Origin of the sequence: Rhodopseudomonas infernalis (genome assembly GCF_022271405.1) — a bacterium.
Classification (GTDB): Bacteria; Pseudomonadota; Alphaproteobacteria; order Rhizobiales; family Xanthobacteraceae; genus Rhodopseudomonas; species Rhodopseudomonas infernalis.
On the sequence record NZ_JAJNAL010000012.1, the window covers coordinates 57,156 to 144,701 of the forward strand.

84 protein-coding genes (1 of these 84 cut by a window edge) are annotated in these 87,546 nt (G+C 65.0%); 30 read left to right on the forward strand and 54 right to left on the reverse strand.

Translation table 11 applies throughout. The annotated features are described in order from the left end of the window. The 3 genes from LPW26_RS10700 to LPW26_RS10710 form a co-directional block, all read left to right on the forward strand. On the forward strand, positions 1–131 hold the 3' end of the coding sequence (locus tag LPW26_RS10700; protein WP_238735019.1) for a D-alanyl-D-alanine carboxypeptidase family protein. Its footprint begins 1,312 nt before the window's first position; the window shows 131 of its 1,443 coding nt (coding positions 1,313–1,443); the start codon falls outside the window, past its left edge; it ends in the stop codon at positions 129–131. A 234-nt stretch (positions 132–365) separates the two neighbouring features. Then, complete coding sequence (locus LPW26_RS10705) at positions 366–2,054, forward strand: long-chain fatty acid--CoA ligase (RefSeq protein WP_238735021.1); 1,689 nt, start codon at positions 366–368, stop codon at positions 2,052–2,054. Positions 2,055–2,306: 252 nt separating this feature from the next. After that, positions 2,307–2,792, forward strand: coding sequence for a peroxiredoxin (locus tag LPW26_RS10710; RefSeq protein WP_238735023.1), 486 nt, complete (start codon positions 2,307–2,309; stop codon positions 2,790–2,792). A gap of 295 nt (positions 2,793–3,087) precedes the next feature. On the opposite strand, the gene rnhA is transcribed toward LPW26_RS10710, so the two are convergent. The 3 genes from rnhA to ispH all read right to left on the reverse strand — a co-directional run bounded on the left by rnhA (position 3,088) and on the right by ispH (position 5,600). Further along, the gene (gene rnhA, locus LPW26_RS10715) at positions 3,088–3,573 is read right to left on the reverse strand and encodes a ribonuclease HI (protein ID WP_406677372.1); all 486 of its coding nucleotides are present in this window, start codon (positions 3,571–3,573) and stop codon (positions 3,088–3,090) included. Further along, a complete protein-coding gene (locus tag LPW26_RS10720; protein WP_238735025.1) occupies positions 3,570–4,550 on the reverse strand; it encodes a homoserine kinase in 981 nt (326 codons plus the stop codon). The genes rnhA and LPW26_RS10720 overlap by 4 nt, the downstream gene beginning before the upstream one ends. A gap of 84 nt (positions 4,551–4,634) precedes the next feature. Then, positions 4,635–5,600: a 4-hydroxy-3-methylbut-2-enyl diphosphate reductase gene (ispH, locus tag LPW26_RS10725; RefSeq protein WP_238735027.1), complete on the reverse strand. Its 966-nt coding sequence runs from the start codon at positions 5,598–5,600 to the stop codon at positions 4,635–4,637. 269 nt (positions 5,601–5,869) lie between these two features. Between ispH and LPW26_RS10730 the strand changes: the two genes are divergently transcribed. Next, positions 5,870–6,574: a DUF1013 domain-containing protein gene (locus LPW26_RS10730; RefSeq protein WP_238735028.1), complete on the forward strand. Its 705-nt coding sequence runs from the start codon at positions 5,870–5,872 to the stop codon at positions 6,572–6,574. A gap of 327 nt (positions 6,575–6,901) precedes the next feature. Here the strand turns inward: LPW26_RS10730 and LPW26_RS10735 are convergent, their stop codons facing one another. After that, positions 6,902–7,096: a hypothetical protein gene (locus LPW26_RS10735; protein ID WP_238735030.1), complete on the reverse strand. Its 195-nt coding sequence runs from the start codon at positions 7,094–7,096 to the stop codon at positions 6,902–6,904. A gap of 1,823 nt (positions 7,097–8,919) precedes the next feature. Here LPW26_RS10735 and LPW26_RS10740 point away from each other — a divergent pair. The 8 genes from LPW26_RS10740 (at position 8,920) to LPW26_RS10770 (ending at position 14,204) form a co-directional block, all read left to right on the forward strand. Continuing rightward, positions 8,920–9,834 (forward strand): DUF3800 domain-containing protein, encoded by a 915-nt coding sequence (locus LPW26_RS10740; RefSeq protein WP_238735032.1) that lies wholly within the window; start codon positions 8,920–8,922, stop codon positions 9,832–9,834. A 349-nt stretch (positions 9,835–10,183) separates the two neighbouring features. Next, positions 10,184–10,498, forward strand: coding sequence for a type II toxin-antitoxin system Phd/YefM family antitoxin (locus tag LPW26_RS10745; RefSeq protein ID WP_238735034.1), 315 nt, complete (start codon positions 10,184–10,186; stop codon positions 10,496–10,498). A 3-nt stretch (positions 10,499–10,501) separates the two neighbouring features. Beyond that, positions 10,502–10,924 carry a type II toxin-antitoxin system VapC family toxin gene (locus tag LPW26_RS10750; RefSeq protein WP_238735036.1) on the forward strand — a complete coding sequence of 141 codons (423 nt, stop codon included), beginning with the start codon at positions 10,502–10,504 and terminating at the stop codon, positions 10,922–10,924. A 215-nt stretch (positions 10,925–11,139) separates the two neighbouring features. Continuing rightward, the gene (locus LPW26_RS10755; protein WP_238735038.1) at positions 11,140–11,430 is read left to right on the forward strand and encodes a hypothetical protein; all 291 of its coding nucleotides are present in this window, start codon (positions 11,140–11,142) and stop codon (positions 11,428–11,430) included. A 105-nt stretch (positions 11,431–11,535) separates the two neighbouring features. After that, entirely contained in the window at positions 11,536–11,835 is a 300-nt protein-coding gene (locus tag LPW26_RS10760) for a hypothetical protein (protein ID WP_238735040.1), read from the forward strand. Next, the gene (gene yidD, locus LPW26_RS25400; protein ID WP_406677377.1) at positions 11,832–12,218 is read left to right on the forward strand and encodes a membrane protein insertion efficiency factor YidD; all 387 of its coding nucleotides are present in this window, start codon (positions 11,832–11,834) and stop codon (positions 12,216–12,218) included. Before LPW26_RS10760 ends, yidD begins: the two co-directional genes overlap by 4 nt. 759 nt (positions 12,219–12,977) lie before the next feature. Next, positions 12,978–13,319, forward strand: coding sequence for a hypothetical protein (locus LPW26_RS10765; RefSeq protein WP_238735042.1), 342 nt, complete (start codon positions 12,978–12,980; stop codon positions 13,317–13,319). 264 nt (positions 13,320–13,583) lie between these two features. Next, positions 13,584–14,204, forward strand: coding sequence for a DNA alkylation repair protein (locus tag LPW26_RS10770; protein WP_238735044.1), 621 nt, complete (start codon positions 13,584–13,586; stop codon positions 14,202–14,204). 47 nt (positions 14,205–14,251) lie between these two features. Here LPW26_RS10770 and LPW26_RS10775 read toward each other — a convergent pair whose 3' ends face one another. From LPW26_RS10775 to exbB, 4 genes are all read right to left on the reverse strand, one after another. Continuing rightward, positions 14,252–14,890: a hypothetical protein gene (locus tag LPW26_RS10775; protein ID WP_238735046.1), complete on the reverse strand. Its 639-nt coding sequence runs from the start codon at positions 14,888–14,890 to the stop codon at positions 14,252–14,254. A 239-nt stretch (positions 14,891–15,129) separates the two neighbouring features. Continuing rightward, positions 15,130–16,032 (reverse strand): TonB family protein, encoded by a 903-nt coding sequence (locus LPW26_RS10780; RefSeq protein WP_238735048.1) that lies wholly within the window; start codon positions 16,030–16,032, stop codon positions 15,130–15,132. Beyond that, a complete protein-coding gene (gene exbD, locus LPW26_RS10785) occupies positions 16,029–16,469 on the reverse strand; it encodes a TonB system transport protein ExbD (protein WP_238735050.1) in 441 nt (146 codons plus the stop codon). Before exbD ends, LPW26_RS10780 begins: the two co-directional genes overlap by 4 nt. A 3-nt stretch (positions 16,470–16,472) precedes the next feature. After that, a complete protein-coding gene (gene exbB / locus LPW26_RS10790) occupies positions 16,473–17,273 on the reverse strand; it encodes a tonB-system energizer ExbB (protein WP_238735052.1) in 801 nt (266 codons plus the stop codon). 303 nt (positions 17,274–17,576) lie between these two features. Between exbB and LPW26_RS10795 the strand changes: the two genes are divergently transcribed. The 3 genes from LPW26_RS10795 to LPW26_RS10805 are packed head-to-tail and all read left to right on the forward strand — an operon-like array spanning position 17,577 to position 20,780. Next, positions 17,577–18,425: an enoyl-CoA hydratase gene (locus tag LPW26_RS10795; protein WP_238735054.1), complete on the forward strand. Its 849-nt coding sequence runs from the start codon at positions 17,577–17,579 to the stop codon at positions 18,423–18,425. A gap of 3 nt (positions 18,426–18,428) precedes the next feature. Beyond that, positions 18,429–19,565 (forward strand): acyl-CoA dehydrogenase family protein, encoded by a 1,137-nt coding sequence (locus tag LPW26_RS10800; RefSeq protein WP_238735057.1) that lies wholly within the window; start codon positions 18,429–18,431, stop codon positions 19,563–19,565. Positions 19,566–19,583: 18 nt separating this feature from the next. Continuing rightward, on the forward strand, positions 19,584–20,780 hold the full coding sequence (locus LPW26_RS10805) for an acyl-CoA dehydrogenase family protein (protein WP_238735059.1): 1,197 nt from the start codon (positions 19,584–19,586) through the stop codon (positions 20,778–20,780). A 320-nt stretch (positions 20,781–21,100) separates the two neighbouring features. Here the strand turns inward: LPW26_RS10805 and LPW26_RS10810 are convergent, their stop codons facing one another. From LPW26_RS10810 to iorA, 12 genes are all read right to left on the reverse strand, one after another. Beyond that, positions 21,101–22,306, reverse strand: a complete 1,206-nt coding sequence (locus LPW26_RS10810) for an ABC transporter substrate-binding protein (protein WP_238735061.1) — start codon at positions 22,304–22,306, stop codon at positions 21,101–21,103. A gap of 39 nt (positions 22,307–22,345) precedes the next feature. After that, the gene (locus LPW26_RS10815; RefSeq protein ID WP_238735063.1) at positions 22,346–24,052 is read right to left on the reverse strand and encodes an AMP-binding protein; all 1,707 of its coding nucleotides are present in this window, start codon (positions 24,050–24,052) and stop codon (positions 22,346–22,348) included. Then, positions 24,036–24,785: an ABC transporter ATP-binding protein gene (locus LPW26_RS10820; RefSeq protein ID WP_238735065.1), complete on the reverse strand. Its 750-nt coding sequence runs from the start codon at positions 24,783–24,785 to the stop codon at positions 24,036–24,038. Before LPW26_RS10820 ends, LPW26_RS10815 begins: the two co-directional genes overlap by 17 nt. Before the next feature lie 4 nt (positions 24,786–24,789). Next, positions 24,790–25,551, reverse strand: a complete 762-nt coding sequence (locus tag LPW26_RS10825) for an ABC transporter ATP-binding protein (protein WP_238735067.1) — start codon at positions 25,549–25,551, stop codon at positions 24,790–24,792. Next, complete coding sequence (locus tag LPW26_RS10830) at positions 25,548–26,693, reverse strand: branched-chain amino acid ABC transporter permease (RefSeq protein WP_238735069.1); 1,146 nt, start codon at positions 26,691–26,693, stop codon at positions 25,548–25,550. Before LPW26_RS10830 ends, LPW26_RS10825 begins: the two co-directional genes overlap by 4 nt. A 1-nt stretch (position 26,694) precedes the next feature. Next, positions 26,695–27,567, reverse strand: coding sequence for a branched-chain amino acid ABC transporter permease (locus LPW26_RS10835; protein WP_238735071.1), 873 nt, complete (start codon positions 27,565–27,567; stop codon positions 26,695–26,697). A 207-nt stretch (positions 27,568–27,774) separates the two neighbouring features. Beyond that, a complete protein-coding gene (locus tag LPW26_RS10840; protein WP_238735073.1) occupies positions 27,775–29,109 on the reverse strand; it encodes a phenylacetate--CoA ligase family protein in 1,335 nt (444 codons plus the stop codon). Positions 29,110–29,330: 221 nt separating this feature from the next. Next, positions 29,331–29,888, reverse strand: coding sequence for a 2-oxoacid:acceptor oxidoreductase family protein (locus LPW26_RS10845; protein WP_238735075.1), 558 nt, complete (start codon positions 29,886–29,888; stop codon positions 29,331–29,333). Positions 29,889–29,901: 13 nt separating this feature from the next. Next, positions 29,902–30,732, reverse strand: a complete 831-nt coding sequence (locus tag LPW26_RS10850) for a thiamine pyrophosphate-dependent enzyme (protein WP_238735077.1) — start codon at positions 30,730–30,732, stop codon at positions 29,902–29,904. 1 nt (position 30,733) lies between these two features. Further along, a complete protein-coding gene (locus tag LPW26_RS10855; RefSeq protein ID WP_238735079.1) occupies positions 30,734–31,894 on the reverse strand; it encodes a 2-oxoacid:acceptor oxidoreductase subunit alpha in 1,161 nt (386 codons plus the stop codon). Further along, positions 31,891–32,832, reverse strand: coding sequence for a 2-oxoacid:acceptor oxidoreductase family protein (locus LPW26_RS10860; RefSeq protein WP_238735081.1), 942 nt, complete (start codon positions 32,830–32,832; stop codon positions 31,891–31,893). The genes LPW26_RS10855 and LPW26_RS10860 overlap by 4 nt, the downstream gene beginning before the upstream one ends. Further along, a complete protein-coding gene (gene iorA, locus LPW26_RS10865; RefSeq protein WP_238735083.1) occupies positions 32,829–34,649 on the reverse strand; it encodes an indolepyruvate ferredoxin oxidoreductase subunit alpha in 1,821 nt (606 codons plus the stop codon). Before iorA ends, LPW26_RS10860 begins: the two co-directional genes overlap by 4 nt. Before the next feature lie 261 nt (positions 34,650–34,910). Here iorA and LPW26_RS10870 point away from each other — a divergent pair, with 261 nt between their 5' ends. From LPW26_RS10870 to LPW26_RS10880, 3 genes are all read left to right on the forward strand, one after another. Beyond that, positions 34,911–35,177: a hypothetical protein gene (locus LPW26_RS10870; RefSeq protein ID WP_238735084.1), complete on the forward strand. Its 267-nt coding sequence runs from the start codon at positions 34,911–34,913 to the stop codon at positions 35,175–35,177. Positions 35,178–35,276: 99 nt separating this feature from the next. Next, positions 35,277–36,296 (forward strand): CHAD domain-containing protein, encoded by a 1,020-nt coding sequence (locus LPW26_RS10875; protein ID WP_238735086.1) that lies wholly within the window; start codon positions 35,277–35,279, stop codon positions 36,294–36,296. 84 nt (positions 36,297–36,380) lie between these two features. Next, positions 36,381–37,169, forward strand: coding sequence for a hypothetical protein (locus LPW26_RS10880; protein ID WP_238735088.1), 789 nt, complete (start codon positions 36,381–36,383; stop codon positions 37,167–37,169). A 64-nt stretch (positions 37,170–37,233) separates the two neighbouring features. On the opposite strand, the gene LPW26_RS10885 is transcribed toward LPW26_RS10880, so the two are convergent. The 11 genes from LPW26_RS10885 to LPW26_RS10930 all read right to left on the reverse strand — a co-directional run bounded on the left by LPW26_RS10885 (position 37,234) and on the right by LPW26_RS10930 (position 47,960). Beyond that, a complete protein-coding gene (locus LPW26_RS10885; protein WP_238735090.1) occupies positions 37,234–37,377 on the reverse strand; it encodes a hypothetical protein in 144 nt (47 codons plus the stop codon). Beyond that, positions 37,374–37,508 carry a hypothetical protein gene (locus tag LPW26_RS25350; RefSeq protein ID WP_263858991.1) on the reverse strand — a complete coding sequence of 45 codons (135 nt, stop codon included), beginning with the start codon at positions 37,506–37,508 and terminating at the stop codon, positions 37,374–37,376. Before LPW26_RS25350 ends, LPW26_RS10885 begins: the two co-directional genes overlap by 4 nt. Positions 37,509–37,534: 26 nt before the next feature. Beyond that, entirely contained in the window at positions 37,535–38,437 is a 903-nt protein-coding gene (gene hemF / locus LPW26_RS10890; protein ID WP_238735092.1) for an oxygen-dependent coproporphyrinogen oxidase, read from the reverse strand. 85 nt (positions 38,438–38,522) lie between these two features. After that, positions 38,523–38,912 carry a hypothetical protein gene (locus tag LPW26_RS10895; protein ID WP_238735094.1) on the reverse strand — a complete coding sequence of 130 codons (390 nt, stop codon included), beginning with the start codon at positions 38,910–38,912 and terminating at the stop codon, positions 38,523–38,525. Next, positions 38,909–39,190: a hypothetical protein gene (locus LPW26_RS10900; protein ID WP_238735096.1), complete on the reverse strand. Its 282-nt coding sequence runs from the start codon at positions 39,188–39,190 to the stop codon at positions 38,909–38,911. The genes LPW26_RS10895 and LPW26_RS10900 overlap by 4 nt, the downstream gene beginning before the upstream one ends. Continuing rightward, positions 39,187–40,785, reverse strand: coding sequence for a PepSY-associated TM helix domain-containing protein (locus LPW26_RS10905; protein WP_238735098.1), 1,599 nt, complete (start codon positions 40,783–40,785; stop codon positions 39,187–39,189). Before LPW26_RS10905 ends, LPW26_RS10900 begins: the two co-directional genes overlap by 4 nt. A 37-nt stretch (positions 40,786–40,822) precedes the next feature. Then, positions 40,823–43,045 (reverse strand): TonB-dependent siderophore receptor, encoded by a 2,223-nt coding sequence (locus tag LPW26_RS10910; RefSeq protein WP_238735099.1) that lies wholly within the window; start codon positions 43,043–43,045, stop codon positions 40,823–40,825. A gap of 384 nt (positions 43,046–43,429) precedes the next feature. Next, entirely contained in the window at positions 43,430–44,494 is a 1,065-nt protein-coding gene (locus LPW26_RS10915) for a phytoene/squalene synthase family protein (protein ID WP_238735101.1), read from the reverse strand. Next, positions 44,491–46,026 (reverse strand): phytoene desaturase, encoded by a 1,536-nt coding sequence (locus tag LPW26_RS10920; protein WP_238735102.1) that lies wholly within the window; start codon positions 46,024–46,026, stop codon positions 44,491–44,493. The genes LPW26_RS10915 and LPW26_RS10920 overlap by 4 nt, the downstream gene beginning before the upstream one ends. A gap of 77 nt (positions 46,027–46,103) precedes the next feature. Continuing rightward, positions 46,104–46,994, reverse strand: coding sequence for an alpha/beta fold hydrolase BchO (gene bchO / locus LPW26_RS10925; RefSeq protein WP_238735103.1), 891 nt, complete (start codon positions 46,992–46,994; stop codon positions 46,104–46,106). 9 nt (positions 46,995–47,003) lie between these two features. Further along, positions 47,004–47,960 (reverse strand): alpha/beta fold hydrolase, encoded by a 957-nt coding sequence (locus LPW26_RS10930; RefSeq protein WP_238735105.1) that lies wholly within the window; start codon positions 47,958–47,960, stop codon positions 47,004–47,006. 140 nt (positions 47,961–48,100) lie between these two features. Between LPW26_RS10930 and hemE the strand changes: the two genes are divergently transcribed. Continuing rightward, a complete protein-coding gene (hemE, locus tag LPW26_RS10935) occupies positions 48,101–49,117 on the forward strand; it encodes a uroporphyrinogen decarboxylase (RefSeq protein WP_238735107.1) in 1,017 nt (338 codons plus the stop codon). 290 nt (positions 49,118–49,407) lie between these two features. Here hemE and LPW26_RS10940 read toward each other — a convergent pair whose 3' ends face one another. Genes LPW26_RS10940 through hemC form a run of 3 tightly spaced genes read right to left on the reverse strand, consistent with a single transcriptional unit; the run spans position 49,408 to position 53,200 of the window. Next, positions 49,408–51,180 carry a magnesium chelatase subunit D gene (locus tag LPW26_RS10940; RefSeq protein WP_238735108.1) on the reverse strand — a complete coding sequence of 591 codons (1,773 nt, stop codon included), beginning with the start codon at positions 51,178–51,180 and terminating at the stop codon, positions 49,408–49,410. Continuing rightward, on the reverse strand, positions 51,177–52,199 hold the full coding sequence (gene bchI, locus LPW26_RS10945; RefSeq protein WP_238735110.1) for a magnesium chelatase ATPase subunit I: 1,023 nt from the start codon (positions 52,197–52,199) through the stop codon (positions 51,177–51,179). Before bchI ends, LPW26_RS10940 begins: the two co-directional genes overlap by 4 nt. A gap of 8 nt (positions 52,200–52,207) precedes the next feature. Next, on the reverse strand, positions 52,208–53,200 hold the full coding sequence (gene hemC, locus LPW26_RS10950) for a hydroxymethylbilane synthase (RefSeq protein ID WP_249785137.1): 993 nt from the start codon (positions 53,198–53,200) through the stop codon (positions 52,208–52,210). 247 nt (positions 53,201–53,447) lie between these two features. On the opposite strand from hemC, the gene LPW26_RS10955 reads away from it, so the two are divergent. The 5 genes from LPW26_RS10955 (at position 53,448) to LPW26_RS10975 (ending at position 58,783) form a co-directional block, all read left to right on the forward strand. After that, entirely contained in the window at positions 53,448–54,758 is a 1,311-nt protein-coding gene (locus tag LPW26_RS10955; RefSeq protein ID WP_238735114.1) for a DUF3422 family protein, read from the forward strand. After that, a complete protein-coding gene (locus LPW26_RS10960; protein ID WP_238735116.1) occupies positions 54,755–56,359 on the forward strand; it encodes an alpha/beta hydrolase in 1,605 nt (534 codons plus the stop codon). The genes LPW26_RS10955 and LPW26_RS10960 overlap by 4 nt, the downstream gene beginning before the upstream one ends. Beyond that, positions 56,356–56,847 carry a CIA30 family protein gene (locus LPW26_RS10965; protein WP_238735118.1) on the forward strand — a complete coding sequence of 164 codons (492 nt, stop codon included), beginning with the start codon at positions 56,356–56,358 and terminating at the stop codon, positions 56,845–56,847. The genes LPW26_RS10960 and LPW26_RS10965 overlap by 4 nt, the downstream gene beginning before the upstream one ends. Before the next feature lie 107 nt (positions 56,848–56,954). Continuing rightward, entirely contained in the window at positions 56,955–58,184 is a 1,230-nt protein-coding gene (locus tag LPW26_RS10970) for a Coenzyme F420 hydrogenase/dehydrogenase, beta subunit C-terminal domain (RefSeq protein WP_238735120.1), read from the forward strand. Positions 58,185–58,330: 146 nt separating this feature from the next. After that, a complete protein-coding gene (locus LPW26_RS10975; RefSeq protein WP_238735122.1) occupies positions 58,331–58,783 on the forward strand; it encodes a PA2169 family four-helix-bundle protein in 453 nt (150 codons plus the stop codon). Positions 58,784–59,064: 281 nt separating this feature from the next. On the opposite strand, the gene LPW26_RS10980 is transcribed toward LPW26_RS10975, so the two are convergent. The 9 genes from LPW26_RS10980 to pufB all read right to left on the reverse strand — a co-directional run bounded on the left by LPW26_RS10980 (position 59,065) and on the right by pufB (position 69,137). Further along, the gene (locus LPW26_RS10980) at positions 59,065–59,511 is read right to left on the reverse strand and encodes a hypothetical protein (protein WP_238735124.1); all 447 of its coding nucleotides are present in this window, start codon (positions 59,509–59,511) and stop codon (positions 59,065–59,067) included. Between the two features lie 120 nt (positions 59,512–59,631). Further along, positions 59,632–62,796 carry a multidrug efflux RND transporter permease subunit gene (locus LPW26_RS10985; protein ID WP_238735126.1) on the reverse strand — a complete coding sequence of 1,055 codons (3,165 nt, stop codon included), beginning with the start codon at positions 62,794–62,796 and terminating at the stop codon, positions 59,632–59,634. A 9-nt stretch (positions 62,797–62,805) separates the two neighbouring features. After that, positions 62,806–64,023 carry an efflux RND transporter periplasmic adaptor subunit gene (locus LPW26_RS10990; RefSeq protein WP_238735128.1) on the reverse strand — a complete coding sequence of 406 codons (1,218 nt, stop codon included), beginning with the start codon at positions 64,021–64,023 and terminating at the stop codon, positions 62,806–62,808. Between the two features lie 381 nt (positions 64,024–64,404). Next, entirely contained in the window at positions 64,405–65,943 is a 1,539-nt protein-coding gene (locus LPW26_RS10995; RefSeq protein ID WP_238735130.1) for a flavin-containing monooxygenase, read from the reverse strand. Between the two features lie 228 nt (positions 65,944–66,171). Then, on the reverse strand, positions 66,172–66,462 hold the full coding sequence (locus LPW26_RS11000; protein ID WP_238735132.1) for a hypothetical protein: 291 nt from the start codon (positions 66,460–66,462) through the stop codon (positions 66,172–66,174). Positions 66,463–66,473: 11 nt separating this feature from the next. Continuing rightward, positions 66,474–67,136 carry a hypothetical protein gene (locus LPW26_RS11005; protein ID WP_238735134.1) on the reverse strand — a complete coding sequence of 221 codons (663 nt, stop codon included), beginning with the start codon at positions 67,134–67,136 and terminating at the stop codon, positions 66,474–66,476. 24 nt (positions 67,137–67,160) lie between these two features. Then, positions 67,161–68,588 (reverse strand): PucC family protein, encoded by a 1,428-nt coding sequence (locus LPW26_RS11010; protein WP_238735136.1) that lies wholly within the window; start codon positions 68,586–68,588, stop codon positions 67,161–67,163. A gap of 201 nt (positions 68,589–68,789) precedes the next feature. Continuing rightward, positions 68,790–68,969: a light-harvesting protein gene (locus tag LPW26_RS11015; protein ID WP_011504171.1), complete on the reverse strand. Its 180-nt coding sequence runs from the start codon at positions 68,967–68,969 to the stop codon at positions 68,790–68,792. A gap of 12 nt (positions 68,970–68,981) precedes the next feature. Then, positions 68,982–69,137 (reverse strand): light-harvesting antenna LH1, beta subunit, encoded by a 156-nt coding sequence (gene pufB / locus LPW26_RS11020; RefSeq protein ID WP_011157052.1) that lies wholly within the window; start codon positions 69,135–69,137, stop codon positions 68,982–68,984. 347 nt (positions 69,138–69,484) lie between these two features. Here pufB and LPW26_RS11025 point away from each other — a divergent pair, with 347 nt between their 5' ends. The 3 genes from LPW26_RS11025 (at position 69,485) to LPW26_RS11035 (ending at position 73,820) form a co-directional block, all read left to right on the forward strand. Next, the gene (locus tag LPW26_RS11025; protein WP_238735138.1) at positions 69,485–71,812 is read left to right on the forward strand and encodes a GAF domain-containing protein; all 2,328 of its coding nucleotides are present in this window, start codon (positions 69,485–69,487) and stop codon (positions 71,810–71,812) included. Positions 71,813–71,828: 16 nt separating this feature from the next. Then, complete coding sequence (locus LPW26_RS11030; RefSeq protein WP_238735140.1) at positions 71,829–72,500, forward strand: response regulator transcription factor; 672 nt, start codon at positions 71,829–71,831, stop codon at positions 72,498–72,500. Between the two features lie 135 nt (positions 72,501–72,635). After that, positions 72,636–73,820, forward strand: a complete 1,185-nt coding sequence (locus tag LPW26_RS11035) for a CaiB/BaiF CoA transferase family protein (protein WP_238735143.1) — start codon at positions 72,636–72,638, stop codon at positions 73,818–73,820. A gap of 1 nt (position 73,821) precedes the next feature. Here LPW26_RS11035 and LPW26_RS11040 read toward each other — a convergent pair whose 3' ends face one another. The 11 genes from LPW26_RS11040 to LPW26_RS11090 form a co-directional block, all read right to left on the reverse strand. Continuing rightward, positions 73,822–74,070, reverse strand: a complete 249-nt coding sequence (locus LPW26_RS11040; protein ID WP_238735144.1) for a DUF2249 domain-containing protein — start codon at positions 74,068–74,070, stop codon at positions 73,822–73,824. 38 nt (positions 74,071–74,108) lie between these two features. Then, positions 74,109–75,329: an NnrS family protein gene (locus LPW26_RS11045; protein ID WP_238735145.1), complete on the reverse strand. Its 1,221-nt coding sequence runs from the start codon at positions 75,327–75,329 to the stop codon at positions 74,109–74,111. Between the two features lie 132 nt (positions 75,330–75,461). After that, a complete protein-coding gene (locus LPW26_RS11050; RefSeq protein WP_238735147.1) occupies positions 75,462–76,154 on the reverse strand; it encodes an NnrU family protein in 693 nt (230 codons plus the stop codon). A gap of 137 nt (positions 76,155–76,291) precedes the next feature. Then, positions 76,292–77,944 (reverse strand): phosphoglucomutase (alpha-D-glucose-1,6-bisphosphate-dependent), encoded by a 1,653-nt coding sequence (gene pgm, locus LPW26_RS11055; protein ID WP_238735148.1) that lies wholly within the window; start codon positions 77,942–77,944, stop codon positions 76,292–76,294. 72 nt (positions 77,945–78,016) lie between these two features. After that, positions 78,017–78,850 carry an alpha/beta fold hydrolase gene (locus LPW26_RS11060; protein ID WP_238735149.1) on the reverse strand — a complete coding sequence of 278 codons (834 nt, stop codon included), beginning with the start codon at positions 78,848–78,850 and terminating at the stop codon, positions 78,017–78,019. 143 nt (positions 78,851–78,993) lie between these two features. Continuing rightward, entirely contained in the window at positions 78,994–79,368 is a 375-nt protein-coding gene (locus LPW26_RS11065; RefSeq protein ID WP_238735150.1) for a response regulator, read from the reverse strand. A 125-nt stretch (positions 79,369–79,493) separates the two neighbouring features. Continuing rightward, complete coding sequence (locus LPW26_RS11070; protein WP_238735152.1) at positions 79,494–80,330, reverse strand: phosphodiesterase; 837 nt, start codon at positions 80,328–80,330, stop codon at positions 79,494–79,496. Positions 80,331–80,352: 22 nt separating this feature from the next. Then, on the reverse strand, positions 80,353–81,414 hold the full coding sequence (locus tag LPW26_RS11075; protein WP_238735153.1) for an ABC transporter ATP-binding protein: 1,062 nt from the start codon (positions 81,412–81,414) through the stop codon (positions 80,353–80,355). Then, entirely contained in the window at positions 81,411–82,196 is a 786-nt protein-coding gene (locus tag LPW26_RS11080) for an ABC transporter permease (protein WP_238735154.1), read from the reverse strand. The genes LPW26_RS11075 and LPW26_RS11080 overlap by 4 nt, the downstream gene beginning before the upstream one ends. Positions 82,197–82,199: 3 nt before the next feature. Then, entirely contained in the window at positions 82,200–83,015 is an 816-nt protein-coding gene (locus tag LPW26_RS11085; RefSeq protein ID WP_238735155.1) for an ABC transporter permease, read from the reverse strand. Between the two features lie 169 nt (positions 83,016–83,184). Further along, a complete protein-coding gene (locus LPW26_RS11090) occupies positions 83,185–84,186 on the reverse strand; it encodes an ABC transporter substrate-binding protein (RefSeq protein WP_238735157.1) in 1,002 nt (333 codons plus the stop codon). 309 nt (positions 84,187–84,495) lie between these two features. On the opposite strand from LPW26_RS11090, the gene LPW26_RS11095 reads away from it, so the two are divergent. From LPW26_RS11095 to LPW26_RS11105, 3 genes are all read left to right on the forward strand, one after another. Beyond that, on the forward strand, positions 84,496–84,759 hold the full coding sequence (locus LPW26_RS11095; protein WP_238735159.1) for a hypothetical protein: 264 nt from the start codon (positions 84,496–84,498) through the stop codon (positions 84,757–84,759). Positions 84,760–85,020: 261 nt separating this feature from the next. Further along, entirely contained in the window at positions 85,021–85,488 is a 468-nt protein-coding gene (locus tag LPW26_RS11100; protein WP_238735161.1) for a hypothetical protein, read from the forward strand. Positions 85,489–85,792: 304 nt separating this feature from the next. Beyond that, positions 85,793–87,412: an ABC transporter substrate-binding protein gene (locus tag LPW26_RS11105; protein WP_238735162.1), complete on the forward strand. Its 1,620-nt coding sequence runs from the start codon at positions 85,793–85,795 to the stop codon at positions 87,410–87,412. The last annotated feature ends 134 nt before the right edge of the window (positions 87,413–87,546 follow it).

The window sequence follows — 87,546 nt, forward strand, 5'->3', positions numbered from 1 at the left end:
CCAAACATTCCGCCGCCAAGCCGGACGCCGCCGACAAGCCGAGTGCTGCGGCGAAGCCGAAGCCGAAGGCCGCCGCCAAGCCCGCCGCCAATGCGGCCAGCGAAGCCAAGCCGGCCAAGCCGGGCACCTGACACCTGACCACCTGACACCTGCGTCGACGGCGCCTCCTGCCGCGGTGTTAACTGAGCTTGACGGCCGCTCTGCGGCGGCCCGTCAGCTTGCGTTCGGCCGCGGCTTCCCTCAATACTCCGTCCGACATCGGACCCTTGACCTGCGCGCCTTTCGACGAATTCGCCGCGGCCAAACGGTGTGCGACAATCAACAATGCGGAGCTGAGCGCTCCCCGGCGATGTGAGGAAAACACCATGGAGCGGATCTGGCTCAAGCACTACCCGCCTGGCGTGCCGGCAGACATCGACGTGACGAGATATCCCTCGCTGGTCGAGCTGTTCGAGGAAAGCTTCAAGAGCTTCGGTGACCGCAAAGCCTTCATCTGCATGGACAAGGCCATCACCTATCGCGAGCTCGACGAAATGTCGGTCGCGCTCGGCGCCTACCTGCAGGGCAAAGGTCTGAAGAAGGGCGCGCGCGTCGCGCTGATGATGCCGAACGTGCTGCAATATCCGGTGGCGATCGCAGCGGTGCTGCGCGCCGGCTTCGCGGTCGTCAACGTCAACCCGCTGTACACGCCGCGCGAGCTCGAGCATCAGCTCAAGGACTCCGGCGCCGAAGCCATCATCGTGCTGGAGAACTTCGCCAGCACGGTCGCCCAGGTGATCGGCAAGACCGCCGTCAAGCACGTGGTCGTCGCCACGATGGGCGATCTGCTCGGCCTCAAGGGCGTCATCGTCAATCTGGTGGTCCGCAAGATCAAGAAGATGGTGCCGGCTTTTTCGCTGCCGGGCGCCGTCAGCTACAACGACGCTGTCGCGGCCGGACGCGGCCAGAAACTCACCAAGCCGGTGATCGGCCCGGACGACGTTGCCTTCCTGCAATACACCGGCGGCACGACCGGCGTGTCCAAGGGCGCCACGCTGCTGCACAGCAACGTGGTCGCCAACGTGCTGCAGAACGACGCCTGGCTGCAGCCGGCGCTGGACAAGCCGCCGAAGGTCGATCAGCTGTTCATCGTCTGCGCGCTGCCGCTGTATCACATCTTCGCGCTGACGGCCTGCTACCTGCTCGGCCTGCGCGCCGGCGGCGTCAATCTGCTGATCCCGAACCCGCGCGACATGCCGGGGTTCATCAAGGAACTGTCGAAGTATCAGGTCAACAGCTTCCCCGCGGTCAACACGCTGTACAACGGCCTGCTGCATTCGCCGGGGTTCGACAAGCTCGACTTCTCCAAGCTGAAAATCTCGAACGGCGGCGGCATGGCGGTGCAACGTCCGGTCGCCGAATCCTGGCTGAAGATGACCGGCTGCCCGATCGCCGAAGGCTACGGCCTGTCGGAAACCGCGCCGGTGCTGACCTGCAATCCGGCGACCGTCACCGAGTTCAACGGCACCATCGGAATCCCGGTGCCGTCGACCTATCTGTCGATCCGCGACGACGACGGCAACGAAGTGCCGTTCGGCACCGCCGGCGAAATCTGCGCCAAGGGCCCGCAGGTGATGTCGGGTTATTGGAATCGCCCGGACGAGACCGCTCTGGTGATGACCGCCGACGGATATTTCCGCACCGGCGACGTCGGCATCATGACCCCGGACGGCTTCACCAAGATCGTCGACCGCAAGAAGGATATGATCCTGGTCTCCGGCTTCAACGTCTATCCGAACGAAGTCGAGGAAGTGATCGCCAGCCACCCCGGCGTGCTGGAATGCGCGGTGATCGGCATTCCCGATCAGCGCACGGGCGAGTCCGTCAAGGCGTTCGTGGTCAAGAAGGACCCCGATGTCACCGCCGAGGACATCATCAAGTTCTGTCACACCGAGCTGACGAACTACAAGGTGCCGCGCAAGATCGAATTCCGCACCACGCTGCCCAAGACCAATGTGGGCAAGATCCTGCGCCGCGAACTGCGCGACGAGAAGAAGGGCCAGGCAGCGGCCTGACGCCTGCCTCGCACCGTCATTCCGGGGCGCGCGCAGCGCGAACCCGGAATCCAGACGTGCAAGCCGATCGCGATTAGGGGTTCGCTCGCGAGGTGCGAGCGCCCCGGAATGACTGCATTTGAGGCAGCGCACCTAATCTCGATGCATGATCGCTTGTGATGCGCGTCATCGCACGCTCGCGATCGGCCGAAGATTGTCAGTGCCCCGTCCGCAGGCTAGAACCACTCGCATCTTTTCAGGGAGAGACTGCAGATGACCATCAAGGTTGGCGACCGTGTGCCCGGCGCGATGTTTCGCGTCATGACCGAGGACGGAGTTCAGACCAAGACCACCGACGACATCTTCAAGGGCAAGAAGGTCGCAGTGTTCGCGGTGCCCGGCGCTTACACCGGAACCTGCCACAAGATGCACCTGCCGAGCATCTTCCTCAACGCCTACGCGATCAAGGACAAGGGCGTCGACACCATCGCGATCGTCTCGGTCAACGACGCCTTCGTGATGAACGCCTGGAAGCGCGACACCGACCAGCGCGACGAAGCGATCTTCCTCGCCGACGGCAATGCCGAGTTCACCAAGGCGATCGGCATGGAAATGGACGGCTCGGGTTTCGGCCTCGGCACCCGCTCGCTGCGCTACTCGATGCTGGTCGAAGACGGCGTGGTGAAGACTCTCAACCTCGAGCCGACCCCCGGCAAGGTCGAAGTCTCCGGCGGCGACACGCTGCTCGGGCAGCTGTGAGCTGACAGACGCCTAAGCCCGTCATTGCGAGGAGCACTCGGATCGCCGCTTCGCGGCGTCCGAGCACAGGCTCCGCGACGAAGCAATCCAGCGGCCTCGTCCACGACGCTTCTGGATTGCTTCGCTTCGCTCGCAATGACGCTCAGCGGTCATCGCCCGGCTTGACCGGGCGACCCAGTATTGCAGAGAGTTTTGTTGTTAGTAATGAACGCTCTGGATTACTGGATCAACCGCATTCGCGGGTGATGACGGTTAGTTGCTGGGGAGACGCCGCGGTCTCCTACAAGACCCGCGATTACTTCACCCGCGCCTTCATCCGATTTTCCGCCAAGCCATCCCGTGCCAGTTGATCGGCTCGCTCATTTTCCGCGTGGCCGGCGTGGCCTTTGACCCAGTGCCAACGGATCGTGTGGCTCTTGAGCGCGGCGTCGAGGCGCTGCCACAGGTCGACGTTTTTCACCGGCTTCTTGTCGGCGGTCTTCCAGCCGTTGCGCTTCCAGTTGTGAATCCAGCTGCCGATGCCGTTCTTGACGTATTGGCTGTCGGTATAGAGATCCACCGTGCACGGCTTCTTCAGCGCTTCCAGCGCCGAGATCGCCGCGAGCAGCTCCATGCGATTGTTGGTCGTTGGCGACTCGCCGCCTTTGAGCTCTTTTTCGACGTCGCCGAACTTCAGGATGGCCCCCCACCCCCCGGGTCCAGGGTTGCCGGAGCAGGCGCCGTCGGTGTGGATCACCACCGGGCGGGGGGCGTCCCCGGCTTCGCTCAGGGCCTCGCTCACGCCACCGCTCCCACAGCTTCGACCCCATAATCCCGGATGGTGACAACACTTTGCTGGAAGCGCAGTTTGCGGACGTATTCCAGCGGGTCCTTCGGCTTGACCAGTGCGCCTTCCGGCACGTTCAGGACATCGACCAGCCGGGTCAGCAGAAAGCGCAGCGCGGCGCCGCGCGCCAGCAGCGGCAGCGCGGCCTGCTCGGCCTCGCTGAGCGGCCGCGCGCGCTGATACGCGCTGAGCAGCGCCCGGGCCTTGGTGGCGTTGAACGACAGGTCCGGCTCGAAGCACCAGGCGTTCAGGCAGATCGCCACGTCGTAGGCCAGAATGTCGTTACACGAGAACGGAAAGTCGATCAGCCCGGACAGCTCGTCGCCGATGAAGAACACGTTATCGGGAAACAGATCGGCGTGGATCACACCGGTCGGCAGCTGCTGCGGCCAGCAGGCTTCGAGATAGCCGAGCTCGGCGGCGATGAAATCGCGCAGGCCGGGCTGGATCTCGTCGGCGCGGGCCTTGGCGAGATCGAACAGCGGCCGCCAGCCGCCGACCGACAGCGGATTGTCCCGATGCTGGGGAAAATCGAGGCCGGCCAGATGCATTCGGGCCAGCGCCTCGCCGACGCCGGCGCAGTGCACGACGCTGGGACGGCGCGGCCAGACGCCTTCGAGGAAATTGATGATCACCGCAGGCCGGCCCGACAGCGTGCCGCAGATCGTGCCGTCGCGGGTCTTGGCCGGCTGCGGGCAGCTGACACCGCGCGCGGCCAGATGCGCCATCAGAGCCAGGAAATACGGCAGGTCATCCTCGGCGACGCGCTTTTCGTACAACGTCAGGATGAAATTGCCGCGCGAGGTATGCAGCAGGAAATTGGAGTTCTCGACGCCCTCGGCGATGCCCTTGTAGGACAGCAGGTCGCCGATGTCGTATGCGCTCAGAAAATCGGCGAGGTCGTCGGCGGCGACGTCGGTGTAGACCGCCATGGCGTGTCCCGGTCAGCGAGGAATCGTGGCGGCTTCCTAGACCAATGCGGCCGGCAATGAAAGGCCGGGCCGCCCCTCGCGCCGCTACTCGGCGGCGGCGTCCGGGCGCAGCACGCGCGGCAGGGGGAAGAACTCATTTTCCTCCGCGGCCGAGACCGTCTCGACGCTGAGTTCGAAACGTTCGGCGAAGGCGCCCATGATTTCCTCGACGATGACCTCGGGCGCCGAGGCACCCGCGGTCAGGCCGAGGCTGGTGATGCCCTCGAACTGCGACCAGTCGATATCGGAGGCGCGCTGCGCCAGCACCGCCACCCTGCACCCCTCGCGCTCGGCGACTTCACGCAGCCGCTGCGAATTCGATGAATTCGGCGCGCCGACCACGATCATGGCGTCGACCACGGGCGCCACCTTCTTCACCGCCGCCTGGCGGTTGGTGGTGGCGTAGCAGATGTCTTCCTTGTGCGGCCCGGAGATGTTCGGGAAGCGCTCGCGCAGGATCGCCACGATCCCGGCGGTGTCGTCGATCGACAGCGTGGTCTGGGTGACGAAGGCGAGATTGTTCGGGTCCTTCGGCGTGAAGGTCGCGGCGTCGGCGGCGGTCTCGATCAGCGTCACCGCGCCGACCGGCAGCTGGCCGACCGTGCCGACCACCTCCGGATGGTGCGAATGACCGATCAGCAGAATCTCACGGCCGCGCTTGAAATGGATCGCCGCCTCGCGGTGCACCTTGGTGACCAGCGGACAGGTGGCGTCGACCGAGAAGAAATTCCGCTTGATGGCATCTTCCGGGACCGATTTCGGCACCCCGTGGGCCGAGAACACCACCGGGGCGGACGTCACCGGGATCTCCTCGAGTTCCTCGACGAAGATCGCGCCCTTGGCGCGCAGGCTGTCCACCACATATTTATTGTGCACGATCTCGTGGCGGACATAGACCGGGGCGCCGTACAGCGCCAGCGCGCGCTCGACGGTATCGATCGCCCGCACCACGCCGGCACAGAAGCCACGCGGCGAGCAAAGGACGATCTTGAGAGGCGGTTTGGCCAGCATATTTGCGCGTTCCGGGAAGCTTGCCCACAGGCCGAAAAACGGCGGCGACGAACGACGACCTGGCAGCCCCAGGGGGCCTTACGAGTGGTTCGTCCTGACCTTAGGAATTGGGACGGCATTGCGGCTCTGTCAAGGCCGCCCATCGCTGCACTTTAGCAGACCATTGCGTGGCAACGCCCGAACGGCATATATAAACGCCAATTCCCGTCATCACCGATGACCCGCCTTGCCTCAGAAGTCCCAGGGGCAAGGGATAAAGGAGATTTGCCATGAGCAACGCACCGCTGATGCCGAAGGCCACCGCCGTCTGGCTGCTCGACAACACGGCGTTGTCGTTCGACCAGGTCGCCGACTTCACCAAGATGCATCCGCTCGAAATCCAGGCGATCGCCGATGGCGACTCCGCCCAGGGCATCAAGGGCATGGACCCGATTTCGTCCGGCCAGCTCACCCGCGACGAGATCGAAAAGGGTGAGAACGACCCCGACCACCGCCTCAGGCTCGCCGAGAGCAAGGTGATTCTGCCGCAGGCCAGCAAGAAGAAGGGTCCGCGCTATACCCCCGTGTCTCGCCGCCACGAGCGCCCGAGCGCGATCCTGTGGCTGGTGCGCAACCATCCGGAACTCAAGGACGCGCAGATCATGCGCCTGGTCGGGACCACCAAGACCACGATCGCCAGCGTCCGCGACCGCACCCATTGGAACGCCGCGACGCTGACCCCGATGGACCCGGTGACGCTCGGCCTGTGCTCGCAGCTCGACCTCGACTTCGAGGTGCAGCGCGCCGCCAAGGAAAAGCCGACCGACACGCAATACGGCGGCGCCACCCTGCTGCCGGCCTCCGAAACCACCCGCAAGGACGAATACGAACCCGCCTCCGGCAAGAGCGAAGACGACCTCAACCTCGACGCGGTGTTCGCCAAGCTCAAGACCATCGGCGGCAAGAAGGCCGAGGACGAAGACGAAGACATCTGAGCCGGGCCGCGGCGCGATCCGTCGCGCCGCGCCCGCTTCGAAGCGCCGACGCTTCGCGTAGGATGGGTCGAGCGCAGCGAAACCCATCGCCGACGAAACCCATCGCTGCCTCGTGTCGACGCTCGCGCCCTGCGCGCGGTACCCTTCCCACCCCCACCGTCATCGCCCGCGCAGGCGGGCGACCCAGTATCCCAGGGCGCTCGTTGCTGAACGCCGGCGCCCCGCCATACTGTATCCTCCGCCTTCGCAGAGGATGACGGACACGGAGAGTGCCGGCTCCGCGCTCGATCGCGCGGCTGGCCGCGGGCGCCCTCATCATCCGCACCATCACCGCTGCGCCGCCACCTCTCGCCAGTACCGCTGCAGCGCGGCGTAGTACGCGTCGATCGCGGCCGTTTCCTCGGCGAGCGGCCAGGCGTTGTGGCTCACGGAGACGCATTGCGTGGTGACGGTCCGGCAGCACCGCGCGCGGCGGCAGACCTTCAACCTGCGGCGGCGCCAGCCGTGCAGCGAGTCTGCCATCCGCCGCCGCACCGCGCGTTTGCTGCGCTCACGATCCTCGGCGCGCAGCGCTTGCCGTGTCTCGGCCTCGGCGACCGCGCGCGCCGTCTCCGCCTCCGGGCGCGCTGCGCCAAAAATTCCTCGTCGTAAATCACCTCGATGTCGTCGACATCACCGGCCATCGGCCTCTCCTGTCCTGCTGACGATGTGCTGAAAAGCGGGCACGGCGATGCGTTGTCGGCTGTACGCCGGCTCGGCCGTCCCGGTTGGCCTCCCTAGTGAGGGAGGCGGAGCGCCGAAAGGCGCAACTTGGTAGTGAGTGCCACAGCGATGCTCGCCGGATCGCCGGCGATCAGCGCCGCGGAACGCCTTTCGACGCTCCACATCGCAGGCAAGTTTACGCAGCCTGCGGCTGCTCTGGGCGACTTTGCGCCTCAGGGCCGTGCTTCCGGGCACAGGCACGGGTAATGAAACCCGACGGATCCGGCGGGACTTCTCCGCCTTCACCTGTGCCCGTCCAGCCAACTAACAAGTGGCAGACCCCCGTCGTGGGGCCGGACGGCGACCCGAGGCGTCCCGAGTGCGCAGGGCGACGTCCACCCCACGCCCGCAGGCGCCACACCCCTCCCCGCGACGACCAGCGCTCCGGCAACGCGCCGCTCGATGGGATGGGATGAATAGGAATGACAACTTATATCCCGAATTATCAAGCCCTCGCGCACCTGACGATGGGCTCACGTAGGCCTCTATGAGATACTATCCTTCACAAGTTCGAGAAGCGTCGCGTTGGCGCTATTCTTCAAGAGGTATCAACCCCGGTTGACTTGGGCGAAAATAGTGTGCCGGCGTAGTTGCGACCAAGATCTAACCCCCAGTACGCCGCGGCCCTCATGCCGATCACGACCCGACGACCAGCCTCGGCTTCAGGGAAAAGAGCGCTCTGTGCCCATTGCAGCGAAATCCGACTAGAGGACAACGTAAGCAGAGCCCCATAGCTCCTCACATCTTTCGATGTGATACGCCCCAATGTTGAGAACTGCGAAGTCTAACCTGATAACATCATAGCTTCCGAAGCAACTCGTTCGACTCTCGATCCAATCGCTACCAGGGGCATTTTCTCGCAGAGGTGTTTCTCCGAGCCTGTTCTGAAAATGGCGATCCATTGCCACTGGAGACGTAGCTTCAGTGAGAGTCGCCTCGCTGTAGCCAGGTGAAAGATTGAGCAAGACGACCGGGGCGGATCGCAAGCGCCCAGCGAAACTGCCCGGGAGACAATCAAGTCGAAAACCGTGTTTTTGCGGATCGATCCGCCGAAAGACTTCTGCGTCGGCAGGATGAACATGCCCCCCACGACCAAGACTCGACCAAAATTCAAGAATATCCGTGCTGCAAAACCAGAGTGGCGCCTGACGACAGACAAATTGCCCAGCCGGCCTGTCACCTTCCGAGATAGTGGACTAACTCTTCGAGAGGATCACCCAGCCCAGTCCACCTCTTCAGTCTTCGCACGAGCAAGCTTAGCCTGTGTGAGCGTAGCGTTAGCGGGATCTTCATTCTGCGCTTCCCGCATATCGCTCTGCTCATGCGGGCCACGGCGCTCCTTAACGAAATTCGGACTTTATGAGCATTCATACAACTGAGAACCGCACTTCAGCGCCGATAAAACCACTTGCAACGACTCGAAACAAGTAAGAGCCTCAGAATAAAGATAGCCGGGACTCGTTCTTTCGCGTCCGCGAGCATCGCTCGCCACTGTTACAGAGCTCTGCTCGACTCAGCCATCCTCCGATTCAGACACCGTATTGATCACTCCGGCGAGAACGAAATGCGGAGGTAAACATATCGTGCAGCTCGTTTATCTTGATGAGGCGGGAATCTCCAACAGAGTGCATGAACCCTACCTGGTGGTGGGCGGCGTCATCGTAAATGCCGACAAGAAATGGAAGCTTCTCGAACAGCACCTCTCTACCTTAGCAGAAGAATTGGTGCCGGAATATGTGCCTTACTACGGGCACCGATTGATCTTCCACGCCAAAGATATTTGGCATGGTTCAGGTCTTTTTGATCGCAAGAAGTGGCCGCTCGAAAGACGGCTCGAGATTTTAACCCGCCTATCGGCTATCCCAGCGGAATTCAATCTTCCGCTAGTCGTCAGCTACATCAATCGCAACCACTACGCCGCCCTCTTCGATGAACAACGGTGCAAAGATCCCGCCGACCAAAAAATCCAAAATATGTGGGCTCATTTGGAAGCATTTATTAACGCCGTAAGGCGTGTCGAAAAATGGATGGAAGCAAATGCTTCAGATGAGGTCGCGATACTCATTGCAGAAGATACAGATCGGATCAAAAGACTCTTGGCGTCACTGCACTCTAGTTACACTGATCGAATGAGCGCCGGAAAAGAGCAGGGCATGGATGAGGTGCAAGCGCTCATCCAACCGTTGGCCCGCGACAAGAATTCAGCATTCAATGATTACTGGGGTAAGGCGCAACTGTTTCAATCCAACTATATTGTGGATGCCGTTCATTTCGCCAAGAAAGAAGCCTCATTGCTATTGCAGATCGCCGATCATTGCGCCTTCTTTGCAAAGCGCAAGCTGATGAAGTGCCCGCACATCTCGCCCCTCTACGAAAAGATTACACCACAGATCACATTCAGGACTACACGGGAAAGGGATGTAGTTGTGAGAATGCCCTCAAACCATCTCTCGCTAGTGCCACTGAAGCGAGCGAGTCAGCAAGCGCAGCCAGGATGAGCGTAGCGATACTCGGGACCTTTATTCGGCGCAGCCCGCATGTCGCTTCGCTCATGTGGGCTACCGCTAGCTCGTAGCTCGTCGGGAGGATTAGCGCAGCGCCATCCGCCGCATTCATTGGCGTCACGTATCGGCGGATTACGCCTCGACTAACCCGCCCTACAAATTATTCGAACGAGGCTCACTGCCCGCGTCGCCCTCACCCCAGCCCTCTCCCGCAAGCGGGAGAGGGGGCGCGCTGCGGCTTGGGGATAGGTGGACTTCAACACCTCGGCGATGGTGCGATGCGGTCATCCAGGGCGTTCGCTCGGCTCTTGCAAATCCGCGCCGCCCGCCTAATCTGGTCAGTATGACCAGATTGAAGCCGCCGCTCCCCTCACGGCCCCGCACATCGCAGCCGAAGCTCGGCCGCTGGCAACTCCAGGACGCCAAGGCGCGGTTCAGCGAGGTGGTGCGGTCGGCGCGTGATGAGGGACCTCAGATCGTGACCGTGCACGGCCGCGATGAAGTCGTGGTGGTGGCGGCGGACGATTATCGCCGGCTCAGCGGCGAGCGCAGCGGCGCATTGCTGGTCGAGGCGATGCAGGCCTCGCCGCATCGCAGGACCGAGCTGGCTCCGAGGCGCGCGCGAATGCCGGTGCGCGACGTCGATCTGTCGTCCTGAGCCGTGAGCGGCTGGCTGCTCGACACCAACGTGCTGTCCGAGCTTCGCCGGCCGAAGCCGGAGCGCAAGGTGGTGGCCTTCGTCTCCGCGCAGCCGCTGGACCTGCTCTATGTCAGCGTCGTCACGCTCGCCGAGCTGCGCTTCGGCATCGAGCAGATCGCCGACGCATCCCGGCGCGCCGAGCTGACCGACTGGCTCACCCATCGGGTGCGCCCGATGTTCGATCAGCGCGTGCTCCCGGTGTCCGAGGACGTGATGCTGAAATGGCGGCTGCTGGTCGAGCAGGGACGCAAGGCGCGGCACACCTTCTCGCAGCCCGATTTGCTGATCGCCGCCACCGCGCTGCATCACGGCCTCACCGTCGTGACACGCGACACCCGCGAGTTCAAACGCGCCGGCGCGGCGGTCAGCGATCCTTGGATTTGAGGCGGACTCACTGCCCGGGGCGCCCTCACCCCAACCCTCTCCCGCAGGCGGGAGAGGGAGCGCGCCGTGCTTGGGGTGGCATCGCTCTCTCGCAGCATGCGTAGCCCGGGTGAGCGTAGCGATAGCCGGGATCTTCATTCTCCGCTTCCCCGCATATCGCTCGGCTCATGCGGGCCACGGCGCTACAGCTCCCTCACCATAGAACACAAGTCGACTTGAAGCATGCAGTGCGGCTGGGCAGGATCGAGATGATTTCCTGCGAGGCAAATTTCATGTCGGTATTTCTGAAGATCGTTTCAGGCGCCTACCTCTGTTTGGTTTGGCTGTCGTTTTTCATCGGCTTGCAAGCGCCGTTGTCGCGCGAGTTGCAGATGCCGGCGGGTGGCGCGCCGCTCTTGCTGTTTCTGATCGCCGTGCTGCTGTCGATACCCGGCGTCGCGCTGTTCGCGTTCGGTCAGCTGGTTGGCGACGTTCGCGCGATTCGCAATCGGGCCACCAACGCTTAGGCGGATCGGCAACAGGCGGCGCGCTCCCGATCGGCGGGCGTGCAAGCTCCGCTGCCCGACGTCTCGGATGCTCTCTCCGACGATCATCATTCGACAGAGGTAACCATGGCATTAGTCGCAACAGGCAACATCAATTCTCCCTATCAGGTGCTGGGCGTCGTGCACGCGACCGCCAGCCGGACTCCCAAGGCGGGCGGTTGCGGCCGCGCAGGCGGGCTGCCGGTTCAGGAAGCCTACGAAGACGTCACGCAGGCGCTGCTTAACGCTGCCCTCGCGTCCGGTGGCGATGGCGTGATCCATGTCGGCTACGACTATCGCGAGTCGAGCGCCAATCTCGGATGCAACAACACTCAGCCCGTGTTCGAAGTCTATGGCTGGGGGACAGCCGTCAAAACCCGCGTATGACCCTCATTGCGAACGTATGCTGCTCCGCGGTGCGCATTGCCGCGAAGTGCTCGCAACCGCTTTGGTTCGATCCCGTGGTCACGCCGCTGAGCCTTTCGGCGATTCGACTGTACCGGCGATTATTATCTCGGAGCACGGGGCGAACCTGTCTTTTCAATCCATCGTGTTCACAGCGGGCCCTGGAGGCGATCGAGACACATGGATTCTCCAGGGGAATCGTTTTGGCCGCAGAACAGATCGACCGCTGCGGCGGCAGCTTCACCTTCAGCGTAACGACGACGGGCGAGACATGGCTCGTGACCTCGGACGGCCTCCGGTTCGGCCCTGAGGAAATCGCGGACGTTGTAAAGACCGGAGCGCATCGATCCCCGCAAACTCGTTGACTGATTTAGTCGATCGATGCCCCTCGACGCCGAATACACCGTGTGCTTGGTGTTTGGCACAATTAAACGAGGGAGGAATTTTGATGAAGAGCATTATTCTCGTCGGCGCGACGATCCTTTGCCTGACATCGGCTGCGTATGCGCAATATGGCTACGGATCGAACTCCCGAAGCCATTCGGTTTCGCCTTATGTCAACAGCCATGGAACTTACGTGCCTGGCTCCCACGCGACAAATCCCAATTCCACGTAGATGGACAACTACACGACCCGTGGCAACATGAATCCCTACACGGGAGAGGTTGGCACGCGCAGGCCGCGCTAGCAGGCAATCCGCCGCCTTGATTGACGTCACGTATCGGCGGGTTACGCCTTCGGCTAACCCGCCCTACATACCGTCCGAATGAGACTCCCTGCCCGCGTCGTCCTCACCCCTACCCTCTCTCGCACGCGGGAGAGAGGGCGCGCTGCGGCTTAGGGATGGTGATGGCTCGACGCGTGCAGCGCGGCTTTTTCGATTCGCTGCGGTGCAGTTTGACCTCGCTGTCGCAATTTGCACAACTAATTACGAAGGCGGAATTGACGCATCTTTCGACGACCTGACGCGATAGGCGAAGCAGAACTTTAACTAGGCGTTCGGGTCTGATTGGGCCTGCAAGGCAAAAGAATTGACGATCGGCCACACACCAGCTACGCGACTTCTGCGTGCTCATCACGGCACGCGCATTTGAGTAGTTCACGGCAATTAGGGAGAGTAACTGATGACCAGATATTATTCCCTCAGTGCGGCCCTCGTTCTGACGTCAGTCCTCGGAATCGGGTCTGCCTCCGCCGACAGCGTGCGTGCAGTGGTCAGCCTCGACGTCAAGTCCGGGAGTTCGACTCCGCTCAAGCTCGAACAGGAAGTCGGCTTCACGCCGAAAGAAGACACCATCACGGTCGAGGTCAGCGGCTACCGCTGCACGATGGGGTCTTCGACCCAGGGCTCGGTGTCGAAGGGATGCAACTATTCCATCGACATCACCGGCGCGGCACCGAAGGTCGTCGCCCGTGAAGCCAGCGGCGCCTGCATGAATGTGAAACCGGGCTGTGTCGCCAAGTAGTTTTGGACGCGCGTCAGGCGGATGAGCGCAGCGTCGTCCGCCGCCTTTATCGATGTTACGCATCGGCGGGTTACGCCTTTGGCTGATCCGCCGATGAGTTTGTCTGGACGAAATTCCCTGCCCGCGTCGCCCTCACCTCGGCCCTCTCCCGCAAGCGGGAGAGGGGGCGCGTCGTGCTTGGGGAGAGGCAGCCCGTTGGGCGAATAGAAACCGAATCTCCAGCGCGGTATCTTCCGGCAAAATTCGAACCGGGGCCACGATGGGATGATTGAGGCGATCGTTGCGCGGGCACAGACGACCCGGAATGGTTTCAAGGATCTGCAGCTCGCAGCCGACGAGGTGATCGAAGTCGGCGATGTGGCGCGATCGAAAGACGTCGCGCTGCAGCTGCTGCGATCCGAGGTGCATCAGGCCCGATGTGTGGGAACGTTCATCCTCGGGCGCCTGGCCGCCGGTGATCGCGATGCGCTCGCGGTTCTGAAACGACGGGTCAGTCAGGACGACGATTGGCGTGTGCAGGAAATCCTCGCCAAGGCGTTCGACCGGTTTTGCACGGACACCGGCTATCAGGCCGCGCTGCCGACCATCAGGGAGTGGTTGTCCGCGGCGTCCGCCAACACCCGGCGCGCCGTGACCGAGGGGCTGCGCATCTGGACCGGGCGTCCTTACTTTCGCGATCATCCAGAGGCCGCCGTCGCCCTGCTGGCGCCGCTCAGGACCGACGATAGCGACTATCTGCGCAAATCGGTCGGCAATGCCCTGCGGGACATCAGCAAGAAGCATCCCGATCTCATCCGCAAGGAGGTCGCGACCTGGAGTCTGGATCAACCAGGCGTCCGGCAGGTCCATCAGCTGGCGACGAGGCTTCTGACGTCGGGCGGATGAGCCCAGCGCCATCCGCCGTCTACATCTGCATTCGCAGCCGTGCGCCGCTAGGCGACCTTGTTGACCCCTGACGACGACGTGGAGTCGGCCGACGTGTACTTGGTCGCTGGGACGAGGAACGAGCGGAGGCCGGACTGTACGATGATCCTGCCGTTCCTGCCGTCCTCGGTAGAGAGCTGGGCCTGGCCGAACATGATGACGTTCTTGTAGACGAGGCCGGTGCCCTCGCGGGTGATGCCGTTGATGACGGTCTTGACCTTCGCCTCGTTGCCGTTGATCGACAGCACGCGGAAGCTCGAGGTGCCCTGGGTGTCGTCGGAATGACCGCCCCAGCTGCCGACCAGCGGATTGGTGTCGGCCGGCGACGCCTGCTTGTCGAGAAACGCCGCCGCCTTGCCGCCGCCGGAGGTGAACACCAGCGCGGCGGTCTTGCCGTCCTTGGTGCCGAACGTCACGTTGCCGAAGGTGATCGTGCCTTGTTCGACCTTGGCGATGCCGCGCTCGGTGCGTCCGTTGTGGGTGTATTCGATCTGCGCGCGGGCGCCGCGGATGTTGACCACCTTGAAGCCGACATCCTGATTTTTACCGGACCACTTGCCCTTCCACTCACCGACCAGACGGCTGAGGCCGTACATTCGCTCCGCGGCGGGCGAGATCTGGTTGGTGCTGGGTGAAATGACGGCCATGGATTTCGCAATCCGTGTCTTCGAGCCGACTTGCGATCACGCAGGAGCGGCGCAAACAATTCGCAACGCCCGGGAATATGCAGCAATTCTGCAACCCTAGATTGGTGTAGTTAAGAAGTCGTTAAAGCGCTCATTCCGCGTAGGCGACTGCTCCATTCACGAACTATCAGGTCGGATGCATGGGCTGCGCTCGTGGCGGATCGACACGCGAGCCTCGCGCGCTGCTCACCCCAGAGTGCTCACCGGAGTGAGAAGTTCACCGGGACGGTGAAGCTCAGCGAGGTCTGAGTCATTTCGGGCGGGAAGGACGGCAGCGGCTGGGCGCGGTGGATCATGGCCATGGTCTCGGCGTCGAGCGCGGGGTGGCCGGAGGAGCGCGCGAGGCGGCTGCCGAGCACCTGGCCGCTGCGGCCGACGGTGAAGCTGAGCATCGCGGTGCCCTGCTCGCCGGCGGCTTTCGAGGCCGAGGGATATTGCTTGTAACGGGCCAGATGCGCGGCGAGGCGGTCGCGATAGGACGGCAGCGCGGCCGCCGCGGCGGCGCGGCCGGCCTGCGGCGAGGATTGTGGCGCCGCCTGACGCTCGGCCCGCGGCGCGGCCGTGCTCCGCGGTGCCGGCGGATCACGCGACTCCGGCTTTGGCTCGGCGCGCTTGCGCTTCGGCTCGTCGCGCGAGGTGCGCTTGGGCTCAGGCTTGGGCTTAGCGACCGGCTTTGCCTCGGGCTGCTTCGCCGCCTCGGCCTGCTTGGCCGGCGGCGGCAGCGCGACCTCGGGGGACGGCGCCACCGGGACGGGCTCGGCCTGCTGCAAGGCCTGCTGCGCGACTTGCGGCTGTGTCGGCTCGGTGTCGTGCGTCGGCCGATCCGGCTCGCTCACCTCCGGCGCCGGCTGCGCCTGCTGCATCGTCGGCCCCGGCGCCAGATCCTGCGGCTGGAGCGAGGGCGCGGCGGGGGCCGGCGACAGATCGACCATGATGGCCGGCATCTCGACGCCCGGCGGCGGGGCCTGCTGATACCAGGCGAGCGCGGCGGCGATCAGCAGCAGATGCGCCGCGACGATCGCGATCGCCGACGCCAGCCATTGCGAGGCGCGGCCACGGCCGGGCTCGTCGTGCAGCGCGTAGGCGTTGGCCGGTTCAGTCATGGTCCGTCGCGCCCGTCGAGGCCGACCAGCGCGACCTTGAGATAGCCGGCGCCGCGCAACAGGTTCATCACCGCCATCAGCTCGCCGTAGCTGACCGCCTTGTCGGCGCGAACGAAAATGCGCTCGTCCTTGTTGCCGTTGGTCGCGTCCTGCAGCGCGGCGTCGAGCCCATCGCGGGCGACGGGCGTCTCGCCGATCGCCAGCGTCAGGTCGGATTGCAGCGTCAGATACACCGGCTTGTCCGGCCGCGGCTGCGGCGCCGCGGTCGAGGCCGGCAGATCGACGCCGAGATCGACGGTGGCGAGCGGCGCCGCCACCATGAAGATGATCAGCAGCACCAGCATGACGTCGATGAACGGCGTGACGTTGATCTCGTGCGCGACGGCGAGATCATCCTCGGCTTGCCGCCGCCTGCTCGCACCGAGACGCACGCCCATCGCCTACTCCGCAGCCCGCGCCATCAGCCGCGCCGAACGGCCGCGATCGCGGCTGACCAGCAGCAGCACCTGCGCCGAGGCGTCGCCGAGCAGCGCGCGATAATTCGCGATCTGACGGACCAGGTAGTTGTAGATCACCACCGCCGGCACCGCGGCGACGAGGCCGAGCGCGGTGGCGAGCAGCGCCTCGGCGATGCCCGGCGCCACCACGGCGAGATTAGTTGTGTGCGCTTCGGAGATGCCGATGAAGGCGTTCATGATGCCCCACACCGTGCCGAACAGCCCGACGAACGGCGCCACCGCGCCGATGGTGGCGAGGATGCCGGTGCCGCGCGCGATCTTGCGCGACATCGCCGCTTCAGTGCGCTCCAGCCGCAGCGCGACGCGCTCCTTGAAGTCGTCGTCGAAATTCCAGCCCGAGAGCTGCGCTTCGCGCGTCGCGGTCTGGATCAACTGGCCGACGCCGTCCTGCGCCTCGGTGCCGCGCAGCTCGGCCAGCGTGGTATCGGCCTCGAGCGTCGCCAGCGCAGCGCGGGCGCCCTCGGTCTCGCGGCGCAGCTCGATGGTCTTCGACAGCCACACCGTCCAGGTCGCCAGCGACGCGACCGCGAGACCGGCCATCACCACCTGCACGACGATATCGGCACTGGTGAACATCCCCCACGGCGACAGATCGCGCGGCAGCGTCGCCAGCGCGCTCGCCGCTTCAGCATCCGCTCCGCCGATCAGCAGCAGCGCTGCGGCGGCGAGGCCGAGCGACGCGGGCTTGGGGATCATCGGGGCAATGCGGAACTGCGACATCATCCACTTTCGGCGGGCAATTTCGAGCCGCGACCTATCGCACGGATCGGCTGAGCGAAAAAATCAAATCTGGCCGGCGCTTGCCGGCAGAAGCCCACGGCGTCGCACACTCGCGCGCGGGGCGGTTTGTTCTGCCTCAAAGCAGCGCACCGGGCTCTTCCCGTCGAAAGTTGAACGGCCGCGCCGCGGGGCGGAATATGGCCGCTATGGCGCAGCAGATCGGATTTGCGGACGCGCCGGCGACCTGCCAGACTATCTGGAACAACAACCGGCCTCACGCCGGTACAACAAGAAACGGGAGGATGCATGGGCGGCTTCGAGACCCTCGTTGTCGAACGTCCCGATCCGGCGATTGCGCGGATCGTGATGAACCGGCCGGAGGCGCGCAACGCGCAAAATCTGCAGATGACCTACGACCTCAACGCCGCGTTCGACGACGCGGTGCAGGACGACGGCGTCAAGGTCATCATCCTCGCCGGCAACGGCCCGCATTTCTCCGCCGGCCACGATCTGCGCGCCACCACCAAGAACGAAGCCGGCATCGACTTTCCGCCGGTCGGCGCCTGGGGCGGCTTTCGCGAGCCGGGCGCGCACGGCCGGATGGCGCGCGAGCAGGAGATCTATCTGCAGATCACACGGCGCTGGCGCAATCTCGCCAAGCCGACCATCGCCGAAGTGCACGGCAAGTGCATCGCCGGCGGGCTGATGCTGGCCTGGGCCTGCGACCTGATCGTCGCCGCCGATAGTGCCGAGTTCTGCGACCCGGTGGTGACGATGGGCGTGTGCGGCGTCGAGTGGTTCGTGCACCCGTGGGAGCTCGGCCCGCGCAAGGCCAAGGAGCTGCTATTCACCGCCGATAGCTGGAGCGCACAAGACGGCTATCAGCTCGGCATGGTCAACCATGTGGTGCCCGCCGCCGAACTATCAGCTTTCACCCTGGCGCTCGCGCAGCGCATCGCGGCGAAGCCGGCCTTCGCGCTGAAGATGACCAAGGAAGCGGTCAACCGCTCGGTCGATATTCAGGGCCAGCCGGCCGCGATCGATCAGGCGTTCGCGCTGCATCAGCTTTGTCACGCTCACAATCTGCAGGAGTTTGGAATGATCGTCGATCCGTCGGGACTGCATCCGTCGGTACGCAAGCAAGTGAAGGTGTAAGCGATGGATCTCACGCCCAGTGACGAACAGCGGCTGCTGCGCGAAAGCGTCGACCGCTTCATCGCCGAGACCTACACGGCCAAGCTTCGCGAGCACAACGCCAAGGAGCCGTACGGCTTCAGCGAAGGAATTTGGAAGCAGTTCGCCGATCTCGGCTGGCTGGCGCTGCCGCTGCCCGAACAGCACGGCGGCATCGGCGGCGGCGCGATCGAGGTCGGCATCCTGATGGAAGCGTTCGGCCGCGGCCTCGTCAGCGAGCCGTATCTGTCAACCGTGGTGCTCGGCGCCGGCCTCGTCGCCGAACATGCCCGCGACGAGCAGAAGGCAGCGCTGCTGCCGCAGATCGCCGAAGGCACGCTGCGGCTGGCTTTCGCTCATGCGGAGCGCGCCGCGCGCGCAAACCTGTCGCGCGTCGACACCACGGCGCGCAAGGACGGCGATCACTACGTGCTGGATGGCGCCAAGGTCGCGGTGCTGGACGGCGCTGCCGCGGATCAGTTGATCGTCTCGGCGCGGCTGGCGAATAACGGCAGCGGCTCGCTGCGCCTCTTTCTGGTGCCGCGCGACGCGGCCGGCCTGACGCTCGCCGACTATCCGCGGCTCGGCGGCGGGCGGGCCTGCAATCTGACGCTGGAGAATGTGCGCGTGCCGGCGGAGGCGATGCTCGGCGGCGACTGCGACGCGTATCCGGCGATCGAGGCCGTCGTCGATCGCGCCCTCGCCGCAATGTCGGCCGAAGCCGTCGGCATGATGCAAACGCTGACCGACAAGACACTCGACTACACCAAAGTTCGAAAGCAGTTCGGCCGGCCGCTCGCCGCCAATCAGGTGATCCGGCATCGCCTCACCGACATGTCGGTGCAGGTCGATGAAGCGCGCTCGATGGCGCTGCGTGCGGCGCTGAAGGCCGACGCGGATTCCGCCGAGCGCGGCCGCGCCGCCTCCGGCGCCAAGGCCAAGATCGGCAAGGGCGCGCGCTTCGTCGCCGAGCAGTCGGTGCAGCTGCACGGCGGCATGGGCGTCACCGAGGAGCTCGACGTCGGCGCGTATTTCAAACGTCTGCTGGCGTTCGAGACGCTGTTCGGCGGCAGCACCCATCATTATCGCCGCCACGCCGCGCTCAGCGGCCGGCCTGTTTAACCAAAGCGAGGCATCGACATGGACATGACCTTCGGCGATTCCGAGCTCGCCTTTCAGCAGGAAGTCCGCGACTTCATCGCGGCCAATCTGACGCCCGACATGAAGCGGGCGGAATCGCTCAACGCCTCCGTGTTCTCCGAGCCGGAGGCCGGCGTGCCGTGGCAGCGCGCCCTCAACGCCAAGGGCTGGGGCGCGCCGGGCTGGCCGGTCGAATATGGCGGCACCGGCTGGACGCCGGCGCAGCGCTGGATTTTTGAGACCGAATGCGCTCACGCAGGAGTTCCGAGCCCGACGCCGATGGGCGTCAAGATGGTCGGGCCGGTGATCATCGGCTTCGGTTCGCCGGAGCAGAAGAACTACTTCCTGCCGCGGATTCTGTCCTGCGAGGATTATTGGTGCCAGGGCTATTCGGAGCCGGGCTCCGGCTCGGACCTGTCGTCGCTGAAGACCCGCGCGGTGCGCGACGGCGACGAATACGTCATCAACGGCACCAAGATCTGGACCACCCACGCGCACAACGCCAACATGATGTTCGCGCTGGTGCGCACCAGCGACGAGCCGCGGCAGCAGGACGGCATCAGCTTCGTCCTGATCGACATGAAGAGCCCCGGCATCACCATCCGCCCGATCCTGACGATCGGCGGCGACCACGAAGTCAACCAGGTGTTCTTCGACGACGTCCGGATTTCGGCGTCGAACCTGGTCGGCGAGGAAGGCAAGGGCTGGACCTACGGCAAGTACTTACTGGAGTTCGAGCGCGGCTCCGGCATCGCCTCGGCCAAGCTCCGCAAGGCGCTGCACCGGACGGCGGCGTTCGCCGAGTCGGATGCGACCGGCCGGGCGATCGAGGATCCTGACATCGCGATCCGGATGTCGGAGGCCGAGGTCGATATCGACGCGCTGGAAATGACCGAGCTGCGGGTGCTGTCGGCGTTGCAGAACGGCCAGAATCCCGGCGCGGTGTCGTCGATCCTCAAGCTGCGCACCAGCGAGATCTATCAGGCGGTAAGCCGGCTCGGCGTCGACGTCATCGGCACCGACGGCCTGTATGTCGAACCGACCCGCCCGCTGCACCGCCTCAACGCCCCACCGGCGATTCCCGAGGACGAACTTGCCGTGATGCCGACACATCTCAACGGCCGCGCCTACACCATCTTCGGCGGTACCTCCGAGATCCAGCGCGACATCATCAGCAAGCTGGTGCTGGGGCTGTAGGCCACGCCGTCATTGCGAGCGAAGCGAAGCAATCCACAGCCGCATTGCACGGCGCTGGATTGCTTCGTCGGTTCGCTCCTCGCAATGACGGATCAATGATCGATGCGATCCGGCCTCTCCAAAGGGACTACGCCCGTATCCACAGGAGCCCGGCGCAGCCGGGCGTCTCGAAGGATCAAACCACAGGTGCCAGCGGCCCAAGGTTCGAGACGGCGCTGCGCGCCTCCTCACCATGAGGTTTTGCTGGAGGTGCCGCATCTCTTGAAAACAAAAATGCCCGGCGCGAGGCCGGGCATTTGCGTTTGCAGCGGTGAGCCGGATTACTTCTCGGTCTTGTACGACTGGTTCTTGGCGATGGTGGTCCAGCGGCCGTCCTTGATCTGGCCGATCACGGCGGCGGAGACGCCGAGGTGGTTGTCCTTGGTGAAGCTGATCGGCGCGCCGCCGAAGATGTCGTCGAAGGTCTCGCCGGACTCCAGGGCGGCCATCAGCGACTCGGTGGTGAGGGCCTTGCCGGCCTTCTTGGCGAAATGCGCGAACACCATCACGCCGTTGTAGCCGGCGGTCGACTGCTGATTGGCTTCGATGCCGAACATCTTCTTGTAGTCCTCGACGAATTTCTTGACTTCGCCGGTCGCGGTGTCGGCGTAGAAGATCTCGGTCTGGCCGACGCCGTAGATGCCCTCGGTGGTCTCCTTGCCGAGCTGCGGCAGGTCCGGCACGTAGCTCGGCGACGACACCACGAAGGTCGGCTTCCAACCGAGCTTCTGCGCCGCCGTGGTGATGCCGACCGACTCGCGTACCACGGAGCCGAGTGCCACCATGTCACAGCCGTCGGCCTTCATCCGGGCGACCTGCGAGTTGAAGTCCGTGGCGCCGCGCTTGAACGACACCATCGTGGCGCTCGGAATGTTCATGGCCTTGAGCTGGTCGGTGTAGGCGTCGGTGAAGTTCTTGCCCATTTCGTCGTCCTGATAGACGATGCAGGGCTTCTTCAGCTGGGTCTTCTCGATGACGTATTTGATGCCCAGCCGCATCGTGTCGTAATACGGGCTGAACATGTTGAACTTCAGCCGGTCTTCCGGTTTGGCCGGGTCCATCTTGAAGGTGAACTCGGCGGCGGTGATCGGGAACAGGTGCAACAGGCCCGCCGACTGCACCAGCGGCATCGGCGCCAGCGTGGTGGCCGAACCCATCGCCGACACGATCGCGAACACCTTGTCGAGCTCGATCAGCTTCTGCGTGATCAGCACCGCCTTCTTCGGATCGTAGCCATCGTCCTCGTTGACCAGGCGGATCTTGCGGCCGTTGATGCCGCCGCCGTCGTTGATCTGCGCGATCGCCAGCTTCATGCCGTTGGTGGCCGGCACGCCCCACGCCTTCAGCGGTCCGCTGAGGTCCATGTGGGTGCCGATCACGATCTCGCTGTCGGTGATTCCCTGAGTCTTGAACTGCGCGAGGGCGGGCTGGGCGCCGAGGCCGATCAGCGCCGCGGCGGCGAGCATCGGCAGAGTGCTGGACTTCATGGTTTCGCTCCCTCTTTGTGTTGTTTGCTTTGAAATGTCTTAGTGCGCGCCGGCGACGGACCGGCGCTTGGTGTCAGTGTCGCCGTCGTCGCCCTTCAGCAGATGCCGCCGCAGCGTCCCCGACGGGGCCAGCTCGGCATCGCCCGGGCGCAGCGCGCGTTCGATCAGCGTGAAGCGTTCGATGCGGATGCCGGCGTGACGGCGGTTGACGTCGGCGATCGCCTCGCCGATCAGCGCGCGGATCTCGTCGGCCTGGCACAGGCTCTGAAAGTGCGTGAACGGAATGCCGCGGTCCTGCGCGTAGCGCACCGCATGGTCGCTATCGAGCAGCACGCGCGCGACGGCGCGGCCGTCGTCGCCAAGATGCACGAAGGCGTCGGCGATGTAGGGCGATGCGCCAAGCGCCTGCTCGGCGGCGAACGGCAGCACGCGCTCGCCGCCCCGCTGCAGCACGTCGCCAAGCCGGCCGACGATCGCGTAGCGCTCAGCGCCCTCGCTGCGGGCAATATCGCCGCTGCGCCACCAGCCGTCGCGATGCACGGCGGGAGCGTCGTCGCCGGCGTAGCCGAGAAACAGCGCGTCGCCGCGCAGCCAGAGTTCGTCGTGGTCGCCGAGTTTCCACTCCATCGCGTGCTGTTCGGCGATGCGCACCGCGCCGCCGGCCTCGGCGTGTCCGTACACATCGATGAGCGGCCGGCCGAGCGCGGCGAACCAGTCGGCCACGTCCGGCCGCAGCGCCGCGCCGCTCGCCAGGCACAGCCGGGCGCGGCCGAGCCCGAGCCGCCGCCGGATCGGCGCCAGCACCACAGGATCGGTGATCACGCGCAGCGGCGAGCGGCCCCGCCCGTGCGCGAGCGCGGTGCGGCAGGCCCAGCGCTGGAATTTCGTCGTCTCGCCGATCGCCAGCAGGATGCCGGCCTGCAGCTTCGCGAACAGCTGCGGCGAGGCTTGTACGATCGACGGCTGCAGTTCGGCGAGATCGGCCAGCGCGGTGTCGGGGCTTTCGGGGAAGTTGATCACGGTGCCGGCGAGCAGCGAGGCGTAGATCCCGACGACGCGTTCCAGCACGTGGTGCAGCGGAGTCAGCGACAGCCGCTCGTCATCGCTGCGCAGACCGAGCGCCTGCCGCGCCCGCTCGGCCTGCGCGATCACCGCGTCGTGGCCGAGGATCGCACCGCGTGCTGGGCCGGTGCTGCCGGACGAGTAGATGATCACGGCTTCGCGGCCCGGCGCCTGCGCGCCGTCCCGACGTGCTACTTCCAGCGCCGACAGCGGGATGACGCCCGGATCGCCAGCGCCGTCGTCCCATTGCGGATGCATCGCGACGATGCGCTGGAGCGCTGGGCAACGTTCGCGCACGCGCAGCGCCTTGTGCAATTGGTCATCGCCGGCGACGAACAGCACGCTGGCCTTGCAGTCGTTGAGGGCACGCGCCAGATCATCGGTGTCGCCGTGCGGATCGAGCCCGGCGGAGACGCCGCCGGCGGCGCCGATCGCGAGATCGGCCAGCACCCATTCGGTGCAATTGTCGCCGATCACCGCGCCGACCGAGCCTGGCGGAAAACCTTGCCCCAGCAGCGCGGCTGCGACCGCCTCGATGCGGTCCGCGAACTGGCGACCGCTGACCGGCTGCCACAGCCCGTAGCGCTTCCAGCGCAGCACCGCGGCGTCGCCGTGCTGGCGCAGCGCCGCGACGATGCGTCCTGCCAGCGTCGCGCCGGACCTCAAGTCAGTGCCGCCTGCCATGTCCGCCCTGTCCGTGGCCGAGATAGAATTCCCGGATCTGATCCGATTGCATCAGGTTGGCGCAGCTGTCGTGCGTCACCACCCGGCCGACCTCGAGCACGTAGCCATAATGCGCGGTCTCGAGCGCCATCCGCGCGTTCTGTTCGACCAGCAGGATCGAGACGCCCTCCTCCGCATTGAGGCGGCGGATGATCGTGAAGATCTCCTTCACCAGCAGCGGCGACAGGCCGAGCGACGGCTCGTCGAGCAGCAGCACCTTGGGCCGGGCCATCAGCGCGCGGCTGATCGCCAGCATCTGCTGCTGGCCGCCGGAGAGCTGCCCGGCGAGCTGATCCTGACGTTCGCGCAGCACCGGGAAGTAGTTGAACGCCTTCTCGATGTCGGCCGCCACGCCCTGCTGATCGGTGCGGATATAGGCGCCCATCTTGAGGTTGTCGCGCACGCTGAGGAACGGGAAGATCTCGCGCCCTTCCGGCACGTGGCTGATGCCGAGCCGCACCACCTTGTCGGGCTCCATCGACTGGATCTTGCGGCCTTCGAATTCGACGGTGCCCTTGAGCGGATCGAGCACGCCGGAGATCGTCTTCAGGATGCTGGTCTTGCCGGCGCCGTTGGCGCCGAGCACGGTGACGATCTGGCCGCGCCTCAGGTCGAGCGTGATGCCGCGGATCGCGGTAATCGGTCCGTAGCAGCTTTCGATATTGGCGAGACGCAGGATCGGCTGGGCACTCATGCGATCAGGCTCCCAGATACGCGGCGACGACGTCGGGATGGTTCTGCACTTCGTCGGAGGTGCCGAGCGCCATCGTCCGCCCGTAGTTCAGCGCCAGCACGCGATCGGACACACGGCTGACCAGCGACATGTCGTGTTCGACCATCAACACGGTGATGCCGAGCCGGTTGTTGATCTCGAGGATCCACTCCGCCATGGCGTTGGTCTCGTCGACGTTGAGGCCGGAGGACGGCTCGTCGAGCAGCAGCAGCTTCGGGCCGACGCACAGCGCGCGCGCGACCTCGATCATCTTGCGGACGCCGTAAGGCAGGCTGCCGATCGGAGTGTCGCGATAGCGCTGCAGCCGAAGTACGTCCATCACCTCCTCGGCGGCGCGGCGATGTGCGATCTCCTCGTCGCGAACCTTCTTCAGCCGCAGGATGTCCTGCCAGGTCGAGGTGGTGGAATGGCGGTGGCGGCCGACCAGCAGATTGTCGAGCGTCGAGGCGCTTTCGAACAGCTCGATGTTCTGGAAGGTGCGGGCGATGCCGCGGCCGGCGATCTGCTGCGCCGACAGCCGGGTGACGTCCTCGCCGAGGAAGATGATGTGCCCGGCATAGGGCGTGTACAAGCGGCTGATCAGGTTGAACAGCGTAGTCTTGCCGGCGCCGTTCGGCCCGATGATGGTGAAGACCTCGCCCTCGGCGATGTCGAAGCTGACGTCGTCGACCGCGGTCAGGCCGCCGAATTTCACCGTGAGCTTATCGACCTTGAAGAACGCGCTCACCGGTTGCGCTCCGATTTCAGGAACATGCGCTGGGCGCGCGCGCTGGTCGGCCGGTACAGCGGGAACTGGCGGAAATACGATTTGATCCGGGCCCAGCGGCCGTCGAGTCCCATCGGCTCGAAGATGATGAACAGGATGATGATCAGGCCGAAGATCAGCGATTTCAGCCCCGGCGCGCCGACGACGCGGACCACGCCCGCCTGGATCGCGTCGGTGAGCTGATCGGACAGGCCGACGCCCTGCATCGCCCCGAGCGTCAATTGCGGCACCTTGTCCTTCACCAAGATCAGGATCGGATCGACCATGATCATAAAGATCGCGCCGAACACAGCGCCGCGCAGGCTCAGCACGCCGCCGATGATGATGATCATCACGAACTCGATAGACATCGACAGGCTGAACATCTCCGGGCTGATGAACGACAGCTTGTGCGCGTACAGCACGCCGGCGAGCCCGGTGAAGGCCGCGGAGATCGCGAACGCGCGGGTCTTGTAGCGCGCGGTGTCGATGCCCATGCTGCGCGCCGCGGTTTCGCTGTCGCGGATCGCCAGGAAGGCGCGCCCCGTCGGCGAGCGCAGGATGTTGATCGCCGCCAGGATCACCACCACCGTGACGCCGAGGCAAAGATAATAGAAACCCTGCGAGCCGAGCTTCAGCCCGAACAGCGACGGCGCGCTGAGCATCAGCCCCTCGTTGCCGTTGGTGACGCTTTCCCAGCGGGTGACGATCTCCTCGACGATGAACGCGAAGGCCAGCGTCGCGATCGCGAGATAAATCCCGTGCAGCCGCAGCGCCGGCAGCCCGACCAGATAGCCGATCAGCCCGGTGAAGCCGCCGGCCAGCACCAGATAGACAGGCAGCGGCAGGCCGTATTTCTGGGCGACCGCGGCCGTATAGGCGCCGATCGCCATGAACGCGGCATGGCCGATCGAGACCTGCCCCGCCTGCCCCGACAGCACGTTCATGGCGATGCCGACGATGGCATAGATCAGCACGAACACCAGCTGGCTGAGATAATAGGATTCCAGCAGATACGGCGCGGCGACCAGCACCGCGATCAGGGCGGCGTACCAGAACGCGGCGTTCTTCGACGGAAACAGCTGCTCGCTTTGCGCGTAGCTGGTGCGGACGTGCGCGCTCATCTCAGACCTTCTTCAGCGCGTTGCTGCCGAACAGGCCCTGCGGCCGCCACAGCAGCACCGCAAGCAGCACCACATAGGCCGCAACGTCCTTGAAGCCCTCCGGCAGATAGAAGCCCGACAGCGACTCGACGATGCCGATGGTGATGCCGCCGGCGAGCGCGCCGGGGATGCTGCCGAAGCCGCCGAGCACCGCGGCGGGGAACGCCTTGATGCCGAGGAAGCCGAGATTGGCGTGAATGAAGGTGATCGGCGCCAACAGCACCCCGGCGCAACAGGCCACGATGGCGCTCAGGCTCCAGATCAGCGAGAACATCCGCTTGACCGGAATGCCCATGTAGTACGCCGCCAGCATGTTCTGCGACGTCGCCTGCATGGCGATGCCGATCTTGGTGAAGCGGAAGAAGGCGTACAGTACCACGCACAACAACGCGGTCGCGACGATGATCGACAGGCTGTCCTGCGACAGCACCAGGCCGCCGAACTGGATCACGCCGCCGGTGAACGGCGTTTCGATGCGCAAATCGTCGGTGCCCCAGATGATGCCGACCAGCGAGCGGATCACCAGGCCGAGGCCGATGGTCGCCATCACGATCGAGAATTGCGGGTAGCCGAGGATCGGCCGCACCACCAGCCGCTCCATCACCGCGCCAAGCACCGCCATACTGATCACGCACAGCAGGAAGCCGAGCCAGTAGTTCAGGCCGAGCGTGGCGATGAAGGTGAACGACAGGAAGGCGCCGAGCATCATGATTTCGCCCTGCGCAAAATTGACGACTTCGGTCGCCTTGTAGATCAGGACGAAACCGAGTGCGATCAGGCCGTAGACGCAGCCGAGCGCAATCCCGCCGATCACCTGCTGGACGAAATCGAGCATTTCTTCCCCATGTGGTTCCTTGGCGAACCACGTGTATTGCGGCCGACATTGATTGCCGGTCCTGCGTGACTGAGTATTCCGTCACGCGCTGGCGCGCGAACGCTTACTCAATCGGTTAATTAAGGTGAGATCGGTGCGCGCATGTCAAGGCGCGTGTCGATTACTTTTATGCTGCACCGCGAAGTTCGCGCGATGGCGCGAAGGCGATCAGATATTCCGCTGATCCTTCACCCGCACCGCTTTGCCCTGCGAGCGCGGAACTTCGCCGGGGGCTTTCACCGACACCTTACACGTCACGCCGATCAGCGACTTGATGTGATGCGTGACTTCCGATGCCTTTTTGGCGAGCGCGGCCTCGTCGCGCGGCGCGTCGGGGGCGATCTCGACTTCGACCGTCATGGCGTCGAGCGCCTTGTCGCGCGTCAGCACGATCTGGTAGTGCGGCGCGATGCCGGGGAAGCCGATGAGGACCGACTCCACCTGCGACGGATAGACGTTGACGCCGCGGATGATCAGCATGTCGTCGTCGCGGCCGGTGACGCGCATGATGCGGACGTGGGTGCGGCCGCAGGCGCAGGGCTCGGTGCAGAGGCTGGTGATGTCGCGGGTGCGATACCGGATCATCGGCAGCGCTTCCTTGGTCAGCGTGGTGATCACCAGCTCGCCGACCGCGCCCATCGGCAGCACGTCGAGCGTTTCCGGATCGATCGTCTCGAACAGGAAGTGATCTTCCCAGCCGTGCAGGCCGTTCTGCGCCACCGCGCATTCGCAGGCGACGCCGGGGCCCATGATCTCCGACAGGCCGTAGACGTCGACCGCCTTGATGCCGAGCCGCGCCTGCAGATCGCGGCGCATCGCATCGGACCACGGCTCGGCGCCGAACAGGCCGACGCGCAGGGGCGCGCTGCGTAGATCGACGCCCATGGTCTCGGCGACTTCGGCGATGTTGAGCGCGTAGGACGGCGTGCAGCACAGCGCATTGGCGCCGAAATCGGCGATCAGCTGCACCTGCCGCTCGGTGCCGCCGCCCGACGCCGGCACCACGGTGCAGCCGAGCCGCTCTGCGCCGTAATGCGCGCCGAGCCCGCCGGTGAACAGGCCGTACCCATAGGCGTTGTGGACGATATCGTCCGGCGACACGCCGGCGCCGACCATCGAGCGCGCCATCAAATCGGCCCAGACGTCGAGATCCGCGCGGGTGTAGCCGACCACGGTCGGCTTGCCGGTGGTGCCCGACGAGGCGTGGATCCGCGGCATCTGATTGCGCGGCACCGCGAACATCCCGAACGGATAGTTGTCGCGCAGGTCGGTCTTCTTGGTGAAGGGAAACTTCGCGATGTCGGCAAGCGAGCCGAGGTCCGAAGGCTTGACGCCGGCCGCGTCGAAGCTCTGCCGATAATGCGGCACGTCGCGATAGGCCCGCTCGAGCATTCGCCGCAGCCGCTCGAATTGCAGCGCCGCAAGCTGCGGCCGCGGCATCGTCTCGACGAGGCGGTCGTGCATGTAGACGGCGGGTTCACGCAAGGCGGGCTGAGCGCTCATCGAAACAATCCTTTGTCAGTATCCGTCAATGCAGAACGATGCGGTGGCCCCGGCGCACAGCGCGCCCCCTCTCCCGCTTGCGGGTGAGGGGTGGGGTGAGGGCGACGCGGGCACGAAGTCTCGGCCGCGCGGTGACGCCCCCTCACCCGCCGCGCAAGAGAGCGTCGACCTCTCCCCGCGCGCGGGGAGAGGTTTGCGCTGTGCTTGGTGAAAAGGCGATCTCACGACGCCACTGCTACGGCCGGCGCCTTGGCCAACTCGTAGCCGGCGGCGAGCGCGTCCAGGTTGAGGTCGAGGAAGCCGCGAGGCGAACTTGCGCGGATCACCTGCTCGACCGATTTGTGCTTACACAGGCCGGTCAGCTCGATCAGCACGGCGAGCGCGACGATGTTGGTGACGCGTTCGCTGCCGAGCTCGATCGCGGTGCGGCTGAGCGGCAGCGACAACTGCTTGCCATCGCCGGCCGGTAGCTCCGGGCACAGCCGCGTATCCGCGATCACCAGCGCACCGGCTTTCAGCCGCGGCCAGGACGGCTTCACCGCGATCTTGTCGAGCAGCACCAGATAATCGAACGCGACCGGCAGCGGATAGTCGACCTCGCCGGCCGCGACCACCAGGTCGGCGTTGCAGAAGCCGCCGCGCGAAGTCGGCTCGTAGGTCTGCGACTGCGCGACGTGGCGGCCTTCGAGCGCCAGCGCATCGGCGAGCAGCTTGGCGCTGAGCACCAGGCCCTGCCCGCCGGTGCCGCCGAAGCGCAGTTCGATCCGGGATTTCGGCATCGTCTCGCTCCTGTTACTTGGCGGCACGCGCCGCGGCGGCGGCGCGCAAGCTTGCGCCGTATTCCGGGCGATGGTTGCGGGCCAAAATGCCGGTCGGCAGATCGGTCGAGCGGAACGGCTCGTCGACGCTGTCGCGATAGGCGCTCGGCCGCATCTCGCTCTTCTGCCGCAGCACCATTTCTGACGACGAGCCCATGTCGTTCTTGCGGCCGTAGACCTCGGTGCAGTCGGACAGCACCTCGATGAAGGCGAAGCCCGGATGCTGCAGGCCGTGCTTGATCAATTCCTTCATCTTCGGCACGTGGCGCGTCACCTCGCGGCCGACGAAGCCGGCGCCGGCGGCGGTCGCCAGCGCGCAGGCATCGAAATTCGGCTCGGTGTTGCCGTGCGGCGTCGTCGTGGTCAGCCGCGTCTCCGACGTCGTCGGCGACACCTGGCCGCCGGTCATGCCGTAGATCTCGTTGTTGAGCATCAGGCAGGTCAGCTTGAGATTGCGCCGGCAGGCGTGGATCAGATGATTGCCGCCGATCGCCAGGCAATCGCCGTCGCCGGTGATCACCACGACATGCAGGTCCGGCCGCGCCAGCGCGAGGCCCGTCGCATAGGCCAGCGGGCGTCCGTGGGTGGTGTGGAAGGTGTTGGCGTCGATATAGGCCGACAGCCGCCCGGCGCAGCCGATGCCCGACACGACCGCAAGCTTGTCGCGGTCGATCTTGAGTTCATGCAGCGCCCACAGCAGCGCGCGCAGCGCCATGCCGTGGCCGCAGCCGGGGCAGAGGAAATGCGGCATCATCTCCTTGCGGAGATAATCGCGGACGTCGAAATGCGGCGCGTCGCGGAACATCTCAGACCTCCGAAGCGAGCTTGGTGGCGCTAGCTGCGATCTGCGCCGGCGTGATCGGCTCGCCGCTGATCAGATGCAGGCCCTCGACGCGGCGATCGCGCAGCAGCCGCTCGATCTCCAGCCGGAGCTGGCCGATGTTGAGTTCGGGCACCAGGATCGCCTTGGCGGTCTTGGTCGCCTCGCGCAACGCGATCTCCGGGAACGGCCACAGCGTAATGGGACGAAACAGCCCGACCTTCTTGCCCTCGGCGCGGCAGGCATCGACCGCGCGGCGCGCGGCGCGGGCGCTGATGCCGATCGCGACGATCACCACCTCGGCGTCCTCGCAGCGCACCGCCTCGTAGCTGTCGATCAGGTCGCGATGCTTCTCCAGCTTGGCGTAGAGCCGGCCGAGATTGCGCGTCACCGTTTCGGGATCCTGCGATGGGAAGCCGGTCTCGCTGTGCGTCAGGCCCGTCGTATGCGTGCGATAGCCGTCGCCGGGGCGCGGCATCGGCGGCACCAGATCGTCGCCGGCCGCATAGGGCTTGTAGCTGTCGCGCGGGCCGCTCGCCCATTTGCGCGTGGCGTGCACCGGCGGACGGCCGCCGAGCGACACCGTCTCCGAGGATTGCGCGATCACCTGATCGTACAACACGATCACCGGCGTCCGGCAGATCTCGGCGAGATCGAAGGCGCGGATGGTCTCGTCGTAGATCTCGCGCGCCGAGGCCGGCGCCAGCACGATGATCGGATAGTCGCCGTGGCTGCCGTAGCGGGTCTGGAAGATATCGGCCTGCGACGGCCGCGTCGGCATGCCGGTCGACGGGCCGCCGCGCATCACGTTGACGATGACGCAGGGAATTTCCGCACCGGCCGCGTAGCCGATGTTCTCCTGTTTCAGCGAGAAGCCGGGGCCGGAGGTCGCGGTCAGCGCCTTCACGCCGCCCATCGAGGCGCCGACCACCGCGGCCATCGCGGCGATCTCGTCTTCCATCTGGATGAAGACGCCGCCGGCCTTCGGCAGCAACACCGATAGCCGCTCGGCGATCTCCGACGACGGCGTGATCGGATAGCCGGCGAAGAACGTGCAGCCGGCGTCGATCGCGCCCTGAGCGCAAGCGGCGTTGCCGGACAGCAGCTTGGCGGCGGGCTTTTGGTGCGAACGATCGATCGCGTTCATCGCGCGGCCTCCATCATCGCTTCGGTGTCGAGATGGACGCGGATCGCGAAGTCGGGGCACAGCCACTCGCACAGCCGGCAGCCGGTGCATTTCTCCGGCGCGGTCATGGTGGCGATGCGGTCGGCGTTCAGCGTCAGGCAACGCTCCGGGCACAGCATGACGCAGATCTCGCAGCTCTTGCACCAGGCGTCGGTGATTTCGAGCCGCGCCGAATAATGCGCGTGCACCGGCACAGCTTTGGTCGCCGCGTCGTCCGGGGGCGTCGCGGTCTTCGCCTCGGCGATCCAGTTGCGGCCGAGTTCGAACGCCGCACTGTTCACCGCGATGGTCTTCTTCGGCACAAAGCTGGTGACGGTCTTCTCCCACTCCGGCAGCTCGAATTCGAGCACGGTCGACAGCGCGCCGAGCAGCACGACGTTGGCGGCGCGGTCGTTGCCGAGTTCTTCGGCCATCCGAGTGGCGTCTATCGCATAGGCTTCGGAGACGTAGGCCGAAACCTGCTCGGCGGTCTCGGTGGAGTAGCGCAGCGGCGCGCCGAGCCGGCGGTTGAGGCAGGCGAACGGCGGCACGATGCGCTTGGTGTCGCAGATGAACACGCCGGTGTCGCGCTTCAGATGGGGCAGCCAGCGCAGGCCCTCGGCCCATTCCAGCGCGATCAGCACGTCGGCCTCGCCCTTGGCAATGGTCGGCGACCACACTTTCGGCCCGAACCGGACGTGGCTGAACACGGTGCCGCCGCGCTTGGCCATGCCGTGGACTTCGCTCTGCTTGACCTCGAAGCCGTGCGCCTGCGCCAGCGACGCCAGCACCTTCGACACCATGATGACGCCCTGCCCGCCGACCCCGACGATCAGCACGTTGAAAGGTTCGGCCAGCGCCGCGTTGAAGGCGACGGGCTCGCTGTCTACATTCACGGCGATGTTGCTCTGCTCGTTCATAGCGTCACCGCCGGGCTCGCGATCTTGATGCAGTCGATGGTGCAGACCTGGGCGCACAGCGTGCAGCCGATGCACAGCGCCGGATCGATCTTGATCCGGTGGCGGCCCTCGAACCATTCGTCGCTCCAGGTCAGCGCCGGGCAGCCGAGATTCATGCAGGACTGGCAGGCGGTGCACTGGCTGGCGTTGATCTCCAGCGGCGGCCCTTTGATCTTGATCGGATCAAGCACGCAGGGCCGGTTCGAGATCAGTACCGCGACGCCCCGATAGGCGATCGCTTCGCGCAGCGCCTGATGGGTGGCGGCGAGGTCGTAACTATCGACCGTCTTGACCCATTGCACGCCGCAGGCGCGGATCAGCGCTTCGTAGTTGATCTGCGGCGCCGGATCGCCGCGCAACGTCTTGCCCGTGCCGGGATGTTCCTGGCCGCCGGTCATTGCGGTGATGTGATTGTCGAGCAGCATCACGGCGATGTTGGCCTGGTTGTAGACCGCGTCGATCAGCGCCGGGATGCCGGCGTGCAGGAAGGTCGAGTCGCCGATGGTGGCGACGACCGGCTTGGACTCGCCGGCCTTGGCCATGCCGACGGCGTTGCCGATCGACGAGCCCATCGCCACGCAGGTGTCGATGCCGCGCAGCGGATCGAGCACCGCCAGCGTGTAGCAGCCGATGTCGCCGGCGACACGGGCGCCGGAGGCGCGCACAGCCATAAAGCCCGAGGTGTGCGGGCAGCCGGCGCACAGCACCGGCGGGCGCACCACCGGCTCCGGCACCCAGGCATTGAGCGACGGCGGCGCCGGCAGGATGCCGGCCTGCACCAGACCGGCCCGCACCACTTCGGGCGAAAACTCGCCGGCGCGCGGGAAGAAGCGCTTGCCCTCGACCTTGATGCCGAGCGACGCGATCTCCTTCTCGATGATCGGCTCCAGCTCCTCGACCACGAAGACGCGCTCGACCGAGCCGCAGAAGTCGCGCAGCAATGGTTCAGGCAGCGGCCAGGAGGCGCCGAGCTTCAGCACGGTGGCGTTCGGCAGCACTTCACGGACATAAGGATAGCAGGTGCCGGCGGTGACGATGCCGAAGCTGGCGTCACCCTTCTCCCATTGGGAGATGCCCGAGACCGTGAAGTACTCCTTCAGCTTCGCCTCGCGCTCCAGCACTGCGACGTGACGGCCGCGGGCATGCGCCGGGATCATCACGTTCTTCGACGGCTTCTCCAGAAACACCCGCGGCGGCACCTCGCAGCGCAGACCGACCGAGACGGTGCTGCGGGTGTGCGACAGCCGCGTCGTGCTGCGCACGATCACCGGCGTGTCGAACTGCTCGGAGATATCGAAGGCGAGCTTAGTGAACTCGTAGGCCTCCTGCGCGTCGCTCGGCTCCAGAATGGGAAGCGTTCCGAGCAGGCCGTAGATCCGGCTGTCCTGCTCGTTCTGCGACGAGTGGATGCCGGGATCGTCGCAGACGATCAGCACCAGCCCGCCATTGACGCCGATATAGGCGAACGACATCAGCGCGTCGGCGGCGACGTTGAGGCCGACATGCTTCATCGCGCACAGCGCGCGGGAGCCAGCGAACGAGGCGCCGATCGCGACGTCGAGCGCGACTTTCTCGTTGGTCGACCATTGCGCGTGCAGATCTTCGGCCGGATAGGTCCCGAGGTTTTCGAGGATCTCGGTACTTGGCGTCCCCGGATAGGCGGCGGCGACACGGACGCCGGCTTCCCAGGCGGCACGGGCGATCGCCTCGTTACCGGTGAGCGGACGCAGCTCCTTCGGCTCGCTCACAGCCGTCGCGGCTTGCCAAGGTGTATGCATCGAGAGCTCCCCCCAAGCGCACGCCGCCGCGGCGATTAGAACTGCTGTAAAGGGGCCCTGTTTCCCAAATTTACCTTCTGTCGTATTTGCGCTAAGTCAACGGGCATGCCGATCGTACTGGTCTCTACGACGACGGACTAATCGTCCGCGACCGTTATTTGTGCTGAGTGTTATCAGTGCACTGCAAGATAGCTCCGTGCTAATCAGGAATCGATCGCAACGCGATCGCACAGTTGAACTTTGGTTGGTGGTGAGGACGCAATGACGACGGTCCCCGATAAGCATGTCGAAGCGCGGATGGCCCGGATCGAGGCCGCGGTGCAGCGGATGCAGCTCTTCATCGTGATGGTGGTCGGCATCGTCGCGATCCTGTGGTGCCTCGACCTCGCCGTGCGGCTCAATCCCGATCCGGACTCGGCCGCCTGGTTCTATGGCGGCCAGGCGATCGCCGCGGTGATCGGCATGGCGATCGCGTTCGCGTCCGCCAAGCTGATCGGCTATCCGCTGCAGGTTCTGCAGCGCGCGTAGCGGGTTTGTTGACCGCGCGCGCGACGATTTTTCACGGGGCGGCGCGTCGCGCGAGGACCCATTTCGGCCGGAAAGCTGCTAGACTGTGAACGCGGATGGGTGCCGCTGCGGGTTGATATGCGTCGAGTTGTCAAGAAAGCTGTGGCTGCTCCGCGCGTTGCGGGGCACAAGACGGCCGTCAAATCTGCGCGTGCCACGGCCCGCCAGCCAGTCTCCGACTCCATTTCCCTCACGGCGAACAGCACGACAACCGACGCGTTCAAGACGATCGCTGCCGCACTTCTCGCGCGGATCGCCTCGCAAAAGCCGGGCGTCGCGCAGCACGACCCGACCGCCGTGCACCAAATGCGGATCGCGCTTCGACGCATGCGGGTGGTGATCACGATCTTCGCTCCGCTGGTGCACGGCCCCGAGACCGAGCGACTGAAACGCGAGCTGAAATGGCTGACCGGACGGCTGGGCCCGGCGCGCGACCTGCACCTGATGGATCTGAAGCTGCGGGAGACAGACGGCGCCGGCTCGCCGGCGTTCCGCAAGCGCGTCGCGGCCGACCGCGCCAGCGCCTTCGCCACCGCGGGCCGCGCTGTCACCGACAAGCGCTTCGACAAGCTGCTGGCCGATTTGCAGCAGTGGGTCGAGGCGGCGGGCCAGGCGCAGACCGCGCAGGAGGTGCCGGCCAGGGCCAAGACGTTCGCAAAACGCACGCTGAAGCGCCGCGCCAAACGGCTGATCCGCAAACTCGATCGGTTGGACGAGCTGAACGACGAACAGCGCCACCGGGTGCGGATCGCCGCCAAGAAGCTGTACTACACGGCCGGCTTCTTCGAGGGCCTGTTCGACGGGCATAAGAGCGCTAAGCCGCTGGCGAAGTTCAGCAAGCGCCTGAAGAAGCTGCTGGACGCACTTGGCGCGCTCAACGACGCAGCTGTGCAACGCGACCTGGCGACGAACGTTGCGAACCGATCGGGGCTGAGCGCCAAGGGCGATGGCAAGGTCAAGCAAGCCGCTAAGGAGGCCGCCGAGGATCTGGCAGCCGGCGGCGACAGCCGCGATGCTCAACTCAAGGCCGCGCTGAAAGTGGCCCGACGGCTTGCGGATGCTCCGATTTTCGGGGATTGACCGCGCAGCTCTCGATCCTTGTCATGGCACGTCGTCTTCACGCGAACCGGGACCGCTTCGCTCGATCACGCTATAATGGACCGCATGCAGCCTGATCCGCACACGCTCGTCGATGCCACGACGACCTCGCGCTTCGCCGTAACCCGGCGTTGGCTGGCGCGTGCCTCAGGCTGGGCCGCGAAAGCGACGTTCCGAATCAAACGCGGGAGCCCGGAGCTGACCATCGCGGAGCTCGGCAAGAGCTGGCAGTTGACCGAATTGCAGCGCACCGCGCTGCAGCAGCTCGGCGCCGCCAAGCCGGGCGCGGCGTTCATCGACGAGAAAGTCGGTGATATGAACCGGGCCGCACTCCACCGCTCCGCCTTCGTGCTCAATGCCGCGACGCATCTGTTGTTCGTCGATCTCGGCGCGCAGCTGCTGTTGTCGCTGTGGGAGCTGAAGGCCGCGCTGGTGATCGGCAATCTTCTCCTGGCGTTGCTGGCGCATTGGCAGATGCGCACGCATTTCCGCGCACTATTGGCCGGGCCGCGGGCGCTGCCGAAGAAGCGGCGGATGTGGGGGCTGTTGTCCAATCCGCGCTACAACAAGGCGGTGAAGAAGAGCTCCAAGCCCTATGCGCGCAGTGCCTGGAAGGAGCAGACGCTGTACCGCACCGCGTATTTCGGCAATGCGTTGCTGATCTTCCTCGGCTCGCAGTTCATCCTGCCACCAGAGCGACTGATCTTTCCGTTCGGCTTCCTGATCGGCAAGATCACCGGGCTGATCACCACGATCGTCGTGTTGTTCGACGGTTGGCGCGGCATCCGCGCCGGCGACGACGCGCGCCTCGCCCGCGAACGCGAAGTTTCGGTGTATCGAAATCTGAAGATCTGACGCGGCCTCGCTATCACGAGAGCGTTGCGTCCGACAGGGACACCTAGAACGGCCTCACGCTGAGCTAGCGCATTTCGGACTGCTTCGCCTTCTCCGCCTCTCGCTTCCGATCCAGCCGTTTGCCTTGCCATTCCAGCACAAGCCAGCTGCCGGCAAACATGGCGAGGATCAGGATTTCGAAGTAGTTGAAGGCGCTGTCGCTGTTCATTGCGGGCGATCCTTGTCGCGTTCGGCGCGGGCGCGGTCGAGGCGTTTGCCTTGGCGCTCGAGGATCAGCCAGCCGCCGATCAAGCAGGCGAACACCAGGATCAATTCGATCAGGCCGTAATAGTTCTCCATGGCCGCCTCCGGCAGCTACTCGGGGTTCAGCTCCAGCTCACCAGCGGCGGCATCGAGCTCATGATGGTTTCGGTGTTGCCGCCGGTCTGCAGGCCGAACATCGTGCCTTTATCGTACAAGAGGTTGAACTCGACATAGAGGCCGCGGCAGGCGAGCTGCTGGGCGCGCTCCTGCTCGGTCCACGGCTCGACCATGCGCTTGCGCACGATCTTCGGATAGATGTCGAGCAGCGCCGAGCCGACGTCGCGGGTGAAGGCGAAGTCGCGTTCGAAATCGCCGCTGTTGAGGTGATCGTAGAAGATGCCGCCGACGCCGCGTGCGGTGCCGCGATGCGGCAGGAAGAAGTAGGTGTCGGCCCATGGCTTGAACTTGGCGTAGTAGGTCGGGTCGTGCGCGTCGCACGCGGCCTTCATGGCGGCGTGGAAGATTGCCGCGTCCTCGGCCTCCTGGCTGCGCTGCTCGGGCAGCATCGGCGTGAGATCCGCGCCGCCGCCGAACCAGCCCTGCGACGTCGACAGAAAGCGCGTGTTCATGTGCACGGTCGGCACGCGCGGGCTGCGCGGATGCATGATCAGGCTGATGCTGGTCGAGACGTAGTCGCGGGTCACGCCGTCGCCGGGCAGGTTCTTGGCCATCTCGGGCGTCAGCGTGCCGTTGGCCGACGAGGTGTGAATGCCGATCTTCTCGAACAGCCGTCCGTTCGTCAGAAAGCCGCCGACCCCGCCGCCGGCGCCGGTCTTGCGCTGCCACGGCTTGTAGCTGAAGGTCGCGGGCTCGCCGGGAAACAGCTCGGCCGGCGCCTCGCGCTCCAGCGTCTCGATCTCGGCGCAGATCCGGTCGCGCAGGCCTTCGAACCAAGCCCGCGCGCGGCTGCGCCGGTCCTCGATATGGCCATCGGGTGCGGTGGCCAGGTCGGTATCAATTGTCATCGTGTCATCCGTTGCGCGTTCCCCTGTTACCGGTATCACGTCACGGGCGTCGATTCGAGAGCTTTGAGACCTGTCGCCGTAGGCCCTACGGCGCTGCACCGACGACCATTGCGGCGCCGAGCGATGGCGCGAGCCCGAGGCCGAGCAGCGCGATCGTCGCCGACAGCACGGCCGATGCCGTCAGGATCAGCAGCAACCGGTGCGGCGCATAGGCATGGATGGCCGCCATCAGGATGACCGCAGCCATCGCGTAGCAGCTCCAATAGATCGGGCCGAGCTGAAGGTCGCCGCCGATCGCCGCAGCGCCGGACAGTGCGACGCAGGCCGCGGCGATGATGCGGAGGATCGTGCACCGGGCGTGCCCGCCGGCGCCCGCTCGCCATCGCGCGGGCCACGCATGGACGTGGCGATGCATCGTGAGGCTGACGAGGCCGAGGCCCGTCAGCATCAGCAGCGAGGACAGCAGCCCCTTCATCTGCCCAACCAGATCGCGGCGATCAGCAGCGCGATCGACAGAGCGAGATGGCGGCACATCCGCCTCACATCGCGGGCGCCGAACGCATACAGCACGACGATCGTGAAGACGGCGAACGAGACAAGCGATGTCCACAGAATGGCTTCGGTGCGCTCCAGCGGCAGCCACAACGGCACCGCGCCGGCAAACAGATAGGCCACCGCGTAGCCGCCGGGAACGGCGGCGACGAGGCGAACCGCAAGGGAGGTCGCGCCGCGACGCGCAGCAGGACGGCTCATCGTGCCCCTGCCCCGCGCCGCTGCGGAATCCGGCGCAGATTCATCCAGAAAAGCCACGCCATCACCGCCCCAACCGCGATGATCACGCCGTGAAACGACAGCACGATCGCGTCGCCATCGCGGATCGCCCGGCTGATCCCGCGCGTCATCGCCTCGTCGAGCGGGGCAACCGCCGCCGCGACACCCACGGCGACACCCCACAGGATCGCCCACAGACGACGCAGCGCCGTCTGGACGCCGTCGACGCTCGTCATGCGGGAGCGCGACGCCGCCAGAAGGCAGACCGCCACAACGATGCAGCCGAGCCACGCGACGAAGAAGATGGTGACCTCGGTATCGGCGCGGCCCGGCATCAGCGGTGGCAGCAACCGGTTGGCGACGAAATACGCACCGAGCGCCGTGGCCATTCCGGCGATCACGCCGGCATTGACCGCATCGACGCCGAACGCGACCAGCACGCCGCGGCCGGAAGCGCCCGCCGCCGCGAAGGCCTTGAAGTGCTTGATGCGCCGCTTGGTGCCCCACAAGGTCGTTCCGGTCGCGATCACGGCCGAGCTGACACAGGCCATGACGAAGTAGATCCAGCGCAACCCGAGATCGGCGAATTTGATTTCGTGGATGATCCGGAAGACACGGTGGGTGACGAAAGCGGGCCGGCCCCGCTCCGGCGTCCGTTCGATGATCTCACCACTGACACCGTCGAAGCTGAGGCGATCGCTTTCGCCCCACAGCACGCGTTGCGACATCCGGCTGACCTCGACCTTCGCTGCGGCCGTGCCGGGAGCCCGCACGCTGATGTCGGTGACGATCGGGCGATCGGGCGCGGTGTCTTGCAGCCGGGCAAGAGTTCGCGACATGTCCGTCGGCGCCGCCGGCTCCGACGACGTGATCGGCTGAGCAACGGCTCGAGGCGAGGCTGCTCGAAAGAACCCGGCCTGATCGCCGCCGAAGGCCAGGTCGATGCCGCCGGGCATCCAGATGAACCACCAGATGACCAGGCCGCTGTAAGTAATCACCAGGCAGAACGGCAGGACCGCAATTCCGCAGACCGTGTGCGCATCGAGCCAGGCCCGCGGCGCGGGCCGCAACGGCCTGAACGTGAAGAAGTCCCGGAAGATATCGGCGTGGATGATGACGCCGCTGACCAGGCCGATCAACATCGCCATCGCCAAAGCTCCGACGATCCAGATTCCGGCGCGGCCGAGCAACAGCCCGTAGTGAAACCGGTAGATCATCGATCCGCCCCGCGTCTCGCGCGGCGAGAGCTGCTGGCCGGAGGCGTCGACATAGATCGATTTCAGCCGGTCCTTGGGGCCCTGCTGCCATCGCAGCCGCAGAACAGGAGCGCGGTCCGCCGGCAGTTCAATCAGCCATCGCGCCGCACCCGGCGCAAGCGACTGCAGAGTCCGCTGGCCGACGGCGACAAGATCGCCGGACTCCATGGGGACATGGAGCTCCGGCATCATCCAGTAGTCGATCTCGTACCGGAACACGGCGAGCGTTCCGGACACGAAAATGGCGAACAGAAGCCAGCCGAACACCAGGCCGCACCAGGTGTGCAGCCAGGTCATCGATTGGCGAAACGTGATCAGCATCGGCGCTTGAACGTCTCGCTGCCGAGCCCGCGCCCCCTCACCATTTCGACGACACCTTGAGGATCACACTGCGCGGCTCACCGTAACGATTGCCGGACGACACCGTGTTGACGTACTGATAATAGGTCTGATCGAACACGTTGGTGGCCGTGAGGGTCGCCCAGACGTTCGGCGTGAACTGGTAGCCGATCTGCGCGGTGAACACCTGATAGCCACCGCTCTGCTCGATGCGGATCGCGCCGCTCCGCGTGTAGAACGAGCTCACGATCCGCGCGCCGCCGGCGACGCTGAGGCCGCGCAGAGGTCCGCCTTCGAACAGATAGCGCGACCACAGATTGTAGCTGTGGGCGGGCGTCAGCGTCTGGAACGGCAGCCCCTCGTTGGTGATCGAGTCCTTCAGGTACTCGGTCTTGGTGTACGCATACCCCGCCGTCAGATCCCACCCCGGCAGCAGCCGGCCGGTGACTTGCGTCTCGAAGCCGCGGCTTTCCGCCTCGCCGGCGGCGATCGAGAACGACGGATTGGCCGGATCGGTCAGGGCACGATTGACGTCGTTGATCTTGAAGACGGCGAAATGAGCGTTCACGCGGCCGTCGAGCAGGCTGGTCTTGATGCCGACCTCCTTCTGCGACCCGGTGCGCGGCGGCAGCACGGTTCCGGCCGCGGTGACCTGCGTCTGCGGCGTGAAGATGTCGGCGTAGGACGCGTACAGCGCGACCTGCTTGGTGACGTCGACCACCACGCCGTAGTTCGTCGTCAGCTTGTTGGAGATTTCGGCTGCGGACGAGACGGTGCCTCTCAGATTATTCCGGCTTTCGGTCTCCCACTGGCTCAGCCGGCCGCCTCCGATCAGGGTCAGCCAATCGAGCGGCTTGAACCGCATCTGGCCGTAGACGCCCGACTGCGTCTCGGTGGTCCCGCTGTCGGCGGCGTACGGAATGGTCACATACGGGATCGGCACCGGGTTGAAGATATTCTGGGTGACGGTGCCGCCAGAGCCGTTGCGCAGACGATAGTCGAACTGCCGCCAGTCGGCGCCGAGCGTCACGTTCGACGTCTGTCCGAGAAACTCGAACGGCGTCGTGATGTAGCCGTCGACGACCTGATTGCGTTGAGACGGTGTCAGCCTGATACGATTGAGCCGTCCGTTGCCGGTGACGGGGTCGATCGCGGAGGCGGGCGTTATATAGGTCGCGTCGCTGTCGCGGTCGGTGTTGCGATAGCTGACCTTGGCCTTGCCGCCATTGTCGAACTTCTGCTCGAGTTCGACGAAGCTGTCGACGCTGGTCGATGTCCAGCGATTCCAGTCGGCGCCGTACATCGAGGTCCGCGGCACCGGAACCAGCTGGCCGGTCGGGTATGCGGGAAAGCCGAAGAACGCCAGATAATCGGTCTTGGTGTAGGTCGACCCTGCCGACAGCGTCAGGCTCTCTGTCAGATCGTATTCGAGCGTACCGTAGATCGTCGGGCGCTTGTAGAAGCTGGGCTGATAGAACAGGTTCTTGTCGTCGAATGCGCCGACGATGCGCCCGCGCAGCCGCTTGTCGTTCGTCAGCGGGCCGGTGACGTCGAATTCGCTGCGCTTGGCGTCGAACGATCCGTAGCTCGCGCTGCCCTGAAACTGCCAGATGTCGAGCGCGCGCTTGCGTACCAGATTGATATTTCCGCTCGGGTTGCCCGAGCCGGTGAACAGCGCGTTCGGCCCTCTGAGAACTTCCACGCGATCGAACGTGTACAGATCCGGAAACGAGAAGAAGTTGTTGACGTTGGACGTGACGCCGTCGAGCTGGATGGTGTCGAGCTTGTAGCCACGGCTGTAGATATCCGCGCGACCGGCATCGGCCTCCAGCACCGTCATGCCGGTCACGTTGCGCATGGCGTCTTCGACCGTGGTCAGGTTCTGCTCGTCGAGCCGCCGCCGCGTCAGCACGCTGATCGACTGCGGCGTGTCCTTGATGGACGCGCCGGATTTCGACCCGACGCTGGCGCGCGCGGCGGTGTAGGATTTGCTGTTCTCGGTCGCGTTCTCATCCTTCGAATGATTGACCGGCTTCGGCTCGCGCTCCGGCGCGGGCAACGGCGTCACCACCCGCGGCGCCGCCGTCGTGCGGACCGGCGTCACCCGGCGCTGCCGCGGACGCTCTGCGCGCTGCGCCGGAGCATCGACCGTGACGGGCGGAAGATCCGCCTGGGCGACCGCCGTATCTGCCTTGATCAGCGCAACGCTATTCAACGCGCCGAGTGCGATGACGCTCAGCAATCTGTAATTTCCAATCAAAACGCACGCCCAGCCTGATGCCGGCCCCCGCCAGCTGCGGGCGCGGTTATAGGCTGCCAGCTATGCGCTCAACCGCTCAGCGGATTGGAATACCTTCAGACAAGCGCTTGGGAAACGCTGCGAAGAGCCGTCGCAATTGGTCGCGATGACTCGGAAAATACCGTTTTACAAGGCGTGCTTTGGCTGCGCGCGCCGAACGGCACGTCTGTCCATCAGCCGCTGCGCGCGACTTAGAATCCATTTAGTCAACGCCGCGGCCGGCCGCGCAGCACGCGGCGACGCCGTTGATCGGCTTGATCGGTGCCGAATCGAAGGCTCAGCGGAGGGAGATGCGCGCCGGTCTCACACGACCGCCGCGCGATCCAACTACACGCGGCTGCGCTGCATCTGGTCGCGGCGCTCGAGCCGCGTGAACAGGTCGACCAGCCAGGCCACCTTCTGCTCGACTGGATTGACCTTCTGGCGCGGCGGCAGGTCGCGGACCGGATGGGCGATCACGGCGTCGATCAGGAAGCGGGTTTCTTCCATGTCGCCGAACTTCGCCGGCAGATAGTTCGCCGGGGCCCATTCGGTTTCCTGGAAGGCGAGCATCCGCGCCAGCACCGCGAGCTTGCGGCCAGTCGACACCACCGCGCGAGACGACACCGAATCGAGGCCCGAACGCTCGACCTCACGGCCGATCTCGGCATACAGGGCGCGCGCCGCGAAGATGCCGGGACGGCACGCGCGCGGCAAATTGGCGATGCCGAGGGTGGCGCGATCGTACAGCGCGTCGGCGGTGTCGATCAGCCGCTTGACGATGCCGGCGATCACCGGCGTGAATTTCGGATCGGTGAGCCAGGTTTCCGGATCGAGGCCTGCCTCGCGCATCCACGACAGCGGCATGTAGATGCGGCCGGCACGGGCGTCCTCGCCGATATCACGGGCGATATTGGTCAGTTGCATGGCGCAGCCGAGATCGCAGGCGCGGGCGACGATGTCGGGTTTACGCTGGCCCATCACCAGCGTCATCATCACGCCGACGGTGCCGGCGACGCGGGCGCAGTAGGAATACAGATCCGACAGCGTCTCGTAGCGGCGGCCTTCGGCATCCCATTCCAGCCCTTCGATCAGCGCCTGGGGAATCGCCGGCGGAATCGAGAACCGCGCGATGACGTCGGCGAAGGCCCGGTCGGACGGAAAGTCGCGCGGCAGGCCGCGATAGGCCCGATCGAGCCGATCCTTCAGCACTTCGACCGCGGCGGCGCGATCGAGCCCGAGATCGACGGCGTCGTCGGCGACGCGGCAGAACGCATACAGCGCGATCGCCGGATCGCTGATCCGGCGCGGCAGCACCATCGAGGCGGCATGAAAGGTGCGCGATCCTTCCTTGATCATCTCGCGACAGGCGAGCATGTCGGATTGGGCCAGCAGGTCGGATTGCAGACTCATGGTGTCACCAGACTGTTGGCCTCGGGGACCAGGGAATCGAGGACGCGTGCGGACGACAGCACGCCGGGAAGCCCGGCGCCGGGATGCGTGCCGGCGCCGACGAGATACAGATTCTTGACGTCTTCGCTCTGATTGTGCGGCCTGAACCAGGCGCTCTGCCACAGCACCGGCTCGAGCCCGAACGCAGCGCCGCGGAACGACGACAGCCGGTCCTGGAAATCGAGCGGCGTAGTGATCTTCGAACTCACCACCTCGTCTTCGAGACCGGGCAGAACGGTGGCGCCCAGCATCTTGGCAATCGAGGCGCGATACGGCTCGGCCTTGCTGTGCCAGTCGATGTCGCCGAGCAGATTCGGCACCGGCGACAGCACATAGAAGGTGTCGCAGCCGGGCGGCGCCAGCGACGGATCGGTCGCGGTCGGGCGATGCAGATACAGGCTGAAATCGTCGGCGACGATCTTGCGGCCGAAGATGTCGCTGATCAGCTCGCGATAGCGCGGGCCGAGCAGGATGGTGTGATGCTTGACGTCCTCGTAGCGGCGCTTCGTGCCGAAGTACCAGACGAACAGGCTCATCGAGTAGCGCGAGCGTTCGATCTTGGCATCGGTCCAGCGCTTGCGCGCCTCCGGCGCCAGCAGATAGCGATATGTCGAGGCCGAATCGGCGTTCGACACCACGATGTCGGCCTTGATCACTTCGCCGTCGGCGAGCTTGACGCCGGTGGCGGTGCCGTTCTCGACGACGATCTGCCGGACGTCCTGATTGTACAGGATGCGATTGCCCTGCCCTTCGATCAGCCCGACGATGCCGGTGATTAGCGCGCCGGTGCCGCCCATCGCCGAATGCACGCCCCACTGCTTTTCGAGATAGGTGATCAGGCAGTACACCGAGCTCGACATGAACGGGTTGCCACCGATCAGCAGCGGATGGAAGCTGAACACCTGCCGAAGCTTCGGATCCTTGAAGTACTTGGCAACGAGACCATAGACGCTGCGATAGCTCTCGAGCCGGATCATCGCCGGGGCGATCTTGAGCATGTCGGTAAAGCGGCTGAACGGCTGGTCGCCGAGCTGCTCGAAGCCGACCTTGAATATCTCGTGCGACGCCGCCATGAAGCGGTCATAGGCCGGCACGTCGTCCGGACAGAACTTGGCGATCTGGTCGAGCACCGCGTCACGGTCGTCGGAATAATCGAAGAACGTGCCGTCGTCGAAGCGGATGCGATAGAACGGCGACATCGGCTTGAGCGTGATGTCATCCGACATCCGCTTGCCGCACAGCTTCCACAACTCTTCGAACAGATACGGCGCGGTGACGATGGTCGGGCCGGCGTCGAACGAGAAGCCGTCCTGCTTGTGGACGTAGGCGCGACCGCCGGGCGCATCGAGCTTTTCGAGAACGGTGACTCGGTACCCTTTAGCGCCGAGCCGGACCGCGGCAGCCAGGCCGCCAAAGCCGGAACCGATCACCACTGCATGCGGCGCGCGGTCATTAAGAGTATGCGGAGCGGGTGTTGGAGCGGGATCGAGCATGGGCACCACTGTAACGAAAAATTGACAGCTGAACCAGTCCAAATGTGTAACGCAAACGTTACACCGGTGTCTTTGATCTATTCGACATTTTTCGAACTCCGGCGCGAATATCGCACGATCAGGTCGGCGATCAGTTGCGGCTGCTCCTCGTGGGCCAGATGGCCAAGCCCCGGGATCCGCTCCACCACAGCTTTTGTCTGAATTTCCTGCACCTTACGGGCAACCGAGGGCGGTATAGCCCGGTCGCCATCAGCGGCGATCAGCACCAATTGCGGCTTCAAGCCTGGCAGAGCATGAAGCAGCGGTTCCAGATCCCAGTTCGCCATCATCCGCAGCGCGGCGGCGACATGGCCGGAATTTCCGACCAGCTTGCCGTACAGCTTCAGTCCCTGCGCATCGATCGTCGAGCCGGTATTGCCGATCAGCCGCTCGACCGCGCCGCGCGAGCCGGCCTGCCAGGCGAACAGGCTGGGCACGAACGGATTCAGCACCAGCATCTTGGCCAGCGGCGAGAAGAAGTTCGCGGCCGGCCCGCCATAGGGCAGGAACGCGCCGTTAAGGCTGATCAGCAGCCGCGGCGAGATCGCGCCGTCGAGGCACATCCGCGCGGCGATCGCGGCGCCCGCGGAGTGTCCGACCACGATGTCCGGCGACACGCCGAGCACCCGCAGCAACGCGGCAAGATCGGCCGCCATGCCGGGCAGCGACAGCCGATGCGCCCGCGGCGCCTGGGTGAAGCCGTGGCCGGGCAGATCCGGCGCGATGACCTGATAGTCCTTGGCCAGCAGCGGCATCAGGCCGCGCCAGGAGTGGGACGCCGCGCCGGTGCCGTGGATCAGCAGCAGCGCCGGCGCGCCCGCCGACCCCATCTGCTGCACATGCCAGCGAAAGCCGCCGGCCTCGACGAACCGGCTGGCCTCACGATGCGGCCAGTCGGCGCCGTCGCGGCTCCAGACGAGATCGCTCATCGCCCGACCTCAGACCGACGCCGCCCCCGTGACACGCGCGAGGAATTCGTCGTAGGCGCGCATGAATTCGCCGGGAACTTCGAAATGCGGCATCGCGCCGGTCTGGAAGATGGTGACGGTCCAATTTGGCCGGCCTTCGACCGTGCTCTTGAATCCGTAATCGACGAAGTCACCGCGCACGCCGTGGCTGAACCACACCGGCATCTGCAGATCCTGATAGATCCGCAGGATGTCCTGGCTGAACAGGAAGCCTGAGACGAAGTAATAAGGGGCGTGCTGCGCGCCGGGCTGATGCGTCGTCAGATAGTCGTAGTCGAGCATGCCCTGGTCGATGTTCGGCGAGCCGAACGCCTTCTTCAGGAACCAGCCGATCACCGGCTTGGCGGTGAGCGCCTTGAAGATGCCCTCGCTCCACAGCGGGTTCTCGAAGAACGAATGCAGCCACGGAATCGCCCGCGACCCGCGGGTCCAGCGCTGATTCCGCTTGTCAAAGCCGGTCGGCGCGACCAACGCGAGCGTGCGGAACGCGTCCGGCGTCTCGCTCGCCGCGCGTGCGAGAAACTCACTGCTCAGCGACAGCGCCAGCGCGTCGATCTTCTGGCCGGGATGCGCCTTTTGAATCTCGACAACTACGGAATGTATCGCATCCGTCATCATCCGAATTGTGTATTGACGCTTTGCACGCGACGAATGACCAAAGCCCGGCATCTCCACCGCATAGACTGGGCGGCTTTTCGCGTAGTTTTCGAAGATCGGTTTGACTTCGTAAGCCGATCCGGCGGCGTTGATGCTGTGGATCAGCAGCAGCGGAGGCTGCGACGACGGTTCGGCCGGCGCCGCCGACCAATAGGTCAGCCGCCCTCCAAAACTGTCGATGTCGTGCTTTTCGCCCGGCACCGGCGGCGGCAGGGCCAACCCCTGTCTGTGGGTTGCGGGGGATGCTGGGGTGGTTGCGGTTTCGCTCATCTCGAAATTCCTATTCGCGGCGCCTCCGCCGCAGGTCGGCGTGGTCAAGACGGTGTTCGCAGTGTATCAGACCGTCAAGGTCGCTTGTCGTAAAACAGTGGGTAGATCTCTTGACACAGAATCTGGTGACGAAACCGTTCATGGAAGTGCTTTCCGGCAACCGGCAGGCCTCTCCCCCGATGTGGATGATGCGGCAGGCCGGTCGCTATCTGCCGGAATACCGCGCGACCCGCGCCGAGGCCGGTAGCTTCCTCGATCTGTGTTACAATTCAAAGCTTGCCGCCGAAGTCACGCTGCAGCCGATCCGGCGCTTCGGCTTCGACGCCGCAATCATCTTTTCGGACATTCTGGTGGTGCCCCATGCGCTCGGCCGCGCGGTGCGGTTCGAAGTCGGTGAAGGCCCGCGGCTCGATCCTCTGGATACGCCCGACAAGGTCGGCACGCTCAACCAGGCCATCGACCTCGGCAAGCTCGAGCCGGTGTTCGAGGCGCTGCGTATCGTCCGCAGCGAACTGCCGAAGGAAACCACGCTGATCGGCTTCTGCGGCTCGCCGTTCACGGTCGCCACCTACATGGTGGCCGGTCAGGGCACGCCGGATCAGGCTCCGGCCCGGCTGATGGCCTATCAGCATCCCGGCGCGTTCGCGAAAATCATCGACGTGCTGGTCGAGAGCTCGATTCAGTATCTGCTGAAGCAACTCGAAGCCGGCGCCGACGTGCTGCAGCTGTTCGACACCTGGGGCGGCATTCTGCCGCCGCGCGAGTTCGAGCGCTGGGTGATCGAGCCGACGCGGCGTATCGTCACTGGCGTGCGCAAGCAGGTGCCGGGCGCCAAGATCATCGGCTTCCCGCGCGGCGCCGGCGCGCTGCTGCCGGCCTTCATCGAGCGCACCGGCGTCGACGCCGTCAGCATCGACTGGACCGCCGAGCCGAACCTGGTCCGCGAGCAGGTTCAGACCAAGGTCGCAGTGCAGGGCAATCTCGATCCGCTGTTGCTGATCGCCGGCGGCGCGGCGCTCGACGAAGGCGTCGACGACGTGCTCAAGAACTTCTCCGCCGGCCGTCACATCTTCAACCTCGGCCACGGCATCACGCCGGACGCCTCGACCGCGCATGTCGAGCAGATGGTGAAGCGGGTCCGCGCCTACAAAGGCTGAGCCCCCGCGTTACGCGATGCCTGATCTAAGCCGGCGCACCAGCGCCGGCTTTTTCGTTGAGCTTATGACTTCGTCATGGCCGGGCTTGTCCCGCCTGCGCGGCCGAATCCGCTTCGGCGCGGCGAAGGCCCGGCCACCCACGCCATTTGCCATCAGAACAACAAACTCTCCGTCATTGCGAGCAAAGCGAAGCAATCCAGAGGCGCCGTGCACCGGGCTGGATTGCTTCGTCGCTTCGCTCCTCGCAATGACGATTGGGCTGGAGCCGGCGAATTTAGCCGAATGAATTATCAGCCCATCCGCGCTGCGGCGGTGACGGCTTGGGCCAGCACGGTCGCATCGGCGTGCGGCAGCGGCAGGTAGCGGGCGTCCATTTCCTTGGCGAAGGCTTCGGCCTGCGGGCCGGGGCGCGGCGACATGTCGATCACCACCGAGTTGATGCCGGCGACGCGGAATTGCCGCGCCGAGGTCTTGGCATCTTCTTCCGCCTGCGGCCGGCCCGGCGCGCCGTCGCGCGCGATGTTGGCGCGGCCGTCGGTGAGGACGATGACGGTCGGCGTCTGGCCTTTGCGCTTGATCGAGTCGGCCATCATGAACGCGGTGTCGAGCCCGGCCGCGAGCGGCGTGCCGCCGCCGCCCGGCAGGCCGGCGAGGCTGCGCTTGGCGCGCGCCAGCGACCGCGTCGGCGGCAGCAGGACTTCGGCGATTGTGCCGCGGAACGATACCATCGCGACCTGATCGCGTCGCACGTAGCAGTCCGCAAGTAACAACTCGACCGCGCCCTTGGCTTCGGCGAGGCGATGCAGCGCCGCGGAGCCCGAGGCGTCGACCACGAAGATCGTGATGGTCTCGGTGCGCTGCTTGAAGCGCGCGATCCGGAAATCGTCCTTCTCCACCAGCACGCGCGGCTTGGTGCCGGGCCGAGACTCGGCCTGACGCCGGCGCAGCGGCTGCCACGGCGCGGCGGCGCGCAGCGTTTCGATGACGTTGAGCTTGCTGCCGTCGCGCAGTTCGCCGCGCAGCGAGCCGGCGGGCCGGCCGCGCTTCTTGGACTTCTGCAATTCGCCTGCTTTGCCGGCCGAGCGCGACCGCGAGCGTCCCGCGGAAGCGCGCAGCGCTTCGAGCACGCCGGGCGGCATCGCGGCCTTCACGGCAGCGAGAATGACTTCGTCGAGCGCCTTGTCGAGATCGGGAGTCGGCGGCTCTTGCTGATCGTTGTTGTCGGCGTTGTCGTCCGGCGGCGGCGGCTCGGGTGGCGGCGGCTCGTCGGACTGATCGGGCGGCTCCTGCTGCGGAAACACGGTGGCGCGCGGCGCCAGCACGAGGCGCGCAGCGAGGGTGATGTCGTCCTGCTCGATGGTCCGGCGATCGAACAGCGCGGCGCTCGCCTTGGCGGCGCGGATCGCCAGCAGCGGCGCACGCAGCGACACGATGCCGAGCGCGGCCGCGGCGGTGCAGATCGCCTCGATCTGCTCGCTCTCGACCTTGATGCCGGCAAGCCGCCCGCGCGCCTCCGCGATGGCGTCGAGCTCGACCGGAAAATCCTCGGTCTCGCGCCAGGCGAACTGATCCAAATCCAGATGAAAGCCGAGCCGGTCGCGCAGGCCGGCCGGCGCGAACTCATCCTCGATGCCCTCGTCGAGCGCCACGACGCCGAACCGCGCCGGCATCCGCAGCGACAGGCCGTCGCGCTCCACCGCGGTTTCCTGCGCGTCCATCGCGGCGGTGAGATACACGTTGGTCGACGATTGCAGCCGCTCGGCCATCGCCACCACCAGCACGCCGCCGTCGGTTTCCGCCAGCAGACCACGCTCGGCGACCGGGCGGCCGGCGAGCAGCGTCGCGGACAGATCGAGACCGCCGAGCAGGCGGCCATCGGCGATGTGCAGCGGCAGATTCCTGTAGGGCTGATCAGGCGGCAGCGCGGCGCGTAGCAGCGCCATCCAGCGGTCGCGCACCGGGCCGGCGCGCGAGCGCAGCAGCACGCCGCCGGTGCCGACCGGGTCTACCGCGAACAACTGCGCCGCGGTCACCGCATCGGACCATGCTGGCGAAATGCTCATCCGAAGATTTCAGCGATCGCCCGATCGACACGCACGCTCGATCCGGCGTCGTCCAGAGGATTCCGCCGCAGCCGATGCCGCAGCGCTGACGGCGCAATCCGTTTGAGGTGATCGTCGGTGACGATCTTGTCGTGCTCCAACGCAGCGAGCGCACGCGCCGCCCGCATCAGCGTGAGCTCACCGCGCAGGCCGTCGGTGCCGAGCGTCATGCACAGCTTGGCAGCACGCTCCAGCGCAGCGTCGGGGACGCTCACGTCGGGCAGCCGCTCCTTGGCCTGGGTGATCTTGCGGCGCAGCTTGCCTTCTTCCTTCGTCCACGTCTCGATGAAGGCAGCGGGATCGTTCTCGAACGAATCGCGGCGGCGCACGACTTCGATGCGTTCCGGCAACGTATCGGGGGTTTTCACTTCCACCGACATGCCGAAGCGGTCGAGCAGTTGCGGGCGCAGTTCGCCCTCTTCCGGGTTGCCGGTGCCGACCAGCACAAAGCGCGCCGGATGGCGAATGCTGAGACCTTCGCGCTCGACCACGTTCTCGCCCGAAGCGGCGACGTCGAGCAGCAGATCGACGAGGTGATCCTCGAGCAGATTAGCTTCATCGATGTAGAGGAAGCCGCGATGCGCGCGGGCCAGCAGGCCCGGCTCGAACGCCTTCTCGCCCTTGGCGAGTGCGCGTTCGAGATCGAGCGCGCCGACGACGCGGTCTTCGGTCGCGCCGAGCGGCAGATCGACCACCGGCACCGGCACCTGCGCGGTCTTGACCTTGCCGTGCTTGGCCTTCTCCTTGCACTCTTCGCAGTAGCGCTCGGGCTGGTCGGGATCGCAATTGTAGCGGCAGCCGACGACCGTCTTCATCTTCGGCAGCAGCGCGGCGAGCGCGCGCACGGCAGTCGACTTGCCGGCGCCGCGATCGCCGAACGCCAACACGCCGCCGACCTTCTGATCGACCGCCGCGATCAGCAAGGCGAGTTTCATCTCTTCCTGGCCGACGATGGCGGAGAACGGGAATACGATCGCCATGGGATGGGTTACTCCGGCCGCGTTTTTTCGATGATCGCGGCGGCGCCCTTGCCGAGCAGATCGAGGCCGACGGTACGGCCGAGTTCGCGCGGGCGATCGGCCCGTCCGGTGCGGGTGGCTTCGATGAAGAGGCCACCTTCCTGATCGAGCACCGAGGCGCTCAATGTCATCTCGTCGCCATTGATGGTGGAGTAAGCGGCCATCGGCGAATTGCAGTGGCCGTCCAGCACCCACAGCACCTCGCGCTCCGCATCGCAGCAAAGCCGCGCCTTCGGATCGTCGATCATCGCCAGATATTTGCGGGTCTGCCAGTCGTTGACCGGGCACTCGACCGCGACGATACCCTGCCCGGCCGAGGGCAGCATCTCGTCCGGCGTGAAGTCGTGCACGATGCGGTCGGCAAAGCCGACGCGCTCCAGGCCGGAGCGCGCCATGATCAGCGCATCGGCGGGACCGACCTCGCTGCCGTCCGGCAGGCGCTGCTTCTCGCCATTGTCGAGCTTGCGCAGCCGCGTATCTGCCGCGCCACGGAAGTGAATGACATTGACCTCGGGGAACAGCCGCTTGGCATAGGCGGCGCGCCGCACCGCATTGGTGCCGATGGTGTAGCCCTTGCCGCGGCTGTTCTTCAGCTCATCGAGCGTCAGCCCCTTGCGCAGCACCAGCGAGTCATTGGCCGGATCGCGCGCCAGCGTGGCGGCGACGATCAGGCCGGGCGTCTCTTCATTGGCCGGCATGTCCTTGAGCGAGTGCATCGCGCACTGCAACTCGCCGCGCAGCATCGCAGCACGGATCTCCGCCACGAACGCGCCACCCTTGCCGCCGTGCGGCAGCAGCTTGCTGACCTGATCGCTGTCGCCGACGGTCTCGAACTTTACGATCTCGACGTCGAGTTCGCTCGCGGCTGCGCGCAGCTGCTTGGCGATGTCCTCGGTCTGGGCAAGCGCCATCACGCTCTTGCGCGTCCCAATGCGGACTGGAATTTTCACCACATGCTCCATTCGACGACCGCGAAGGGGCCCGCGGCGACTGACGGCCGAACAATACCAGTCCGAGCCAGATTGCAAACAGATGACTACCGGATTTTTCGTAAGACCGAGCTGGGTGCCGCGGTCGTTGATTTCGAACAATTCGGGCGCCAGCGACGGCCTTACGCTGCTGTGCAGGTAAAACGTTTCGGCTTCTGTCCATCGCGCCACAATGCTACTCAAGTCAATCGGCGCAATGTTGAGCAAGGTCAAAATACCCATGACGGCAGAAGTTCGGATCGGCGATGGTAGACTTTCGCCGCATCCCTTGCGGGCGGTCGTACTCGGCGAGGTTCACGCGCGCCCGTTCACCGCGCTGTCCGTCCCGGCGCGCGTACTGCATTTCGCATTCGATACTACGGGTGACAGGGCCGCTGCCGATCGCGCCGCGATGACGCGCTTCTGCGAATCGCGCGGACTGCAGGGGCCGACAGTCGGCGAGAAGCATCATCGCGCCAGCTTCGGCACGACGACGCTGCGCTGGGAACAGCATTCCGAATTCACCACCTACACCTGGGAATTCACCGCCGACGCGACTGCGACGCCATTTCATCCCGAGGCCTCGTCGCTCGCCTCGCCGATGCGGCTGCTGCCGCAGCCTGGCCCATTGCTGGTGGCGGTGGACCTGCATGTGCTGGCCGACAACCCGCCACTCACCGCGCCGGAGCGGCTGTTCGATCGCGCCAGCCTTGCGGTCGCGGAAAATTCCGACGGCGCGGCGCTATACGCGACCGACTTCCAGCCCGGCCCGTCAGGCTTCGTGCGGGTGTTGGTGATTGATCGCGGCATGGCGCCGGAGCGCGCCGGCGCCCTGACGCAGCGCGTGCTGGAAATCGAAACCTATCGGACGCTGGCGCTGCTCGGCCTGCCGGAAGCGCAGCGGCTCGGCCCCTCGATCAGCAACGCCGAACGCCGCCTCGCCGAGGTCACCGCCGAGATGCGCAAGGCCGGCGATCTGGCGATCAACAACAGCCTGCTGCGCGAATTGACCGAGCTTGCCGCGGAGGTCGAGGCCGGCGCCGCCGCGAGTCTCGGCCGGTTCAGCGCCAGCCGCGCCTATGAGGAAATCATGACGGGACGCCTCGCCACACTCGGCGAGCGCAAGGTCGGCGGCCTGCCGACCTGGTCGTCGTTCCTCGCCCGCCGGATGAAGCCCGCAATGCGCACCTGCGCCACCACCGAGGCGCGGCAGTCCGATCTGTCGCTGAAGCTTGCCCGCGCGGCGAATTTGCTGCGCACCCGCGTCGACGTCGAACTCGAACAGCAGAACCAGGAACTGCTGAAATCGATGAACGCACGGACGAGGCTGCAGCTGCGCCTGCAGACCACCGTCGAAGGTTTGTCCACCGCGGCGATCACTTACTATGTGGTCGGGCTGTTCGGCTATCTGGTGAAGGGCCTGCACGAGGCCGGGCAGATCAAGGTCGATCCAAGCCTCGTCACCGCCGGCTTCGTTCCGATCGCGGCGCTGTCGATCTGGTGGACGGTTCGCAGTATCCGCAGACGACACATCGCGGGGGAGGAGGAATGACGCGCGGCCGCAGGTTCGGTCTCGCCCGTATCGTCGTCGCCATCGTTGCGGTGATCGCCATCGTGGTGGCGCTGTGGCAATTGCAGCGCGGCAGCGGCGATCTGATCATCACCCATGCGAGCGTCGGCGAGACCCCCGTCACGGTGTTTCGTGAGCCTTCCGTGACGCGCGCCCCCGTCGTGGTGATCGCCCACGGCTTCGCCGGCTCGCAGCAATTGATGCAGCCGTTCGCCCAGACCATGGCGCGCAACGGCTATATCGCGGTGACGTTCGACTTCACCGGTCACGGCCGCAATCCGGTCACCATGAAGGGCGATGTCGACGAGCCGACCAAAATCACCGGCGTACTGGTCGATGATCTGGCGCGCGTCACCGATTACGCACGCGCCCTGCCGCAGAGCGACGGCCGCGCCGCGGTGCTCGGCCATTCAATGGCCTCCGACATCGTGGTGCGCTACGCGATGGAGCATCCGGAGATCGCCGCGACGGTTGCGGTGTCGGTGTTCACCCGCGTGGCGACCGCAACCAGCCCGCGCAATCTGCTGGTGATCGTCGGCGCGCTCGAGCCGCAGATGCTGATCGACGAGGGCCTGCGGATCGTCAATCTGTCCGCCGGCGGCGGCGCCGTCGCGGGTCGAACCTATGGTGAGTTCGACAAAGGCACCGCGCGGCGGCTGGCGCTGTCGTCCGGCGTCGAACATATCGGCGTCCTGTACAGCCAGGATTCGCTGCACGAGTCGCTGGCCTGGATGAACGATTCGTTCGGCCGGCAAAGCTCGGGCTGGATCGACCGCAGGCCGATCTGGCTGGCCTTGCTGTTCGGCGGACTGATCGCGCTGGCATGGCCGCTGTCGGCCCTGCTGCCGCAGGCTGTGCCGATGCCGATGGGCGCGAGCCTTGCCTGGAAGCCGCTGCTGATCGCCGCCATCGTGCCGGCGGTGCTGACGCCGCTGCTGCTGTGGAAAGCGCCGACCGACTTCCTGATCATCCTGCTCGGCGATTACCTGACGCTGCACTTCCTGCTGTACGGCGTACTGACGGCGGCGATCCTGTGGCTCATCCGGCTGCGAAAATCGAGCGCCGACCCGCACCCGGCGCACCATGCCGGCCACAGTCTCACCCGACTGGAATCACTGCCGGACCCGGCGCATCCGCGGGTCTCGGTCGTGGCGCTGATCGTCGCGGCGGCGGCGGCGATTGCCTACAACATCGTCGGCTTCGGATGGCCGCTGGATACTTATCTGTTCTCCTTCATGCCGATCGAGCCGCGGCTGCACCTGATCGCGGCGGTCGCCTGCGGCACGATCCCGTATTTCCTCACCGCTGAGTGGATGGCGCATGGCGCCGGCGCACGGCGCGGCGCCTATGCGCTGGGGAAATTCTGCTTCCTGGCGTCGCTCGCCGGCGCCGTCGCGCTCAATCTGCACAAGCTGTTCTTCCTGATCATCATCGTGCCGGCGATCCTGCTGCTGTTTCTGGCGTTCGGCCTGATCAGCAACTGGACCTACAAGGCCACCAACCATCCCTTGCCGGGCGCGTTGGCTAACGCCATCTTGTTCTCCTGGGCGATCGCAGTGACGTTCCCGATGGTGATCCGATGAGGGAGATCGAGCTGTGGCCTGACTCCGGCAAGCGAAGCTGGCGCCTGATCACCGACATGGTGATGGGCGGCGTGTCGCTAGGCACGCTGCACACCGCGACGATCGGAGAGGACGCGCCGGTGCGGATGCGCGGTGCGGTCTCGACCGAAAACAATGGTGGATTCATCCAGATCGCGCTGGACCTTCAGCCGGCGGGCGGCGCGTTCGACGCCAGCGCCTTCACGGGAATCGGTCTCGAAGTCTTCGGCAATGGCGAGACCTACGGGATGCATCTGCGCACCACCGACGTGGTGCGCCCGCAACAATCTTATCGCAGCGCCTTCGTCGCACCGCAGCATCGAACCCTTCTGAAGCTGCCGTTCGCGGGCTTTGTGCCGCATCGTATCGAGACGCCGTTCAATTCATCCCGGCTCCGGCGGATCGGTTTGGTGGCGATCGGGCGCGCGTTTGACGCCGATCTATCGGTCGCCCGGGTTTGGCTCTATTGATCCTGATCGCCTGACTTATGGCGAATGGCGAGATGGGGCGGCCCCCTTCTAGAACCGCCGCATCGCGCCGGAGCGCCGCACACGCCCTGCGGCGACAAGAGGCACATATGGATAGCCGCGTCGTTCCCGCTCCGCTCGTCACCCCACCGCTCAATGCGCCAGCGCGGCGCGATCTGTGCACCGATTGCGGCGTGTCGCGGATGAGCGACCCCAAACAATGCGGGCAGGCCTGCCAGTTCATCAAACCGAACTACCCGGCGATGGAACTGCAGGTCCACGGCCGCACCCGCGACTCCGCAAAACCGGACGAAGCCTTCTTCGGCCCGTACCGCCGCATGCTGCAGGCGGCGATGAAGCAGCCGCGCGAGGGCGCGCAGTGGACCGGCATTACCACCCGGATCGGCGAGCGGCTGCTCGAAACCGGCGCTGTCGACGCGGTGCTGACGATGGCGGCGGATCCGGACGACAAATGGAAGCCGCGGCCGGTGCTGGTCACCCGGGCCGAAGATATGGCGCAGTGCCGTGGCATGCGGATGGGCTACGCGCCGTCGCTGGCGCTGCTCGAGCCGGCACGCGCGGCCGGCCACAAGCGTCTCGCGGTGATCGGCATCCCCTGTCAGATCTATGCGTTGCGCGCGCTCGAGCAGAAGCTCGGCTTCGAGCGGCTTTACGTGATCGGCACGCCGTGCTCCGACAACACGACGACGGAAGCGTTTCACGGCTTTCTGCATCTGCTGTCCGACAAGCCCGAGACGATCACCTATCTGGAATTCCGCGCCGACTATCATGTCGAACTTCGGTTCGACGACGGCCGCGTCCAGGAGATCCCGTTCCTGCTGCTGCCGATCTCCAAGCTGCCCTCGGACTTCTTCCCGATCACCTGCCGGACCTGTGTCGACTACACCAACACGCTCGCCGACATCACCGTGGGTTACATGGCCGGACGCGGCGAGCAATGGCTGCTGGTCCGCAATGAACGCGGCGAAGAGTTACTGAGCCTGCTCGGCGACGAAGTCCGGCTCAGCGAGCCGACCAGCGCCGGCAAACGCGCCGCGCCGGTGAAAGGCTTCCTGAAAAACACTGAGCTCGCCGCGGGCGGCCTCCCGTTACGCGGCATGCCGAACTGGCTGCGACCGTTGATGGGCTGGCTGATGCCGAAGGTCGGCCCGCGCGGCCTGGAATTCGCCCGCGCCCGCGTCGAAATGAAAGCGGTCGAGACCGTATTGCATCTGCGACGGAACTATCAGCACAAGATCAAGAACATGGTGCCGGCGCACGTGTGGGCCTTGGTCAAACCATACGGCCTCACGCCAAAAGAGGGCGAACAGCGGGATTAACTTCAACGGCCCGCCTCCCCTGCGGCCTTCGGCACCGTCGCCATGTCCGTAATAGTCCGGACAGAACCGCTTTGCTTCCTCCCGGTTGTTTGCGCACGGAACCCACGCCGTGCGCGCACCGTCGCGCTCATCCGAAGGAGGCTTACTTGGATACCAACATTCTCGATCACCTGAAGACGCTGCACACCGCCGCGATCGACGCCCGCAACGGCTATGAGGAAGCTCTCGAGGACGCCGAGGGCAAGGGTCTGACGTCTTTGTTTCGCGACATGATCGCGCTGCATCACGGCAACGCCGAGGAGCTCGGCGCGCTGCTGATCAACGCCGGCGAAACAGCCGACGACAGCGGCTCGTTCATGAGCGTGGTGCACAAGACCATCATGAGTGTGCGGTCGCTGTTCGATGGCCTCGATGGCAGCGTGCTGCCAGGTCTGATCGATGGCGAAAAGCGCAACGTCTCGAAATACGACGACGCCATCGCCGACGCCGGCGCGGCGCCCGCCGTCCTCACCACCCTGACGGCGCAGCGCGGCAAGCTCCAGGAGAAGATCGCGCTGATGGAGCAGCAGAACGCGGCGTACGAGGCGGCGAAGGCGTAGCTGCCTCCGCTGCGGTTGTTGTAGCTGTAGCTACAGCCGTCGCGAAACCGCTACGACCCGCGACAAGCACCCCCTCCCCGTCATGCCCGGCCTTGTGCCGGGCATCCACGTCTTGCTGACGGAAACGCAAGAAAAGGCGTGGATGGCCGGGACAAGCCCAGCCATGACGAGTGGAGAGGGCATGGGCCAGGTCAAAAGCTTCCACTCGTCGAGCTTAACAAGAGCGCAAACAAAACGGGGGCCGAAAGGCCCCCGTTCGTCATCGGCGTCAGATGCGGCGGTTACTTCGTCACGGTGCCGGTGTTGCCCGGAGAGTTGCCGACACCAGCATCGGAACCGGTGGGAGCGACACGCGGGTCAGTGCCGGGGTTGGCCGGCTGATACTGCTTCGGCTCGTTCTGGATGTTCTTCGGCTGCGCCATGCCGGTGGTGTTACCGCCCGTCGCGGCCGGCTGCGACACTTGCGCCGTCTGGGTATCGTTGCGCGAGCTGACGCCGGTGGCCAGCAGGCCCATCGCGATCAGCGCGAACACGGTGACGCCGATCAGTTCCGGCAGAGCGCCGTCCGGCGCAGCACCGCGGCCCGTGCCGTTGCCTTCAAGCGTATCGGCTGCCACGGCGCGGTTCGAACGCGAGCGAATGAAGTTCAGAAATGCAAAGCCGACGATCGCAACGCCGGCGGCGAGCGTGAAAAACATCAGCCAGCTAATGGGTTGGTCTCCGTTCATAGAAGCCTCCGTCAACGGGGTTAAACAGTCGAATGTCACCTGTCGACTTACAACCGGAGGTTTTCTCAAAGGTTCCAACGCCGGATACTGCCGGCGCGAGATACTCATGCCTGCGACGAATTAGACGGCGTCTTTCGGCAGTTGCGGATGCATCGGCACCGCGTGCTCGGGCTGCGTTACCGGATCGTCGGAGCGGTCGCGGCCCAGCAGGCGCTGCACCACGACGTAGAACACCGGCACCATCAGCAGCGCCAGGATCACCACGGCGATCATGCCGCCCATCACGCTGGTGCCGAGCGCCTGCTGACTCTTGCCGCCGGCGCCGCTGGCGATCGCCATCGGCAGTACGCCGCAGACGAACGCCAGGCCAGTCATCAGGATCGGCCGGAACCGGAGATGACACGCCTCCATGGTAGCGTCGCGAAGCGACTTGCCTTCCTTGCGGAGGTCCTTGGCGAACTCGACGATGAGAATCGCGTCCTTCGCCGCGAGGCCGATGATCGTGATCAGCCCCACCGTGAAGTACACGTCGTTCGGCAGCGAACGCATCATCGCCGCGATCACCGCGCCGGTGATGCCGAGCGGCACCGTGAGCAGCACCGCAACCGGGATGGTCCAGCTTTCGTACAGCGCGGCCAGAACCAGGAACACCACCAGCGCCGACAGCGCCAGCAGGAACGGCGCCTGCGAGCCCGACAGCTTTTCCTGCAACGACTGGCCGGTCCAGTCGTAGCCGAAGCCGCGCGGCAACTGCCCCGCGAGCCGTTCCATCTCGGCGATCGCGTCGCCGGTGGTGAAGCCGGGCCGTGCCTCGCCGCTCATGCGCATCGCCGGATAGTAGTTGAAGCCGACGACCTGTGTCGGGCCCTTCGACCATTCGATGGTCGCGAAGGACGATAGCGGCACCAGCTCGCCGCGGCTGTTCTTGACGTTGTAGGTCAGGATATCATCGGCCTTCATCCGGTCGGCGATATCCGCCTGCACGATGACGCGCTGCATCCGCCCGCGGTTCGGGAAGTCGTTGACGTAGGCCGAGCCGAGATTGGTCGAGATCGTATTATTGATGTCCTGGAAGGTGACGCCGAAGGCGCTCGCCTTCTCGCGGTCGATCACCAGATTGATCACCGGCGCCGGCGGCAGGCCTTCGACATAGACGTTTTGCAGAATCGGGCTGGCGTTGGCGGCAGTGACGAGCTGCTGGCTGGCCTGCACTAGCGCGGTGTAGCCCTTCTGGCCGCGGTCCTGCAGGCGGAAGCTGAAGCCCGAGGAATTGCCGAGGTTGTCGATCGGCGGCGGTTGCTGTGCGGCGATGCGCGCGTCGCGCACCGAACCAAGCGCCTTGTTGGCGTCACTGACGATCGCTGCCGCCGACGAGTTGCCGTCACGCTCCGACCAGTCCTTCAACGTGACGAAGGCCTGGGCAGCGTTCATGCCCTGACCGAGGAAGCTGAAGCCAGTGAGGAAGGTGACGTTCTCGATGCCCTCGCGCTTCAGCAGATAGTCCTCGACCTTCTTGATCACGTCGAACGTTCGATTGTAGGACGATTCGGACGGGGTCTGCAGATCGACCGTGACGAAGCCTTGATCGTCGATCGGCAGGAATCCGCCCGGCATCCGCACCAGGCCCCAGCCGAGCACGCCGATCAGCACCGCATACAGAATCATCAGCCGGCCGGTGCGTCCGAGATTCCAGCGCACGACGCGCGAGTAGCGCTCGCGGGTGCCATCCAGAATGCGATTGAAGCGGCCGAAAAACCCACGCTCGGCGTGAGCATGGCCTTTCACCACCGGCTTCAGCAGCGTCGCGCACAGCGCCGGGGTCAGCGATAGCGCCAGCAGCGCCGAGAACGCGATCGCCGACACCATCGTCACCGAGAACTGCCGATAGATGATGCCGACCGAGCCCGGGAAGAACGCCATCGGCACGAACACCGCGATCAGCACCGCGGTGATACCGACGATCGCGCTGGTGATCTGCGACATTGCTTTGCGGGTAGCTTCCTTTGGCGGGAGCCCCTCCTCTGCCATGATGCGCTCGACGTTTTCGACCACCACGATGGCGTCGTCGACCAGGATGCCGATCGCCAGCACCATGCCGAACATCGTCAGCATGTTGATCGAATAGCCGAACAGCAGCAGCGACACACAGGTGCCGAGCAGCGCCACCGGGACCACGATGGTCGGAATGATGGTGTAGCGGATATTCTGCAGGAACAGGAACATCACCACGAACACCAGCACCACCGCTTCGATCAGCGTGTGCACCACCTTGGTGATCGAGGCCTCGACCACCGGGGTGATGTTGTAGGGGATCTCGTATTTGATGTTGGCCGGGAAGAAGCGCGACAGCTCCTTCATCTTGGCTTCGACGGCGCTCGCAGTGGCCAGCGCGTTGCCGGTCGGCGACATCAGCACCGACAGGCCGGCGACCGGCTTGCCGTTGAGGCGGGTGTTGAACTGATAGCTGAAGCCGCCGATCTCGATCCGGGCGACGTCGCGCAGCCGCACAGTCGACCCATCCGGATTGGCGCGCAGCACGATCGCGCCGAATTCGTCGGCGGAGGACAGCTGGCCCTTCACCAGCACCAGAACGGAGATCTTCTGCCCCTTGTCGCTGGGCTCGGCGCCGACCGCGCCGGACGCGACCTGGGCATTCTGCGCCTCGATCGCCTTGGTGACGTCGTCGGAGGTCAGGTTGTAGCCGACCAGCTTGTCGGGATCGATCCAGATGCGCAGCGCGCGCTCCGTCGAATACAGCGTGGCACGGCCGACGCCGGGAATGCGGCGGATTTCGCCGAGCACGTTGCGGATCATGAAGTCGCCGAGGCCGACTTCGTCGAGCGAGCCGTCGGTCGAACTCAGCGTGATGATCTGCAGCACCGCGCTGGAGGCTTCCTCGACCAGGATGCCTTGCTGCAGCACCGCGCGCGGCAACCGCGCCTCGATGCGCTTGATGCGGTTCTGCACGTTGACCGACGCCATTTCGGTGTCGGTGCCGGGCTCGAAGTTGGCGGTGATTTCGACCTGGCCCAGCGAGTCGGACGTCGATTCGAAGTTGAGAATGCCGTTGGCGCCGTTCAGCTCTTCTTCGATCAGCCGGGTGACGCTGTTGTAAAGGTTCTCGGGCGACGCACCGGGATATTGCGTCGACACCGAAATCGACGGCGGCGCGATGATCGGATACTGCGCGATCGGCAGGAACGGGATCGAGATCACGCCGAGCAGACAGATGAACAGCGCGACGACCCAGGCGAAAATCGGCCTGTCGATAAAGAAGGATGGCATCGGGACGGCCTATTGCACCTTCTTCGTCGTTCCGGCGGGCTGGGTGGTGGCGGTCTGCGGATTCGGCGGCGCTGAAGCTTTGGTCTCTTCAGCGCTCACCGGGACCACGACGTCACCGGCTGCGAATTTCTGAAAGCCTTCGACCACAACGCGGGCGCCCGGCTTGAGGCCGTCCAGCACCAGCCATTGTCCGTCTTGCTGCGAACCGACGCGCACAGCCTGCACCGCGACGCGATTGTCGTCCTTGACGACGAACACTTCGCTGCCGCCGCCAGCGTTGCGCTGGATCGCCTGGTCGGGCACCGCGATCGCATCGGCGTCGTAGCCCTGCTCGATCCGGACGCGGACATACATGCCCGGAAGCAGCTCGCGGTTAGGATTGTCGAACTCGGCGCGCAGCGTCACCTGTCCGGTGTAGGCGTCGACCTTGGCTTCGGAGAACAGCAGCTTGCCCGGGATCGGATAGACAGAGCCGTCGTCGAGCACGAGCCGGGCGCGCGCCGCGTCCGGCGCGATCTGATCGAGTTCTCCCGATTCAAAAGCGCGACGCAGCCGCACCATCTCGGCGACCGGCTGGGTGAAATCCGCATAGACGTGGTCGAGCTGCTGGACGGTGGCGAGGTTGGTGGGGTCGTTCTGCACAACGAGCGCGCCTTCGCTGACCAGCGCTGCGCCGATGCGGCCGCTAATCGGCGCGCGGATGGTGGCGTATTCGAGATTGAGCTTGGCGCGGGCGACTTCGGCCTCGCGCGCCGCGACTTCGGCCTCGGCCTGGCGCGAGTTGCTGGCCGCGACTTCATTCTGCGCCTTGGATGCAGCCTGGTCGCGCGCCAGCGCGGCGACGCGCTTGGCCTGCAGTTCCGCCTGCTCACGCGCGGCATTCGCCTTGGCGAGCGCGGCCTCGGCGGATTTCAAGTCGACTTCAAAAGGACGCGGGTCGACCTGGTAGAGCGGATCGCCGGCCTTGACTTCGCTGCCCTGCTGGAACGAGCGCTTGGTGACGATGCCCGAGACGCGCGAGCGGACATCGGCGACGCGAACCGGTGTGATCCGGCCCGGCAGTTCGCGCACGATCGCGCGGGCATGCGCCTTGACGGTGATGGTGCTGACTTCGGGCTTTTCCGGCGCGGCGGCATTGGCCGTTGTCGGCTCGTTGCAGCCCGCCAGCATCGGCGCCAGACACGCGAGCGCCATCGCCGAGAAGGCTAACCTGATCGATCCCCGCATCGAAAAAACCTCTTGAAAAACCGCTTGTCACGCAGGCCCGCGACCGGGCGTGCCGAATACACACGGCACCGCGCCTGCGCTTCGCCACAGACGACCTGATGAACGGAAATTAAGTTTGAATTGGTGCGGCACAACAAGACGCCCCGGCGGCGCAATGTCACAGCCCCGGAACTCGTTGAACATTAAAACTTTTTTGTCGTTCAAGTGCAACCCCGAGGGAGGCAGCTGCCGTGAATCTCGGACGGTGTTTGGTCGTAACCGGCCTTTGTGCCCGGCGTGCGCCTGATGGCGTACGAACTTAGATGACCGCGACAGCCGGCCATCCCGGTCTGGGATTTGCCGGATAACGACGGCGGGGCTCAGGCCATCAACAGGATCGACTCAGCGCGTGTAGACGAACGCCGGATCTTCGAGATCAATCTTCGGCAGTTCGTCTTTTTCGGTCCAATAGTCCTGGCTGTGCTGCCACTCCGGCTTGGCGCCGCGCTTCGGCAGCAAATGCATGCCGCGCATCAGGTATCCCGGATTGAAGTTTTCCGGATCCATCCACGGCTGCAGTTCCATCCCGGCATCTTCCGGACGGAGCGCCGGGACGACGCTGCGGTGGCCGCGCTGTTTCATGTGGGTGAGCAGGCGGCAGACGAAATCGGCGACGAGATCGACGCGCAGCGTCCAGCTGGCGCGAAAATAGCCGAACACCCAGGCCATGTTTGGCACGCCGGTGAACATCATGCCGCGATACGTCACCGTATCGGCGAAGTTCAGCGGCTCACCGTCTATATTGAAGACGATGTCGCCGAGCACGTTGAGATTGAACCCGGTCGCGGTAACGACGATATCGGCCTCGAGCGTCTCGCCCGACTTCAGCTTGATGCCGGCCTCGGTGAAGCGCTCGATTTCGTCGGTCACCACCGAAGCCTTGCCGGAGGCGATGCCTTTGAACAGATCGCCGTCCGGCACGAAGGCGATCCGCTGCCGCCAGGGCCGGTAATTCGGCATGAAATGTGGGTCGAGGTTGTAGTCGGGCCCGAGATGCGCACGCACGCCGGCAAGCAGCTCCTGCTTCACCACCTCGGGCTCGGTCATCGATCGCCGCGTGAACGCCGCCTGGTCGAACAGGATCTTGCGGCGGACGATCTCGTGAATCCACTCCTCGCAAATCCCAAGTTCGCGCAGCGTGTCGGCGATCTCGATCTTGTTGCGGCCGGGAATGAAATAGGTCGGGGATCGCTGCAGCACGGTGACGTGCTCGCAGGTCGGCGCCAGCGACGGCACCAGCGTCGCGGCGGTCGCGCCGGAGCCGATCACCACCACCTTCTTGCCGGCGTAATCAAGATCGTCGGGCCAGGTCTGCGGATGGACGATGCGGCCCTTGAATTCGGCCATGCCATCCCATTCGGGCATGTAGCCCTCGCTGTGGCGATAATAGCCCTGACACATCCACAGGAAGTTCGCGGTGACGCGGACCTGCTCACCGGTGTCGACGCGCTCGGCAACGATGGTCCAGCATTGCTCCGCGCTCGACCAGCTCGCCGATTGGATGCGATGGCCGTAGTGGATGTGGCGGGCGAGATCGTTATCTTCGATCACTTCGCCGAGATACTCGCGAATCTCGGCCGCGGACGCGATCGGCTTGCCGGTCCATGGTTTGAAGCGATACCCAAAGGTATAGAGATCGCTGTCGGAGCGGATTCCGGGATAGCGATGCGTCAGCCAGGTGCCGCCGAAACCGTCCTGTGCTTCGAGCACGGCGAAGCTGGTGCCGGCGCATTGCTGGGTCAGATGATAAGCGCCGCCGATACCGGAGATGCCGGCGCCGACGATCAGCACGTCGACATGGTCGGGCACTTTGTCAGGAAAGGTCGCGGTGTGAGCAGAGGTCCCGACGCGCGGAGCGGCGGCTTCGGCAGACTGGGTCATGTTTCCTCGACTTTTTTTGTCGTTGCAGCCAGCTTGCCGCCTGGGCCGCGCTTTGCCCAGCATTTTCTTGGCCAGCGCATAATTCAAACGGGGCGCGACCGAACCGTGACCGCCACGAATTTTTCGCCGCGTGAAACGCCCACCTGCGATCCTCGTGAGGCCTGACATGCAAAACGCCGCGGGCATTGCTGCCCGCGGCGCCTTGAGGCCTATCGACCGACGGCTGGCTCAGATGTTGAGCAGCAGCGGATAGCCGGAGAAGCTCTTGTACTCGCCTTCCTGCTTCAGCAGCAGCGGCGTGCCGGAGAACGACTGATACTCGCCCTCCTGCTTCAGGATCAGCGGCGTACCGGAATAGCTCTGGTACTCGCCCTTCTGCTCGAGGATCAGCGGCGTGCCGGAGAAGCTCTTGTATTCGCCTTCCTGCTTCAGCAGCAGCGGCGTGCCGGAATAGCCTTGGTACTCGCCCTTCTGCTCGAGAATCAGCGGAGTACCGGAGTTTCCTTTATATTCGCTCATGATCAATTCCTTTACTTAGAGAGTACTGGCAGGCCCAGCCAGGAGGAGAAGATGGACGGATTGTTGATCAGCAGCGGTTCGCCCGAATAGGATTTGTACGGACCGCTGCTGTCCAGCAACAGGGGAGTCCCGGAAAAGGACTTGTAGGGGCCGCTGCTGTCGAGCAGCAACGGCGTTCCGGAGAACGACTGATATGGGCCCTTGCTGCTGATGACGAGCGGCGTACCCGAGAAGGTCTTGTCGCTGTCGACGAGCAGCCAGTCGCCGGAATAGGATTTGTACTTGCCCGAGGTGTCGAGCAGCGTGTCCAGATGCAGCATGTTCGAGAACGGCGTCGCCTCGCTCTGCCCGGCGGCGGCGGACGACGATGTCTCCACGCTGATCTTGTTGGGGCCGTAGCTGTCGAGGATCTTGGTCGCCTTGGCGGCGAAGCCGAATTCGGCCTTCACGGCGACCACGACGGCGCCCTTCTTGACGTAGTCGGCATAGGTCCATGCATCGCTGCGCGCCACATAGGCCTTGGCGAGCGCGGCGACGATGTCGTCGACCGAACTCGATTTACCCGCCTGATAGCCGGTGACGACGGAATACTGATAGTTGGCGTTCTTCAGGTCGGCTTCCAGCGCGGCGAGCTTGCTGCTGGAATCGTACAACCGGGTGACGATCTGGGTCATGGTAACGATTACTCCGTTTCGGTCTCAGGGCTGCGTGAGCTGGCCCTGCATCAGTAAGGTGTCCCGTCGCCTGATCAGCGGAACCATTGTGACGAGCGTCGCCAACAGCAGCAGCAGTTCGAGGCCGTAGACGAAATTGTAGCCGGCGGCGGGGCCGAGCTGCGGGGCGAGCGCGGTGACGACGTCGCGGAGGATGCCGCCGAGCGCGATCGCGACGCCGGCCGCGGAGGCCTGTACCGCGCCCCAGGCGCCGAGCGCGAGCCCGGCCTGATCCTTCGGCGCGGCGTTCATGGTCGCCGTCAGCGTGCCGTGGCCGAACAGACCGGCGCCGAAACCGATCAGCAACGTGCCGCAGCCGAACATCAGGGCCGACGCGGCGCCTTGCAGTTCGGCCGCGAAGATCACCAGCAGGAAGGCCGGAATGCCCACCAGCGCGCCGGCGCTTGCCATCCGGAACGGATCGGCGCCGCGGCTCAGCACCCGCGAGGCGAGGCCGAAGCCGAACAGACCGCCGACCGCAAGCGCCGCCGTGAGCTTGGTGGTGTCGCCGACCGACAGATGCAGGATCTGGCCGCCATAGGGCTCGAGCAGCACGTCTTCCATGCTGAACGCCATGGTGCCGAAGCCGACCGCAATCAGCCGGCGGGTCGCGTCCTTGCCGGCGATGAAGGCATCCCACGATTCACGAAAGCCGGCCGCAGGTGCGCCGGGATGCGCGGTCGCGACCTCGCCGCCGGTGCGGCGGCGCGCTTCCATCTTCCAGGACGCGATGCCGTTGAGCACGATGGTGACCACCGCGGAGCCCTGGATCACCTGGATGAGGCGCCCGGGCGAGAAGTCGGCGAGCAGCATGCCGAAGATGATCGCGCTCGCGATCATGCCGAACATCAGCATGGTGTACATCAGGCCGACGACCTTCGGCCTGGACTCGACAGATGCGAGGTCGGTGGCGAGCGCGAGGCCGACGGTCTGCGTCGTGTGCACGCCGGCGCCGATCAGCAGGAACGCCAGCGCGGCGCCGGCCTGACCGATCCACACCGGGGCGTGCCCCGCCTCGCCGCCGCCGGACAATACCAGCAGCGCGAACGGCAGAATCGCCAGACCGCCGAACTGCACCAGCGTGCCCTTGTAGAGAAAGGGGACGCGGCGCCAGCCCAGCACGGATTTGTGGACGTCGGATTTGAAGCCGATCAGCGCGCGGAACGGCGCAAAGATCAAAGGCAGCGAAACCATGATGCCGACGATCGACGCCGGCACGCTCAGTTCGACGATCATCACGCGGTTAAGGGTGCCGACCAGCAGCACCAGCGACATACCGACCGCGACTTGAAATAGCGATAGGCGCAGCAAACGGGATAAAGGCAGATCCGGCGTCGCCGCATCCGCGAAAGGCAGAAAGCGAGGACCAAGCGAGGCCCAGACCTTCATCATCTTTTGGCTGACTGTGTTCATCGTCCAGCAAATCCAGCTTGCAAGAGGCCGGCGACGTTGGTCAGCGTGACCAGATGGGCGGCGCCCCGAACGAACAGCACCACTTTGCGGCCGGAGATGAACTGCGACAGATCAAACTGTCACGACGCCACTCCGGCTACAAAGCAAGCGACCGGGACCCTTGGATCCCGGTCCAGCCAAGCAGCTTCAAAGAAGCTGCAATCAGCCGATGGTGACCGAGCTCTCGATCGCCGCAGTCTTACCGTTCCAATACTTCGGGAACCAGGTGGTGTGCGACAGCACGGCGTAGTGAACGAGAATGGCGATCACGGTGACGCTGCCCAGCAGGAGCGGCAGGCCAACGGTGGGCTTAACCACAGTCCAAATGCGACCTTGATTCATCTTCGATACTCCTTAGTGCAGCCAGGGCGAGTAAACGTACGCCAGGAAGTGCGCAACGATCGCGATCGCGCCGAAAATGCGCGTACCGTCGATGACGTGCTTGTGGAGCTCTTCCGATTCCGCGATCGTCAGGCCAGTCGGCCAGACCTTGTTCGGATCGTCTGCCATAGTAAAAACCTCCTAAGAGACTTTCGATCATTCGTGCTGAACCTGCACGTAGGTAGTTTCGCTGCTACGCCGAACAGAGTTCGTGTGGTGTCAGCAACTTTTCAGGTCTGCCCCGTCACCTGCCTGCACCGTCAACTCGCGTTGGGGCGAAGGACCGATTACGGGGCTCGTCCAAGCCCGGAGGACCGCCGGGCTCATCGCCCCTATCGATCACATCCGAGTGATTGTAAGATGGTCATGACACACAATTTTGTCAATTTGACATGACACTCGGGATCGTCCGTGTCATACCGGACATCCTCAAACCGGTCCGCCACCTTCCGGACACGGAAAGTTGAGAGAATGTGATGAACTCGGGACTTGACATTTCGACCGAGTTAAATTTCGCAGTTTTTGCGCCGCCCGGCCAGGCCGGATGCGACCGCGAGGCGATACATCTGCCCGGTTCGATTCAGCCTCACGGCGCGCTGTTGGCGCTATCGCCGGACGATCTGCGCATCGTCCATGCCGGCGGCGACACGACGCAGTTGTTCGGCACACCCGCGGCATCACTTCCCGGCAGGCGCGCAACCGATTTGTTGACGCCGGAGCAGATCGCTGCGCTGCGAGCCTTGCTGGTCCGCGACCGCCGGATCGAACGGCCGCTGCACGCCTTCGCGCTCACGACGCCCGGCGAGATGCCGATCGACGTCGTCGTGCATCAGGCCTCGGGTCTTCTGGTGCTGGAGTTCGATCCGCGGCGCGAGGCTGCGCCGGAGAACTCGCTGGCGCTGGTGCAATCGATGATCCGGCACGTGCAGCGCGCGGATCATGTGCAGGCGTTCTGCCACGCGGTCGTCGACGAAGTCCGCGCCGTCACCGGTTTCGACCGGGTGATGATCTATCGTTTTCTGCCGGACGGCAGCGGCGAGGTGAAAGCAGAGGCGCGAGCACCGGGCGTCGAGAGCTTTCTCGGCCTGCACTATCCCGAATCCGACATCCCCAGGCAGGCCCGCGCGCTGTATCTCACCAACTGGATCCGCGCGATCCCCGACGCCCGCTACGCGCCGGCGCCGATCGTGCCCGCGGTCGATCCGCGGACAGGCCTGCCGCTCGACCTCAGCCAGAGCGTGATCCGCAGCGTTTCGCCGGCGCACCGGCTGTATCTCGCCCATATGGGCGTGGTCGCCTCGATGTCGCTGTCGCTGATCCAGCACGGGAAGTTATGGGGCCTGATCGCCTGCCATCACGAAGCGCCGCGCTATCTGCCCTACCGGATGCGTGAGGCGTGTGAACTGTTCGCCGAGATGGCATCGTCGCAGCTCGAAGCCAAGGTGGCTGCCGAACAACTCGACGCACGGCTGCGCAGTACGCGGATCCACGAAGAACTGGTGACGCGGATGAGTCAGGAGTCGGACCTCGCCGAAGGCCTGATCCGGTTTCATCCCAATCTGCTCGATTTCATCCCGGCGACCGGGGTCGCGTTGTGGATCGACGGCCAGTTCACCGGCCTCGGGATCACGCCGGACGCAGCGCAGACCGAGGCGTTGATCAACTGGCTGCGGGCCACCGCGCAGGACGGCGTGTATCACACCGACGCCCTGCCCTCGGAGTATCCGCCCGCAAAGGCTTTCGCCGATTGCTCCAGCGGGCTGATGGCGTTGTCGCTGTCGAAATCGCCGCGCGACTACGTGATGTGGTTTCGGCCGGAGGTCGTCCGCACCGTCACCTGGGCCGGCAATCCGAACAAGCCGGTCGGCGTCGGTCCCCGCGGCGAGTTCCTGACGCCGCGGCGGAGCTTCGCGGCCTGGCAGGAATCTGTTCGGCTGCATGCCGAGCCCTGGCTCGCGTCCGAGATCGAGGCCGCGCATCGGCTGCGGCTGTCGTTGTTGGAAGTGGTGCTGCGCCGAATCAACGGCATCGCCCGCGAACGCAAATCGGCGCGACTGCTCCAAGAACAATTGATGCGGCAGGTCGAGTTCGGCTTGCGCCGCTCGCAGGACGTGACGCAGACCCTGCAGGAAGAAACCCGCCGCCGGGTCTCCGTCGAAGCCGACCTGTCGCAGGTGTTGCGACGGACCGTTGAAGATCAGGAGGCCGAACGGTTGAGAATCGCGCGGGAGTTGCACGACACGCTCGGCCAATCGTTGACGCTGTTGCAGCTCGGCTTCGAAAATCTCGGCCAGGTCGCCCCCGACAACGGCGAACTCCTCAGCCGGATCGCCGGGATGAAGACGCTGACCACCGAGATGGGCCGACAGGTCAATCGTCTCGCCTGGGAAATCCGCCCAACCGCGCTCGACGATCTCGGCATCCAGACCGCGATCCAGAACCTCCTCGACGCCTGGAGCGAGAAGGCGCAGGTGCGCTTCGACCTTCACATGACGCTCGGGGACCGAAGGCTGCCCGCCACGATCGAGACGACGCTCTATCGCGTCCTGCAGGAAGCGCTGACCAACATCGTCCGGCATGCCGCTGCGACCCATGTCGGCGTCATCCTGCGGCTCACCGACCAGCAGGTCACGATGGTGGTCGAGGACGACGGCCGCGGTTTCGTCAATCCGGACGTCGATCGTCCCCCGGAGCGGCTCGGCCTGCTCGGCATCCGCGAGCGGCTGACGCTGGTCCGCGGCTCACTCGAAATCGAATCGGCGCCCGGCAAGGGCACCGCATTGTACGCACGTATTCCGTTGTAAGCAGGGAAGCACATTCATGGACCAGCAGGCCCCTCCCCGATTGCGCGTTTTCCTCGCCGACGATCACCCGGTCGTGCTCAGCGGCATGAAAGCTCTGGTTGCCGGCGACCCGGCCATCGAGGTCGTCGGCGAAGCCAATGACGGACCGAACGCGCTGCGCCGCGCGATCGAGCTGAAGCCGGACGTCGCGGTGCTCGATCTGTCGATGCCCGGGCTCAACGGCATCGAGGTGGCGCGGAAGTTTCTCGCTGCCTGCCCGGAATGCCGGGTGCTAGTTTTGACCGTGCACGAGGATGGCGCTTACTTGCGCCAGCTGCTCGATCTCGGCGTCTCCGGCTACGTCCTGAAGCGCTCGGCCACCGACGAGCTGATCCGCGGCATTCACGCTGTCGGCACCGGCGGCATCTATCTCGATCCCGCGATCGCCGGCCGTGCGATCGGCCGCACCGCCCCGCACGTGCAGAACGGCGAAGAGCACAGCGTCGTGGCCGAACTCTCCACCCGCGAGATCGAAGTGCTGCGGCTCGCCGCGGTCGGCCACAGCAACAAGACCATCGCGGCCAAGCTGCAGATTGGCGCCAAGAGCGTCGAAACCTACAAGGCGCGCGGCATGGCCAAGCTCGGCTTCCACAACCGCGTCGAAGTCGTGCGTTTCGCGCTCAGCATGGGCTGGCTGTCGGACCCATAGGTCCTGGCGCCCAGCGCTCTCCCCCGCGCGCTTGGCGTTTGCCCGCGTCCGCGCGAGCCGCTAGCCTCCCGGCTCGACCCAACGTCTTGCGTGCGGCACCGTCGCGAACGACGAGACGACAGCAGGAGGAATCGAATGACTGCCGATCAGCGGACCGGAACGCCGCGCGCCAATGCCTTTGCCGGTCTGCGCGTGCTCGACTTCTCCACCACGATCGCCGGCCCGCACTGCACCCGGATGCTCGCCGACATGGGCGCCGAGGTGATCAAGATCGAATCGGCCGAGGGCGAAACGATGCGGAACCGTCCGCCGCTGCGGGACGGCTACAGCACCGCCTTCGGCCAGCTTAATGTCGGCAAGAAGAGCGTCGTGCTCGACCTGAAATGCCCCAAGGGCCTCGCGGCGGTGCAGCGGCTGGTGGCAGGCGCCGACGTGCTGGTGGAGAATTTCCGTCCTGGCGTGATGCGGCGGCTGAAGCTGGACTACGCGTCGCTGCGCGGCTTCAACCCGAAGCTGATCTATTGCTCGATCTCGGGCTACGGCCAGACCGGGCCGTCGGCCGAACTGCCCGCTTATGCGCCGGCGATCCATGCGGCGTCGGGCTACGATCTGGCGCATCTCGCTTATCAGCCCAATCGTCATCAGCCGGATTATTGCGGCATCTATCTGGCCGACGTCGTCTCCGGCGTCTACGCTTACGGCGCGATCGCGTCTGCGCTGTACCAGCGCGTGTCCACCGGCGAAGGCCAGCACATCGACGTGTCGATGCTGGAGTCGATGCTGAGCCTGACGCTGAACGAATTGCAAAGCGCGCAGTTTCCGGTGAAGCGGCAGACGCGCCCGCAATTCGGGCCGGTGGAGACTGCCGATGGCTATGTGATGATCGCGATCGCCAGCGAGAAATCGTTTCGCAGCTTCATGCAGGCCGGCGGCCATCCCGAACTGATCACCGATCCGCGCTTCGCCGACTATCATCACCGCCGCGAGCACTGGGCCGAGCTGATGGACATCATGGAAAAGTGGTCGCGGACGCTGACGTCGCAGCAGTGCCTCGCAGCGCTCGACCAGCACGGCGTCCCCTGTTCGGCCTACCGCACGGTGGCCGAGGCGATGGACGATCCGCAGACCGCGCATCGCAAGGCCTTCGCCGAAGTCGAGGACGGCGGCGGCACGTTCAAGGTGCTGAACCAACCCTTCCGCATGTCGCAGGGCGATCCCGCACCGACTCCCACCGTCGCCACGCTCGGCCAACATACCCGCGCCGTGCTCGCTGAGGCTGGCTACTCGGATGAAGAGCTGGCCAGGCTCGGCGTGGCGTAAGCTACGCCGCGCGGCGCAGTTGCACACGCCACAGCTCCGGGCCTTGTTCCAGATAGGTCCACTGGCAATCGTCGCCATGCACCGCTTCGAAGAAGTACTTCAGCGGCTGCGGGTCGTGATCGACCACGATCTGCATGCCCTGGCCCGGCTGCAGATTGTCGAACAGCCGCGGGATGATCTCGTGGCGCTGCTGGTGCGGAATCTGGCGGACGTCGAGAACGCGTTCGGCGGCGGTCGCGGCTTCGGTCATGGCAGATCATCCTTTACGGGTTGGAGGAGACATCGAACTCAGTGCAGCTTGCCGCGGGCGAGCAGCGTCGGGCCGTAGCTCAGCGCGAAGCCGAGGAAGGCGACCGACCAGCCGAGCGCCGCGACATGCAGCAGCGGATCGCTCCAGGCCGGCGCCAACGCCGCGCCGATCCGCGCCGCCGCTGCAACCAGCGCGGCGAGATAGACCGCCTGGGTCGCCCATGAGGCTTGCAGCTTCTGCCCGGTGTGGCCGAGAGACGCGCGGGTCATCACCGCCAGCGTCATGACACCCGCTCCGCCGACCATCCAGGCGTGGATGCCGGCGCTGGCAGGGGCCATTCCGAACGCCGCGCAGGCGCCGAGCAGAAAGCCGAGCGGCACGAACAAGTAACCGACATGCAGCACCAGCAGCAGCCGGTCGCGCAGCGTGCGATCGCCGGCCCACCGCGCCAGCCGCACGAGGTGCAGCACGCCGGCCATCGCCAACACCGAGCCGGTCAGCGCGCCAAAGGGCAGGACCACCCACAGCAGCAGCGTCGCGGCGCTGAAGGCGAGGATCACCATGTCGACCTTGTTGAAGGGCTGCGGCAGACGGCCGGGATTTTCGCGCACCAGCCAGTTGCGGGTGAAGCTCGGCGTGATCCGGCCGCCGATCAGCGCAATCAACATGATCACAACCGCGATTCCGGCGCGGATGCCGTAATCGGCGGCGCCGTTGACATGCGCCTCGAGATGAAACGCGACGTTGCCGATCAGCAGCAGCGACAGCAGCGCGACGACATTGATGTTGCGCCAATTGCGGCCGGCGAGAATTTCTCGCGCGGCGGCGAGCACGACCGCGAGCAGGAAGCTCGCATCCACCAGCATCGCGACCAGCCAGCCGGTGTCGGCCGAGAAGGTCACGCAGATGCGCCCGGCGAACCAGATCAGCACCAAGCCCAGCAGCGACCTGCCCTGCAGCGGCAGGCGGCCGGTCCAGTTCGGGATCGCAGTGAGCAGGAAGCCGGTGATCACCGCCGGCAGATAGCCGTACAGCATCTCATGGACGTGCCAGTCGCGCGGCGCAAACGCGGTCTGCAGCGTCAGCTCGCCGTGGTACACGGGCAGCCACAGCAGCACGGCAACCGCGGCGAACAGCGCCCCGAGCATGAAGAACGGCCGGAAGCCGGCCGATAACACGGTCCAGCCGGCGTGCGACCGATAACGCGGCACCGGCTTACGCTTCGGCGCGGCGGGAGTTTCGGCTGTCGTGCTGCTCATGGGGTTCACCGGATGGACGCCGGCGAGGCTCCGCCGGCCTCTCCTGTCTAAGCCGGGCTCCCGCAGCCTGGTTGTGCCAGCACAAACTCGCGAACGATTGGCGGGTGGCGCACGCGGTCGTCATGGCGGAACTTACGGCAGTGGCGACACGCCGATGACGTAAGGATGCAGCAGCAGGAGCGTCAGCCAGGCGGCGAGGCCGATGCCGAACCGCAGCAGGCTGATCCGTCGAAGGTCCGGCCGGAAACGGCCCTTGATCAGCGCCACGAATGGCCAGAACGAGGTGCGGGCGGCGAGTCGCGTCCAGGTTTCCGCGCCGAGCTGCCGGCGCTTGCGGCGATCGATGATCGCCATGCCGGCGAGCGCGATCAGCGCAAAGAAGCCGAACAGCACGACATGGGCCAGGTCCCCGTTCGGCACCGCATGCGCGGCGGCCCACAGCCCGATCGCCCACAGTAGCGGATGCCGCACGAGGCCGACGATGCCGGGATGATCGGGATCGAAATGCTTGCGCAGATCGCCGCCGAACGACAGCGGATTGGCGGCCCCGACGCCGAAGGCGGCGAGTTGGCAGGCCAGTGGCAACGCGAGATTCGGCGCCCACATCTGCAAGCGCTCGAACGCCCACAGCTCGACGAACGGTGCGCGTCCCGCCGCTATGATCAACCAGGTCAGGACGATCAGCGACTGGGTGCTGTAGGCGGCCAGAAATATGCCCTCGCCCAGCGCGCCGACCAGCTTCGCCCGCACCACCGGCCGCGCCGGCAGCGCGTGGCTGAGCAGGAAGACCGCGAAGGCAGCGATGAATTCAGTCCAGCCGGTCACTCGACTCCCCACGGATTGACTTCGCGCTCGTCATTGCGAGGAGCGACGCGACGAAGCAATCCAGCACACTGCACGGCGCTGGATTGCTTCGCGGAGCCTGTCATCGGGCGGCGTTCGGGTTCCGACGTTGTCGCGCGTCAACCTGCGGCGAACATCTTGCTGAGGGCGGCCTGGGCTTCTTCTTGAATTCGTCGAAGATGGTCAGCGTTGACAAAGCTTTCGGCGTAAATCTTGTAGACGTCCTCGGTGCCCGACGGGCGCGCGGCGAACCAGCCGTTCGCGGTCGTCACCTTGACGCCGCCGATCGACTGATTGTTGCCCGGCGCCTTGGTCAGCGTTGCGGTGACCGGCTCGCCAGCGAGCTGCTTCATGCCGAGTTTTTCTGCGGTCAGCGTCTTGAAGAGCGCCTTCTGGGCAGCGTTGGCCGATGCGTCGATGCGTGCGTAGAACGGCGCGCCGAGTTCGGCGGTCAGGCGCTGATAGATCTCGCCCGGATCGGCCTTGCTGACGGCCGTGATCTCGGCCGCGAGCAGGCCGAGGATGAGCCCGTCCTTGTCGGTGGTCCACACCGTGCCGTCGCGGCGCAGGAACGAGGCGCCGGCGCTCTCCTCGCCGGCAAAGCCGAAGCTGCCGCCGATCAGGCCGTCGACGAACCATTTGAAGCCGACCGGGGTCTCGACCACTCGCCGGCCGATCTTCGCGGCAACGCGGTCAATCATCGCGCTCGACACCGCGGTCTTGCCGATCGCCGCATCGGCGCCCCACTCCGGCCGGTGCGCGAACAGATAGGAGATCGCGACCGACAGATAGTGATTGGGGTTCATCAGCCCGCTGGAGCGGGTGACGATACCGTGGCGGTCGGCGTCGGTGTCGTTGGCGAAGGCGACATCGAAATCGTCGCGCATCCCGATCAGCCTTGCCATCGCGTAAGGCGACGAACAGTCCATTCGGACCTTGCCGTCCCAATCCACCGTCATGAAGCGGAAGGTCGGATCGACCGCCTTGCTGACGATGGTCGCGTCGATCTTGTAGCGCTCGATGATCGGCTGCCAGTAATGCACCGCCGCGCCGCCGAGCGGGTCGATGCCGATCTTCACGCCGGAGCCGCGGATCGCCTCCATGTCGACGACGTTGGCAAGGTCCTCGACATAGGGCGTGACGTAGTCGTGGCGGTGCACGTTCTCGGCCTTGAGGGCGCGCGCATAGGGCATGCGCTTGACGCCCTTCAGCCCATTGGCGAGCAGCGCGTTCGCCGCCTTCTCGACCACCGAGGTGATATCGGTGTCGGCCGGCCCGCCGTTCGGCGGATTGTACTTGAAGCCGCCGTCTTCCGGCGGATTGTGCGAAGGGGTCACCACCACGCCATCGGCGAGGCCGCTGCTGCGGCCGCGGTTGTAGGTCAGGATGGCGTGCGAAATCACCGGGGTCGGCGTATAGCCGCCGCGCTCGTCGATCATGACCTCGACGCCATTGGCGGCGAACACTTCCAGCGCGCTCGCCAGCGCCGGCTCGGCCAGCGCGTGGGTGTCGATGCCGATGAAGAGCGGGCCGGTGATGCCAGCGCCGCGGCGATGGTCGCAGACCGCCTGACTGACCGCGACGATGTGATCCTCGTTGAAGGCGTTATTGAAGGCAGAGCCGCGGTGCCCGGAGGTGCCGAAGGCGACACGCTCGCCAGGGACGCTCGGGTCCGGCTTTCCGGCAAAATAAGCGGTCACCAGCCGGGGCACGTTGACCAGCTTGTCGGGATCGACGGGCTTGCCCGCCAGCGGACTGACTTCCGCAGCCATTGCACACTCCATCACGCGAACCAAACCGATCCCTCGCCCGCCGCGACTCGGCCGTCAAGGGCCAGCGGCCACCTAAGGCCCCATCGCGCGCGGGTCGTTGTGCAGGATCCTCGGGTCGATCGGACTGACGTTGCTGTTGGTCGGCTCGGACAGAAACTGATCGAGCGTCGACTGGATCCGCGACTTGACGCTTTCCGGCCCGCGATCGCTCAACTCGTTGTGCTGTGCGCCAGTGTCGACGATCTCGATGCCGGCCTGCTTGGCGATCTTGGAATCGGGCAGCACACCGGGATCGGTTTTGAAATGCGGATCCTCCGATCGGAAGGACAGGATTTTCGCGGCCCCCGACGTGACGAACGGCACACGGAGATTGTCGAGCGTCACGACACGGCGGACCAGCTCCGGATGCTGCTGGGCAAAGAACATCGAAATGTCGCCGCCGTTGGAATGCCCCAGCAGCGTCAAGTGATCGTAATCGGCGTAGGGGATCCGCTTCTTCAGTTGGTTGATCGTGAAGATGATATTTTTCTCGCCGCGCTCATAGACCTTCAGACGGCCGACGTAGAGCGAGCCCTGGGTGGTCATCAGCGGCGCATCCGTTGGCAGATCGTGCTGGATACTGGCGACCAGATAGCCGCGCGCCGCCAGCACGTTGGCCAGGAACGAGTATTCGGTGTTTTTGACCGTATTACCGTGACTGACGATCGCGACCGGCAGCATCGTCATGCCGGCTTCCGCCTTCATCTCGGTGTCGCGACGGACTGCCAGGTCGACGGCGATCGGGCGCTGCCGAGCTTCGTCATAGAAGCTGATATTCTCGTGCCGGATCGCCCAGTGGCTGAACGAGAAGTACGCCACGGCCGCCACGGCGCTCAGTCCCAGAAACACGGTTAACGGTCGCTTCATCGAGAATCCCTGCGGCGCGTATCCCAATACTCCATTTGGGATTTCACTCTAGCGCGGAAAGATGATCGATTAGAATGAGATAGATTAAATTTTCGAAACCAGATAATCGCTGCAGTGCAGCATCTCGCCCTGCTTTTGCGACGCTATGAGGTCATTTCCAGCAGCAGCCGTGTCACCTGATGGGTCGTGTAAGGCTTCGGCAGAAATCGCCCGCCCTCGGGAAGGTCCTTTTCGGACACCCGCACCCGCCCGGAGGTCGCAATGATCTGGATCGGCGGCCACCGCCCCCGCACGGCGCGTGCGAGTTTCAAACCATCCATCGAGCCGGGAATCTGAATGTCGGTGAAGACCACGCTGATGTCGTCGCGTGCTTCCAGGATCTCGATGGCTTCGTCGGCGGTGCTTGCCTCGATCACCGCGAATCCCGCTTGATGCACGATATCGACGGCATTCATCCTCAGCAGTGCTTCGTCCTCGACCACCAGCACGACCGGCTTACGACCAACCACATTCGGCATCCTTGACCTCATTCAGAGATCAATCAAAGGTCCGGTGCGACTTTCGTTCCGGGAACTTGTTCGCTTTCGGAGTGATCTCCACGAGTGTTTGGACATAGTAATCAGCAGAGGACCCCGCTGAGAACTCACAGCAGCCTGCCGTCGGGTCCGAAGAATCGATGCGGGCCGTCGAAGGTGCCGATCGGCACCTGATGAGTGACGAGATCGCCAGAGCTGCCGCTGGCGAACCAAACATGCAGATGCAGCGCCGGCGGCTCGACCCGGAACGACGGCGGAAGCGCTTCGCCAAGATCGAGCGCCACAGCGTGGTTCGGTGCCGGGCAGATCGTTGCCGGCACCCCCGCGAACTGCGAGAGCGTCGCGCGGTGGACGTGGCCCGCTGCGATCAGCCTCACCCACGGATAACGCTCGACGATCGTGGCGAACTCGGCGGCGTTCCAGAGATTCTGCCGATCCATGTGCCAGATGCCGGTGCGAAACGGCGGATGATGCAGGAACAGAAGCGCCGGCCGCTGATCGGAGCAGGACAGGATTGCATCGAGCCATTGCAGCGTCGCCGCGTCGAGTTCACCATACGGCTGCCCCGGCACGCTGGAATCTAGTAGCACGACGTCGAGATCACCAACGGGCTGCAACTGATTGAGCGGCCCCTCCGCCGGAAACAACGGCTGGGCGAAGCAGCTACGCATCAGTTCCCGCGAATCTTGGTTGCCCGGGATCGCGACGATCGGGATCTCGAGCGGCACCAGCAGTCGCGACAGATGCGCGTATTCTTCCTCGCTTGGCGTATCCGCCAAATCGCCGGAGATCACCACGAGGTCGGGCCGCGGCGCAAGCGCGTTCAGCGTTGCCACGCAACGCTCCAGGGCTTTGGCGGTATCGACCTTGCCGTAAGCGAGACTGCCGGGCGCCTTGATATGCAGATCGGAAATCTGTGCAATCAGGATTGGCTTGTGAGTCATCATCTTTCCCTGTCAGTCCTGGTCACATCGCATCCGGCAGCAGCCGGATAGCTTCCGGCGGAACCGTGAGCCCGATCGTGTCGCCGGTGCGGAGCTCGATGCTGTTCGGCACTTCGATCGCCAACGGCTTGCCGGCCGCGCCGGAAACCACCACACGCTGCCGGTCGCCGATGAAGCTGACGCTGTCGACCTGACCGGTAAGTTTCGCTCGATCCGGCGCCACGACGCTGATAATTTCCGGCCTGATCATCGCCACCGCCCGCGATCGCGATTCTGTGCCCGCCACTTCGAGACTGCCACCAGGCAGGCGCAAGCAGCCCGCCGCGATCTCGGCTTCGAGGATATTGGCCGCGCCGACGAACTCCGCTACGAAGCGGCTGACCGGCCGGAAGTAGATCTCGCGCGGCGCGCCGATCTGGGCGATCTCGCCCTTGCTCATCACCACGATCCGGTCGCCGAGTGCCATCGCCTCCGCCTGATCGTGCGTGACGTAAATGGTCGTGATCCCGAGCGAGCGCAGCAGCCGATCGAGCTCGCCGCGCAGCCGATCGCGCAACGCCGCGTCGAGCGCGGTCAGCGGCTCGTCGAGGAGCAGAACCGCAGGCCGGATCGCGACCGCACGGGCGAGCGCGACGCGCTGGCGCTGGCCGCCGGACAGCTGGTCTATTCGGCGATCTTCCAACCCGGCGATGTTGGTCAGCGCCACCAGCTCCGCAACGCGGACGTCCCGCTCCCGCTTCGCCACGCCGCGGATCTTCAGGCCATAGCCGATGTTCTCGGCGACACTCATATTGGGAAACAGCGCGTAAGACTGAAACACCATGCCGACATTGCGCTTCTCGATCGGGACGGATGTCACATCGGCGCCGTCGAACAACACACGGCCGCCGCGGTCCGGCTGTTCGAGCCCGGCAATGATCCGCAGCATCGTTGTCTTGCCGCAGCCGGACGGACCGAGCAGCACCAGGGTCTCGCCGCGCGCGATATCGAGCGTCGCGGGCTGTAGCGCCCGTGTGCCGTCGGCAAAGCTCTTGCCGCAGGACTCGATCCGCACGGAGACGCCGTGTCCGGTATCCGTCGTCATGATTTCAGCTCCCGCTCGGCCAATAGCTGCATCGCCACCAACAGTGGGACGATCATGATGAAGAAGATCAACGTGTAGGCGGAGGCGACCTCGAGCCGCAACGATGCGTAGCTGTCGGCCAGGCCGACCGGCAGCGTCTTGGTCAGTGGCGTATGCAGCATCCAGGTGAGATTGAACTCGCCGAGCGACAGCGTCACCACCATCAGCGCGCCCGCCAGAATGCCCGGCATCGCGTTCGGCACGATCACCTCGACGAAGCGCCGCAGCGGCGACGCGCCGAGCGACGCCGCGCCTTCATCGAGCGTGCGGATGTCGATGGTGGCGAACACTGCCATCACCGAGCGCACCATGAACGGCATGGTGAACACGACGTGACCGGCGAGAATGAACAGCCAGGAACGGCGGAAGGCACCGAAGCCGCCATAGGTCAGCAGCAGCGCCAAAGCGATCGCCAAGCCCGGGATCGCCAGCGGCAGCGTGATCACTTCCTCAATGAGCCGCGACAGCCGGCCGCCGCGAACATGTAGCGCATACGCCGCCGGAACGCCCACGACCAGCGTCACCGCGAGCGTTGCGATCGCTATCACGAAGGACAGTCCGATGGTGTCGGCATAGAGCTCCCAGACCTGCACGACCCATTGCAGCGTCAGCCCCGACGAGATGCCGCGGAAGTAGTTCACGGTGACCCCGGCGGAAATCGACAGCAACGTCGGCACGACCAGGAATGCCGCGACCAGCAGCGTGAACAGCAATTGCGCCGTGAAGATCAGGCGGTCGCGCATCGACTAACCGGTTGCCGCGACGGTGCCGCCGCTGAGCGAGCGGGCCAGAGCCAGCATCGCCCAGGAGATCAGGCCGAGCCCGACCGACAGCGAAGCGGCGGTGGCGAAGTTCGCCGCCAGGGTGAACTCGGTGTAGATCAGCATCGGCAGCACGTCGATATTGGTGGCCAGCGTGAAAGCCGTGCCGAACGCGCCCATCGCGGTGGCAAAGGCGATCGCGCCGGAGGCGACAAAGGCCGGCACCAGCGCCGGCAGCACGACGTCGCGCTGTACCGCCCAGGGGCTGGCGCCAAGCGATCGTGCCGCCTCCTCGAGGCCGCGATCGAGCTTCTGCACCGCAGCCATGATGGTAAGGATGACGCGCGGGATCGAGAAATACAAATAGCCGAGAAACAGGCCCCAGATCGAATAGGCGAACACCACCTTGTTGCCGGTCACAAGCCGCGTCAGATCGCCGATGACGCCCTGCCGCCCGGCGAGCAGGATGATCAGGAAGCCGATCACCACGCCTGGAAACGCCAGCGGGAAGGTGAGCATCGCCACCAGTACGGCACGACCGGGAAAGCGATGCCGCTGCAGGAAGATCGCCGAGATCGTGGCGATCACCAGCGTCGTCAGCGTGGTTGCGGCGGCGAGCAACACGGTATTAATCAGCGTTGCGCGGTAGCGCGGCTCCAGCACGATCGCCAAATAGCCGGCCATGCCGTGCGGCCCTTCGGCGCCGACGAGCACAAGCCGCGCCATCGGCAACACGAAGAACGCAGCCGTCAGCACCAGAAGCGGGAACAGGCAGGCCAGTGAGAATGAACGTTTCGACATGACATCGTGAGCGAGCTTCGATGCAGCGCGATGACTTCTGCGGACCTCAATCATTCGTCATGGCCGGGCTCGCCACAGCCACCCAAGTCTGTCTTGAACGTGTTCGTCGCGACATCGGCGGCAGGGCGCAAATGTGCGCGACGAGTTAGGGCATGACGGATCGTTCGCGTCATCGCACTTCGGCGAGATAGCGATCGGTGAACGCCTTCTGGCCCGCTTCCATCTTGGCCCAATCGACGCTCCTGGCGCGCGCGTATTCGCTGTCCGGCAGGAACTTCGCCTTGACCTCAACCGGCAATTCGATCGGCCGTGCCGGACGGAGGTAGGCATTGGTCCAGATCGCCTGGCCCTTGTCGGACAACAGATAGTCCATCACCTTCCTGGCCTTGTCGGCGTTCGGCGCATCCTTCACCAGCGAGACCACATAGGGAAACACCACCGCCCCCTCACACGGAATCACGAAGGCGAAATTGCCCTTCTCGGTGTATTTGGCCCGATAGGCATTAAAGTCGTAGTCGAACAGGATCGGAATCTCACCCGATACGACACGCGCGTAGGAGGTCTGCTTCGGCACGATCGCGTCGTTGCCGTGCAGAGCCTTGAAGAAGCTGATCGCCGGCGAAAAGTCGGTGTCGCTGCCGCCGAGCGCAAGGTTGACGGCGACGGCGCCCACATAGCCGACTGCGGCGGACGGCGGATCGAGATAGCCGACCATGCCCTTGTAGTCGGGCTTCAGCAGATCCTTCCAGCATGCCGGAACCGCCTTACCGCCGAGCGCATCGACATTGACGAACAGTCCGAGCGTGCCGGAGTGGATCGCCGTCCAATCGCCGTCCGGATCCTTCAGGCCGGTCGGCACGTCGTTCCAGTGCTGCGGCTTGTAGGATTGCGTAACCCCGTGACTTTTGGCCTTGATGCCGAAATTGACGCCGAAATAGCCGATATCGGCGATCGGGTTGCTCTTTTCGGCGAGCAACTGGGACAGCGCCTGGCCGGAATTCTTGTTGTCGAACGGGATGTCGTAGCCGAGGTCCGTCTTGATCGACTTGAGCATCGAGGCCCAGTCGGCCCATTGCGGCGGGCAATTGTAGCAGATCACATCCGCCGCCTTGGCGGGCGCGACAACCGCGACCAGCGACAGCAACGCCGCGGCGAAACCAGCAAACCTCATATTCATCCCCCGATGAGCAGGTGCGCGAAGTCCGATCTTCACAACGCTGGCTTCACCTATCGGCGGTAGATGACAGGTTTGCGACGCCCCCCCATGCCTCTCGCCACCGGACGTGTGAGATAAGTTCACGCCACATAGGAACTTCCCTTGGCGCACGTAATTGGTTCCGGACCCTGAAGGTTCGCGCGACGGTGCGGCGATGAGTCGCCGGCCGCAGAGGCAGTTTGGCCTCTCGGCTTCTTGCCGCGACGAGGCGCAGTTCTCGGTCGCAGATGCCGGACCGATCAGCCAAAGCGAGGGAAACTATTGATGCCGATGTCAGCAAAGACCAATGCCTGCCGGCCGTGGGACGATGAGCAGGTCGAGCGGCTCAAGGAACTGATCGCCAGCGGCGCATCAGCGGTGCGCGCAGCTGCTGCCTTGAAGCGGGCGCGCTCTTCCGTCCAGGTGAAGGCCCGCAAGCTCGGGATGCCGTTCATGGCGAGTCGCGACGTCAAGCGGCTGCGCGACGCCAAGATCGCCGCCGCCGAGAGCACCCCGCTACGGGCCCATGCGGAGTTCGCCGAACACTAAGTGCTGTTCGTACATACAGCCAGCGCGCTGATGAGACTGGGATCACCGATGATGCTGACTGCGGCAGGCAGTCTCGCTGTCACCTAATTACTACCTAAATACCACCTTCTAATACCTCTAGCCGAAGTGCTAGTTCACGCCATCGATTAGCAGTCAAGATTTTTGCGGCGAATTCACAGAATTCGGACATACTTGCGGTGACTCATGTCGCCTCACGAATCATTGGAAAGGCACCTGCAAAGCGGGTGAAAGGGTATCCCGATGCAGTATTGGATCATTGCATTTACCGCCGCACTTGTCGTCGTCATTGGCTACGCGGCCGGCCCTGTCGGCGCCGCCATTTCGCTGCTCGCCTTCGCGGGCTCGTTGTATTTGATGTGGGCGCGCAAACTGGGCTTCGCCGGCGCCTGGACGCGGTTCGGGCTCGATCGCTTCACGGCGCCGTTCTGGAAGAGCGAGAACTGGGACCGATTCAACGCGCTGTTCGCCGACAGCGAGAGTGTCGTGAAAGCCGGCACGATCGCCGTGGCTCTGATCGCCCTATCGCTGATTCTGCCGGCGGGCCAAGTCGGCCTGGTCGCAGCAGCGGTCGCTGCGTGGTACGCTTTCGAAGTCTATCGCAGCCAGCGGCCGGTGGGCCGGTCGACGGTTGCGATCGAGTCCAAGCCCGTCCCCGACCAGGTGATCTACAGCGCTGCCCCTCACAGCGAACCCGCCAAGATGAACTGACGCCTCTTCCTCCAAAGACCTTCAAGCGGCGGCGGCCTCACCCGCCGCCGCTTTGCGTTCGGGAAACCCGCAGGCCCGTATCAAAAGTTCTTGCGATCGAGACTTCTGCACAATTATTAGGCAAATAAACTCGCATTGTATGCAATGCACGTACTGCGACTGGATCGCTCAACCGCTCGCTGCTCAATCATATCCGATAATAAATTCAAACTGTTAGCAACACTTCGCGGCCCATTTCAAAATTTGGCACGAAGCTTGCGAACTCTGTCTCCGAGACCAGCCCTCTTGCCTCGGAGCGTATTCCATGAAGCGTCGTGACTTCCTCAAATCCGCCACCGCCCTCGCAGCTGGCGCCATGGTGCCCGCCCCGGCGATCTGGTCGGCGGCCAAAGCCGACGCCCGCTCGGAGTCGCTGCTGGTTGTCTCGGAGAGTGGACCCAACAACCTCGACATCCACGGCGTCGGCACCAACGTGCCGGGCTACGAGGTGTCGTGGAATTGCTACGACCGCCTCATCACTCACGAGATGAAGGAAGGCCCCGGCGGCGTCCCATATTACGACAAGGACAAGTTCAAGGGCGAACTCGCCGACGACATGACGATCGGCGACATGTCGGCAACCTTCAAGCTGAAGAAAAACGCCACCTTCCAGGACGGCACGCCAGTGACCGCCAAAGACGTGAAGTGGTCGCTGGATCGCTCGGTCAGCGTCGGCGGCTTCCCGACCTTCCAGATGAGCGCCGGTTCGCTGACCAAGCCCGAGCAGTTCGTGATCGTCGACGACCACACCGTGCGGGTCGATTTCCTCAAGAAGGACAGGCTGACGATCCCGGATCTCGCGGTGATCGTGCCCTGCGTCGTCAACTCCGAACTGGTGAAGAAGAACGCCAGCGAGAAGGACCCCTGGGGCCTCGAGTACACCAAGCAGAACACCGCCGGCTCCGGCGCCTATCGGGTGGTCAAGTGGACCGCCGGCACCGAAGTGATCATGGAGCGCAACGACAAATGGGTCGGCGGACCGCTGCCGAAAATCAAGCGTGTGATCTGGCGCATGGTGCCGCAGGCCGGCAACCGGCGGGCACTCTTGGAGCGCGGCGACGCCGACATCTCCTATGAGCTGCCGAACCAGGACTTCGCCGAGATGAAGCGCGACGGCAAGATCAACGTCGTGTCGCTGCCGATCAGCAACGGCATCCAGTATCTCGGCATGAACGTCACCCAGCCGCCGTTCAACAATCCGAAGGTGCGTGAGGCGGTGGCCTATGCGGTGCCGTATCAGAAGATCATCGACGCGGTGATGTTCGGCCTCGCCAACCCGATGTTCGGCGCCGCCGCCGACAAGCCGACCGAGGTGAAGTGGCCCCAGCCGACCAAGTACAACACCGACATGGCGAAGGCCAAGGCGCTGATGGCGGAGGCCGGCTACGCGGGCGGCTTCGACACCACGCTGTCGTTCGACCTGGGCTTTGCCGGCGTCAACGAGCCGATGTGCATCCTGATCCAGGAGAGTCTGGCGCAGATCGGCATCCGCTGCACCATCAACAAGATCCCCGGCGCCAACTGGCGCACCGAACTGAACAAGAAGGTGATGCCGCTCTACGTCAACATCTTCTCGGGCTGGCTCGATTATCCGGAGTACTTCTTCTACTGGTGCTACCACTCCGGCAAGTCGATCTTCAACACCATGGGCTACGACTCGCCCGAGATGGACAAGCTGATCGACAGCAGCCGCATCGCCGCCGCGGCGGGCGACACCGCGACCTACGACCGCGACGTCAAGGGCTTCGTCGACCTCGCCTTCACCGACATCCCGCGCGTCCCGCTGTATCAGCCCTATCTCAACGTCGCGATGCAGAAGAACATCAGCGGCTTCGCCTACTGGTTCCACCGCCGTCTCGATTATCGGACGATGGTGAAGGGGTGATGTTCTTCCCCCTCTCCCGCTTGCGGGAGAGGGCCGGGGTGAGGGCGACGCGGCCTGAGTGCCTGAGGAGGGGGGCCCCCCCCCCCCCCCCCCCCCCCGGGGGGGGGGGGGGGGGGGGGGGGGGGGGGGGGGGG

Excerpts from the sequence above, each read along its gene's own strand:
- LPW26_RS10955 (WP_238735114.1), top strand. The coding sequence starts at position 53,448 with ATGACGGCAGAAGTTCGGATCGGCGATGGTAGACTTTCGCCGCATCCC.
- LPW26_RS10850 (WP_238735077.1), bottom strand. The coding sequence starts at position 30,732 with ATGTTCCGCGACGCGCCGCATTTCGACGTCCGCGATTATCTCCGCAAG.
- LPW26_RS10985 (WP_238735126.1), bottom strand. The coding sequence starts at position 62,796 with ATGCCATCCTTCTTTATCGACAGGCCGATTTTCGCCTGGGTCGTCGCG.
- LPW26_RS10860 (WP_238735081.1), bottom strand. The coding sequence starts at position 32,832 with ATGAACGAGCAGAGCAACATCGCCGTGAATGTAGACAGCGAGCCCGTC.
- LPW26_RS10855 (WP_238735079.1), bottom strand. The coding sequence starts at position 31,894 with ATGAACGCGATCGATCGTTCGCACCAAAAGCCCGCCGCCAAGCTGCTG.
- LPW26_RS10895 (WP_238735094.1), bottom strand. The coding sequence starts at position 38,912 with ATGAAGGGGCTGCTGTCCTCGCTGCTGATGCTGACGGGCCTCGGCCTC.
- LPW26_RS10720 (WP_238735025.1), bottom strand. The coding sequence starts at position 4,550 with ATGGCGGTCTACACCGACGTCGCCGCCGACGACCTCGCCGATTTTCTG.
- LPW26_RS10990 (WP_238735128.1), bottom strand. The coding sequence starts at position 64,023 with ATGCGGGGATCGATCAGGTTAGCCTTCTCGGCGATGGCGCTCGCGTGT.
- LPW26_RS10905 (WP_238735098.1), bottom strand. The coding sequence starts at position 40,785 with ATGCTGATCACGTTTCGCCAATCGATGACCTGGCTGCACACCTGGTGC.
- LPW26_RS10915 (WP_238735101.1), bottom strand. The coding sequence starts at position 44,494 with ATGAGTCTGCAATCCGACCTGCTGGCCCAATCCGACATGCTCGCCTGT.
- LPW26_RS11025 (WP_238735138.1), top strand. The coding sequence starts at position 69,485 with ATGAACTCGGGACTTGACATTTCGACCGAGTTAAATTTCGCAGTTTTT.
- LPW26_RS10805 (WP_238735059.1), top strand. The coding sequence starts at position 19,584 with ATGGACATGACCTTCGGCGATTCCGAGCTCGCCTTTCAGCAGGAAGTC.
- hemF (WP_238735092.1), bottom strand. The coding sequence starts at position 38,437 with ATGACAATTGATACCGACCTGGCCACCGCACCCGATGGCCATATCGAG.
- LPW26_RS10845 (WP_238735075.1), bottom strand. The coding sequence starts at position 29,888 with ATGCCGAAATCCCGGATCGAACTGCGCTTCGGCGGCACCGGCGGGCAG.
- LPW26_RS11090 (WP_238735157.1), bottom strand. The coding sequence starts at position 84,186 with ATGAGGTTTGCTGGTTTCGCCGCGGCGTTGCTGTCGCTGGTCGCGGTT.
- LPW26_RS11100 (WP_238735161.1), top strand. The coding sequence starts at position 85,021 with ATGCAGTATTGGATCATTGCATTTACCGCCGCACTTGTCGTCGTCATT.
- bchO (WP_238735103.1), bottom strand. The coding sequence starts at position 46,994 with ATGAGCGATCTCGTCTGGAGCCGCGACGGCGCCGACTGGCCGCATCGT.
- hemC (WP_249785137.1), bottom strand. The coding sequence starts at position 53,200 with ATGGAGCATGTGGTGAAAATTCCAGTCCGCATTGGGACGCGCAAGAGC.
- LPW26_RS10770 (WP_238735044.1), top strand. The coding sequence starts at position 13,584 with ATGATTGAGGCGATCGTTGCGCGGGCACAGACGACCCGGAATGGTTTC.
- LPW26_RS11015 (WP_011504171.1), bottom strand. The coding sequence starts at position 68,969 with ATGAATCAAGGTCGCATTTGGACTGTGGTTAAGCCCACCGTTGGCCTG.
- LPW26_RS10880 (WP_238735088.1), top strand. The coding sequence starts at position 36,381 with ATGCAGCCTGATCCGCACACGCTCGTCGATGCCACGACGACCTCGCGC.
- yidD (WP_406677377.1), top strand. The coding sequence starts at position 11,832 with ATGACCCTCATTGCGAACGTATGCTGCTCCGCGGTGCGCATTGCCGCG.
- LPW26_RS10830 (WP_238735069.1), bottom strand. The coding sequence starts at position 26,693 with ATGAGCGCGCACGTCCGCACCAGCTACGCGCAAAGCGAGCAGCTGTTT.
- LPW26_RS11060 (WP_238735149.1), bottom strand. The coding sequence starts at position 78,850 with ATGAAGCGACCGTTAACCGTGTTTCTGGGACTGAGCGCCGTGGCGGCC.
- LPW26_RS10920 (WP_238735102.1), bottom strand. The coding sequence starts at position 46,026 with ATGCTCGATCCCGCTCCAACACCCGCTCCGCATACTCTTAATGACCGC.
- LPW26_RS10710 (WP_238735023.1), top strand. The coding sequence starts at position 2,307 with ATGACCATCAAGGTTGGCGACCGTGTGCCCGGCGCGATGTTTCGCGTC.
- LPW26_RS11040 (WP_238735144.1), bottom strand. The coding sequence starts at position 74,070 with ATGACCGAAGCCGCGACCGCCGCCGAACGCGTTCTCGACGTCCGCCAG.
- LPW26_RS10775 (WP_238735046.1), bottom strand. The coding sequence starts at position 14,890 with ATGGCCGTCATTTCACCCAGCACCAACCAGATCTCGCCCGCCGCGGAG.
- LPW26_RS10965 (WP_238735118.1), top strand. The coding sequence starts at position 56,356 with ATGAGGGAGATCGAGCTGTGGCCTGACTCCGGCAAGCGAAGCTGGCGC.
- pufB (WP_011157052.1), bottom strand. The coding sequence starts at position 69,137 with ATGGCAGACGATCCGAACAAGGTCTGGCCGACTGGCCTGACGATCGCG.
- LPW26_RS11085 (WP_238735155.1), bottom strand. The coding sequence starts at position 83,015 with ATGTCGAAACGTTCATTCTCACTGGCCTGCCTGTTCCCGCTTCTGGTG.
- LPW26_RS10760 (WP_238735040.1), top strand. The coding sequence starts at position 11,536 with ATGGCATTAGTCGCAACAGGCAACATCAATTCTCCCTATCAGGTGCTG.
- pgm (WP_238735148.1), bottom strand. The coding sequence starts at position 77,944 with ATGGCTGCGGAAGTCAGTCCGCTGGCGGGCAAGCCCGTCGATCCCGAC.
- LPW26_RS11065 (WP_238735150.1), bottom strand. The coding sequence starts at position 79,368 with ATGCCGAATGTGGTTGGTCGTAAGCCGGTCGTGCTGGTGGTCGAGGAC.
- LPW26_RS10970 (WP_238735120.1), top strand. The coding sequence starts at position 56,955 with ATGGATAGCCGCGTCGTTCCCGCTCCGCTCGTCACCCCACCGCTCAAT.
- LPW26_RS25350 (WP_263858991.1), bottom strand. The coding sequence starts at position 37,508 with ATGGAGAACTATTACGGCCTGATCGAATTGATCCTGGTGTTCGCCTGC.
- LPW26_RS10980 (WP_238735124.1), bottom strand. The coding sequence starts at position 59,511 with ATGAACGGAGACCAACCCATTAGCTGGCTGATGTTTTTCACGCTCGCC.
- LPW26_RS10835 (WP_238735071.1), bottom strand. The coding sequence starts at position 27,567 with ATGCTCGATTTCGTCCAGCAGGTGATCGGCGGGATTGCGCTCGGCTGC.
- LPW26_RS10870 (WP_238735084.1), top strand. The coding sequence starts at position 34,911 with ATGACGACGGTCCCCGATAAGCATGTCGAAGCGCGGATGGCCCGGATC.
- LPW26_RS11010 (WP_238735136.1), bottom strand. The coding sequence starts at position 68,588 with ATGAACACAGTCAGCCAAAAGATGATGAAGGTCTGGGCCTCGCTTGGT.
- LPW26_RS10705 (WP_238735021.1), top strand. The coding sequence starts at position 366 with ATGGAGCGGATCTGGCTCAAGCACTACCCGCCTGGCGTGCCGGCAGAC.
- LPW26_RS10810 (WP_238735061.1), bottom strand. The coding sequence starts at position 22,306 with ATGAAGTCCAGCACTCTGCCGATGCTCGCCGCCGCGGCGCTGATCGGC.
- LPW26_RS11045 (WP_238735145.1), bottom strand. The coding sequence starts at position 75,329 with ATGAGCAGCACGACAGCCGAAACTCCCGCCGCGCCGAAGCGTAAGCCG.
- LPW26_RS10900 (WP_238735096.1), bottom strand. The coding sequence starts at position 39,190 with ATGAGCCGTCCTGCTGCGCGTCGCGGCGCGACCTCCCTTGCGGTTCGC.
- LPW26_RS11095 (WP_238735159.1), top strand. The coding sequence starts at position 84,496 with ATGCCGATGTCAGCAAAGACCAATGCCTGCCGGCCGTGGGACGATGAG.
- LPW26_RS10840 (WP_238735073.1), bottom strand. The coding sequence starts at position 29,109 with ATGAGCGCTCAGCCCGCCTTGCGTGAACCCGCCGTCTACATGCACGAC.
- LPW26_RS10735 (WP_238735030.1), bottom strand. The coding sequence starts at position 7,096 with ATGGCAGACTCGCTGCACGGCTGGCGCCGCCGCAGGTTGAAGGTCTGC.
- LPW26_RS10800 (WP_238735057.1), top strand. The coding sequence starts at position 18,429 with ATGGATCTCACGCCCAGTGACGAACAGCGGCTGCTGCGCGAAAGCGTC.
- LPW26_RS10820 (WP_238735065.1), bottom strand. The coding sequence starts at position 24,785 with ATGAGTGCCCAGCCGATCCTGCGTCTCGCCAATATCGAAAGCTGCTAC.
- LPW26_RS11000 (WP_238735132.1), bottom strand. The coding sequence starts at position 66,462 with ATGAGCGAATATAAAGGAAACTCCGGTACTCCGCTGATTCTCGAGCAG.
- LPW26_RS10780 (WP_238735048.1), bottom strand. The coding sequence starts at position 16,032 with ATGACTGAACCGGCCAACGCCTACGCGCTGCACGACGAGCCCGGCCGT.
- LPW26_RS10765 (WP_238735042.1), top strand. The coding sequence starts at position 12,978 with ATGACCAGATATTATTCCCTCAGTGCGGCCCTCGTTCTGACGTCAGTC.
- LPW26_RS10885 (WP_238735090.1), bottom strand. The coding sequence starts at position 37,377 with ATGAACAGCGACAGCGCCTTCAACTACTTCGAAATCCTGATCCTCGCC.
- exbD (WP_238735050.1), bottom strand. The coding sequence starts at position 16,469 with ATGGGCGTGCGTCTCGGTGCGAGCAGGCGGCGGCAAGCCGAGGATGAT.
- LPW26_RS11070 (WP_238735152.1), bottom strand. The coding sequence starts at position 80,330 with ATGACTCACAAGCCAATCCTGATTGCACAGATTTCCGATCTGCATATC.
- LPW26_RS10960 (WP_238735116.1), top strand. The coding sequence starts at position 54,755 with ATGACGCGCGGCCGCAGGTTCGGTCTCGCCCGTATCGTCGTCGCCATC.
- LPW26_RS10745 (WP_238735034.1), top strand. The coding sequence starts at position 10,184 with ATGACCAGATTGAAGCCGCCGCTCCCCTCACGGCCCCGCACATCGCAG.
- LPW26_RS10815 (WP_238735063.1), bottom strand. The coding sequence starts at position 24,052 with ATGGCAGGCGGCACTGACTTGAGGTCCGGCGCGACGCTGGCAGGACGC.
- LPW26_RS10995 (WP_238735130.1), bottom strand. The coding sequence starts at position 65,943 with ATGACCCAGTCTGCCGAAGCCGCCGCTCCGCGCGTCGGGACCTCTGCT.
- exbB (WP_238735052.1), bottom strand. The coding sequence starts at position 17,273 with ATGATGTCGCAGTTCCGCATTGCCCCGATGATCCCCAAGCCCGCGTCG.
- LPW26_RS10730 (WP_238735028.1), top strand. The coding sequence starts at position 5,870 with ATGAGCAACGCACCGCTGATGCCGAAGGCCACCGCCGTCTGGCTGCTC.
- LPW26_RS11080 (WP_238735154.1), bottom strand. The coding sequence starts at position 82,196 with ATGCGCGACCGCCTGATCTTCACGGCGCAATTGCTGTTCACGCTGCTG.
- bchI (WP_238735110.1), bottom strand. The coding sequence starts at position 52,199 with ATGGCGATCGTATTCCCGTTCTCCGCCATCGTCGGCCAGGAAGAGATG.
- LPW26_RS10795 (WP_238735054.1), top strand. The coding sequence starts at position 17,577 with ATGGGCGGCTTCGAGACCCTCGTTGTCGAACGTCCCGATCCGGCGATT.
- hemE (WP_238735107.1), top strand. The coding sequence starts at position 48,101 with ATGGAAGTGCTTTCCGGCAACCGGCAGGCCTCTCCCCCGATGTGGATG.
- LPW26_RS11075 (WP_238735153.1), bottom strand. The coding sequence starts at position 81,414 with ATGACGACGGATACCGGACACGGCGTCTCCGTGCGGATCGAGTCCTGC.
- LPW26_RS11005 (WP_238735134.1), bottom strand. The coding sequence starts at position 67,136 with ATGACCCAGATCGTCACCCGGTTGTACGATTCCAGCAGCAAGCTCGCC.
- LPW26_RS11105 (WP_238735162.1), top strand. The coding sequence starts at position 85,793 with ATGAAGCGTCGTGACTTCCTCAAATCCGCCACCGCCCTCGCAGCTGGC.
- LPW26_RS10940 (WP_238735108.1), bottom strand. The coding sequence starts at position 51,180 with ATGAGCATTTCGCCAGCATGGTCCGATGCGGTGACCGCGGCGCAGTTG.
- LPW26_RS11035 (WP_238735143.1), top strand. The coding sequence starts at position 72,636 with ATGACTGCCGATCAGCGGACCGGAACGCCGCGCGCCAATGCCTTTGCC.
- iorA (WP_238735083.1), bottom strand. The coding sequence starts at position 34,649 with ATGCATACACCTTGGCAAGCCGCGACGGCTGTGAGCGAGCCGAAGGAG.
- ispH (WP_238735027.1), bottom strand. The coding sequence starts at position 5,600 with ATGCTGGCCAAACCGCCTCTCAAGATCGTCCTTTGCTCGCCGCGTGGC.
- LPW26_RS10930 (WP_238735105.1), bottom strand. The coding sequence starts at position 47,960 with ATGAGCGAAACCGCAACCACCCCAGCATCCCCCGCAACCCACAGACAG.
- LPW26_RS11030 (WP_238735140.1), top strand. The coding sequence starts at position 71,829 with ATGGACCAGCAGGCCCCTCCCCGATTGCGCGTTTTCCTCGCCGACGAT.